Source organism: Chryseobacterium sp. S90, from assembly GCF_047444895.1.
Lineage (GTDB): Bacteria > Bacteroidota > Bacteroidia > Flavobacteriales > Weeksellaceae > Chryseobacterium.
Genome location: NZ_JBLGCX010000013.1, coordinates 1 through 97,770 on the forward strand (window position 1 = coordinate 1; position 97,770 = coordinate 97,770).

The 97,770-nt window shown below is 35.6% G+C and carries 90 protein-coding genes and 1 pseudogene; 44 read left to right on the forward strand and 47 right to left on the reverse strand.

Annotated elements, in window-relative coordinates:
* Window positions 1-699: pseudogene (locus ACLMCG_RS22475) on the forward strand (hypothetical protein); the annotation flags it as partial.
* A 9-nt stretch (window positions 700-708) separates the two neighbouring features.
* Here ACLMCG_RS22475 and ACLMCG_RS22480 read toward each other — a convergent pair.
* Both ACLMCG_RS22480 and ACLMCG_RS22485 read right to left on the reverse strand, forming a co-directional pair.
* Window positions 709-1,530: an anti-sigma factor domain-containing protein gene (locus tag ACLMCG_RS22480; RefSeq protein ID WP_413961360.1), complete on the reverse strand. Its 822-nt coding sequence runs from the start codon at window positions 1,528-1,530 to the stop codon at window positions 709-711.
* A gap of 6 nt (window positions 1,531-1,536) precedes the next feature.
* A complete protein-coding gene (locus ACLMCG_RS22485; protein ID WP_223600975.1) occupies window positions 1,537-2,106 on the reverse strand; it encodes an RNA polymerase sigma factor in 570 nt (189 codons plus the stop codon).
* Between the two features lie 377 nt (window positions 2,107-2,483).
* On the opposite strand from ACLMCG_RS22485, the gene ACLMCG_RS22490 reads away from it, so the two are divergent.
* The 3 genes from ACLMCG_RS22490 (at window position 2,484) to ACLMCG_RS22500 (ending at window position 4,681) form a co-directional block, all read left to right on the forward strand.
* Complete coding sequence (locus ACLMCG_RS22490; protein ID WP_142718148.1) at window positions 2,484-3,053, forward strand: fasciclin domain-containing protein; 570 nt, start codon at window positions 2,484-2,486, stop codon at window positions 3,051-3,053.
* A gap of 77 nt (window positions 3,054-3,130) precedes the next feature.
* Window positions 3,131-3,841: a ferritin-like domain-containing protein gene (locus ACLMCG_RS22495; protein ID WP_142718147.1), complete on the forward strand. Its 711-nt coding sequence runs from the start codon at window positions 3,131-3,133 to the stop codon at window positions 3,839-3,841.
* A 24-nt stretch (window positions 3,842-3,865) separates the two neighbouring features.
* A complete protein-coding gene (locus ACLMCG_RS22500; protein ID WP_223600974.1) occupies window positions 3,866-4,681 on the forward strand; it encodes a ferritin-like domain-containing protein in 816 nt (271 codons plus the stop codon).
* 503 nt (window positions 4,682-5,184) lie between these two features.
* On the opposite strand, the gene ACLMCG_RS22505 is transcribed toward ACLMCG_RS22500, so the two are convergent.
* The gene (locus ACLMCG_RS22505; RefSeq protein WP_413961361.1) at window positions 5,185-5,685 is read right to left on the reverse strand and encodes a TlpA family protein disulfide reductase; all 501 of its coding nucleotides are present in this window, start codon (window positions 5,683-5,685) and stop codon (window positions 5,185-5,187) included.
* A gap of 286 nt (window positions 5,686-5,971) precedes the next feature.
* Between ACLMCG_RS22505 and ACLMCG_RS22510 the strand changes: the two genes are divergently transcribed.
* Together ACLMCG_RS22510 and ACLMCG_RS22515 are read left to right on the forward strand one after the other, a co-directional pair.
* Window positions 5,972-7,495 (forward strand): catalase, encoded by a 1,524-nt coding sequence (locus tag ACLMCG_RS22510; RefSeq protein WP_413961362.1) that lies wholly within the window; start codon window positions 5,972-5,974, stop codon window positions 7,493-7,495.
* Between the two features lie 5 nt (window positions 7,496-7,500).
* On the forward strand, window positions 7,501-8,022 hold the full coding sequence (locus ACLMCG_RS22515; RefSeq protein ID WP_413961363.1) for an ankyrin repeat domain-containing protein: 522 nt from the start codon (window positions 7,501-7,503) through the stop codon (window positions 8,020-8,022).
* 102 nt (window positions 8,023-8,124) lie between these two features.
* Here ACLMCG_RS22515 and ACLMCG_RS22520 read toward each other — a convergent pair whose 3' ends face one another.
* Window positions 8,125-8,763, reverse strand: a complete 639-nt coding sequence (locus ACLMCG_RS22520; RefSeq protein WP_413961364.1) for a response regulator — start codon at window positions 8,761-8,763, stop codon at window positions 8,125-8,127.
* Window positions 8,756-11,707 carry a two-component regulator propeller domain-containing protein gene (locus ACLMCG_RS22525; RefSeq protein ID WP_413961365.1) on the reverse strand — a complete coding sequence of 984 codons (2,952 nt, stop codon included), beginning with the start codon at window positions 11,705-11,707 and terminating at the stop codon, window positions 8,756-8,758. Before ACLMCG_RS22525 ends, ACLMCG_RS22520 begins: the two co-directional genes overlap by 8 nt.
* Window positions 11,708-12,106: 399 nt before the next feature.
* On the opposite strand from ACLMCG_RS22525, the gene ACLMCG_RS22530 reads away from it, so the two are divergent.
* The 4 genes from ACLMCG_RS22530 (at window position 12,107) to ACLMCG_RS22545 (ending at window position 14,341) form a co-directional block, all read left to right on the forward strand.
* A complete protein-coding gene (locus tag ACLMCG_RS22530; protein WP_413961366.1) occupies window positions 12,107-12,994 on the forward strand; it encodes a hypothetical protein in 888 nt (295 codons plus the stop codon).
* A gap of 115 nt (window positions 12,995-13,109) precedes the next feature.
* The gene (locus ACLMCG_RS22535; protein WP_413961367.1) at window positions 13,110-13,580 is read left to right on the forward strand and encodes a hypothetical protein; all 471 of its coding nucleotides are present in this window, start codon (window positions 13,110-13,112) and stop codon (window positions 13,578-13,580) included.
* Between the two features lie 33 nt (window positions 13,581-13,613).
* A complete protein-coding gene (locus ACLMCG_RS22540) occupies window positions 13,614-14,033 on the forward strand; it encodes a transposase (protein WP_413961368.1) in 420 nt (139 codons plus the stop codon).
* Window positions 14,009-14,341, forward strand: coding sequence for a helix-turn-helix domain-containing protein (locus ACLMCG_RS22545; RefSeq protein WP_413961369.1), 333 nt, complete (start codon window positions 14,009-14,011; stop codon window positions 14,339-14,341). The genes ACLMCG_RS22540 and ACLMCG_RS22545 overlap by 25 nt, the downstream gene beginning before the upstream one ends.
* A gap of 429 nt (window positions 14,342-14,770) precedes the next feature.
* Here the strand turns inward: ACLMCG_RS22545 and ACLMCG_RS22550 are convergent, their stop codons facing one another.
* The 4 genes from ACLMCG_RS22550 to ACLMCG_RS22565 form a co-directional block, all read right to left on the reverse strand.
* A complete protein-coding gene (locus ACLMCG_RS22550; RefSeq protein ID WP_413961370.1) occupies window positions 14,771-15,229 on the reverse strand; it encodes an organic hydroperoxide resistance protein in 459 nt (152 codons plus the stop codon).
* Between the two features lie 45 nt (window positions 15,230-15,274).
* Window positions 15,275-16,573: an epoxide hydrolase family protein gene (locus tag ACLMCG_RS22555; protein ID WP_413961371.1), complete on the reverse strand. Its 1,299-nt coding sequence runs from the start codon at window positions 16,571-16,573 to the stop codon at window positions 15,275-15,277.
* 263 nt (window positions 16,574-16,836) lie between these two features.
* Window positions 16,837-17,643 (reverse strand): SDR family NAD(P)-dependent oxidoreductase, encoded by an 807-nt coding sequence (locus tag ACLMCG_RS22560; protein WP_413961372.1) that lies wholly within the window; start codon window positions 17,641-17,643, stop codon window positions 16,837-16,839.
* Between the two features lie 95 nt (window positions 17,644-17,738).
* The gene (locus ACLMCG_RS22565; RefSeq protein WP_413961373.1) at window positions 17,739-18,326 is read right to left on the reverse strand and encodes a TetR/AcrR family transcriptional regulator; all 588 of its coding nucleotides are present in this window, start codon (window positions 18,324-18,326) and stop codon (window positions 17,739-17,741) included.
* A gap of 312 nt (window positions 18,327-18,638) precedes the next feature.
* Between ACLMCG_RS22565 and ACLMCG_RS22570 the strand changes: the two genes are divergently transcribed.
* From ACLMCG_RS22570 to ACLMCG_RS22580, 3 genes are all read left to right on the forward strand, one after another.
* On the forward strand, window positions 18,639-19,514 hold the full coding sequence (locus ACLMCG_RS22570; protein WP_413961374.1) for an AraC family transcriptional regulator: 876 nt from the start codon (window positions 18,639-18,641) through the stop codon (window positions 19,512-19,514).
* Between the two features lie 66 nt (window positions 19,515-19,580).
* Complete coding sequence (locus tag ACLMCG_RS22575; RefSeq protein ID WP_413961375.1) at window positions 19,581-20,747, forward strand: iron-containing alcohol dehydrogenase; 1,167 nt, start codon at window positions 19,581-19,583, stop codon at window positions 20,745-20,747.
* A 192-nt stretch (window positions 20,748-20,939) separates the two neighbouring features.
* Complete coding sequence (locus tag ACLMCG_RS22580) at window positions 20,940-22,139, forward strand: alpha/beta hydrolase-fold protein (protein ID WP_413961376.1); 1,200 nt, start codon at window positions 20,940-20,942, stop codon at window positions 22,137-22,139.
* Between the two features lie 57 nt (window positions 22,140-22,196).
* On the opposite strand, the gene ACLMCG_RS22585 is transcribed toward ACLMCG_RS22580, so the two are convergent.
* Both ACLMCG_RS22585 and ACLMCG_RS22590 read right to left on the reverse strand, forming a co-directional pair.
* A complete protein-coding gene (locus ACLMCG_RS22585) occupies window positions 22,197-23,432 on the reverse strand; it encodes a PKD domain-containing protein (protein ID WP_413961377.1) in 1,236 nt (411 codons plus the stop codon).
* A gap of 234 nt (window positions 23,433-23,666) precedes the next feature.
* A complete protein-coding gene (locus ACLMCG_RS22590) occupies window positions 23,667-23,903 on the reverse strand; it encodes a hypothetical protein (protein ID WP_413961378.1) in 237 nt (78 codons plus the stop codon).
* Window positions 23,904-24,100: 197 nt separating this feature from the next.
* On the opposite strand from ACLMCG_RS22590, the gene ACLMCG_RS22595 reads away from it, so the two are divergent.
* The gene (locus ACLMCG_RS22595) at window positions 24,101-25,534 is read left to right on the forward strand and encodes a helix-turn-helix transcriptional regulator (RefSeq protein WP_413961379.1); all 1,434 of its coding nucleotides are present in this window, start codon (window positions 24,101-24,103) and stop codon (window positions 25,532-25,534) included.
* Window positions 25,535-25,621: 87 nt separating this feature from the next.
* Here the strand turns inward: ACLMCG_RS22595 and ACLMCG_RS22600 are convergent, their stop codons facing one another.
* Both ACLMCG_RS22600 and ACLMCG_RS22605 read right to left on the reverse strand, forming a co-directional pair.
* Window positions 25,622-26,059, reverse strand: a complete 438-nt coding sequence (locus ACLMCG_RS22600) for a hypothetical protein (protein WP_413961380.1) — start codon at window positions 26,057-26,059, stop codon at window positions 25,622-25,624.
* Window positions 26,060-26,109: 50 nt separating this feature from the next.
* Window positions 26,110-28,932 carry a T9SS type B sorting domain-containing protein gene (locus ACLMCG_RS22605; protein WP_413961381.1) on the reverse strand — a complete coding sequence of 941 codons (2,823 nt, stop codon included), beginning with the start codon at window positions 28,930-28,932 and terminating at the stop codon, window positions 26,110-26,112.
* Window positions 28,933-29,626: 694 nt separating this feature from the next.
* Between ACLMCG_RS22605 and ACLMCG_RS22610 the strand changes: the two genes are divergently transcribed.
* Window positions 29,627-30,382 carry a response regulator transcription factor gene (locus ACLMCG_RS22610; RefSeq protein ID WP_413961382.1) on the forward strand — a complete coding sequence of 252 codons (756 nt, stop codon included), beginning with the start codon at window positions 29,627-29,629 and terminating at the stop codon, window positions 30,380-30,382.
* Between the two features lie 168 nt (window positions 30,383-30,550).
* Here the strand turns inward: ACLMCG_RS22610 and ACLMCG_RS22615 are convergent, their stop codons facing one another.
* Window positions 30,551-30,910, reverse strand: a complete 360-nt coding sequence (locus tag ACLMCG_RS22615; protein WP_047377503.1) for a hypothetical protein — start codon at window positions 30,908-30,910, stop codon at window positions 30,551-30,553.
* Between the two features lie 251 nt (window positions 30,911-31,161).
* Here ACLMCG_RS22615 and gndA point away from each other — a divergent pair, with 251 nt between their 5' ends.
* From gndA to ACLMCG_RS22640, 5 genes are all read left to right on the forward strand, one after another.
* Entirely contained in the window at window positions 31,162-32,580 is a 1,419-nt protein-coding gene (gene gndA / locus ACLMCG_RS22620) for an NADP-dependent phosphogluconate dehydrogenase (RefSeq protein ID WP_413961383.1), read from the forward strand.
* A gap of 11 nt (window positions 32,581-32,591) precedes the next feature.
* On the forward strand, window positions 32,592-34,073 hold the full coding sequence (gene zwf / locus ACLMCG_RS22625) for a glucose-6-phosphate dehydrogenase (RefSeq protein ID WP_184554628.1): 1,482 nt from the start codon (window positions 32,592-32,594) through the stop codon (window positions 34,071-34,073).
* A 27-nt stretch (window positions 34,074-34,100) separates the two neighbouring features.
* Window positions 34,101-34,811 (forward strand): 6-phosphogluconolactonase, encoded by a 711-nt coding sequence (gene pgl / locus ACLMCG_RS22630; RefSeq protein ID WP_223600947.1) that lies wholly within the window; start codon window positions 34,101-34,103, stop codon window positions 34,809-34,811.
* A gap of 681 nt (window positions 34,812-35,492) precedes the next feature.
* Complete coding sequence (locus tag ACLMCG_RS22635) at window positions 35,493-36,131, forward strand: TetR/AcrR family transcriptional regulator (protein WP_413961384.1); 639 nt, start codon at window positions 35,493-35,495, stop codon at window positions 36,129-36,131.
* Window positions 36,132-36,621: 490 nt separating this feature from the next.
* A complete protein-coding gene (locus ACLMCG_RS22640; RefSeq protein WP_223600945.1) occupies window positions 36,622-37,260 on the forward strand; it encodes a TetR/AcrR family transcriptional regulator in 639 nt (212 codons plus the stop codon).
* A 64-nt stretch (window positions 37,261-37,324) separates the two neighbouring features.
* On the opposite strand, the gene ACLMCG_RS22645 is transcribed toward ACLMCG_RS22640, so the two are convergent.
* Genes ACLMCG_RS22645 through ACLMCG_RS22660 form a run of 4 tightly spaced genes read right to left on the reverse strand, consistent with a single transcriptional unit; the run spans window position 37,325 to window position 42,847 of the window.
* Window positions 37,325-38,854: a peroxidase, FMP-type gene (locus tag ACLMCG_RS22645; protein ID WP_223600944.1), complete on the reverse strand. Its 1,530-nt coding sequence runs from the start codon at window positions 38,852-38,854 to the stop codon at window positions 37,325-37,327.
* An 18-nt stretch (window positions 38,855-38,872) separates the two neighbouring features.
* Window positions 38,873-40,324 (reverse strand): ferritin-like domain-containing protein, encoded by a 1,452-nt coding sequence (locus ACLMCG_RS22650; protein ID WP_413961385.1) that lies wholly within the window; start codon window positions 40,322-40,324, stop codon window positions 38,873-38,875.
* 4 nt (window positions 40,325-40,328) lie between these two features.
* Entirely contained in the window at window positions 40,329-42,404 is a 2,076-nt protein-coding gene (locus ACLMCG_RS22655; RefSeq protein WP_413961386.1) for a GMC oxidoreductase, read from the reverse strand.
* On the reverse strand, window positions 42,401-42,847 hold the full coding sequence (locus ACLMCG_RS22660) for a hypothetical protein (RefSeq protein ID WP_413961387.1): 447 nt from the start codon (window positions 42,845-42,847) through the stop codon (window positions 42,401-42,403). The genes ACLMCG_RS22655 and ACLMCG_RS22660 overlap by 4 nt, the downstream gene beginning before the upstream one ends.
* Window positions 42,848-43,327: 480 nt before the next feature.
* On the opposite strand from ACLMCG_RS22660, the gene ACLMCG_RS22665 reads away from it, so the two are divergent.
* Together ACLMCG_RS22665 and ACLMCG_RS22670 are read left to right on the forward strand one after the other, a co-directional pair.
* On the forward strand, window positions 43,328-44,143 hold the full coding sequence (locus ACLMCG_RS22665; RefSeq protein WP_223600940.1) for a hypothetical protein: 816 nt from the start codon (window positions 43,328-43,330) through the stop codon (window positions 44,141-44,143).
* A gap of 210 nt (window positions 44,144-44,353) precedes the next feature.
* Window positions 44,354-45,673: a M20 metallopeptidase family protein gene (locus ACLMCG_RS22670; RefSeq protein ID WP_413961388.1), complete on the forward strand. Its 1,320-nt coding sequence runs from the start codon at window positions 44,354-44,356 to the stop codon at window positions 45,671-45,673.
* Here ACLMCG_RS22670 and ACLMCG_RS22675 read toward each other — a convergent pair.
* Together ACLMCG_RS22675 and ACLMCG_RS22680 are read right to left on the reverse strand one after the other, a co-directional pair.
* Window positions 45,670-46,086: a RidA family protein gene (locus ACLMCG_RS22675; RefSeq protein ID WP_413961389.1), complete on the reverse strand. Its 417-nt coding sequence runs from the start codon at window positions 46,084-46,086 to the stop codon at window positions 45,670-45,672. The two genes, ACLMCG_RS22670 and ACLMCG_RS22675, sit on opposite strands and share 4 nt — an antisense overlap.
* Before the next feature lie 156 nt (window positions 46,087-46,242).
* The gene (locus ACLMCG_RS22680; RefSeq protein WP_223600937.1) at window positions 46,243-46,845 is read right to left on the reverse strand and encodes an FMN-dependent NADH-azoreductase; all 603 of its coding nucleotides are present in this window, start codon (window positions 46,843-46,845) and stop codon (window positions 46,243-46,245) included.
* Window positions 46,846-46,961: 116 nt separating this feature from the next.
* Here ACLMCG_RS22680 and ACLMCG_RS22685 point away from each other — a divergent pair, with 116 nt between their 5' ends.
* Both ACLMCG_RS22685 and ACLMCG_RS22690 read left to right on the forward strand, forming a co-directional pair.
* Window positions 46,962-47,318, forward strand: coding sequence for a winged helix-turn-helix transcriptional regulator (locus tag ACLMCG_RS22685; RefSeq protein WP_223600936.1), 357 nt, complete (start codon window positions 46,962-46,964; stop codon window positions 47,316-47,318).
* Window positions 47,319-47,418: 100 nt separating this feature from the next.
* Window positions 47,419-48,015 (forward strand): Crp/Fnr family transcriptional regulator, encoded by a 597-nt coding sequence (locus tag ACLMCG_RS22690; protein WP_413961390.1) that lies wholly within the window; start codon window positions 47,419-47,421, stop codon window positions 48,013-48,015.
* 26 nt (window positions 48,016-48,041) lie between these two features.
* On the opposite strand, the gene ACLMCG_RS22695 is transcribed toward ACLMCG_RS22690, so the two are convergent.
* From ACLMCG_RS22695 to ACLMCG_RS22715, 5 genes are all read right to left on the reverse strand, one after another.
* Entirely contained in the window at window positions 48,042-48,884 is an 843-nt protein-coding gene (locus tag ACLMCG_RS22695) for a universal stress protein (RefSeq protein ID WP_413961391.1), read from the reverse strand.
* A 13-nt stretch (window positions 48,885-48,897) separates the two neighbouring features.
* Window positions 48,898-49,356: a MarR family winged helix-turn-helix transcriptional regulator gene (locus tag ACLMCG_RS22700; protein ID WP_413961392.1), complete on the reverse strand. Its 459-nt coding sequence runs from the start codon at window positions 49,354-49,356 to the stop codon at window positions 48,898-48,900.
* 145 nt (window positions 49,357-49,501) lie between these two features.
* Entirely contained in the window at window positions 49,502-50,707 is a 1,206-nt protein-coding gene (locus ACLMCG_RS22705) for an MFS transporter (protein WP_413961393.1), read from the reverse strand.
* A gap of 87 nt (window positions 50,708-50,794) precedes the next feature.
* Complete coding sequence (locus ACLMCG_RS22710; RefSeq protein WP_413961394.1) at window positions 50,795-51,709, reverse strand: helix-turn-helix domain-containing protein; 915 nt, start codon at window positions 51,707-51,709, stop codon at window positions 50,795-50,797.
* Window positions 51,710-51,845: 136 nt separating this feature from the next.
* Window positions 51,846-52,361: a hypothetical protein gene (locus tag ACLMCG_RS22715; protein ID WP_413961395.1), complete on the reverse strand. Its 516-nt coding sequence runs from the start codon at window positions 52,359-52,361 to the stop codon at window positions 51,846-51,848.
* Window positions 52,362-52,478: 117 nt separating this feature from the next.
* On the opposite strand from ACLMCG_RS22715, the gene ACLMCG_RS22720 reads away from it, so the two are divergent.
* Window positions 52,479-53,900: a PLP-dependent aminotransferase family protein gene (locus ACLMCG_RS22720; protein WP_413961396.1), complete on the forward strand. Its 1,422-nt coding sequence runs from the start codon at window positions 52,479-52,481 to the stop codon at window positions 53,898-53,900.
* Window positions 53,901-53,955: 55 nt separating this feature from the next.
* On the opposite strand, the gene ACLMCG_RS22725 is transcribed toward ACLMCG_RS22720, so the two are convergent.
* Window positions 53,956-55,440, reverse strand: a complete 1,485-nt coding sequence (locus ACLMCG_RS22725; RefSeq protein WP_413961397.1) for a M1 family aminopeptidase — start codon at window positions 55,438-55,440, stop codon at window positions 53,956-53,958.
* 439 nt (window positions 55,441-55,879) lie between these two features.
* Between ACLMCG_RS22725 and ACLMCG_RS22730 the strand changes: the two genes are divergently transcribed.
* Complete coding sequence (locus tag ACLMCG_RS22730; protein WP_047377485.1) at window positions 55,880-56,056, forward strand: histone H1; 177 nt, start codon at window positions 55,880-55,882, stop codon at window positions 56,054-56,056.
* A gap of 290 nt (window positions 56,057-56,346) precedes the next feature.
* Complete coding sequence (locus ACLMCG_RS22735) at window positions 56,347-57,918, forward strand: M28 family peptidase (RefSeq protein ID WP_413961398.1); 1,572 nt, start codon at window positions 56,347-56,349, stop codon at window positions 57,916-57,918.
* A 35-nt stretch (window positions 57,919-57,953) separates the two neighbouring features.
* On the opposite strand, the gene ACLMCG_RS22740 is transcribed toward ACLMCG_RS22735, so the two are convergent.
* Entirely contained in the window at window positions 57,954-58,550 is a 597-nt protein-coding gene (locus ACLMCG_RS22740) for an RDD family protein (RefSeq protein ID WP_413961399.1), read from the reverse strand.
* Window positions 58,551-58,677: 127 nt separating this feature from the next.
* Between ACLMCG_RS22740 and ACLMCG_RS22745 the strand changes: the two genes are divergently transcribed.
* Window positions 58,678-60,264: a right-handed parallel beta-helix repeat-containing protein gene (locus ACLMCG_RS22745; protein ID WP_413961400.1), complete on the forward strand. Its 1,587-nt coding sequence runs from the start codon at window positions 58,678-58,680 to the stop codon at window positions 60,262-60,264.
* 154 nt (window positions 60,265-60,418) lie between these two features.
* Here ACLMCG_RS22745 and ACLMCG_RS22750 read toward each other — a convergent pair whose 3' ends face one another.
* Together ACLMCG_RS22750 and ACLMCG_RS22755 are read right to left on the reverse strand one after the other, a co-directional pair.
* On the reverse strand, window positions 60,419-61,054 hold the full coding sequence (locus ACLMCG_RS22750) for an HAD family hydrolase (protein ID WP_413961401.1): 636 nt from the start codon (window positions 61,052-61,054) through the stop codon (window positions 60,419-60,421).
* Between the two features lie 33 nt (window positions 61,055-61,087).
* Window positions 61,088-63,211: a Tex family protein gene (locus ACLMCG_RS22755; protein ID WP_413961402.1), complete on the reverse strand. Its 2,124-nt coding sequence runs from the start codon at window positions 63,209-63,211 to the stop codon at window positions 61,088-61,090.
* A gap of 286 nt (window positions 63,212-63,497) precedes the next feature.
* On the opposite strand from ACLMCG_RS22755, the gene ACLMCG_RS22760 reads away from it, so the two are divergent.
* Entirely contained in the window at window positions 63,498-64,175 is a 678-nt protein-coding gene (locus ACLMCG_RS22760; protein ID WP_413961403.1) for a YceI family protein, read from the forward strand.
* Window positions 64,176-64,250: 75 nt separating this feature from the next.
* Here the strand turns inward: ACLMCG_RS22760 and ACLMCG_RS22765 are convergent, their stop codons facing one another.
* On the reverse strand, window positions 64,251-64,607 hold the full coding sequence (locus tag ACLMCG_RS22765; RefSeq protein ID WP_413961404.1) for a hypothetical protein: 357 nt from the start codon (window positions 64,605-64,607) through the stop codon (window positions 64,251-64,253).
* A 130-nt stretch (window positions 64,608-64,737) separates the two neighbouring features.
* Between ACLMCG_RS22765 and ACLMCG_RS22770 the strand changes: the two genes are divergently transcribed.
* The 5 genes from ACLMCG_RS22770 to ychF all read left to right on the forward strand — a co-directional run bounded on the left by ACLMCG_RS22770 (window position 64,738) and on the right by ychF (window position 70,905).
* Window positions 64,738-64,989 (forward strand): DUF1294 domain-containing protein, encoded by a 252-nt coding sequence (locus ACLMCG_RS22770; RefSeq protein WP_413961405.1) that lies wholly within the window; start codon window positions 64,738-64,740, stop codon window positions 64,987-64,989.
* A gap of 299 nt (window positions 64,990-65,288) precedes the next feature.
* Window positions 65,289-67,094 carry a translational GTPase TypA gene (gene typA, locus ACLMCG_RS22775; RefSeq protein ID WP_223600921.1) on the forward strand — a complete coding sequence of 602 codons (1,806 nt, stop codon included), beginning with the start codon at window positions 65,289-65,291 and terminating at the stop codon, window positions 67,092-67,094.
* Window positions 67,095-67,223: 129 nt separating this feature from the next.
* Window positions 67,224-68,840, forward strand: a complete 1,617-nt coding sequence (locus ACLMCG_RS22780) for a glycoside hydrolase family 10 protein (protein WP_413961406.1) — start codon at window positions 67,224-67,226, stop codon at window positions 68,838-68,840.
* 242 nt (window positions 68,841-69,082) lie between these two features.
* Complete coding sequence (locus ACLMCG_RS22785) at window positions 69,083-69,634, forward strand: ferritin (RefSeq protein ID WP_047421761.1); 552 nt, start codon at window positions 69,083-69,085, stop codon at window positions 69,632-69,634.
* 179 nt (window positions 69,635-69,813) lie between these two features.
* Window positions 69,814-70,905 (forward strand): redox-regulated ATPase YchF, encoded by a 1,092-nt coding sequence (ychF, locus tag ACLMCG_RS22790; RefSeq protein ID WP_142718102.1) that lies wholly within the window; start codon window positions 69,814-69,816, stop codon window positions 70,903-70,905.
* Between the two features lie 140 nt (window positions 70,906-71,045).
* Here the strand turns inward: ychF and ACLMCG_RS22795 are convergent, their stop codons facing one another.
* The 4 genes from ACLMCG_RS22795 to ACLMCG_RS22810 all read right to left on the reverse strand — a co-directional run bounded on the left by ACLMCG_RS22795 (window position 71,046) and on the right by ACLMCG_RS22810 (window position 71,989).
* The gene (locus ACLMCG_RS22795) at window positions 71,046-71,285 is read right to left on the reverse strand and encodes a hypothetical protein (RefSeq protein WP_413961407.1); all 240 of its coding nucleotides are present in this window, start codon (window positions 71,283-71,285) and stop codon (window positions 71,046-71,048) included.
* A gap of 85 nt (window positions 71,286-71,370) precedes the next feature.
* Complete coding sequence (locus ACLMCG_RS22800) at window positions 71,371-71,532, reverse strand: hypothetical protein (RefSeq protein ID WP_223600919.1); 162 nt, start codon at window positions 71,530-71,532, stop codon at window positions 71,371-71,373.
* 40 nt (window positions 71,533-71,572) lie between these two features.
* On the reverse strand, window positions 71,573-71,770 hold the full coding sequence (locus ACLMCG_RS22805) for a bacteriocin (RefSeq protein ID WP_223600918.1): 198 nt from the start codon (window positions 71,768-71,770) through the stop codon (window positions 71,573-71,575).
* A 27-nt stretch (window positions 71,771-71,797) separates the two neighbouring features.
* Window positions 71,798-71,989 (reverse strand): hypothetical protein, encoded by a 192-nt coding sequence (locus ACLMCG_RS22810; protein WP_142718100.1) that lies wholly within the window; start codon window positions 71,987-71,989, stop codon window positions 71,798-71,800.
* A gap of 204 nt (window positions 71,990-72,193) precedes the next feature.
* Here ACLMCG_RS22810 and ACLMCG_RS22815 point away from each other — a divergent pair, with 204 nt between their 5' ends.
* Entirely contained in the window at window positions 72,194-73,132 is a 939-nt protein-coding gene (locus ACLMCG_RS22815) for a helix-turn-helix domain-containing protein (protein ID WP_413961408.1), read from the forward strand.
* A gap of 89 nt (window positions 73,133-73,221) precedes the next feature.
* Window positions 73,222-73,986: an SDR family NAD(P)-dependent oxidoreductase gene (locus tag ACLMCG_RS22820; protein WP_413961409.1), complete on the forward strand. Its 765-nt coding sequence runs from the start codon at window positions 73,222-73,224 to the stop codon at window positions 73,984-73,986.
* A gap of 86 nt (window positions 73,987-74,072) precedes the next feature.
* On the opposite strand, the gene ACLMCG_RS22825 is transcribed toward ACLMCG_RS22820, so the two are convergent.
* Both ACLMCG_RS22825 and ACLMCG_RS22830 read right to left on the reverse strand, forming a co-directional pair.
* Window positions 74,073-74,249 (reverse strand): bacteriocin, encoded by a 177-nt coding sequence (locus tag ACLMCG_RS22825; protein ID WP_309433189.1) that lies wholly within the window; start codon window positions 74,247-74,249, stop codon window positions 74,073-74,075.
* Between the two features lie 307 nt (window positions 74,250-74,556).
* The gene (locus ACLMCG_RS22830; protein ID WP_413961410.1) at window positions 74,557-75,711 is read right to left on the reverse strand and encodes a methionine aminotransferase; all 1,155 of its coding nucleotides are present in this window, start codon (window positions 75,709-75,711) and stop codon (window positions 74,557-74,559) included.
* 228 nt (window positions 75,712-75,939) lie between these two features.
* Between ACLMCG_RS22830 and ACLMCG_RS22835 the strand changes: the two genes are divergently transcribed.
* Complete coding sequence (locus tag ACLMCG_RS22835) at window positions 75,940-76,476, forward strand: DUF2867 domain-containing protein (RefSeq protein WP_413961411.1); 537 nt, start codon at window positions 75,940-75,942, stop codon at window positions 76,474-76,476.
* 101 nt (window positions 76,477-76,577) lie between these two features.
* On the opposite strand, the gene ACLMCG_RS22840 is transcribed toward ACLMCG_RS22835, so the two are convergent.
* The 3 genes from ACLMCG_RS22840 to ACLMCG_RS22850 form a co-directional block, all read right to left on the reverse strand.
* Window positions 76,578-77,801 carry a T9SS type A sorting domain-containing protein gene (locus ACLMCG_RS22840; RefSeq protein ID WP_413961412.1) on the reverse strand — a complete coding sequence of 408 codons (1,224 nt, stop codon included), beginning with the start codon at window positions 77,799-77,801 and terminating at the stop codon, window positions 76,578-76,580.
* Window positions 77,802-78,008: 207 nt separating this feature from the next.
* Window positions 78,009-78,734, reverse strand: coding sequence for a LytR/AlgR family response regulator transcription factor (locus ACLMCG_RS22845; protein WP_413961413.1), 726 nt, complete (start codon window positions 78,732-78,734; stop codon window positions 78,009-78,011).
* The gene (locus ACLMCG_RS22850; protein ID WP_413961414.1) at window positions 78,703-81,561 is read right to left on the reverse strand and encodes a histidine kinase; all 2,859 of its coding nucleotides are present in this window, start codon (window positions 81,559-81,561) and stop codon (window positions 78,703-78,705) included. Before ACLMCG_RS22850 ends, ACLMCG_RS22845 begins: the two co-directional genes overlap by 32 nt.
* A gap of 220 nt (window positions 81,562-81,781) precedes the next feature.
* Here ACLMCG_RS22850 and ACLMCG_RS22855 point away from each other — a divergent pair, with 220 nt between their 5' ends.
* The 7 genes from ACLMCG_RS22855 to ACLMCG_RS22885 all read left to right on the forward strand — a co-directional run bounded on the left by ACLMCG_RS22855 (window position 81,782) and on the right by ACLMCG_RS22885 (window position 90,546).
* On the forward strand, window positions 81,782-83,668 hold the full coding sequence (locus tag ACLMCG_RS22855) for a DNA topoisomerase IV subunit B (RefSeq protein WP_223600909.1): 1,887 nt from the start codon (window positions 81,782-81,784) through the stop codon (window positions 83,666-83,668).
* 98 nt (window positions 83,669-83,766) lie between these two features.
* Window positions 83,767-84,276 (forward strand): hypothetical protein, encoded by a 510-nt coding sequence (locus ACLMCG_RS22860; RefSeq protein WP_223600908.1) that lies wholly within the window; start codon window positions 83,767-83,769, stop codon window positions 84,274-84,276.
* Window positions 84,251-86,836, forward strand: a complete 2,586-nt coding sequence (locus ACLMCG_RS22865; protein WP_413961415.1) for a DNA gyrase/topoisomerase IV subunit A — start codon at window positions 84,251-84,253, stop codon at window positions 86,834-86,836. Before ACLMCG_RS22860 ends, ACLMCG_RS22865 begins: the two co-directional genes overlap by 26 nt.
* Before the next feature lie 5 nt (window positions 86,837-86,841).
* The gene (locus tag ACLMCG_RS22870; protein ID WP_223600906.1) at window positions 86,842-87,495 is read left to right on the forward strand and encodes a rhomboid family intramembrane serine protease; all 654 of its coding nucleotides are present in this window, start codon (window positions 86,842-86,844) and stop codon (window positions 87,493-87,495) included.
* Window positions 87,496-87,526: 31 nt separating this feature from the next.
* Complete coding sequence (locus tag ACLMCG_RS22875) at window positions 87,527-88,615, forward strand: helix-turn-helix domain-containing protein (RefSeq protein ID WP_413961416.1); 1,089 nt, start codon at window positions 87,527-87,529, stop codon at window positions 88,613-88,615.
* Window positions 88,616-88,774: 159 nt separating this feature from the next.
* Window positions 88,775-89,560 carry an SDR family NAD(P)-dependent oxidoreductase gene (locus ACLMCG_RS22880; RefSeq protein WP_223600904.1) on the forward strand — a complete coding sequence of 262 codons (786 nt, stop codon included), beginning with the start codon at window positions 88,775-88,777 and terminating at the stop codon, window positions 89,558-89,560.
* Window positions 89,506-90,546, forward strand: coding sequence for an NAD-dependent epimerase/dehydratase family protein (locus ACLMCG_RS22885; protein ID WP_413961417.1), 1,041 nt, complete (start codon window positions 89,506-89,508; stop codon window positions 90,544-90,546). Before ACLMCG_RS22880 ends, ACLMCG_RS22885 begins: the two co-directional genes overlap by 55 nt.
* Window positions 90,547-90,563: 17 nt before the next feature.
* Here the strand turns inward: ACLMCG_RS22885 and ACLMCG_RS22890 are convergent, their stop codons facing one another.
* The 8 genes from ACLMCG_RS22890 to ACLMCG_RS22925 form a co-directional block, all read right to left on the reverse strand.
* Complete coding sequence (locus ACLMCG_RS22890; protein ID WP_413961418.1) at window positions 90,564-92,096, reverse strand: lectin-like domain-containing protein; 1,533 nt, start codon at window positions 92,094-92,096, stop codon at window positions 90,564-90,566.
* Window positions 92,097-92,102: 6 nt separating this feature from the next.
* Complete coding sequence (locus tag ACLMCG_RS22895; protein WP_223600901.1) at window positions 92,103-92,675, reverse strand: hypothetical protein; 573 nt, start codon at window positions 92,673-92,675, stop codon at window positions 92,103-92,105.
* Between the two features lie 544 nt (window positions 92,676-93,219).
* Window positions 93,220-93,579 carry a DUF4180 domain-containing protein gene (locus tag ACLMCG_RS22900; RefSeq protein ID WP_413961419.1) on the reverse strand — a complete coding sequence of 120 codons (360 nt, stop codon included), beginning with the start codon at window positions 93,577-93,579 and terminating at the stop codon, window positions 93,220-93,222.
* A 5-nt stretch (window positions 93,580-93,584) separates the two neighbouring features.
* On the reverse strand, window positions 93,585-94,607 hold the full coding sequence (locus ACLMCG_RS22905; protein WP_413961420.1) for a serine hydrolase domain-containing protein: 1,023 nt from the start codon (window positions 94,605-94,607) through the stop codon (window positions 93,585-93,587).
* Between the two features lie 27 nt (window positions 94,608-94,634).
* Entirely contained in the window at window positions 94,635-95,483 is an 849-nt protein-coding gene (prmC, locus tag ACLMCG_RS22910) for a peptide chain release factor N(5)-glutamine methyltransferase (RefSeq protein ID WP_413961421.1), read from the reverse strand.
* Window positions 95,484-96,242, reverse strand: coding sequence for a peroxide stress protein YaaA (gene yaaA / locus ACLMCG_RS22915; RefSeq protein ID WP_413961422.1), 759 nt, complete (start codon window positions 96,240-96,242; stop codon window positions 95,484-95,486). It abuts the gene before it with no gap.
* 4 nt (window positions 96,243-96,246) lie between these two features.
* Window positions 96,247-96,948, reverse strand: a complete 702-nt coding sequence (locus tag ACLMCG_RS22920; protein WP_413961423.1) for a lysostaphin resistance A-like protein — start codon at window positions 96,946-96,948, stop codon at window positions 96,247-96,249.
* Window positions 96,949-96,986: 38 nt separating this feature from the next.
* Window positions 96,987-97,598 (reverse strand): L-threonylcarbamoyladenylate synthase, encoded by a 612-nt coding sequence (locus tag ACLMCG_RS22925; RefSeq protein WP_223600895.1) that lies wholly within the window; start codon window positions 97,596-97,598, stop codon window positions 96,987-96,989.
* Between the last annotated feature and the right edge of the window lie 172 nt (window positions 97,599-97,770).

Genomic DNA, 97,770 nt, shown 5'->3' on the forward strand with positions numbered 1-97,770 from the left:
TTGCCTGAAGATGTTGCGTATGGTAATTCTGTGAACATTATTGCAGGAGGTTTATCAAGAAATAAAGAAGTGAACCCTTATGTAGGAATCTCTGCTTCTTATGGTACTTTTACAAAGTTGGGATACTTTACTGTAAAAGGGCAGTTTGGACGTTTTTTTAATGAAGACAACCAAAATCGCGAGTCTTTCCGCGTGGATGGAACATACTTTACGAATCTTATGGATTGGAAATTTGCCAAAGCAAGACATTTTTTTTCTCCGACGATAGCTTTAGGGAATCCACAGCATAACTATTCTTATAAAGACAGGATCAATCTTTCTTCCACAGATGAATTTCCAGTTTACAATTCAGATTATATCGGGACTAAAAAACTGGTTTTAAGGTATCAGTTTCAATTGTTTATTAATAAAACTTGGAAGAATTTCCACTTCAGTCCTTACTTAACCACTGCAGTGGGATGGCTGGGAATGCCTGATGATAAGCTATTGAAAACAAAAGCAAATACAAAAATTGGTATTGGGGTATTGATTAATAATCCGTACCTGGTTTTCAACAGAATCCAGATTTCTTTCATGTATTATCCACGGGTTCCGTTTGATAATAACTCCGTTTTTGATTTTAACAGCAATAGAAATAATCTGTTACCAATGAATAATTTTGCAACAGATGTTCCTCATTTTGTGAACTTTGGGAATTGATGAAGTATTTTAAATTTCACCCATCACAAACATATTCTCCATGGTAGGCACTTTACTTCCGCCTTCTTTTTCAAGGGTAATGGCAAAAGCCTGAGCATTGGATATATTGGCCAATGCAATTCTGCTGTCCTTATCTTCGGTGTACATTCCTGCACTTACAGGCTGCCCGTCTTCGATGGCCCAAAGCTGATATTGCATTCCTGCAGGAGCTTTAGGAAGTTTTTCTGCATTCAGATAGACTTCTTTTGTTTTCTTATCCCAGAACACCATTGCTTTGGAATCCGGATGTTTTTCAACTCCCTTCAGCATGACCATCTGCATATCAGGATTGGAGAACATATCAATCTTACGGTTCATTTTTTTCATTGCCTGATCCTGGGCTTGCTTTTCTGCAGCCAGTAAAGCGATTTCCTTTTTATTGGACGATTGGCTATTCATCCAGAATAAATTGCCCGCAACACTGATCAGGAATAATACCGAAGCCGCTATTGCATAGGTTTTCCATTGTGTATTTTCCTTAATAATTACTCTTTCTGTAGCTTCTCTGTGATCTTTTGTTTCATGAATATTAGTAGAAACAGACGGAATTACCTCTTCAACAGTCTGTTCCTGCTGAATTTTATTCCAGATCTTAGATTTCAAATCGCTTGGAGGTGTTACAGCCTGAGCGGTAGCAAGATGTTCCAAAGTCTTTTGCGCTTCTTCAAAAGCTGCTTTTACTTCAGCATTATTCTTCATCACACACTCCAAAATCCCCGCTTCCTCAGGAGAAGCATGGCCAAGAATATAAGATTCTATAATTCCGGATGATATGTATTCTTTTGTGTTCAATTTATTTTATTGATAATCTTTTAGCAAATCTCTTAATTTCATCAGTGCATTACGCATTTTCGTTTTCACGGTTCCCAGCGGTATCTTCAGCTTTTCGGAGATTTCATGCTGGGTATATCCCTGATAGTAAGCAAGATCAATGAGTTCCTGCTTGTCCGTTTCCAGCCCTTCAAGCACATTGGTAAATCCGATATAGTCGGATGAATTATTAACCGTTGAAAGTTCTGTAGTATTATATACGAAATCCGGAAGTGGTTGGTTTTTAAGCTCATTCTGGAATCCTTTGGATTTTAAATAATCAATAGCCGTATTCCTTGCAATATTGATGATCCAGGTGTAAAACCTCCCTTTGGAAGCGTCGTACTGATGGATAGAGTTCCATATTTTAACAAAAACATCCTGAATCACTTCTTCAGTGTATTCTTTAGACTGAACAATTCGGAGAATGATTCCGTACAGCGCACCGGAATAGTGGTCATACAGATAATGAAAACCGGTTTCGTTTTTTTCTTTTAATAAAACGATAAGTTCCTCTTCCGAATAGGTTGTTTTAATAGCTTTTATTTTTCTGTTCAAATGTAACAAAATAAAACATATAGTCAATAAAATACAATCTATCTTTTATTTCGTACATGATTTTTAAGAAATCACTAAAAAATATTCAATATGAAAGTCTTGTTTCAAGCGCTGTACTTGTCTTTAGTATTGCTTTGCTCACTCATTTCTAGAAAAGGAAAGAGCTGTTTTTTTAATTGAAAATTCTTATCGTCTGAAAATCTATAAGAAACCGATTTGAAATAAGTTTTATATGTTTAATTTATTCTGAATGAAAAATAATTAACTGTAAATCAGTTTGTTAAAAATAATTTCATTTTTTTTCAATCTAAAATAAAACCAGCCTCGTAAATGACATTAAACACACAATTATTTATAATTAATTAAAAAATAACGTAATGAACACACAATCGAAAATCACAGTTTTAGCAATGGTTGCTTTATCATTTGCTTTTAGCGGGAAGGTAACGGCACAAATGATGAAAGAAAAAACAGTAATGGTAGGAGGAGCTGCCATGTATCCATCCAAAAATATTATTGAAAACGCAGTCAACTCCAAAGATCACAAAACACTTGTTGCCGCAGTGAAAGCTGCCGGCCTGGTAGAAACATTACAGGGAGCAGGACCTTTTACTGTATTGGCACCCACAGATGCTGCCTTTGCAAAACTTCCGAAAGGAACAGTGGAAAATCTTGTAAAACCTGAAAACAAAGCTACGCTTACCAGCATTTTGACTTACCATGTTTTGCCGGGAAAATACAGTGCAAAAGAAATCTGGGCTGCTGTAAAAGCCGGTAACGGAAAAAGCATGATGAAAACGGTGCAGGGAGAAGACCTTACTTTCTGGACTAAAGGAAAAGACCTTTACATAAAAGATGCAAAAGGAAACAGTGCTAAAGTGACTATTGCAGACGTGAACCAGTCTAACGGGGTAATTCATGTAATAGATACGGTTTTAATGCCATAACAATTTATAAGATTTCAGACAGCATATTTCAGTATGCTGTTTTTCTTCTTTTATCCTAACACTAAAAAAATAATAGTATGAAAAAGACAATTCAGGTTTCTAATCAGGGTGCTACCCTTGATACCAGCAGAAGAAACTTTTTAAAATTAAGTGGAGTAGGATTAGCCATCGCAGGCCTTACTATAATTGGCTGTGATGACAATGATGATTTTCAGATCATGGAGGAATCCAAATATGATTTGGGAACAGGTGATGTAGGAGTATTAAATTACGCCTACGCACTCGAACAGCTGGAAGCAGATTTCTATACCAAAGTGGTAAACAATTTCTATACGGGAATTTCCAGTATTGAAAAACAGGTTTTTACAGACCTCTACCATCATGAAGTAATTCACAGGGATTTCTTTAAAGCAGCCATCAGTGGTGCTACAGACCATGTGCTTCCCAAACTGGAGTTTCAGTATCCGAATGTGAATTTTAATGACCGTAATTCAGTTTTAGCTACAGCAAAAGCACTGGAAGACACTGGTGTGGCAGCTTATAATGGAGCCGGAAAATATATTTCCAATCCTGCTTATCTGGTAATTGCCGGCAAAATAGTTTCGGTGGAAGCCAGACATGCTTCTGCCATCAGAAATCTGATCAATCCGGGATCTGCTGATTTTTCGGGAGATGATGTGATAGATGCCAACGGACTTGACCTTGCAAAAGAGCCTAAAGATATTGTAATGGCTGCCGGAGCTTTTATCAAAACACCTTTTACCTGGAAGGAAAGAGGCATTAATTAATCATTCACCTTTAAAAATTACATTATGAATATTCTTAGATTACTGGATAAGCTTTCTTATGATAAATTTTTCACAACGGAAGCATCAAGACTGGAAACCATCACGAATATGTCATTATTCGGGAAAAAGGCAGCTACTGCAGCTGTACCGCTTGGATTGGGAACTTTAATGGCTACTTCTGCCAAAGCGGAAACTACGAAAACGAATTTAACAGGCTATGCTTTAAAAAGTACCCTGACCGATGCCTTACAATTGGCATTGGTTCTGGAATATCTTGAAAATGAATATTACAGCATAGGACTATCCACACCAGGATTGATTCCCACCGGAGACAGAACTGTTTTTATGCAGATCTCAAAACATGAATCAGCACACGTCAGTTTTCTGAAAAGTACACTGACTTCTCTGGGAACAACACCTGGAAGTAAGCCAACCTTTGACTTTACAGCCAGTGGAAATTTTTCACCTTTTACAGATTATAGCCAGTTTCTTATTCTTGCCCAGGCTTTTGAAGATACGGGAGTAAGAGCTTATAAAGGGCAGGCGGGAAATGTAATGTCCAATAAAGTGGTGCTTCAGGCAGCATTACAGATTCACTCTGTTGAAGCCAGACATGCTTCACAGGTAAGAAGAATGAGAGCTAATAAAGGGTGGATTGAGCTTGCAGACGGAGGAAGTATGCCATCCGCAACCAATCCTGTGTATGCCGGAGAAGACAATGTAAACCAGGCAGGTTATAATACAGGAACTTTATTTGGAGCGGCAGCCGGTTCTGCGGCTTATGATGAAATATTAAGTGGCAGCGATGCACAAACTATTGCTTCCCTGTTCATAGTTTAGTTGTGATTTGGATGATGATAAAGTGGTGTCCATTTCCGGAATTTTCCGGAAATGGATTTTTTTATATTCTATCGAATTGAAAATAAGTGTTTTAATGTAAGAAATTGGTTTTCCTTAATAAGATCTTTGAAGTACTGATGGAACAAAGTTGGGCAGGTATTGGTTTAAATAAAAAATCCCCAGTAAGTCCTGGGGATAAAAACTAATAACCATGAAACTCAAATTAATGAGATAATCAAGCCGCAAATGTATTGAAAAAAGATTCAAAGTCCCATTATTTTGAATTATTTTTTTCTGTTTTTTTAAAAAAAATTATGAAAAGTCTCAATGTTTGCCGACCGGAAGCATCTCAAAAAAATAAGATATTTTTAATTGTAGATAAATCTTAAAAAAAGATAAGCTGTACGCCTATCTTATATAACCACTGTTTAACATCCGTAATCCTCAGGTTTCCAGCGGTGAGTTAATATGAAATGTTATATTTTTAGATTAAAGGATGAGTTTTATTGTAGTCTTTTCAGCTGAGTGGTAAACTCCGTGTAATCTATACTGCCTACATTTTTATCAATTACTTTTCCGTCTTTTATGATAAAAGTTAATGGGATGGCACTATATCCCAACAGGCCATTTCCACCTAAAAAGGTTTTGATGGCATCCATATATTCCATATTCTGAAGGGTAATATCATTTATTGTATTCTTAGCGAGAAAAGTTTTTAATTTTTCAGGGTCCTCATCAATAGATAAAAAAACAAACTTTATGTTTGGATTCTCTTTACTTATTTTTTTGAAAGTAGGAATTTCCTGGATACAGGGTTTACACCATGTGGCCCAAACATTTACCACAACGATTCCGCCTTTATTCAGATATTCTTTTTGGAAATGGCTGTCTTCAATCTTTCTGGAGAATTTTGTTTTAAGCTGATTGACTATAGGAGGATCAACAGTACTTATTTTGATGAATTTTAATCCCAGAAAAATAACTGTTGCCGGAATAATTATCATTAGTATTATTTTTTTTATCATTTGTTTTTTTTTGCAAAACTAGGTAATTCTTTACTCTGATAAATGATCTAAATTGTAGATATTAAACTACAGGAATAGCAAATTAAATTGTCACAGATCAGATTTGATTATCATTTTATAAGTCTTATTTTTTTTATAATAAAGTAGATTAAATCTATTGAATTTATTTAATTCGATAGATTTTGTAAATTTTTAGAATTGAATTTATTGAGAAGGATTCAGGACATCAACGGTCTATATTTGCCCCACAATAAATAAGAAAATTATGAAAAAAAATGTGCTTTTAGCCGGGATTCTTATCACGTCTACACTGTATTCTCAACAACTGACAACTAATACGGGAAGTCCTGTAGGGGATAACCAAAATTCTAAAACGGTAGGAAATAACGGACCGGTTTTACTGGAAGATATTCATTTAATTGAGAAATTGGCAGCTTTCGACAGAGAAAGAATTCCTGAAAGAGTAGTACATGCGAGAGGGGCCGGAGCCATTGGTGAATTTGTTGCAGATGCTGATTTTTCAGAGGTTACCATGGCTGATTTTTTATCAAAAGCAGGAAAGAAAACGCCCGTATTGGTAAGGTTTTCTACAGTGGTGCATCAGCAGGGATCTCCGGAAACTTTCAGAGATCCGAGAGGATTTGCGGTTAAATTTTATACTGATCAGGGAAATTATGATTTAGTGGGTAATAATCTACCAGTATTCTTCATCAGGGATGCCATGAAATTTCCTGATATGGTTCATGCTTTTAAACCCTCTCCGGTTACCAATAACGCTTCTGATAATAACAGAGTTTTTGATTTTATGGCTAATATTCCGGAAGCTACACACATGCTGACCTGGTTATTTTCAGATTACGGAATCCCTGCCAACTATAGGGAAATGCAGGGAAATGGAGTACATGCTTTCAAATGGGTCAATGCAAAAGGAGAAGTAACCTATGTGAAGTATAAATGGGTTCCTCAGCAAGGCGAAAAGAATCTTACCCAGGAAGAAGCCAATAAAATTCAATCTACACAGATAGAACATGCTACGAGAGATTTGTACAATGCTATTCAGAATAAAAACTTTCCGAAATGGGATTTGTACGTACAGATGCTGAAGAAAGAGGACTTTGAAAAGCTTGATTTCAATCCGGTAGATGTGACCAAAATTTGGCCGGAATCTATTGCAAAACCGGTAAAAGCAGGAACTATGACTCTTAATCAGAATCCGACGAACTATTTTCAGCAGGTAGAGCAGGCTGCTTTTTCTCCCGGAACTCTTGTGCCGGGAATTGAGCCGTCAGAAGATAAACTGCTACAGGGAAGACTGTTCTCTTATTTTGATACGCAGAGACACAGGATTGGAGGGAACTTCCAGCAATTGCCAGTTAATGCATCAAAGAATGAAGTGACAACATATAATCAAAACGGGTACATGTCTGTGAGACCTCAAAGTGGTGAAGTCAATTACCAGCCTTCTGCAGGTAAACCGGAAGTGACCGATAACAAAAAATTCAAATATTCTCAGACTGTTTTCCCTGCAGGTACATCATCTGTACAGGCGAAAATAGATAAGGAAAATAACTTTAAACAGGCCGGAGAACTATACAGGTCTTTCTCTAAAAAGGATCAGGATAACCTGATTAAAAACCTTGGAGATGCTTTGAACAGCGTTACCAATAAAAAAGTAGTGGCTAAAATGATCTCTTACTTTTATCAGGCAGATTCAGAATATGGAAAACGTTTGGCACAATATGTTAAAATGGACCGCCAGCAGCTGGAATCTTTATTATCTTCAAAATAAGAATAATGAAATATTTTATTTCCGCTTTCATTCTGTTTTTTACGATTGGCAGAATGAGCGCACAAGACATCTTTTCGTATGCAAAGACAGGTAATGCAGAAGCCTTGTCTCAATTTAAAAAAGATATTGATTCTAAAAACACAGAAGGCTATACTCCCTTAATTTTAGCTGTATATCATAATCATTACAAAACTGCCCAATGGCTGCTTGAAAACGGAGCTAAACCTGATCTGCAGGATCAAAGTGGTAATACAGCATTAATGGGTGCTGCTTTTAAAGGATACAAAGAAATGGTTTCATTACTCATTTCCTTTAAAGCGGATATAAATGCCAGAAATTACAATGATGCAACAGCCCTGATCTATGCCACAGTTTTTGGCAGAACAGAAATCCTGAAAGTACTCTTAGAAAAAGGGGCTGATAAGAATATAAAGGATAACAGAGGAAACACCGCTCTGCAGCATGCTCTGATGCAGAATAATGAAGAAGCTGTAAAATTGCTTCAAAGACAGTCAGTAATCAGATAATACAATTGATTTGCTGATTAAAAATAAAAATGCCTAATATCAATCTGATATTGGGCATTTTGTTTGGGTATTACATCTTAGTGTTTATTAAAATACGAGTGATTATTTGTATTTGTGTGCCTTATTTTTATCTCCTAACCGTACAAGATCTACTGTGTTTTTGATGTTCAGTTTTTTGTAGACCCTTGCTTTGTAGGTGCTTACTGTTGAAAGGTGCAGGTTCAGTTCATTCGAGATCTCAATATTACCGTATCCTTTTATTAATAAATCAAATATTTCCTTTTCTCTTTCGGATAAAGCTTCTATCGGGTTGACAGGAGTGTCTTTTTTAGCGGAAGAGACCAGCTTTTTAACAATATCCGGAGAATAATAAGTTCCTGTTTCAAAGATGCTTTCCACTGCTTCCAGGATATTGTTTTCATCACATAATTTATTAATGTATCCATCTGCCCCTTCAATGATATACTGTACTGCAATATCATTGTCATACACTGAAAATACAAGAATTTTAAGATCCGGCTGTATTTTTTTTACTTCACCAATCATGCTCAGATATTTACTCTCCGGCATATTGATATCCAGGATCAATAAGTCGAATTTCTCAATGAGTAACTGATCTGTCAAATCTGTATAAGATTCCGCGTAAGAAATCTTCACATCTTTGTAGTGGGATTCCAAAATAAGGGTGGTTCCCAATCTCACCACAAAATGATCATCCGCAATAATAATTTTTCTATCCATATTTTTGTTTTTTTATTTTAATTGATACTATTGTTCCATGTGGAGTATTGTTTTTAAAGTCTATTTTACCGTTGATCATCATGAGTAATTGAAGAATAAGATGCAGCCCCAGACTGTACTTTTGTAAAATGAGTTTTTCATTTTCAATATTATTCTGAAGCTTTTCATAATACTTCATCTGTTCCATACTCATTCCTTTTCCTGTATCTCTTACTTCCAGAAAAAAGATGCTGTCATCTTCAATGGTGGACAGTTCTATGGTTCCGTTTGTTGTGTTTTTTATCGCATTATCTATTAAATTATGAATAATTACCGCTACTACATTCTGATTGATCTGGGAGTAAGTAGGGTTTTTAACATGATTAATGATTTTCGTATTTTGTTCTCTGGCAGCTCCTTCAAAAAGAGTTTTTTTGGATTCAATAACTTCGTAAATATTATAAGTTTCCTTTTTTTCGGAAATGTTATAAATCTCGGCGTATTCTTTCAGGGTTTTTACAAAGTTGTAGAACTCTATAGAAGATTTATAAAAGCTTTCAAAATGCTTTTTTTGTATATAATGATCGTGCTCATCTGTTTCATACAATTTCTTTGCCGCAATAGACAGATATTTGATAGGAGTGATAATGTCATGGCTTATCGTCTCCAGTAATTTTTTCTGCTGAACACTTTCTTTTCGGAGCTGTTCCTTTGTATACTCCAGTTTTGAAACAGTTTTTAATAATTTCTGCGTTCTTATTTCAATGATTTTTTCCAGTTCTCTTTTTTTCAGTTCCTGTCTTCTTATCCGTAGCTTGACTAGCTTTAATAAGATGAGTGATACAATTAAAATGATGAAAAACTTAAAAAGTAATGTTTGATAGAACAGATATTTTACATCAATATTTAATGTTTTGTAAATGTATTTTCCTTTTGGAGAGGCTAATACTCTTACGATAAGCTGATATTTTCCGGGCTCCAGATTGGTGATGTAGTATTTCCCGTCGCTGTTTACTTTTTCCCATTTCTCATTTTTAGAACCTTTCAGTTTGGCTTCAATTACAAGGTTTACCCGGTTGGCATAATAAGGTACATCTACTAGGATTAAAGCTTTATAAAAATTGTTTTCCAGATTGATGGTATTCTCTTTTATACTGCTTTTCGAATCATAAAATACCACACGTTCTATAAAGAAATTCTTCGGATAATAACTTCTGATCTTGTTAGGATTAAAAAATACCAGTCCTTTTATAGAAGGCAGCACAAAGCTTCCATTTTGAAGCACTGCCGCACTTGGAGAACACCCTCCGTTGAACTCATTCGTATTGAATCCGTCTTCTTTACTGTACCTGTAATAATATACAGGAGATTTTTTATCTCTGGAATAGTTCAGAAGATTGTTTTTCAGCACCTGGAACAGTCCGTTGTTGGTGCTGATCCAGAAAAATCCTTTTTTATCTTCCAGAATCGTATGCGAAAATAAAAGGTAGCCGTCCTTGTCGTCAGGCATTCTGATTAATTCTTTGTTTTTGTAAAGGAAAAAACCGTTTCCCTGGGTCATAATCCAAAAGTTACCATCATGGGTTTTTACAATTTCCCTTACATTCAACGGTTTTGAAGATATTTTTTTAGGTGTAAAATAGGGTGCTTCTATGGAATATAAGGCATCTCTGGTCCCTATAAGCCATTTATTCCGACCATATTCCTGCACAGAGGTTACAATATTGAAGACGGAAAATTGCAAAAAAGACTTTTTGAAGCTGGCATCCTTATAAAAAACCAGTTGAGATCTTAGCGAAGGCTGATGAAATACTACCACATAATAATCTTTGATATTCCAAACGTAAGAAACTGTTTTCCCGAAATTCAGCTGTTCTTTTTTCGAATAATCGATGTCTCTGAGATAGCGCAGCAAAGACTGATCTTTTTGAACAATGATGTTTTTTTTGTTATCACACAATAAAAAATATCTGCTGGTGGTATTGAAATGATATTGTTTTAGCAATCCGTTTTCGTTATAAACGTCTCCTGATGAGGTGATTACTTTATCCTTTCCGAAAGGCAGCGGGGAATAAAAAATATTATCATGAGATCTGTCGGATTTGTTGACAACATGGAAGTTGTTGAATTTAATGACATTCAGACCGTCAGATAAGGTTCCCAGATAGAGCTTATTATTGCTCTCATCGTGGTAAATGGAAGATAAAGAGTTTTTATTCAGATCATAAGTTGCAATTTTTTTTACATTGATCTCATTGTGATCATACAGTACTTTATATAAAACGTGATTATGAATGATGAAGGACTGATTGTTGATCTGACTCCAGTATATTTTAGCATTCTTTTGAAAAAATACATCAGGGGCGTCCAGATAAGTTACTTTTCCGGAGAATATTTTAATGATCTTTTTTAACTTCCTGGAGGTGATAAAAATGTTTTGTCCAAAACAGAATGTATCCAGTATATAGTTCTGATGCAGTCCTTTGATGGGGGCTATGTTTTGGTGTTTATACTGAATAGTCCCATCGTTGGCAAGGTGATAGTAGTTGTTTTTGTCAAAATAAATAAAATATTTTAAATGTTCTACCTCTTCTGATAAACTGTTTTTAAAAAAAATGGAATGTGATCTGCTTTCACTCAATACTTTTCGGATGCAGCTGGTCTGTTTCTGTAAAACATTTACATTTCTTTTGGAGAGTAAAATGGTATTCTCATTGTATGCCGTTAAATTATAAATAGAGTCTTTTTCCGCATGTCCAAAAAAGATGGTGAACCTGTTATTTTTAAGATTAAGATGATTAAAGGTTACAAAATTATATCCGTCGTAACGCACAAGTCCGTTCTCTGTACTCAGCCAGATAAATCCATATTTGTCTTTGGTAATATCCTTCACACTATTCTGCGGAAGCCCGTTGTCTGTATCATACCATACAGAAGCTATCTCCTGACTATAACAGAGTTGCACACAGAATAATAGAAAAAATATATGGGTTTTGCAGGACATCATTATGGGTAGGAAATTATGTTTGTGTTTTTAATAGAAATAGTGAATTATTATTATAAAGTTATGAAAAATTAATGGCCAGCAAAAGTATACAATGTCATTTTTAAACTACACAGTATTAAATTTAAAATTACAATCATGGCTATCTATTTTTACAATAATTATTTTACCAGCCGTACAGGTTATCTGATCTTTGTCCCAACAATTTATTACCTGATTTAACAATGAATGTTAAATATGTTCCCACGTATTTTAAGTGAAATTTCAAGGTGGTTTATACAGGGGAGACTTAGATCTCCTCTGTTAAAATTCAGGTAGTCAATAAGCAAATGAATGTCAGAAAAAAATAAACCAAAGGTTATGAAAAATAGAAAAATTACATCCTTAGCAGTGGTAATGCTTGGACTATCCATTACCGTATCTGGACAAACCGGAAATGTAGGAATCAATACGACTTCTCCTACAAAAACATTAGATATCAATGGAGAATTACGTACCCGTACACTACCTATAATTCCCGGAGGAACTCCTGTGGTTGCTGATGCAAACGGAAATATTGGAATATTCAAGCCGGTAAATCCCAACGATTTTATTGTATATAATTTGGATAGTAATATCAGACAGAATGATTCCAGGAATGTAGCTTTGACTTCGATAAGAAATAATGCTCAAAACGGAGGTTCTCCTCAGATTGACGCCAGTAATTGCTGGGTAGTTCCCAATTCTACAATTGGGTTGAAATTTCCTGCAAGCTCTATACGAAGAGGTACTGTATCCTGGGGATTATGGTTTGAGATGAATTACGCTGATTTAGGTCCGTTTTCTCAAACTTCCATTGAAGGTGGAACAGGAAAGATTAAAGTTCCTGTATTGTTCAATAGTAGAGCATACGCAAGACTTTATAAAAAAACAGGACCTGGAGTTAACGATTGGACGGAACAAAATACCGTAACTGTGGTAATGCAGACATCGCAGATTTCACCGTATTTCTTTGACGCAGCAAATTTAGACAGCTCAGGTAATCCATATGCTACAGGAGGTGCTACCAATGCCAATTACAGATATTTTCTTTATGCCAATTACAGTGTAGGTGATGGAACAGGGATTAGTATTGATCCGGATTCTGAATACAAAGTAGAATTACTATACGGAATTGAAAACTTATCTTCCCGTGCTAACATTACCGATACTGCTTTTTTACAAAACTGGGGAGTACAGTCTACAGGATATAGTTTTTACAAGAATTAAATTTTTAATTACATTTTAGAATGAGCGGAGTAGCAATATTCCGCCATTTGAATTCAGATTACTTTTTATAGAAAACAATATATTAACATAGCAATCTTCACAATTTGAGAGTTCAATGAAAATAAACAATAAGAAAAAAGTAATGAATCATATGATTTTTTTGCTCGTGGTAATTGTATTGCTTTTTGGAACTATTATTACGCTTAGGTTCTTTGATTATCATTTACTTTCAATGTTGTTTGTTTTTATTACTCTCTTGGTATTGCTATATGGGAAATTAAAAAACAGATTTATATTCGAATATGAAAACTCGGGGGAAATCCTTTCCATAAAAAGTTATCAATGGCTTTCAAGATGTAAAAAACCTCGTTTTGAAATGCCGCACAGAAAAATCTTAAATATTGAAATCAAGGAAGGCATTTTAAAAAAATATCTGGTTATTCTGTTCTCAGGTTCTTCGGAAAAGGTTTTAAGAATGGACATTGATATTACCTTTTGCAATGAAAATCAGGTGAATTTACTTTTCAAAGATATTACGAAAAATATGACTATGAAAGATGATGAGCTTATTTCCGACAGGAGATAATGGTGTTTTGAACAGTAAATAAATTAATATAGGATGGAAAATTTAAAAGATATTCATATCGGAGATCTGCTGTATAAAAGAGTAAAAGAAAAAGAAGTAGAAATAAACAGAATCTGTAAATTTCTGCAGAAAACAGAAAAGGAAGTTACAGAAATGTATTCTCAGAAGTCTGTAGGTGCAGATATACTTTTAAAGTGGTGTAAACTGCTTGAATATGATTTTTTCCGGCTGTACTCTAATCATTTGATTTTATATGCTCCCGCTTCAAGCCCCAATAAAAAAGAGAAACAGTCCCAGCTGCCTCAATTCAGGAAAAATTTATATACCAAGGAGATTATAGATTTTATGCTGGAACTCCTGGAGAATAAGCAGATGACGACTTTAGAAATTATGACTCAATACAGAATTCCAAAATCAACGCTCAATAAATGGATAAGCAAATACAGATCATAAATATCGGACCCAATTATAAACAGATTTATCATGATTTTATAGAAGCAAAATGTCCTGATAAAAGAGAATTTGTCAAAGGGTTTTTATCTAAGGACACGCTGTCTGTATCCGATGTGTTGAAAATTAATAATATTATTTTTTTTGATGGATCATCCGAAAGCCAGAAATTTAAATCCTATGATAAACAGGCTATTTTCGAAATCCTCCACTATCAAAAAGCACACAGATTAAATAACACCCAATTGGCCAGTCATTTTAAGCTGAGCCGAAATACGGTGACTAAATGGAAACGTACATTTTTAATATAATTTAATATAAAGAGAAGAACACATTTTCCACTAAAGCAATGTTGTTTATAATTTTGTTTTTTTCTAAGTTTTAGAGTATATCTGACTGCAGGTATGCTCTTTTTTATGATAATATTGAGTCGTATTTTATTTACAATACCTGAGATTTCTTTTTACATAATATGCTTAGAATGTTTACAAGATCTGTTTTGTCTTTTTTCTTAATTATCAGACCTTTGGAGACACACTAAAGATTAAAATTAAATCCCTGATTGCATTTAATTATTATCGGTTCTAAAGACTAAGGATGAAATATCTAGAGAGATCATTTTCTTTCTAGGTATTTCATTTCTGTTTTAAATATTTTCTTTTTAATTAAAAATAAAAAACCTTCCTTACCAAAAAGCAAGGAAGATCTTCAATCAAAACGCTATAAGAACATTCTGATAACTACACTACAACATCTATCTTCACATTGATATTTCCACGGGTTGCTTTTGAATAAGGACATGTCGCATGTGCTGTTTCCACAACTTTTCTGGCTTCATCTACGGGGAGACCCGGTAAAATGATCTGTAAATGAGCCTGTAGGAAAAATCCGTCTTCATTGGTCGCCAGATCTATTGAGGCATTGACAGACAGGTCCGAAGGAAGCGTAATTCTCATTTTAACAGCACCCAGATGCATCGCTCCGATAAAACATGCCGACCATCCTGCTGCTAATAACTGTTCCGGATTCGTTCCGTTTCCTTTGGTACCGGGAGACGTCAACTCAATGTTCAGTTTTCCGTCACTGCTTTTAGCTTCTCCGTTACGTCCTCCGGTTACTACAACGTTACCGGAATACAACACTTTATTAATGTTTACTACTGTTGTATTTTCTACTTCCTGAATGGTATTTAATTCCATATTTTTATTATTTAGATTGAACAATATTGTTGATTTGATCTGTTATTAAAGTTTTTTTCTTAGATCTTTGAAAGCAGCTCTGAGTTCTTCCGTAAAGACCTGTGGCTGCTCCCAGGCTGCAAAATGTCCTCCTTTTGGCGCTTTATGATAATAATATAAGGTAGGGTAGGCACGTTTTGACCAGCTTTCCGGAGCCTGATAAATCTCGTGAGGAAATACAGAGATCGCTACAGGAACTTTAATATCTTTTGTTTTCTGTGCATCAGCGCTGAAGTTATTTTTATTGTTTTCCCAATAGAAACGCGAAGATGATGCTCCTGTGTTGGTAAGCCAGTAAAGTGTAATATCATCCAATATTGCATCACGGCCGATTACATTTTCAGGATGCAGGTCACTTTCACTCCATTCAGCAATCTTCTCGTAAAGGAATGCTGCTAATGCAGTTGGAGAATCGGAAAGTAAATATCCTGTCGTCTGTGGACGTGTTACCATCATTCCTCCATACGCTGCATTTCTTCCAAAGAAAGTACTCATCGCATTATATGCCTGTGTTTCTGGAGCGGAAAGTCCGGAAGGAGCAGGATCACCTGCATTGATGGGTTTTACAAGTTCAGCAGGAATAGTAGCCGGCATGGTAAGATGAATTCCCAAAAGGCCGGAAGGAGCTTGCTTTGCCAAGGCATCAGATATTACAGAACCATGGTCTCCACCTTCAGAAACATATTTTTTGTAACCAAGTCTTTTCATCAGTACGTCCCAGGCGCGGGCAACACGGTCCGGATTCCAGCCCAATTCAGTAGGGATTTCTGAAAAACCATACCCGGGAATCGCTGGAATAATCACATCAAAAGCATCACTTGCTTTTCCTCCATACTTTACAGGATCGGTCAGAGGATCTATGGCATCAATAAATTCTAAAGGAGAACCCGGCCAGCCATGAGTAAGGATCACGGGCATTGCATTAGACTCTTTTGAACGAACATGAATGAACTGAATATCAAGACCATCAATATTTGTTACAAATTGCGGAAGGGCATTCAATTTATTTTCCACTTTTCGCCAGTCATAACCATTCCCCCAATAGGTAATCAGTTCTTGTAACTGAGCGAGCTGAATTCCCTGAGAAGCATCTTTTACTGTCTCTTTATCAGGAAAACGCGTCTCTGAAATTCTTCTTTTGAGCTCATCCAGCTGAGATTGTGGAATATTGATGTGAAAAGGACGGATACTTGTGTCAGATTTTGACGAAGTCGTCTGGGGATTATTAGCTTGCGCTTTTAAAATTGAAGGAGTACTTAGAATAAAAGTTGCTGCTAACAGGATGGTTGAAATTGTTGTTTTCATTGCTTTATTGTTTTAATTTTTAAATCTGTTTTTCTTTTTGATGAGACAAAATTAGGTGCTGAAAAGCGGGTGGTAAACGGATAATATGTTCAAACAGCCATATTTTGCAGCGAAATAGACATTGCAGGAGGTGAACAGGAAAATGAGATATGGAACAGTAAATCTGAGTAAATTAACTGGGGTTTTCAATCCAAAAAAGGATAAAAAATAAGCTCCGTTCTTTTAAAGACGGAGCTTATTTTATGATAGTATTGTTGTGAAAATTATCCGTGAGCTTCTACGGATACCTCATTCCATTCTTCCCAGACTTTTAGTCGTTGTTCATAATTCTGTTTTACAAAAGGAAGAGCTACTTTTCCAAGTAATAAACGCAATGGAGGATTTTCAGTTTCCGCTAATTTGATAAGTGCCGGTGCTGTAGCTTCTACACTTCCGAAAGAGGTTTCAGCTTCAGAAAAAGCTTTTTTAAGACCATCATAAACAGGATTGCTTTGAGTATTAATTCCTGTATGCCAGATATTGGAAGCATAGCCATTAGGTTCTACCAAAGTAACATGAATTCCGAATTCTTTTACTTCCGTAGCTAACGTTTCACTTAACCCTTCTAATGCGAATTTAGAAGCATTGTATAGTCCCATCGTTGGTAAAGTGGCTAATCCCAGAATAGAAGAGACCTGAATAATATGACCATTTTTCTGATCTCTCATGATAGGAAGTACTGCCTGTGTCAGCCACAGAGTTCCAAAGAAATTCGTTTCAAATTGTGCTCTGGCTTCCTGCTCATTCGTTTCTTCAATAGCTCCCGTTAATGCATATCCTGCATTATTGATCAGGATATCAATGCTTCCAAAGTGCTGTTGTACTTTCTGAGCTACAGCCAAAGATTCTTCCCGCTTGTCTACATCTAAGGTTAAAGGCAATACAGAATCTCCATACTTATCTTTTAAATCATTAAGGGTTTCAACGTTTCTGGCTGTTGCTGCCACGTTATATCCTTTTGCTAAAAATGCTTCTGCCCATGCTTTTCCGAAACCTTTTGATGCTCCTGTAATTAAAACTGTTTTTAACATTGTTTTGTTTTTTAATTAATTGTTATGATTATACTTTTTATAAAGTTTTATATTAAATTTATATGACCGATCGGTCATGTTTTTGATAAAAAAAATTACACTCTGTTTTCCTCAATCATTTTTTTCAGGCTGTTTCCGATAACCTCCATTCTGTCATTGTTACCAGACATTCTCGACATTAAGTGACCTCCTTCAAGCATGGCAAAAAGAACGGTTGCAAAATCCGACGGGCTCCAGTCTGCTCTGAATTCTTTATTGGCAATTCCCTTCTCGATAATACCGGTAAGTAATTTCTGTCCCTGTTTAATCGCACGGTTTACCTTTTCTTTGACTATAGGATTGGTGTCATCAGCTTCCATTCCAAAATTTAATAGAGGACAGCCTCCAACAACCGGGGGATGATTGGGATCACTAAAAAAATCAATATAAGCTAATAATTGTTCTTCAGCAGTTTTATGGCCACTCAAAACTCTTTGAAGTCCGTCAGTTAATAGTTTCATATTATGTTCAACGGCAGCGCAGGCAAGAACGTCCTTATTTTCAAAATGAACATACATACTGCCTTTAGACAACTTGGTCGCTTCCATAATATCACTCATAGAAGTAGCTGCAATCCCTTTTGTATTAAAAATAGGTGCTGCTTTTTCTATAATGAACTGTCTGGTTTCTTCCCCTTTTGCCATGATGAGTTTAAATAATGATGCAAATATATGACCGATTGGTCATAAAAACAAAGTCTTTTTAACTTTTTTTTGCTGTCTGTTTTTAAAATACTGTAAGTCAGTGTTTTAATTTTTTTTTATAAACTCGCCAGCAAAATAAAATTTCACTTGAGAATATTAAATTGAGCCGGAATACGATTTCAAAATGGAAAAACTGTTTTTTGATGTAAGGTCTTATGATACTTCAAAAATTGTTGCACTCGTTATTTTATCATTGCTGATAATGGTTTATATCTTTTTTTTAATCATAAATTTGCCTTGGTAAAAGGAATTATGAAGAAACTGGAGATCAAAAAAAATATTCAGAAGCAGGAAGATAAAAATCTGTCTTTCCGGGTTTTTGATTTGAATAACGATCATTTGGATCACTATGCAAAACCCCATAAAAAGGATCACTTTTGCATTTTTATTGTAGAACAGGGAAAACTTCAGATTTATATTGAAGATAAGGTTCATTGGATAAAAGCAGGAAAAATCTCTGTGATATTTCCGGAGCAGGTACATTGTGTTGCGCAGTCAAGTGAAGATCTGATCGGGAAAATTATTCTGTTTGAGGAAATTCTGTTTTGTTCGGATATTCTGAAGAATGAGCTGAGTACTTATAATGTCAATCTTTCTACACAGCTCAACTGCACAATACTTTCCCGTGAGGATTTTGAACAAAGCATACACAACATTTCAATCATTCAAGAAATTTATGAACAGCCAACCCTTATAAAGAAAGAACAGGCAAGATTTTATATCAAAATTATTCTTCTTGGGCTTATTGAGTCCATTCACGGTTTACATCCTGTTTTACATGAAAAAACAACGGACCAGCCTGTCTATGTAAAGTTTAAAAAGCTGTTGAATGAGCATTACAAACAATACAGAACCGTTCAGTATTATGCAGAAGAATTGGCTATTACGACTAAAAAGTTAAACTCTATTACTAAAAAACATTGCGGAGAGACCGCCATTCAGGCAATACACAACCGCATTTTAACGGAAATTAAACGACAGCTGATGTTTTCCGATCTTTCCCATAAAGAAATTGCTTTCGATCTTGGTTTTAATTCTCCTTCTGCTCTTAATAAATTTGTAAAAGCAAAACTCAAAGAAACTCCCACCGAACTTCAGCAGGAATTGGCGCAAATGTATAACGCATAGTCCCGTTTGTATAACAGGGCTTGTGAGGGCTTGTCTAATTTTGTCTTATTAAAATCAGATAAGAAAATGAGCAAATTATTTATTGCAGGCGAAGTCTTCCATGGTGAGGGAAGTCTTGACGAATTAAAAAATATTCAGGGAAAAAAAGCCGTTATTGTAACAGGTGGAAGTTCCATGAGAAAAAGCGGAACTCTTGACAAAGCGGTAGCGTACCTTAATGAAGCAGGAATCGAAACACAGATTTTTGAAGGGGTAGAAGAAGATCCTTCATCAGCAACATGTCTGAAAGGTGCAGAGGTAATGAATACATTTCAACCTGACTGGATTATCGGTTTAGGAGGATGTTCAGCAATTGATGCTGCAAAAATCATGTGGGTATTTTACGAATATCCTGAAGTGGAATTTGATGCTTTGATTAAACCTTTCACAGTACCGGTTCTGAGAAATAAAGCTAAATTTATCGCTATTCCTTCTACAAGTGGAACTGGAACTGAAACTACTGGTCTTGCGGTAATTACCGATAGAGAAAAAGGAGTGAAATATCCTGTTGTTTCTTACGAATTGACACCGGATATCGCGATTATTGATGGAGAAATATGTGCTTCAATGCCAGCTCACGTGACGTCCAATACAGGACTTGATGCTTTAACACACTGTGTGGAAGCTTATGTCTCAAATATTGATAATAATATTGCTGATGCCTTGTCTAAAGGTGGTTTAGAGATTGTTTTTGATAATTTAAAAGAAGCAGTAGAAAATCCGGGGAATATCCAGGCTCGTCAGAATATGCATGATGCATCATTTATGGCTGGTTTAGCCTTCAACAATGCATGGCTGGGAATTGTACACTCTTTGTCTCATCAGGTAGGAGCCTTGTATGGAATTCCTCATGGAGCTTCAAACGCTATTTTTCTTCCGAATGTGATCCGTTACAATGCCCTGGCTACAGAACGCTATCCAGATCTGGCGAGAGTAATCGGAAAAGAAACTACTGAAGAACTGGCTCAGGCTATTGAAACATTACGTTCCGAAGTCAACAATCAGTCAGCGATCAAAGATTTCGGAATTTCAAGAGAAGATTGGGATAAAAACCTTGATTATATTGCAGCTAATGCTTTGGCAGATCCTTGCACAGGCTTCAACCCGAGAGTTCCTGTTTTGGAAGAACTGAAAGCTATATACAATGCTTGTTATGAAGGTGTTGTGTATGCAGAAGAAGTTGTTGCAGGATAGTCTTTATCATTCAATAATATTGTGATACCCTAGTGGTAGTAATGATATAGTAAAAAGAGAGCTCAATTTGAGTTCTCTTTTTATTTAATGTTAGAAAAAAATATCACTGCTTACTTGTAAGTAATTTGCCGTATATTAGTTTTATTATATTGTTAATCAATATGATATTGTAATTGAGTAAATCCAGGAACCATGAACTTGAAAGTGTTTATAATAAGTAGAGTTTTTCTTTTAACAATATGCGGTCTGATTCAGATTCAATTGTTAAGTGCACAGGAGAATCTTCCTGTAAGAACACAATTGAAAAAGATTATTCACTCTGAAATACTAGATGAAAACAGGACATTATGGATTAATCTTCCGTCTGATTATACTGAAAGTGATCGGATATATCCAGTGATTTATCTGTTGGATCCGGACCTGAATTTTGCTTACGTAAGCGAACTGGAAAAATTTCTTTCTGACCGTTACAGAATTCCTAAATCAATTGTGGTAGGAATTGTAAATACGGATCGGGTAAGAGATTTTACTCCTATACATTCAGTTACATTTCATGGCAAAGTCGACAATAGCCTGAGTACCACCGGAGGCGCAAAAAAATTTCTGAACTTTCTGAAAACGGAAGCTATTCCGTTTATAAAGAATAATTTTCGGGTTGCTCCCTATTATATTCTGGAAGGTCACTCACTGGGAGGTTTGTTTGCGCTTTACTGTAAAAAAGAAGACCCTGAACTTTTTCAGTCATATATCATTATCAGTCCTGCAATATACGATGGAAATTCAGAAATACTAAAACAGTTTCCTGATGCATTGAATAACAATAACAATAACAATAACAATAACAATAACAAGGTCAGCTATCTGCAGCTTTCTATAGGCGATGAGCCTGATGGGAGAGAACCTTTAAATACTTTGCATGAACAGCTTAAAAAATATGCGCCAAAGTCTTTAAAATGGGATTTTAAAACCTACATGAATGAAGATCATTTTTCAATTGGATACCAAAGTATGTATGACGGGCTTAGGTTTATCTATTCAAAATGGTTTATTAATCCAAGAGATTCCTCTGCAATACGATCATTTTCTGATATTAAAACACATTATGATTTTCTTTCCAGGGAATTTGGATATACTATTGTTCCTGATGAAGATTTTATCAATGATTCAGGATACCAAAGGTTAAATAATGGGGATTTTCAGCATGCAATAGAAATTTTCACAGAAAATGTGAAGGAAAATCCCAAGTCTGCTAATGCATATGATAGTTTAGGAGAAGCTTATATGAAAAGCGGTAACAATAGACTGGCTATTGAAAATTATGAAAAGTCAGTTCAGTTAAATCCACAAAACGATAATGCTGTGAAGATTTTGCAGGAATTGAAAAGGAAATAATCTTCCCTGACTTTGCATTAAAAAGCAGAAACTTTTGGTGTTTCTGCTCTTTTTTAGTTATTTAATGATAATCTTAATGCTTTCTTTCTGCTTATTTTCATAAAGAATACTGATTACGTAAGCTCCTTTACTATATGTTGAAAAATCTATTTTCATATCATGAACATGAAGGTTTTTCCAATCGGCAATTTTTCTTTGCGCCATATCATAAATAATAACGTCTTTCATTTTTTCTTTACTGCTGATACAACAAAAGTCTGTAACAGGATTGGGATAAAATGTAAGCTCGGGCTTTATGTTAGAATTCATCGTTCCGAGCGAAGCAATACTGATTATTTTCGTAAAGGTTTCTAAGCAGGAATTTTTATTGACAGTAAGGGTAACCGTATAATTTCCTGGAGAAGTATACTGATGAAAAGGATTCAGGGAAGAATCTGTAATGCCGTCTCCAAAATTCCATAATACTGAAGTCTGATTGGCAGAATGATTGGTGAAGTTTACCGTTGTTCCATTGATTACTGCTGTAAAATCTGCATGAAGATGGAATGCGTTGCTGTTCCATTGTGCAGAATTATTGAAAAAAACCTGATCCGCAATATGCTGAAAATTTTCGGCAGTGTTCTGTGGTAATCCGTTATAAAAAGTAGATGGAAAGACATGATCCTGGAAAATTGCTGAATATACAGAAGCTGCCACAAGATAACTTCCTTTCGGTCCCGGATGAATGTCATTGTATGATCCGTGAAGAGCAAGATCCTGAGTAGTATTGTAATAATTCCTTGCAGATTCACCGGCAGGAACCATTTCCACCTGCATTAGATTAGACATCTTAGTAATGGAATCCTTTATTTTTTGCTGAATAGTAAAATAGGTGTTGTATTCATTGGCAGAAGGGACGCCATAAGGAATTTCATAGAGAAATATTTTAGAACACGGACTGTATTTTCGGATAGAATCCCTGATCTTGCGGCCGCGTTCAGCGGTAATAGCCACAGGAAAGGAGTAACCTGGGGATTCAGCACTTCCGGGCTGCAGGATAACATATTTGTAATTTTTAGATCTTATTTTCTGATACAATGATGCATCATCAACGTGATTTACAAAACCGGTTCCTCCCGGAGTATGTGTTGTTATGGAAACATTTTTTCCTTTTGAAGCTGCTATATTTTTAAATATTTCAGGCATGTCATTAAAGTACGTGATACTGTTTCCTATAAACAGAACCTCATCGGATTGGGCGAATGATAACATTGAAAATCCAATACATATTAAAAAGAGTAGTTTTTTTATCATATATTATTTTTTTTGAAATGTAATTTAAAAAAAAGTACCTGCAGAAAACCACTTATCTTGCAGGTACACAATACAAACGATGATTAAAAATTTTTTTAAAAATATAGATGATATACATTTTATCTTTTTGAATAGTAATTCTTGTAAAAAAGTACCCGCAGACAATAATAATCTTCCGCAGGTACACGGTACACTAATTACAACTATTTCTTGATTAATTTTGTATTATCATCTTTATGGTAATGACATACATTCCTTTGATGAACGAAGTAACATTGATTCTCTCGCCGTCCAGTTTTCTCCCTGAACAAGTCTTCCGTCTGCACTGTAGATTTTGTAATCAGCTTTACCTTTCAGGTTTTTCACCTCTCTTCGGATTTCAGATACTTTCTGTGAAGCCGGTTCCCAATTTTGGGCATTGGAAAGACAGAAGCTTGATATCACAAATAATGATAATAGAGTTTTTCTCATTTTAAAAATTAGGCATTTAACAATGGATTTTAGAGAATAAATATAATATTCGGGTATTCAAAAGTAATTGCTAATTTTGTATTATAAGTGATGTTCTCTTGCTGTTTCGGTATATTATGTATGTGATACGTATGTATTTCGGCTGATGTGGCAATGATATAGTATTAATATTGTATTTTTATTTTGATCGTGTTATGATGAAAAAACTAACTGTTTTATTCTTTTTAATTTCTTCCTTTTTCTATTCACAACATACAGAAGAAGAATTGAAGAATGTACTGTTTGACATAGACTTCTCGACTGCCGGACCCAAAGAAATAGAAAAGATTGACAGCCTTATTAAGGTTTGCAAAAAAGACTCATACAATGATTGTGTCGCATTAGGGTATCTTAAGATTGCCAATATCTATGATAAAATGAATGATACAAAGAAGTCTTTTTATTATATCAATCAAGTAGAAAAAGAAAATCTCATCAATTCAGATACCGACTTTGAAGTCATCTTTTACCTTCATATGCAAAAATCTTTTCTATATCAGAAATTAGGCGAAAGGGTTGCTGCTTATAAGCAATTGGATGAAATCTATGATAAAGCAATGAAGACGGGCAATGCTTATTTCATTTATCTGATCAACAGGCAGTATGCCGATAAATATCGTGAGACCGATAAGGAACTCTCATTGAAGTATAGCAAAATTGCCTATACATTTTCAAAAATCTACAGAGAAAATAAAGGTAACCGCTACCGGATAGATAAAAACAGGTTATGTAACAGCTACAAGACCTCTGCATATCTGGGAGGAATATATACTTACCTTAATAAATTGGATTCTGCCAGGATCTATATTGAAGAAGCCATTCGGAATGAAAAAAAAGTAGATGATATTGGTTTGAAATATGTTACTTCTCTGTTTGCGGGGAGATATTTTAGAGAAGTTAAGAATGTTGAACAGGCCCAACACTATTTATGGATTTCCAAAAATATTGCGAAAAATTACTTTAAAAGTGAGAATTATCAAATTGCAGTAGGAGATGAGCTTAATGCTTTATATAAGAGTATTGGTCAAAAAGATAGTATTGGCTACTATTCTAACTGGCTGGTGGAAATAAAGGCCGTAAACCGGGAACAAAATCAAACGCTGAATGATAATGTAGACAAACAGAATGAACTAGAAAATACTAATATAAAGAACGAAACAAAAGGACTCTTTTTCATCTTATCCATAAGTATTGCGGCATGTATTCTCTTTATCTTGCTTTTTCTGTATTACTATAGAAAACATAAAAGTAAAAACCTGGACAAAATTGATGTGCCTCATCAGTTACCGGTACAGGAGAGTATTTTTAAGGAAGTGATACAGTTAGCCAAAGAAAACAATCCTGAGTTTATGACCCGTTTCCATGAATATTGTCCCCGTTTTTCTGATGAACTCCTTACTGTTTCAGATTTAAAAATAACAGAAATACGATTTTGCGCTTACTTATACCTGAATTTCTCTACAAAAGAAATCGCAGAATATACATTTACTTCAGTGAGGACCGTACAAACCAAAAAATATAATATCAGAAAAAAACTGAATATTCCTGGTGATACAGACATTTATGTCTGGTTTTCCAGATTGTTGAAATAAAGAATAACAGATATCAAAATAAAAGAGACTATTTCACTTAGGAAATAGCCTCTTGCTTTTAAATTAACACTCTGTCGATGCCAGTCATTAATTTTTTATGGTGGAAATATGGATGCACTTTTGTCCATTAAAATCTGCAAGTTCAATGTTGATGATCATTTCACTGTAGATCCGGGTAGTGGTGTCATTAAACTGATATCCTTCAATAAACACGGGGCTGCCCTTAGGAAGATTGCTCTGCTCATTAAGCATTTCCAATGATAAACTGTCAGGATAGCCTTCATTTTTTTTAAACTTGATCTCTATTAAGCCGTTGTCAGCAAGGTAATCGAATTTCTTTAAATGAGAAGGCAGGCTGGCCTTGGTTTTATAAACGTTTACTTTTTCAATACTGCTTTTGTAAAGATCAAACATGCTGGCAGTTCCGATGGCATCATTGTAAACCGCAAATTGAACATTGCTGTTTTTCTGGCCCCAAAGTAAGCCTGAAGTGATGATTAAGAATATATATAATAACTTTTTCATAATAAAAATAGAGGTTTAAATGTCCAATGATTTACTGTGCAAGGTTGGAACTAATTCCTGTTTTTTACTACAACCCATCCCGTGTATTTTATTGGAGTTTGTTTTGTATTATTCTCATTCCAGCCCATATCAAACCAGTAGGTTCCGGTAGGTACTTTTTTACCATCCGTGGCTCCGTCCCATTTAAATCCGTTTAATTTATTTCCTACATGAAGCTTACTTCCATATCTGTCATAGATGCTGAAGGTGAAATTATTTTTATTTGCCAAAGCAGAATAATCAAGGATGTCATTGATTCCGTCACCGTTAGGAGTGATAACATTGATCAGATTAGGAACCGTAATTTCTACCTGTAGAGGAACACATTTGTATGAATCCCTTACATAGAAAGTATGGCTTCCACGAGATATATTGGTAAATATATTCTCATCCTGCCAGTTGATATTGTCCATCGAATACTGATAAGGTGCTGTTCCTGCAATTACGTTTAAAGTAACCGTATTATTGTTAATAGTAATATCTGAAATAACAGGATTTTCAGAAGCGTATACTTTCACTGTTTGTCTGGTGGTGCATTCTCTGGTTTTCAGATCTACCCAATAAGTTCCAACCCCTGCATTCTTGATAGATTGTGTTGTTGCTCCCGTACTCCATTCATAAGATGTATAGCCTGGTCCTGCATCTAATGTTGTCGTATTTTCCATACAGATAATTTTATCCTTTAATACTTCTGAGTAGGTAGGAGGAATAACAGTAAGGGTTACTTCTGCAATTTTGTAACATCCGTCGGTATTGCTTACCTTGATGTAAACCACACCGTTAGGAGCAATGTAATTGGCTGGATTCAGAATTTCATTTGTCCCGTTATGCGCATCAGTAGGAGACGGATAATACTGCTTAATTGTTCCCGGTTGTACATTAACTCCTGCTGTTGTTAAATTAAATACTCCAAGCACCGGATTAGATGGTTGGAAGCATGACCTTAAAGCTGCATCTTTGACGATTGGGCTTTCAGAAACTGTTAATGTTACAGTTACCCGTTCACAATCTGTAAAATCCGGGTTATTTCCACAAAATTTATAAACAATAGTATCAGTACCCAGATAACCGAAGTTGGGAACATAATTAATCACTCCCGCTGCATCCACTGTAACTGTACCGTTTGCTGGAGGAGTAATGATAGTTAACGTACTCGGCACATAAGTTTGGGTAGAATTGGTAAATTCTGGTACGATTGCCTGATGTCCTTCACAAACAGTAATCGCTTTTGTAGATTCCGCAAGACATGTATATACTTTATAGACAGGGGTAGTTGCTGGAGGGCAAGTGCTTACTGAAATTTTCACGGTATAATTCCCTGAAGCCAATGGAGTATAAGTATTGGTATTGGCTCCAGCAATAGGATTTCCGTTCAGGAACCATTGGTAGGTGTCGTAGCTGTCATTTACTTCCAGTACAATACCCGGGATACAATCTCCTGTTTTTTTTGAAATCAGTGGGATAGAAGAGAAACCGGCAAAATAACCTCCGTATCCGGATGTACTGTAACCACCATTAATACCTGCTGTTACAGCTTTATCAGAAACCACGGTTACATTTCCAGTGATAGATGGGATGGCATATGTCACCCAGCTGCTATTCCCTGTCAATGGGAAAGGTCCTTGTGCAGCGGTGGGAGTAATTCCGTTTACCGTTACATTAGCTCCGGTTTCAGTCAAAATATTCAATTTGACAATAGTTCCCGTTGGAACAGTACTCGATGTTCCGGATCCCGTTGGCATTTCATTGATCTTCCCGATTTCTTCAATTTTTCGGGGCAGAAAGCAGTTTAATGGCGGGATATAGTTGAAGCCACAGGTTGCACTGCTGTTATTTACAGAAACCAACTGATATAAATAGACATTTTTTGAAGTAGTAATAAACATATTAAAGTGTCCGGAAGTTCCTTGCTGAACATAGTTACTTCCTGAAATTCTGTAAAATTCCCCACTATTGATGGTTGCAATAGGAGTGTTGGAACCATTGATAAATATTTGGGTGTTGTTTTCAGTTCCTACGATGATACCACCTTCAAGATCTGGATTGGTAGATCTTGTTCTTACCATGGCAAAGGTGTTTCCAAGTCTTTCCGTAGGTACCGATTGATCAAGAATCGCATCTGATCCCATACTGGTGTTACTTCCAAAATTTCCATTGATGTTTCCGTTGGTAAGGGTGATTGGTTTATCAGAAACAATTTTAGCTCCAATAAAAGCCGATATATTTTGACCTCCCACTCCAGGGCCTCCGGCAAAAATAAAAGATTGTCCTTTATTGAGAGTAATTGTTTGCGAATGAGTTGGCGGTGTTCCTCCAAAAAATGTTACATTTCCGTTCCATGTAGCGGTGACAACTGTATTATTCTCTGTTGCCAATATACCTGCTGTGAAGTTAAATATGTTAAGTGATGCAGTAGTAGGAGCTGCGGCTACAAAAAATTCTTTGCCGATCCCGGCTTTTCCTTTACTTGTTATAATTTCAGCGTGTACGGTGCCGCTTACCATTCTTAATGAACAGTAAAATGGCTTGCTTCCTTGTACATATAGACCTTTATTAATAGTAGTGAACGCATTTGAAGTAACATTAGCGGCTATAATTACAGCCGGTACCACAAAAATCTGAGGAGCCCCTTTGCTGATGGTTGCATTACCAATCGGGACGTTATTACTGTTAATTGTAACAACAAAAGGAGTTACAGAATCGGTAGAAAGATATAGTGCCTGTGTATAATTTACAGAGGCATAATAAGGTGCAAACCAATGATCTGTGTCTCTTTGAGCCAAAAGAGGTAAGCTCAATATCAGGAACAATAAACTAAATATAAAACTTTTCATGCATTGCTGAATTTTGAATCTAAAAATTACGAATTCTTTTTTAAAAAATGATTATGATTACTTTATTAATTTTTTGTGAATTATATGTTTCAATGTGTTATTTTCTATCAAAAAAGTAATCAATAGATTAACAGAAAAATAACAGTATATAAAATTGATGGAACGGCTTCAAAGATAAATTAGTGTTGGTTTGATATAAAACATCCGCTTATAAGCCCATTAGTTAAGTAGTTTTTAATAGGTCTAGATTTCTTCATTCTTATATATTTCTTAGATTAATCTCTATTTTATGTTTAGGGTAAAAATAATTTAATTAAAATATAAAATGGCTATACTTTTGTATAGTTTTTAAATCAAAGTTTAATGAATTAATTTAAAATAAACTTTTGTTGAAGTGCTTTAGTAAAGAGAATATTCAATTTTTATTTTAATAATAAAATGTTTTTTTTGTTTTTTTAAACTTAATCCTGTTTCTTTACATGCATAATACATAAAAGTTTCTTTTTAAATATTAAATATTTATTAAAATTAGTTAATTTTATGTGTTTTTTGTTGTTAAAATAAATGTTTTGCAAACTTACATTTAATTATAATTAATTTTTGATGTTTTTTTTTATTTAAATTAATTATGAATATGTTTGCAAAAGTAATCAATAGAAAAATAGTTTTTCACCCTTATTATTATGTCAAGAATATGAGTGATAAAATAAATTTATTGTATCCCGGGAACACGTCTGGTGCAACAATTTTTGAAAAAGAGAGTACAAACGAATATTTTAATGTGCTCAAAGCAGTATTGGGAACCAGTATGGGTTCTGTTTATATTGAAGATCTTAATACCAGAAAACTACAGTTTATTTCAGGGAATCCACTTCTTTTCTCAGGCTTTCGGGCTGCTGAGGTTGAAAAAATGGGTTATAATTTTTTTCGGAAATATGCCAAGAAAGAAGATCTTGAAATACTACGAAGAGTGAGAACTACTGGCCTTAAATTCTTTGAATGTCTTTCACCTGAAGAGAAAAAGGTACACACCATTACTTATGATTTCCATCTTAAAAATGAAAATAGTATAGATGTGCTTGTCAATCAAAGAATTACGCCTATAGAACTTAATAATGATGGCGAAATTTCTAAAATAGCCTGTGTAGTATCCTATTCCCTTAATCGGACTGCAGGAAATATCCGGATCATATCCAATATCTCAGAAACGTATTGGAAATATAATCTCTTTACAGGAAAATGGACGGAAGAATGTAAAATCACCTTAAAAACAAGGGAAATTGAAATTATAAGACTTTATCTTCAAGGATTAAAAATAGAAGAAATTGCAGAACAATTGTTTGTATCACCCAGCACCATAAAATTTCACAGAAGTAAATTATTCGAAAGAATTGGCGTGAAAAATATTATCGAAGCAATCTCCTACGTAATTACGAATAATTTGATTTAAACCTTAATTTTCCTAAATGTATTTCAGGTCAAAAGTGCTGAAAAACAAATAATCTTTTTCCGGGTAGTTTTACAGTTTTAGGAATAATAAATCTCTCTGCTTCTTATGCAGTATATTTTTTTGAAAATTGTCTCTCCACAAACACAGAGAGACAATCCTCAGAACAGCTTAATTAAGCTGGTAATTTGTGATCACTAAACTCAGGATGAAATGAACATAATTTTCTTCTACCTCTTTTCTGTTGATCAATTTGTTTTTGTACTCATAAGAATTCAGGTCTCTGGATAATTTCTGATACGTTTCAAAATCATCACCTTTAATCTTTACTCTTATATTACCATCTCTTCTGTTGATAATTACATCATCCAAAGTTCTTACTTTAAATAAAACTTCACATAATGTAGGACGAGCCTTCATTGACCCGATATATCTTTCAACTATATTAATCTTGAACGAATCAAATTTGATGGTATTAAAAACGATTTTAGAATTAGGCTCCTGAGTGTTGAGTTCAAGTTTATAGTTCATTACTTTATAAATTTTGGCAAATATAAGTTTAATTATACCAAAAAACAGACTGTTTTAATAGATCATTACCATAATAATGATTGAATTTTATTCTATAAAAAGAAAACCATGTGAAAATGTGAATATTAGTAGCTTATAAATGAGGGGAAAACAGAAGTCTTATGAATTTTTTTCTTCCTTTATTTTTTTCCTTATAAGCATTTACGTAATTTTATTCTCTGTAATTAAAAATTCATATTAATACCAATATAATGGAAAGATATAGTTATGGAATAGTTGGCCTTGGAGTAATGGGACGGAATCTTCTTTACAATATTGCTGACAACGGATTTTCAATCGCAGGATTTGACCTTGATCAGGAGAAAGTAAAAGAATTAGAGAAGGGTGCCACTTCAGAAATGAATGTAAAAGGTACAGGCTCTTTAGAAGATTTTGTATCAGCATTAGAAATTCCAAGAAAAATTATTCTTATGGTTCCTGCAGGAAAACCTGTAGATGCAGTGCTGGAAAACATTACCCCGCTTTTGAATGAAGGTGATATCGTAATAGATGCAGGGAACTCTTATTTTGAAGATACCAACCGACGTGTTGCTGATCTGGCATCAAAAAAACTGCACTTTATGGGAATGGGAGTTTCAGGAGGAGAAAAAGGAGCCAGAAGAGGTCCTAGTATAATGCCTGGAGGTGACCTGGAAGCTTTCAAACTTCTTAAGCCAATGCTTGAAGCTATTGCTGCAAAAGTAGATAACGAAGCGTGTACAGCATATATGGGGAAAGGATCTGCCGGGAACTACGTGAAAATGGTACACAACGGTATTGAATATGCCATTATGCAGCTCATCAGTGAAGCTTATGATCTGCTTAAAAGAGGTGCCGGACTGAATAATGAACAGTTGTACGAGGTTTTCAGAGACTGGAATAATGGAGAAATGAATTCATTCCTTATTGAAATTACCAGAGATATTTTTACTCAGAAAGATTCATTCACAGAAAATTATCTTGTTGATCAGATTTTAGATAAAGCTGGCGCAAAAGGAACCGGAAAATGGACTTCTGAGCAAGCCATGGAAATTGGTGTTTCTATTCCTACCATTGATATTGCGGTAACTTCAAGAATTTTATCTGCTTATAAAGAGGAGAGAGTTCAGGCTTCTAAAATATATACTGAAAAAGAAATCATAAAGCCTGAAAATACAGAATTGTTTATCAGGGAAGTGGGTGATGCTCTTTTTCTTTCAACATTAATCAGCTATGCACAAGGTTTGTCTTTACTGGTAAAGGCATCCGCGGAATACGGTTTTGAAATTCCATTGAAAGATGTTGTGAAAATCTGGAGAGGAGGATGTATCATTCGCTCTGTATTGCTGGAAAAATTCTATTCTGCCTATACTCAAAACCCTGATCTTTCTAATATTCTGCTTGATCACGACATTTCTGAATTGGTAAAATCGAAAATCAAAGCCCTGAGAAAAACAGCCGGATATGCTGCTGCAAACGGTATTTCAAGTTTGGGAATCCAGACAGCTTTGGGATATTTTGATGCCTACACAACAGAATCTCTTCCTGTGAATCTGATCCAGGCTCAACGTGATTATTTCGGAGCTCATACTTATCAGCGTACCGACAGAGAAGGAGTATTTCATACTTCTTGGCAAACTGCAAACAACTAAAACTCGGAAAAATGAATCAAAATAGAATCTTGCAGCCAACAACAATCGTTATTTTTGGTGCTACAGGAGATCTGGCAAAAAGAAAACTTTTTCCGGCATTTTATAACTTATACATCGACGGCAGAATGCCCAAAGGCTTCAATATTGTGGCATTGGGAAGAGCCGAAAATACCGATGAACTTTTTAGAAATTATATCAAAGAAAATCTGGAAAGTTTTTCCAGAAAAAAAGTGACTTCCGAAGACTGGGCAGGTTTTCAGGCTCATATTACTTACTTCCAGCATCAATTGGATGAAGAAAGTTCTTATCAGAATCTGCAGCAGAAATTGCAGGATTTTGATGCTGTTTACGGAATGAGAGCCAACAGGTTATTTTATCTTTCAATAGGACCTAATTTCATTTCTACCATTTCCAATCATATCAAAACGACAGCTTTAGCTTCCGATCCGAAAAAAGACCGTATTATTATTGAAAAGCCTTTTGGCCACAATAAACAGTCGGCGATTGAACTGAATAGTCTTCTGGCAAAAACATTTGAAGAAGAACAGATCTATCGTATTGATCATTATCTGGGCAAGGAAACGGTACAGAATATATTGGCATTCAGATTCGGAAATTCGATTTTTGAACCTTTATGGGATCATAAATATATAGAATCAGTACAGATTACCGTAGCGGAAGAAGTAGGAGTAGAAACAAGAGGTGCTTTTTATGAGCAGACAGGAGCTTTGAGGGATATGATTCAGAACCACCTGCTGCAGATTCTGTGTATGGTGGCTATGGAACCGCCGGCTTCTTTGAAATCAGGTGAAATAAGAGACCGCAAAGTTGACGTTCTGAAATCAATTCGCAGAATTTCTCCAGATCAGGTTGATCATTATGCGGTAAGAGGGCAATACGGAAAAAGCACAATAAACGGGGTAGATGTGAAAGGCTATCGTCAGGAGAACGGTATTGCTGGAGATTCCAATACGGAAACTTTTGCAGCGATAAAGTTTTATCTGGACAACGAAAGATGGCAGGATGTTCCTTTCTACGTTCGTACAGGAAAGAAAATGAAAGAAAAGCATTCTTATATTACCATTCAATTTAAGCCGCTTCCTCATTCCACATTCTCAGACAGTCCGCATCTTTTATCAGCTAACAGGTTGATTATTAATATTCAGCCGATGATGGATATCAGATTACAGTTTATGACGAAAAAACCGGGACTGACCTTGGATTTGAAGCCTGCAGAAATGATTTTTGATAATTTTGCCTGTCAGGATGATACTCCGGAAGCTTATGAAACCTTACTGCAGGATGCTCTTTTAGGAGACCTTACTTTATTTATGCGTTCCGATCAGGTGGAAGAAGCCTGGGATGTGGTTACAACAATACAGGAAGCCTGGGAGAATAATAAAGATTTATCATTCCCGAATTATAAAGCAGGAAGCTGGGGACCCGAAGATGTTAATGCTTTGGTGGAAAGACAAGGACACAGCTGGGTATAAACAATATAAAATTTAAACAGACAAAAAATGAATATTACAGTATTCGACGATCTGGAAAAACTGTACAAAGAGGCAGCAGATGCATTTGTTGACCTTTCAAAAAAATCTATTCAGAAAAATGACCGTTTTGTAGTTGCATTGAGTGGAGGATCTTCTCCCAAAGCTATTTTTAAACTATTGGCGACTCAGAAATATGCAGAGCAGATTGAATGGAATAAAGTTTACTTTTTCTGGGTAGATGAAAGATGGGTGCCTTTACATGATGATAAAAGCAACTTCAGAATGACGGATGAAGCTCTTCTCAGCCAGGTTCCTGTTGATAAAAACCATATTTTCCCTATGTATGCTGAAGGGAAAACTCCTGAGGATTATGCAAAGACTTACGAAGAGCAGATCAGAAGTGTTCTTGGCAATGAAGGGGTTTTTGACTTTATCCTTTTAGGAATGGGAGACGATGGTCATACCGCTTCTTTATTTCCTGGTGAAGAGGTTTTAAATGAAAAAGAAAAATGGGTTTCTGCCTATTATCTGAAACCTCAGGAAATGTTCAGGATTACTTTGACTGCACCTGTAATCAATAACGCTGAAAATATTCTGGTAATAGCGTTTGGCGAATCCAAAAAACATGCATTGAATGAAGTGCTGAACGGTGAGTATAATCCATCATTATATCCATTACAACTTATTGAGAAAAAGGATGGGTATCATTTTTTTACTGACGAAAAAGCAAAAGGATAACAAACTTTTCTGACCTTTAAAAATAAGAGACTGTCCTAGGGCAGTCTCTCTCTTCAAATCAACTATTCTATACCGAAACCGGTATATGCAATTTTCTGTACTTCAAAATCAAAATCTGACTTTTAAATTTAAAAACAGCATCATTAAAGAGCTAATGATACTGTTGCATTTAGTGTTTTTACCTTAGTTGCTTGTTTTCGAAACTTTTTAATTTTTCTCAACTCAATAGTGCTTCTATGTAAAATGGTTATTAGTTTGAAGCAAATATACAAAATAAGACACTTGAAAGTGTCTAAAATGAAAAAAAATTAAATTATTTTTTTTCAATGTTTAATTGAATTGAGAAAAACCAGTGATAGAAGGTATTTCAAGCCAGAAATAAAATCAAAAAAATTAAAAGGAATGGGTATTTATACCTGAAAAATGTAAGAACTCGTTTCTGTTAAATAAAAACAGCACCATAAAAATGATGCTGTGAGTAATGTTTTACCTCAGTCATGGAATGTTTATACATTTAAACTGAGGGAACTAACGGTACAATCTGATCTCACTCAATCTCACAACTTTGATCGTTCGTTTATATAAAATGGTTATTAGTTGATGCAAATATACATATTTAGACACTAAAAAGTGTCTAAAATGAAAAAAAATTCATAAACTTGTAGGATTGAAAAGTTTACCATGGAAAGAAAGTCAGCAGCGGGAAGTATCCGGAACAAGGAACGCAGTAAAAAAAAATTTTTGGAAGCAGTAGGAAAAATACTGAGAACAAAAGGACATACTGCTTTGAAAGTGACTGACATTGCTGCTACAGCCGGGGTAGATAAAAAGATGATCTATAATTATTTTGGAGGGATAGACGGGCTTATAGATGAATATATCCGGTCTCAGGACTACTGGAGTAAAGTAACTATTGATGAAGTAGACAAGATAAAACCCAAACTGGATGACGGCGGACAGTCTTTCATGGAAAAAATGCTTCTGTCGCAATTTGACTATGTCTACAAAAGCAAAGAAGCGCAAAAATTACTTCTATGGCGCATCTCAGAATCCAGAAAGTCACTAAGAAAACTTACCGATACTCAGGAAGAAAACGGAGAATATATTTTTAAACTCCTGATGGATTCTCATTTCAAAGAACATGCTGAAGATGTACGTGCGATAATGGCTATCCTGGTTTCCGGACTTTATTATCTGAATATGTATGCTGCTATGAATGGCAGTATTTTCTGTGGAATAGATGTAGACACCTCTAAAGGACGGGATAAAATTAAAAGTGCAGTTTCTTTTTTATTGAACCAAACCTATGAGAATCTGTAATATTTAGTTTGTCATATTATTATGGAAAAAAACAAAACCATTAGAAATCTCTAATGGTCAATTGTGTTGTTGTGTTTCTACCTTAGTTGTTTCGTGTTCGAAATTGTCTTAAAGTAAGGGAACCTAAATAAAACAGTCTGAATTGTCTTATTTTTCAACCTAAAAGTGTTTTAAGATATGTAGATGGTTTTAGTTTGTACAAATATATAAAATAAGACACTACGAAGTGTGTAAAATAATAAAAATTTTATGAATTTTATTTAATGCTTTGATTTTCAGGTTATTAATTTTATTATATAAGAAATTACTATCTGAATGATGCTGATACGCTGTTACAATCTGAATAGTTTTTAATTTTCAATCCCGATAGGGTTTTATATATTAGATGGTTTTAGTTTGTACAAATATATATAAATAGTTGAAATTAGACACCTGTAGGTGTCTAAAATGATAAAAAATTTTCTTAAACTTGTATATTGAATGTTTAGTCATGGAAAGAAAGTCAGCATCAGGGAGTATTAGAAACAAGGAACGCAGTAAGAAAAAATTTTTAGATGCAGTTGGGAAAATTCTGAAAACGAAAGGGTATGCAGGATTGAAGATCAATGATATCGCTGCAACCGCCGGAGTAGATAAGAAAATGATCTACACCTATTTTGGCGGTATGGATGGTCTGATGGACGAATATGTCCGTACACAGGATTTTTGGGTGAAGGTAACCAGTGAAGAAGTAGAAAAGATGAAACCGAATCTGGAAGATGGAGGAAGAGAATTTATCGAGCATATGCTGCTTTCACAATTTGATCACGTATATACCAACAAAGAGGCTCAAAAACTATTGTTATGGACCATTTCTGAACCCAGAAAATCCTTGAAAAAACTGATTGATACCCAGGAAGAAAATGGAGAATATATCTTCAAATTACTGATGGAATCTCATTTCAAAGATAAAATGGATACCTATCGCTCTATCATGGCGATTATGGTTTCAGGGCTTTATTACCTGAATATGTTCTCTTCTCTGAATGGCAGTATTTTCTGCGGCATAGATACCAATACCCCTGAAGGACGTGAAAAAATCAAAAAAGCAATATCTTTTATGGTGGATCAGACCTACGATAATCTTTAATATACTTAGAAAACATAAAAAGAGGCAATAATCTGCCTCTTTTTTGTACTATTGGTGAATAATTCTATCCTTTATGGTAAGGACAGCCTGAAGCTGCACCGGAATTTTCACCAGTATTAAAGAACTGATCTTCGATCACTTTTTTCTGATCATCAGGAATATCTGCTAACTTACGAAGGGTATTGACCTGGATGTGAGGCCAGCTTGTAGTACCTCCATCATTCCCGAAATCAAATTCAAAGAATACAATTTGCTCGTATTGCAGCTGAAGAATTTCTTTTCCGTCTTCAATAATTGTTTCAATCCACATATCCATATCCACTTCAACTGTTGGAACAAAACGGTTCACAAAAGGAACATTTAAAACTCCTCCCTGTGCTCCGGTTTTCATTTTGGAAGACATTCTCACATGTACATAATTGCTGACCTTCTGACCTCTTAATGTATCCCTAAGTCTGAGATCGGGTCGTACAGAATAAGGGTATAAATCGTCTGCGAGTATTCTTTGAGTATAAATCTTGTTTGAACCAGGATCATTTTTGTCGTCTAGTGTTTGATGAACCCAATCCGGTGCAGGCTTATCAAGGTCAATGATTTCTTCTGGCGTTACCCCGGCATTCCCCATTGTACGTGAAATGGAAAGATGATTAGTATCCCATGCCTCTTTACCATAAGGGAATTGAGGCGAGCCATCAATTAAATAAAAGGTTTCATCAGCTTTATTTTGAGGAATAATATCGCCAAGTAAAGTAATGGTACTTCCGTGAGGAATAACGCCGCTTCGGGAAATAGAGTAGTCCGGAATAAAATAAGGACCGTCAACTCCTGCTCCCGGTTTTATTTCCTGTGCCGGAATAATTTCATAATAAGGCTGTCCCGGCTCTAGCTGACTTAAAAGAATATATTTAGGATTCGCCACTCCATCTGGTGTTATTCTTACTAAAGGCTCATCTCTGTATTCACCCGTATAGCCATACTTTTTAGCATCTTCTGTTGAAACGGCATGAATACCACGGTCTCTTTCAATAGACTCCTTGGTTGCTGCATGATTGTAGACATCACTCAGCCAAAGATACATACCGTTTTCTTCATGAATAGGGGTGTATTTCAAAGCATCTTGTCCCTGTATGGCATTAACGCTCTTAATACTTTGCTCATATTTTACAGCTCCACAGAAGAGTTCACTGGCACCTCCGCGGTTACGAACTCCACCCGGGACAATTGAAAATGTTAACTTCTCAATATATTCTTCACTGTCAAAAGCGAATTTTCCAGGTATCGTTCCTGAATTGGTGCCGGGAGAAGGCATAATTGTAGTATGTACTCCACTTGCTAATGACGGTTTAGCAATATCTTTATTGTAATTCACATTATAGCTTACCCATGTACCTGCCAAAGCTTTAAGTATTCCATAATCTACACTATTTTCGATGGCCTGAAGATTGTCTTCTCTGAATGGCCTTACCGGATCATCAATCAATAGTTTTGAATATCCATCCATTAGCTCAGCCAGATTAACTTCATTTTGGCCTGGCATTTTACGGAACAACTGTTCGCCTCCCGATTCGGGACTCTCTTTTTTTCTTTTAAGCATGATATATCGTTTTTATGGTTATAATTCAGTGTATTCGAAAGTGGGGCCTGCATTAGTTTGAGCATCCAGCGGCTGTTTCATGAGGTTAACAGCCTGTTCTTTCAAGGCATACATGTACATGATGGATTTTTCCAGTTCTCTCTGGTTTCCCTCCACAGCGCTTTGTATAGCATCTAATAAACGTCTGTAGGTCTTATTAAACTCAATTCCCTGTGCATGTAATTCTTTGTTTTTGATATAATCTTCTACTTTTGGATTAGGCTTCATAGGATAAGCTTCATCCCATTCTACGGGTAAATCTTTTCCTGTAGGTGGGGTAGTGACAGGCATCATACCGTTTTCATCTGTAAAAGGTTCATAGTTTCCACCGAGATAAAAATGCTCATGGAAAACTTCTTTAAATCTGAAATAATGAGCCAACTCTACACCTTCTTCAAATTGGGATGGGTCAACATCGAAAATTGAATCGTCAGTCCCTTCACCTTGTCCTTTGATCTCCTGAAAAACAGCAATTACTCCTTCTAAAGCTTCCACAAAATGTAGTTTTCCGCCACTTCCGTAATATTGCTCAGGACGAATTTGTTTGGCAGGATTTCCTGTGAAAATTCCTCCGGTATTTAATTCTTCGAAATTCTTAGGAAGAGTTCCATGTTCTTTGTAATAGGCAATAATCTGGAAAATAACAATGTAGAAGAATAAGACATCATAATATTCACCAATGGTATGTACATTTTCCATGATGAAACCTTTCATATTTTCAAGGGTCCAGAAGTTATTATCCTGTACAGCCGTTCTTTGGGAATATAATGCTGAAGAATCTGTTTCGTGGTCATATTTCGGCGCTTTTACCAATGGTTTGCTCGGGCTTTCAATGGCAATAAAAGTTGCGATACTATTACTTGAGAAAGTTTCCAGACCTACATAGAAATCAACATTCATTGGTAATTTCATCGGATAGGTAGGGTAGTTCTCCTGTTTGTTAACAGAGGGTTGAATATCAATTGCATTCAATACATTACAAACCATGATCAGGTGAAGCATTTCTTCCACAGCAACACTTCTGATAATTTGGGAAGCCAGAGCATTGGTTCCGTCTTTAATCGAATATAAAGCCGTAAGATAAGGTGGAATGGTAGAATGTTCAATGAGAATAGCCGTTTGCAAAAGATTCTGTAAAACGGGTTTATAATCAATTTCAGTCAATCCTTTTTTTAATTCAGAAACATCTGAGCCAAATTGGGATTCTAAATAGACATTAAAATCATCAATCTGATCGTTCAGTAAAAGATTCGTCAATGTTTTGCTGTGATGTTTTAATCCTTCAATCCAGTCTTCTTTACTCAATGTTGAATCAAATAATAAAGAAGGTAATGAAACGGCTTCAGTAACGACTGCGCTTCTTGCTGCCATTCTTCCTGCAGTTAATATTTCCTGTGGCTGTGCTGTTTTATTGATAAGTCTTTGTCTCATGTTGTTATTTTTTAAGTTGAGTTTCAAGATCTGCAAGGATAGATTCTACCGAACGGATAGTGAATGCTGATAATGTTAAAGTAGGGTTTGATGTTCCCAAAGTGGTCATGTTTCCTGCTCCTACAACGTATAAATTCGGGTGATCCCAGGCTTTACAATAGCTGTTGGTAACAGAATCTTCTGCTGTAGAACCCATTCTGTGCGTTCCCACAATATGACCGGCCCCGTTGTAAGAATATCTTGTTCCATTGTAGATCACAGAATTCTTGTCTTCCGCAGTATATTTTGTGAAATCATCAATATTTAATCTTTTGAACATCTGGTCCGAAGCATTTTTTGCCTGTTCCATTGCCTTCATTTCATATTCTGTTAGTTCATAATGGATAACAGGACGCGGAATTCCGAGAACATCCAGATACTGATCATTAATAGTTACTCTGTTATTTGGATTAGGCAGCTGCTCAATCTCGAAGTGGAATAAAACCTGTTTTGAAAGCCTGTTCGTAAGTGCTTCTCTTAATTCTGCCCCGAAAAGCTTCTGGCTGATAAAATATCCTACATCAGATCCCGGAGAAAATGCCGGCCAGCCCCAGCCCCAATTGTCAAGCGGAGAGATCCACGCAGAAAATTCACCTCTGAAGTTTCCGTCACGGAAAGACGAAATATTAGTGGTAGAACCGGGACCTCTGTAAGGATATACCGGTTCAGGGAAAAGTCCCCAGGTAAGCATTACCATATGATCCATCAGGTTTCTTCCTACCTGATCACTGCTGTTGGCAACGGTTTTTACAACGTCCTGAACGGTGTATTTTGAGTTTAATAAAATCTTTGGATTTTCAAAAGCATTGGCCGCCAGAATTACGATGGCGTCTGAAGTATCAATTGATTCTTCAACAAAATCGGTTTTCTCCTTTGAAGTATACCTTCTCAGATGAACTTTGGAAATCTTATCTTTATCATTCTGGTCAACACTTAATCTGTATACCACACTCTGAGCCTGAATCTGCATGTATGGATTACGCTTAAGATTTTCATTATCGTTAACTTTATACAGTGCCTTTTTTAAAGTTTTTAAAGCATTATATTTAGCCTGAACCGGACAGATCGGAACGCAGGATGCATTTCCCTCACAGCGCTCTCCCATATAAGGGTTCCACACAGAACCGAGAGCCTTGTGTTCTTCTTTTTCAGAACTGTCTAAAACCAGTTTGTATCCTGATTCTTTGGATTCAGCCTTGATAATCTTTGTTTTTCCGTATTTTGGATTCGGGATAGAATTTCTTCCCTGAGGAGAAGGTACCATCATTAGAGGAATTTCCCCTGAGCTTAGCTTTACACTTGTCCCTTTAAGTCCATCAATGATTTTATGATCCATATAACTCTGAGGAATCTCTTCCATCGGAAATACATAATTTCCATAATATTCCTCCATATTCTCAGAAATAGGATATTCCTGCCTTGAAACATCTCCGGAAACTCCGATTTCAAATTCTGCCATTTCATAATACGGCCTTAATTCTTCATAATCTATCGGCCAGTTGACCGGACTTGGCTTATCAGTATTAGGCTGAGGAATAGTAATTCCATATTTTTCTGTAAGTTTAAAATCATTCGGAAGCATTCTTGGAGTAGTTCCCAGCCAGTGAAGAGTTGTTCCTCCTCCCACTCTGATGGCATCACTTGCGAAAGGCATCGGCCCAAACTGAACCAGATATCCCTTTTTATCAGGAAATGGCTGGACAATATGCTCCATATCCAGGACATTTGGAGAAGGGGCCTGCTTCAAATTCGGATAAGGAGAGTTGGGGACTTTGGCTTCCTCTCTGTAAAAAGTACGGATATACTCATTGTAAGTGGTCATTGAGGATACGGAATCCAGTTCAATACCGGCTTCCAATCCTGCTTCATACATTAAGATTGATATTTCCTTGATATTATCAGATTTTCCTGCATCTGCACGATGGATCATTTTGCCTTTTGTCACGTCAAATACATGATCAGACAACAGTTTTGCGATCAATGATCCTGCGATCCCCGTTCCTACGATGATCACATCTTTTTTATTATTGGTCTGGCTCATGAGTTGGTGTTTACAGGTTTAATGTTCCACGATTTATAGCCCGGTTGTTTTGCTCCTGGCGGATGAGAATGCATCAGGTTCCAGACAAGACCTTCTTTGTAAGAAAGGTCATTGATATACGCTCCTTCCCAGGTTCCCAAATACCACATGGTGATCACTTTTCCGGCGATATCATTCATTCCAGGATTGGCGATAATTTCAGACTGAATGGCTTTTTTCAACTGATCTTCATCGGAAGAATTTTCAAGAATATTTTTAGAAACTGTAAGGAATTCTACGAAAGTAGCCGCTTCTAAGCTTTTCATAACGTAGGTGTAATAGGCCTCTGCCAGACCTGTGGATTGTAATTCGTTTACAGTAAACCCGGCAAGCGCTTGCGAGATAGACATAAACACGTCGAAATAATAATCGTCGACGTTGAGGATTTTGTTAATAATATTCATTTCGTTAAAAATTTGGGTTAGATATCTTCAACTCCTTTTAACAGGAAGTTATCATGCCGATTGATCTATAGCTGCCGGATTTTCAGATACCACTTCTTTTTCAGAAATGAATGCATGCTTTTCAAGCTATCCATAGTTGTCAGTTTTTGTTTATTCGAAATTAAACAGATCCTCTCAGATAAGATTCAGTATTTCTACGTAATTTAGAATGGTGTAATTTTAATTTTTTGTAACAAATCCTTTGTAATAAGTGGTTTCGAGAGGTATTGTTTTCACATAGTTTAGAATTATTTTAAATAATGTTCAGCTTAAAATAGATTTATTTAAGACAGAGTAAACTTTTGAAATGGTTTAGTTTATCACTTTTTGTTTGATTCTATTGCTTTTATATTGAATTTTTCAGCAATATTTATTTGGACTTTTCACCAATAATCTGAGTTTTGTAATTACTGAATTTTGCATTACTATTAAGAAACACAGATGAGAAAAGTATTATTTTTATTAACAAGTTTAATTACATCTGCCCTGTTTGGGCAAGTAGGTATAGGTACTTCTAATCCTAATCCATCAGCTATATTGGATCTGACATCTTCCAACAGAGGTTTCCTGCCTCCGAGGGTCAATCTTAATTCTGCTACAGATATTGTAACGATTCCCAATCCGGCGACAGGGCTTTTTGTTTTTAACACTGGTGCGGGAAGCTTAACAACTAAAGGATATTATTACTGGGATGGCACTAAATGGACAAGATTAAGCATTGCTGATGGCGGTGGAAATTTCCAAGTGGGAGAAGAAAGAGGTTATAGGTTTGTAATTCCAGGAACATTTCAAAATTCTGCAGGAAATACCAATAAAAATCAAATGACTGGAAGAGCTGCTTCCCAAACAGGAACAATTCAGAGAAAAGCTCTGTCTGAATTTGTGAATATTTCTGAGCTTCCATTTTTTGAGGGAATCAGGATTGATGTTTTAGCCGGTGAGGATACTATTTTAAGGCCCAGATTTTTTAACACAACGAATTCTAATATTACTGTATCCTATGCAACATTGTCTACCAGCAATCCATTGCAGAATTCTCCCAACATGACGATTCTTCCTAATTATTACAGTACGAAAATAGATGGTGATGATTGGCTTTACACAAGCAATGAAAATATGGAACAAGATCTTGTAGAAATACTTTTTCCTGATGGAAAATACTACAGGATGTCTATTGTAGCTTATTCTACAAATGCAGCTTTTAACACGGCTACATCCAATACTATTATCGGAATTTCTTTGAAAAGAATTATTTAGTAATACAACGTATTGAAAGTGAAATAATTTTAATATAATCATGTTTGTAAACAAATGCTTGCCATTGGTAAGCATTTGTTGTTTTTATAAACTGTAAATTCTTTGAAATAATCAGCCAGGATGTAACGAAAGTAAAGCTTTTATTGTCTAATTGATATAAATAAACTTTCGGCTTTATAATCACCAAAGATAAAACCAATACCCCTGACCATGAAACGATTAACCTTAACTTTATTGTGCTTTGTTTCTTCTCTTTTGTCTGCACAGGGATTGAACAGTAAAAAAGAATTAATTGTTTATTCCTCAACAAGTATAAACAAAAAGTCTGTACATCAATCTGTTCAACAGGAAACAGACCGGATATTTGATAAATTGGTTAAAATCAGAAGAGAGTTTCATGAAAATCCGGAATTGGCAGGTCATGAAAAGCAAACTCAGGAAAAAATTAAGCAATATCTGCTCGATCTCGGACTGGAAGTTAAGACAGATATATATGGTTACAGTGTGGTAGGGATTCTGAAAGGAGATCAAAAGGGAAAAAAAATAGCCTGGAGGTCAGATATGGATGCATTACCCAATGATTATCCTGATCCTGAAACTTTCAAATCGAAAATAAAAGGCATTCAGCATGGCTGTGGTCATGATATCCATATGGCGGTTGGATTGGGAATAGCCGAAGTTCTTTCAAAAAATAAAAAATCTTTAAAAGGAACAGTCTATTTCATATTTCAACCTGAAGAAGAAACCTTCAAAGGGGCAAAAGAAATGCTGGATAAAGGCTTACTTTCTATAATAAATCCTGACGAAATATATGGATTGCATGTGACGGCAATACCGGTAGGGCAAATCATGGTGAAACCTAATGAAATGTTTGCCTATCAGAAGAGAATAAGAGTTCAGTTAAAAAATGGATTATCTGAAGAAGAAACAAAAGGGCTAACGAAAAAGATCAGTGATTTTCTGTCCCGTATTCAGCCCGGAACAAAGCCATGGGAATTACAATCTATTGTTGATCCTAAAATCGGATTGACAAATCCTGATACTATTTTTAAAGATTACCTGTTCACGGATGGAAAATTTACGACTTATTCTAAAAATAATGAGTCTTTTCTTGAAACCTATCTGTATGAAACAAATTCTTCTAATTTAGATAAAATAATTCCGGGAGTTCAGAAAATTATAGAAGACAGCGGGTATAAAGACAAACTTCTTTCCGTTTCATTTATACAGGGAAATCCAACGGTTATCAATGAAGAAAAGCTGACAACATCAGCCAAGAAAATCCTTCAGAATCTTTATGGAAAAAATACGGTTGCTGCAGATTATGGACAGGTTCCGTTTTTCAATGATGATTTCTCTTATTTTCAACAGAAAATACCAGGTGTTTACTTTTTCCTGGGAGGTTCCAATTTCAAAAAAGGAGTGATTGCCATGAATCATTCCCTTGATTTTCAAGTGGATGAAGAGAGCATCAGAACGGGTGTGAAAAACTTTTCATCATTACTTATTGAACGTCTTAACAGGAACTAACTTTTCACCGCAATTGCGTCTATCTCGAACAACATTCCAGGTAAAGCGAGCTGGCTCACAGGAATAAGCGTGCTTGTTGGTAGAAATGTCGGGTTCCATACTGTTTTAGCTTCTTCTGCCCAAATTTCAAGCTTCTCGGGATTATGATCAACGATAAGAAGCGTGATTTTGACAACATTATCAAACGTCATAGAATGATTCTGTAGAACGATTTTTAAGTTTTTTAAAGCATTCTGGACCTGCGTTTTAAAATCATCAGCTAATATGTGATTTTCTCCTACACCGCCGCTTTGTCCGGATATAAAACACATCTGGAAAGGAGATTGCACAGAAATGCTGTGTGAAAAACCATAAGGACTAGGATTGAATAATGCAGTAGGATTGATCAGCTGAGGTTGTTTATTATTTTCCATAATTTTCTTTTTAATGATGTAAAAATGAGAGATAAAAACAAGAAAAGCTTTTACATATGTTGAGGGAATTGTTGTTTTTATGATGTAAACATTTCTTTACCTATTTGAAAGCCGATATAAAAAATGCTGCTCCATAAGAACAGCATTTTTTAATTTTTACTCAACAACTATACTCTCAATTCCTTTTTGCAGAGCTGTTTCCTGAATCACCGGGACAGAAAGACCTTCAGCACGGACCACAGAAATATCCGTCATTCCCATAAATCCAAGAGTTTGTTTTAGGTAAGGAACTACAAAATCATACGCCTGCCTTTCCCCTTCAGAATATACACCGCCACTTGAAAAAGCAAGGTATACTTTCTTATTTTTTACCAGACCTTCAGGACCGTTTTCGCTATAGCTGAACGTTTTTCCCGCTCTCGCAATATGATCAAGCCATGATTTAAGGGTAGAGGTGATACTGAAATTATACAATGGAGCTTCAATAATGATAATATCAGCTTCATGCAGTTCAGCAATTACCGTATCTGAAAGTTTTACAGTTTCCAACTGTTCTGGCGTGCGGTTTTCCTCCGGAGTAAAAAAGGCATTGATATGGGCTTCCTCTAAATGAGGAAAAAGCGGGTTGGCCAGATCACGTTTTTTAAAAACACTTTCAGGATATTTTGCCGTGATTTTTTCTACAACAGCATTTCCCAGTTTTTTACTGATTGATGATTCGCTTCTTGGGCTGGAGATAATATGAAGTACTCGTTTCATTTTTTATTTTTTTAAAATTGATGTTTCAAAATTATCTATATTTACTAATAAAAATATAGTAGTTACCAAAAGGTTAGTAATAACATTTAGGTTAGTAACCAGATAAAACAAAGACAATGGAAGAAGAAAAAATAGTGTATTCAAGGCCTCAATGCAGTACGCATCTGTCTGCTACTGAGGATGCTTTGTACGTTTTGGGAGGCAGGTGGACCATCCGGGTAATGATCGCTATTTTGGGCGGACATACACGGTTCAACGAGTTACAGCGAACGATTAATGGCATTTCAGCAAGAGTCCTTTCCAGCGAATTGAAAAAACTGGAGGTCAACCATTTAGTGGAAAGAACCGTTCTTACCGATCAGAAACCGGTCTTGGTAGAGTATGTTCATACAGAATACAGTGAATCACTAAAAGACGTTATTGCAGCGCTTGCTGACTGGGGAACAAAACATAAAAAGAAAATTACAGCTTAATAAACGAATGTTGATGTCAGTAAATACAGTGTTTTGTGGTATTTGATAAGTTGCAAGATAGCTTACACTTTAAGTATTTTTACTCAAAAATAATGGCAAGATGATCATATGTGAAGACTTATTATTTTCCCGGGGAGCCATTCTGGAAAAATATGATGTGGCAGATTCTATTTTTAAAGAAGGAACTGCAGCTAAATATTATTTCCAGATCAGGCATGGTACTGTGAAACTGAATACTTTTTTAGAAGACGGAAAAGAATTTGTTCACGGACTCCCTTTTGATGGTCACTGCATTGGTGAAAGCTATTTATTTACCAGCCATCATTATGCCATTAATGCTATTGCTGTAACCAGCTGCGAGATTATTAAGATTTCTAAGACTAATTTTCTGGAAATGCTTTTGGAAAAACCTGAATTAATGCTCGAGATTAACAGATATACAGCTGACAGACTGCATTTCAGGTATATGATTTCCAGTTTCCTGGCGATTTCGGATCCTATAGTCAAGCTTATGAAGCTTTTTGATCATCTTAAAAAGTATTTTGGATTTGAGGAAGCCTATTCATTTCTCATTCCCTATACCAGACAGCAGATAGCCACTCTTACCGGGCTTAGGGTAGAGACTGTGATCAGATATGTTAAAAAAATGCAGGAACTGAAACTTGTCAAGATTGAAAGCACCAAAATTTACTATTAGCTTTCAATCATTCACTCTATAATTTATTATTTTAAAATCAATACGGGCTGCTGGGTGTTCTGATAAATTCCTTCAGAAATACTTCTGCTTGCCAGATAATACAGGAAGCTGTGCTGGCCTGGCAAAGCAATAATAAGGTCCGCTTCATTAGAGGCTGCAAAAGTGAGTATTCCTTTAATGACATTTTCATCATGAGAATAATGAATACTGCTCGGAATCTCCGTCAAACGTTCACGAATATACTCTTCCAGTTCTCTTTTTTTATCCTCATCTTCTTTCTCACGGGTATTGATATTCAAAAACATCAGACGCACATCCTGTTTATGGATAACAGATTTGTGATGAAACAATCTTTCCAGTCTTTTGATTCCCTTTATATCACAAGGAATAAATATATTTTTGATAGGAGTATAGTGATAGCTGTTAGGAACAATTAAGGTTTTCACAGGACTCGTTCTTGCAATGCTAATGATATTGTCGGAAACAAAGCTCTCAGTGGTGGAGGTATGGTCATCACTTCCCAAAATAATCAACTCTACAGAAGGCTGATTTTTTAAAAGCTCATTGATGCTTCTGGTAAGAGCCCAGTCACTTAATATCCTGGAAACTTTTATTTCAGGTGATTTTTCTGTTATGATTTCTGTTAACTGATCGAATAATAATTCCGTTCTCTGCAACAGATTGTTGACACTTTCTTCGTTGACAAATGAATGTCCTTCTGCAATATGCAGATAATCAAATTCGGATTCTCCTGCTGTTTTTAGTAAGATAATATTTTGATATTCGTAGGTTTTTGCCCAGTCTGCGGCTACTCTTACTGCATTTTCCGTAGTTGATGTAAAATCAATGGGTACAAGGATTGTTTTCATATTGTATTATGTTTTAGTCCTGATTCTCCAGGTTTGCTGTCATTTTTTTTACTAAAAGCAGTGCTTTGCTGATCTCCTCTTCATCAATATTGCCAACCGCCTTTTTGTAAAGGTCTAATGCCCATGGATAAACTGTTTCAACGATTTTCTCACCCTTTGGAGTCAAAAAGATCTGTTTGTTTCTCCGGTCGTTTTTATCAGCGATCCGCTCAACAAGATCCCGTTTTACGAGATTGTTGATGAGGTAAGTAATGCTTGATTTGTCTTTACTTACTTTATTTCCTATTTCCTGCTGGTTAATACCATTATTGCGTGAAAGCAGTCCGAGAATCTCAATCAGTTCAAAAGAAAGATCAGGATCATACTCATTAATCTTGGTCTGAATCTTTTGTCGAAGCCTGCTTTTCATTTCACTCATCGCCAGGCCAAGCTCCAGTGCTAATTCTGATATATTGTTCTGTTTTTCAGGCATATTGTATAATAATGATATTACAAAGCAAGAGATGATTTGAAAGAAATTCAGTACTGCTTACCTTAACAAATATACGAAAAATTAGTTTTAATTAAAACTAATTAAGTGAAGGATTACTATATGAGAGCTATAAAAAAAGCAGAGACTAGTTCTCTGCTTTTTCTTTTTTTACGGCCTGATGCATAATAAGGATAATCCCTAAAAGCAAACATGCAATGATCAGGTAACGCCAGGAAAGATCTTTTTGCTCACTTACATTTCCGCTTACTGAAATGATAAAGCTTGTCACAGAAGTGATTACATAGACCAGTCCACCCATCAGTCCGCCGGCAGTTCCCGCATTTTTAGGAAAGTAAAGCATACTTGTCGTAAAGAACGAGGTAAATAAAATTCCGGAACAGATATGAATGAAAAAGGCAAAAGGAATCATAATAAAAAGACTTTCTGCGAAATAGCTGGTGATAATCAATCCCGCAATCAGAATAAGCTGTAAAAGGATAGGCTGCAGAATTCTTGGCTTGAAATCAAGAGTCAGCCTGCGTTTCCCGATGAAACCACCGATCATCCAAGAGAAACCAAGGATCAATGTACAATATCCAATAACAACCGGAGTAAAATGAAAAGTGTTTTCAATAATAAATGGTCCGGTAATATTAAATAACATAACGATAGAGTAACTCAGCCCTAATATGAAAATTCCCAGCATGAAAATCCTGTTCTTAAGCATCATTTTGTAAAGGCTGATATTCTCTGACAGGTCCAGTTTCTTTTTCTGAGGAAGACTCTCTCCACTGAAGAACCATTCAAACAGGAAAAGAACCCCGGCGTATATCGCTAAGAAATAAAAATTAGCATGCCAGTTAAAGATTTTCTCAAGATAACCACCCAGAAAAGGTGCCAGAATAGGCCCGCACGACCATACAATTGTGAAGTAACTCAAATAGTGCTTCACTTTCTCAGAATCATAAATATCCACAAAAATAGCCCGTGTAGCCACCACAAGTACTGAAACAGCAGCTCCCTGAAGAATACGAAGCAGGCAGATTAATAAAATGCTGTTGGTCATTGTAATTAAAATACTGGTCAGGATCAAAAGAAACAATGCGATCAGTTTAGGGCGGTAGCGGCCGATACTGTCCAGAATTCCTCCCACAAATAACTGGGAAATTCCGTAGCTAAGAAGATACGAGGTCAGAGTGATCTGGATATCTTTTTCTGAAACCATCATTTCTTTAGCCATAGAAGGGAACGATGGTAAATATATATCCGTGACAAACCCGGAAAGCGGGATAGACACGAAAGCCATAATGGTAATTAATCTGATTCTTTTTTCGGATGCTTCTCTCAACATATTCATTCATTTTTACAATGCAAAAATAAGTCAAGAAATAAGAAAGTGAATTTTAAAAGACAAAGTAAAAATTACAAAAATCAAATATTAAGCTAAATTCTTGAATTTTAATGGTGAAGTCCGGGCATGTTTTTTAAAAAAGTTATTAAAATGTGCAGGCTGATCAAAACCTAAGGTATAACCGATCTGAGCAATGTCCCAGTTGGTATACTTCAGCAGATTTTTAGACTCTTCAAACATCTTTTCTTTAATGATTTGCGTTGTAGTGAGATGGGTTACAGATTTTACCGAGGAATTCAAATGATTCACATGTACATTAAGGTGATCGGCAAAGTCCGAAGGAGTTTTTAAAGCAAGCGGATAAGCAGGAGAGTCCAGGGGAAACTGTTTGTTAAGCAGTTCATCAAATAATCTGTATAAACGCACATTTGCAGGAAGTTCATTAGGATTGATGTCTTCCACACGGTTTTCCATTGCCAGATGCATAACGGATGCCAGATTGCTTTTGATACTGCTGCAACGGAAGGGATAAGCAGAATTATTCATTCTGTAAATCTGATCAAAATAAAGAGTAGCCAGATGAGTTTGTTCCTCTGTCAGGAAAACGACAGGCTTGCTCCATTCTTTGAACATTGAAGTCTTTTTAAACAGATTAAATTCTGAATTTCCGTTAAAAAATTCCTGGTTGAACAGACAGAAATATCCTTCCTGCAAATCACTTTCGCACTCCCAGGAGTAGGGGATGCTTGGAGAAGGAAAGAATAATGCAGGACGGTCAATATACAGCTGATGTGTGCCATAATGAATGGTCCCTTTTCCAATGATAAAACTGATTTTATAATAATCACGGCGGTTGTAAGGACTCTTAAAACTGCAGTATTTCCGCATTGAAATGTTGAAATGAGATTTACCCATTTCAAAATCCTCAGAATCAAACATTTTGATCTGGTTCTTACGGATGCGTTTGTAATAATCTTCTATAGTTTCCAGCTGATCGCTCATAAGTAAAAATTATAAAAATCAAAGATAATAAAACGATTGCTCACTCAAAATAATTTTAAGTGAAATAAAAAAATAGGAATGATAGCTCCTCTCAATAATATGAGTGCAAAATTATAGAAAGGAGATCTGTGGTCACCTAACTTTTATTAATTTCCAATTCTAAAATATGGGATGGAAGCAGGAATGGGTCAGCTTTTGAACTGACACAAGGTACAAAACCAGACTCTTTTAAAAACTCCGAAAGCGGATCATGATCCAGCATATTGGTCCATACGATATCCGTAAAACTCACTGCTGATCTGCATTTTTTCCAAAGCGACTGCCTGGTTTCAGGAAGATCAAACTCTGAAAGAATCACAAAACTGATTTCTGTTGCTCTTTTTCCTTCCGGTATGCCAGGGTGCAGAGAACCACTTTTAATAATACTGTATCCGACAGGTTTCTGATCTGCATACGTCATGATCAGCTGGTTGGAGAGATCATTCAGGTCATTGATCATTTTTCTCGGATCTATTTCATTGTGAATGTATTTTTTAATCTCCTCTTCCGTAATAAAATCTTTGTGTAAAGCATAAACAGAAGAATCAATAATGGCTATAAGATCAGAAATTCCCTCTTCAGAACCTACTGTAAATTTTGAAATGATATCCATGGGATTTTTTTTATTCAAAATTATAAGATTAATCAATTTAAAAGGGATACAGTTTGCTAAAATATAATCGGTACAGAAAGATAATTTTATAAATTTGTTCAGTACAGTTGATGTGTTATGATAAAATCTTATAAGTACGAAATTTTTACAGCAGTAATAGAGAAACAGATTCGCAGTGGGATTTTGCAGGAAAATGACAGACTTCCGTCCGTTCGGGAAATTAAAGAAAAATACAAGCTCAGTACAAGTTCTGTACAAAGCGGGTTTGAATATCTTCTGATTAAAGGATTAATCAAGAGTCATCCGAGGTCAGGATATTTTGTTGCCGAAATTCAGGAAGAGCATATTCCGGAAGTCAGAACAAAGCTGCCTGTGGTCGTAAGAGATGCCGAATTTATGAAAAATATGATGCTGACTTCCAAAAGAACATCAGAATCCAGTTCTTTTAACACAGCTGTACCCGGAGATTTGCTGATTCCGCAGAAACTCATCCTCAGAACGATGCAGGAAGTAATTCGTGAGAAAGGGGCAGCACTGCTCAGATATTACCCTTCAAATGGCCTGGAAACATTAAGGAAACAGATTGCAAAACAGATGGGAACTTATGGCTGTATTTTAAATCCTGATGAAATAATTATTACCGATGGTGCACTACAAGCACTCACGATCGCTTTGAAATCGGTTACCAAACCTGGAGATGTGGTTGCTGTTGACAGCCCTTGTGTGTTCTCTATATTGGAAGTTATTGCTAATCTCGATCTTAAAGTGATCGAAATTCCTGTTCATTACAGAAGTGGTTTTGATACGGAATATTTCAGAACAGTTTGCGCTGAAAACGATATTCGTGCCTTGGTTGTAACTCCGAATTTTCACAATCCTACAGGCGTATTAATGAGTGATGAGGTTAAAGCCGAATTGTTGAGTATTGCAGAACAACATCGTTTGTGTATTATTGAAAATGACATGTATTCCGATCTTTATTTCGGTGAACAAAGACCCCGATGTATTAAAAGTTTTGATACCAAAGGATTGGTCATGACCTATTCATCATTTTCAAAAACATTGGCGCCGGGAATTCGTTTAGGTTGGCTCTATGCAGGTGATTTTTACGCAAAATCTGAAAGAGCGAGGTTTTCTTTGGGACGATCGGTTTCTCCTGTTTATCAGGAATTGGTCTTGAAACTGTTACAGGGAAGCAGTTATGAAAGACATTTGCGTTCGTTCCGAAAAAAGCTCAATCAGCAGGCTATTCAGATATTGGACACTTTAAAAAGTTCCTTTCCCGAAGGTTCTTATTTTCACAGGCCTCAGGGTGGATACAGCATTTGGGGAAGGCTTCCGGAGAATATGGATATGGAAAGATTTTACGAGTATTGTGAAAAGCACCAGATTTTATTTACTCCCGGGGACACCTTTTCTTTTACGGATAAATATCAATTTCATTTCCGGATTGTTTTTGCAGAAAGAATTACTCCCGAAAGCCTAATCTTATTGGGAAATGCAGGTGAAAAGGCTAAGAAGTTGTTACTTGGAACATAAAGACTTTATGTGATGTTACATATAGCGAATTGACCATATCCTTTATGGATAAAGTTTAATTGAGACCATATTTTAGATTCTTGCTTTTGTCAATTTCCAATTGGGGGATATTGTCAATCATTTTAAAATCAAAACCGTCAATCCATTTTTCTTTGGTAAGGTTAATATCTTCCCCTGAAATGATGTGTTTCTGAAAGAAATAAGTAATATCTTCATCCAAGTAGTGATGAGCTATATCGAGAAAAAGTTCATCTGTAAACTTGAGCTTCTTTTCCGTACAGACCTTCAATAATTCACGCATCAAAACATCCAGAGATTTTTTGTAGCGGGTTTTTAATAAAATCTGATTATCCAGCCAGAAAGCAAAAATTGCTCCTCGTCTATAGGGTATCTTTTCTATATCACGGCTTTTCCAGAAATCATCTTTTATTTTATAATTCGGAATATTTCGCTGTGGATTCTTCCAATGATTTTGAATGACTTCAGTATTGAATAATGTGAGCCATTCATCTATAGAAATATCTTTGATCCGAAGTCTGTTTTTATAAGTATAATAATCGGTGAAGCCTTCGCTAAACCAATAATTAAGCTCTTCGTTTTTATTTTGGATTTTATTTCCAATCCATTCGTGCATCAACTCATGATGAAGAAGATAAAGGTAGGCACTTTTGTTGTTAAAAGGATTATTGGTTCCCTGAATCATAAATGCATTTTTGATAGCGGATCCTGTTGAGCTGTATCCTTTGAAAAGACTGTCCTTTTGTGAAACGGTAGAGGTTAAGGTAACTGTATAATAATCTTGATCATAATCTTTCCAGAAATCTCTTTGTGACTGTATCGCTTTTTTGAGGTTTGAAAATAGAAACTCATCCGTAAATCCGTTTTGCCATTGATCTCTTAATGCAAGATAAACAGGTTTGTTTTGTATTTTAAAAGAATAAAATCTGTAGTCACCTCCTATAAACAGTGAGTTGTAAAATCCTTCCCAAAGTGTTGTTTTGATGTTCTGGGCCCGAGCCTGTGTAGCAAAATTATTGTGTAGTCTGAATTTCATAGGGAAATTTATCCATTCAATGGAAAATTCAAATTCTCTGTCTTCCGGAATCTTTGTAAACGATATGGGTACAATGAATAAGTTTTTACCCAAAACGTGGAAGAATGTATTGTTAATTCTGGGACGGTTGAATATTTTATAATCAGGATCTTTAAAATCCTGTTTTATATGATAAATAAAAGAAACTTTATCTCCTGTTTTCATCCTGACCTTTATTTGACTCTTTTCCGGGAGGGTCTCAAAAGTTATATCCGGATTTTCGTCTTTTGATATTGTAAGATTGTTGAAGAGATTATTTTCACCCCAGTTTTCATTGGCAAAATAAAAGGAGATGGTATCTGATGGTTTTTTAAGGATGTAATCAACCTGAACTTTTAGCCCGTTTTGCTCAAGATCTGTATCATAATAGATTTTATAATTTATTTTGTTCTGAGAATAGGTGAGTAGAGGTAATAATAAAGCCAGGATGAATAATTTTTTTACCATGGATAAGTAGTTTTTTCAAATTTATAATAAAATTCAAGAACTTCTGTGTTGCTGGCATTTTTATACGATGAACAAACTTAAAAATGATAAAAATACAGAGCGTAATTATTCTTTATGAACTTTATAATTTCCTGTCTCCGTTTTCCAGCATCAATTTCTTTCTAAAAACCAGAAATTATGATATCATTTTTTTGATACATTATTTAAAGATTTATAAGCCAAAATAATGAAACCCAGCCAAAAGAAAAACTTCTTTCAGAAGACCTCAGATAAGGATTGGAACCGTGTTTTATGATTGTTTTCAGGGACTAAATCACTCCAAAATATATTTTTATGGAGGTGGAAGTGAATATTTTAGCCATTTATCTTAAACTTTTTTCGCTCCAGCTAGGCTGGAATCACCATAAAACCTATATTTGCAGCCTAAATTTTTAAATAAATGAAAGAACTAATTGAAAAAATCAACGCAGAATTTGAAGCGTTCACAACTGAGGCAAACCAACAAGCAGAAAAAGGAAACAAGGCAGCTGGTACAAGAGCTCGTAAAGCAGCTCTTGAACTAAGCAAATTGTTCAAAGACTTCAGAAAAGTTTCTGTAGAAGAAGCTAAAAAATAATTTACTTTTAGCCGGCTTTTGAAGCCGGCTTTTTTTTGCGGTAATTCAATATCGTAAAGTGTATTTAAACTGCTATTTTCTTTACGCTTCTGAATTTATATCTACACAATTATTAATGCTAATCTAAACTGTCATATTGATAGTTTTTTTATGAATTATAGTTATTAGCGGATTTTTGTTATTGTTTTCATGTGAAAATATTGATAATGTCACTGGAAAACCTCTTTTTTAGGCTCAATCTTTCACCATCTCCTCAATTTCCTTTATCTTTAAACCAATCAATATATATTATGAGGATAAATAGATTTTTTGCAGTGCCTGCAGTAGTGCTGGCTGCTCAGTTTTCCTGGGCTCAGGTAAAGGTTGACCCAAAAGAAAGGCTAAACCCTATCGTAAAAAGTTTTGTAGATGAAGTAAATAATAATTCCCAGCTGGAAAACCTGGCATATGAGCTGTTGGACGGTATCGGGCCGCGTCTTGTAGGAACTCCCGAAATGCTTGCCGCTAATGAATGGAGCGCAGGTAAACTTCGCTCATGGGGAGTAGATGCCAATCTTCAGCAGTTTGGAACATGGAAAGGATGGCAGAGAGGAACTACTCATGTGGATATGACGTTTCCGCGTGTAAAATCTTTGGCTGCCACACAGCTTGCATGGAGTCCGGCTACTAAAAAAGCAATTGAGGCAGAAGTAGTAATTCTTCCAAAGGTATCATCCAAAGCAGAGTTTGATCAATGGCTTCCTTCCGCAAAAGGGAAAATAGTGCTGATGGCACAGTACCAGAAAATCGGACGTTCTGATGAGCAAATCAAAGAATTTGCCACTCCTGAACTGTATGAAAAGCTTAAAGCAGAAAAAGAACAGGCAGCTAAAGATTTCACTGCCTATGTGAAGAATATCGGATATGACAATAACAGTCTTCCAGAAGCCTTGGAAAAAGCAGGAGCAGCAGGAATTGCTATTTCCAATTGGACCGGAATTATGGGGGCTAACAGAATATTCGGAGCAAAAACAACCAAAATTCCCATGATTGATATTGATGTGGAAGATTATGGAATGCTCTACAGAATGGCAGAAAAAGGTACGCTTCCTAAAATAAAAATTGATGCCCAGTCTAAAATACTTCCTGAAGCCAAAAGTTTCAATACTGTTGGGATGATTAAAGGAAAGGAAAAACCGGATGAATATGTAATTCTTTCGGCTCACCTTGATTCATGGGACGGAGCTCAGGGCGCTACGGATAACGGAACGGGAACGATTACAATGCTGGAAACCATGCGAATTCTTAAAAAATATTATCCTAATAACAAAAGAACTATCGTTATAGGACTTTGGGGAAGTGAAGAGCAGGGATTAAACGGTTCCAGAGGTTTTGTGGTGGATAATCCTGACATTATAAAAGGAGTGCAGGCTGCTTTTAATCAGGATAACGGAACAGGACGTGTTGTGAATATCAGTGGTCAGGGATTTGTAAAAGCTTATGATTATATAGGAAAATGGCTTGATGGAGTTCCAAAGGCTGTAAAAAGCCACATTAAAACTGATTTCCCTGGAATGCCAGGCGGTGGTGGTTCTGATCATGCTTCATTTGTGGCTGCCGGAGTACCAGGTTTTTCTTTAGGTTCTCTGAACTGGGGATATTTTGGATATACATGGCATACAACAAAAGATACCTATGATAAAATTGTTTTTGATGAGGTGAAAAACAATGTGATCTTAACGGCAGCATTAGCTTATATGGCTTCTGAAGACCCGGAATTCACCAACAGAGAGAAGAGAGCAATGCCTCAGGATGACAAAGGAGAAACGGTAAAATGGCCGGAAGTAAAAGAGCCTAGAAGAAGTTCTAAGGATTATAAGTAAAAGTTTTTTATTATATAAAGAGTAAAGAGGCTGTCTCAATGGACAGCCTTTTTATTTTCCTGTGCTAATAGTTCTTTGATTTCTATTAATTTACTTTCTTTCACGATATAAGTTTTGCAGATCTTATTATTTAGATGCATACTGAAATTCATCTTTGTACCAGTTTGTGTTCCCATTGCAACTGTTTTTGAGGTATACTCTGTAAAAATTGGACAGAAGTTAGTCAGAACTAAAATATTTCTTTGCAATGATTTGATAAAACCCGGTTGATTTCCATTGTCGTCAAGAATCTTAAGCTTAAAAATTTTCTTACCTAAGGTGGTTCCGAAATACCATTCACAAAAGGTTCCGGAAATAATCACACAGGGAATAGAAAATATAATACCAAGAATAGCAGGTAAATGGAATATAAAGACGAATAGTATGAAAAATGGAATCATATCAATCACCTTGGCAAAAAGACGTTCTGTTTCATTTCCTTTATGAGCAGGATTATAAGGGAGCTCATATTCAAATTCTTTATAGATTCTGTTTCCCCATTCATCAAAGGATCGGGTAGGTCTGTGAATTATCTTCTTTATTTTAAGTGTTGATATTTTCAATTGTGTTCTTGTAGTTTTAGTTTTTTCCATCATTCAAAAATAAAATAGAAGCTTGATAAAACACGTCAAGTTCTGTCGCAGTGGTCGGTTATATTTGTACAGTAAAGTTAATGAAAGAATATTTTACTATTTAATTTAAACCAAAAAACAAAAAAATATGATTTACGCAAATACTTTTTTCACATCCGGTAATAGCTATCCTAACGAAGATGTTGTGCAGTTGATAGACAATTATACTCACGAGGCTGTTGTTTATAAAAAAATTGGTGCTGCTGTTGAAGATGGGGTTATTTACAGAAAAAAGGATAATGATTTTTATGAAAGACAATGGTTAGGATATATCAATGTATTGTGGTGGAATATTAAAGAAGCAGGCATCACAGCATCAATGGTTACGGAACGTATTAACAAAGCTCTTGCTTTGGGATATAATACTTTTTTTGATGAAGTGTCAATTGAAATTAATGGAACGCTTTACCTTCAGAATAATCAAAAAGTTCTGTCCAATAAATGTACTATAAAACAAAATGCAGCCAAAGCAGAAATTTTTAACTGTGAACAAAAGGAAAATATTTCTATTACAGGATTTACTTTTGAGGGAGAAGGGATTGATTATGTTGTGAATGCCAGTTCCAGAAATGTAGGAATTCTTTGTTATGGTGCAAAAAATCTTATTATTGAGAAAAATGTATTTAAAAATTTCACTTACTCCCCAGTTTCAGGATTAGGTGAAATGGAACGCCTGATTTTTAGATTCAATAAGGTTAAAAATTCATTTGACTACAGTTGGGCAACGCAGGAATCCGGTTATAGAAAGGATAATATGGGTATTGTTGTAGGGGGTAAAAATATTACCATTTTTAAAAATTATTTTGAAAATTCATCACAGGGAATTTATATCACTGAAAATTCTAATTTCATCAGTATTTCAGATAATGATATTGCAAATACTATTCTGGAGCATGGAATGTATCTTGATTCAGGGATTTCAAATCTTACAGTAATCGGAAACAGAGTACGGAATACCCTTAAAATAGGTATTAAGCTTCAAAACAGTGATCATGCAAACTATGTAAGCAATAATGTTGTGATCTCTAATAATATTGTTGAAAATACAGGCGCAGGCGGAGATGGCATTTTGATCAATAATACAAGCCCGGGGATTCCTTTGCTTTATGCAAAAAATGTAGTTGTTTCTGGAAATGTGGTCAGAAATGCAGGTCAGCACGGAATTAATATAAGATTTGTAGACCTGGGTGTTATTTCCAATAATGTGGTGAATGACATAGCCTTTGCCGGAATCTATATATCGCATACGAAAGGAGTGGAAGTATGTCATAATAACATTAAGACAACACAGGAAAACGGAATCATAATTGAAGCGCATAATTATCTGTTGTCTGCCAACTTTAATACTGTTGAAAATCCAGGAATGAGAAATTCTGGTTTGGAGGATTTATTAACGGGTATTACTCTACGTGGGACAAAAAACAAAGAGATCTCGTTAAGAAACAATAAGTTGATAGGAAACGTAATCGATATGAAATATGGTATTTTTGTAGAATTCATAGGTGTTTCAGAAAAAAATCCTGAACAGCAGACTTTTCAGGAAACATATGAAATTGTAGGGAATACAGTATTAAAGGCTGTTACTCCATACAGATTTTTAAATACTACTGTAAAATTGAGACTTCTTAATAATAATTACAAAAATTTATTGACAGCTCCTGTACAGGAATCATAAATTTAAAATCTAATTATTTTAGACGAAAAAGAATTCGTCTCACAAAATGTATTGTGAGACGGATTTCTATTTTTAGTCAAATATTATTATTATTTTTCCAGCGTCTAACTTTCACGTTACTAAAAAACATTATCAATGATAATTATCTTTTAATCTAAATAAACTTCTTAAGTTCATGAAATTTTGAAACCGAAGGTTTATGTTCTGCATTATTCAATTTTCCAAATCCGTATTTACAGAAAATAAACGGCAATCCGTTAGTGTCTGCTGAATTATAGTCAGTTTGAGTGTCACCAATGTATACAGAGTCTTCGATTGTTAAATCATTTCTTTCCATAAGGAGCTGTATATTTTCAGATTTTGGTTTTTGAGTTCGTCCATGAGATTCAAAATCAACAAACAGATCATTGAACTGATAATAGTCTAAAAATGATTCAATATAACCGTCCTGGCAATTGCTTACAATGAAAAGAGAGTGGGTGTCGGCAAGACTCTTTAAAGTTTCTTCTACACCCTCATATAAAATCCCACCCTGTATGTGCAGTATTTTATTTTCTTCGGCTACAATTTCAGAAAGAAGTTCCTGAGCCTGCAGGTCTGAAATACCCGGAATAATATCTTTTATAATATCATGAGCCAATAATCCCATATATTGATTCATATCTTCAGGCTTAAGTTCTCTTTGGATTAACTGATGTCTACCCAGTACTTCATTCCATATTTTAATGATGGTCGCTCTGGAATCCCATAATGTTCCGTCAAGATCGAAAATTAAATTCTTTGTGTTCAAAATAAATATTTTATGTTAATCTGCGGTTAAAAATTACAAAATCATACTCAGCTGCACTCTTTTTCTTGCTTCATCTACTTCGGTTACCTTTACACGAACATGCTGGTGGAGTTTTACCACTTCATTGACATCTGATACAAAACCGTCTTTCAACTGGGAAATATGAACCAGTCCGCTTTCTTTGATTCCAAGATCTACAAAACATCCGAACGCTGTAATATTGTTGACAATTCCAGGAAGAATCATGCCTGCTTTCAAATCTTTAATGCTTTTAACAGTAGGATCAAATTCAAATACTTTGGCGGCCTTTCTTGGGTCCAATCCTGGTTTTTCAAGTTCTTTTAAAATATCTTTGATTCCTATAATCCCGATTTCACCCGTGATATAACTTTCCGGTTTTACAAGAGCTATTTTTTCCTTATTGGCGATCAATTCATGGGTTTTAATTCCTAAATCTTTGGCTATTTTTTCTACAATTCCATAAGCTTCCGGATGTACAGCGGAATTATCCAGTGGGTTTTTAGCATTCGCAATTCTTACAAACGCGGCTGCCTGCTGAAAAGCTTTTTCTCCAAGTCTCGGAACTTTTTTAAGCTGTTTTCTATCTTCAAATGCTCCGTTTTCAGCGCGGTAATTGACAATGTTTTCCGCCATTTTCTCGCCAATTCCGGAAACATAGCTTAAAAGCGATTTACTGGCTGTATTTAAATTAATTCCTACAGAATTTACACATTTCATCACTGTAGAATCCAATTCATTTTTCAGTTGGGTTTGATCTACATCGTGTTGGTATTGACCAACTCCAATAGATTTGGCATCAATCTTTACCAATTCTGCTAATGGATCAGAAAGTCTTCTTCCGATAGAAACTGCTCCACGCACCGTTACATCATATGTTGGAAACTCTTCTCTCGCAATTTTACTGGCAGAATACACTGAAGCTCCGGCTTCCGAAACTACAAAAACCTGCAGCGGTTTATCGAAAGCAATCTTTTTGATAAAAAATTCTGTCTCACGACTTGCTGTTCCGTTACCGATAGAGATTGCTTCAATATTATAAGCATTCACCATAGAACGTATCTTTTTCATAGCCATCCCGCTTTCATTCTGCGGAGCATGAGGATAAAGAGTTTCATTGTGCAGTAAATCTCCTTTTTCATCCAGACACACCACTTTGCATCCGCTTTTGTATCCCGGGTCTATTGCCAGGATTCTTTTCTCTCCTAAAGGAGGAGCAAGCAAAAGCTGACTTAAATTTTCAGAGAATATTTCAATTGCTTTTTTATCTGCTTTTTCTTTGGCTTCCTGTAATGCTTCATTGGAGATAGCGGGTTCCAGAAGTCTTTTATAACTGTCTTTTATGGCCAATGCAATTTGGTCTGAACTTTCATTGTTAGATTTTATAATCGCTTTTTCAATAAAGTCAATGGCTTCTTCCTTATCTACTCCTACGTTTGTTTTTACAAAGCCCTCCGCTTCCGCTCGTAACATGGCCAGAAGTCTGTGAGAAGGCGTTCTGCTAAGGCTTTCTTCCCATTCAAAATATTGGGAGAATTTTTGAGCATCTTCCTCATCTTTTTTAGCTTTTACAACTTTGGAAGTAACAACTGCCTTCCGCTGAAAGAGTCTGCGGAGATTCTTACGGACATACATATTTTCGTTAATCCATTCTGCCATGATGTCTCTTGCTCCCTGAAGCGCTTCTTCTTCGGAGGTAACATCATTATTCAGATATTTTGAAGCCAGAAACTGGATGTCATTATTTTTTTGACTCATAATGATCCTTGCTAAAGGTTCCAATCCTTTTTCCTTAGCGGTATCAGCTTTTGTTTTTTTGCGTTTTTTGAACGGAAGATATAGATCTTCCAGCTCCTGAATATCAAAGCTGTCTTCAATTCTCTGTTGAAGCTCAGGACTTAGTGCATTCTGTTCTTCTATAGATTTTAAGATAGATTCTTTTCTCTTGATAATGTCTTCAAACTGTTTGCTGATCTTTGATATTTGTTCGATCTGTATTTCATCAAGATTCCCGGTTTTATCTTTTCGGTAACGTGAAATAAATGGGATGGTGCAGTCTTCTGCTAATAATTGTAAAGTATTGTTGATGCTCTTTTCAGAAATGTTGAGCTGCTTCTGTATAAATTCTACGGTCGTCATTGTTCTGTTTTCGGATAGCTAAAATAGGGTTTTGGGATGAAAAAATAGAAATACAACTATAAAAAAGCCTGATTACTACAAAATGTAATGAAACAATAAAGAATCAGAATTACCCAATCAGTTATGATTCACAATATAGAACAGAGGTGTCCCGTAAGTGGATTTATGAATGCAAATAATATAAATATTGTATTTCTTGATGTATGATAAGGTACCTCCGAATTGGTTTTTCTATTTTTGTACCCGAAAACAACAAAATTTCAACAAACTTTTTAAACAGTTCAATATGAAAAAAATTAGCGTAATTGCATTAGTAGGAGTAGGATTGCTTTTAGCATCATGTGATAAAGGAAAAACGGCAGATGCTGCTGCTACAGCTCAGGAGCAAACAGTAGCAGAGAGCAAAGGTGAAGTACTTGCAATAGATACAGTAGGTTCAGTAGTAAACTGGAAGGCTACCCACAAAGGAGGAATGGCTCCACGTTGGGGAACACTTACTGTAAAATCTGGAGATCTTAGTGTTGATGGAGGGCAGGTTTCTGCAGGAAATTTCGTAATCGATATGAACTCTATCAAAGTAGATCCGGCTTCAGTAACAGAAAAAGATAAAAAACCAGCAGATCTTGAAGCTCACCTGAAAAATCCTGATTTCTTTGATGTAGCGAAAAACCCTACTTCAGATTTCAAAATTACAAGTGTTACAGATTTGAAAGAAGCACCAAAAGATGCTGTAGCAGGAGCTAATAAAACAGTAAGCGGAAACCTTACGTTATCAGGAAAAACAATGAATGTTACTTTCCCTGCTAAAGTAGATGTAGCAGAAAATTCAGCTGCTATTCAGGCTAAATTTACAGTAAACAGAGCAGACTGGGGACTTAAATTCGGGACTTCAGAAGCAGATCCGGCAGAATGGATGATCAGCAAAGATATCGAGATTGCTATCGATGTAAAGGCTAAAAAATAAGTTATTGAAATTGTAATAACTAACGGGCTGTCTTGATAAAGGCAGCCCGTTTTGTTGTTTATATTCGTTGTAAAATCAATTCAAAATCCTTGAATTCTGAATTCTCACACAATATTCGCTCCCTAAATACAAAGGATTACCATGTTTTTCAGACCAGAAACCATCTAATATATCTTTACTTAAATAACGGTATACAGCAACTCCTTTATAGATTTTGTGATCTTCTCCTTCGTAGTTGAAATTGATGACTAAAATATGATCTTTATAGAATCCTGTACCATTTTGCAGATGATCACCAATTACCCATTGGGCAATAATACGGTTGTTTTCATCAATAGCTAAGGTGAGTATGCCGTGATAAGACGGCTGGTCAGATTCTTCCTGATTACTTCCTTCAATAGCATAGCTTCCTGCCAGATCGTGTACTGTCATTGATTTGTTATTTTAACGGAGGGCAAATTTATAAAATCTTATCTGATGATAATATAAATGCTTTGGTTTAGGATTATGAATTTTCTTATATATAAATTAAACTTTATTTTTGTTTTAAATTAATTTTAAAATGATTCCTTTTCTATTGATAGCTAATCTGATGACATTTGGTATCTTTGGTTTTGATAAATGGCAAGCCAAAAAACAGAAATGGAGAATTTCAGAAAATACGCTTTTAGGAATTTCTCTTATAGGTGTTGTAGGAGCAGCCTCCGGAATGATGATCTTCAATCATAAAGTTTCCAAAAAATCATTTCTTGTGAAATTTTTTATTGTGGTATTAATTGATCTGGTAATTTTTTACCGACTGATAAGACATTGATATAAAGAAACCCATGTTGTTTTTTTTAATGTTAAATATTTTAAAATAATATTATTTTATTATGCTAATAACAAATAAACAAACAATATCAGGAATCTGGATATGATATTATATGTGGAGAACTGCCTGTAATAGATTCATGGTAGAAATGACATGCACATAGATAATTTAAACAGTGTTTTTTAACACTCTTTTTTTATTGTCTTGTAAATAAGTATTTTAAACATAATATTAAATATTTACATAAGTAAATATTTTTTCATTAAAAATCACTACTTTTGCACCCGTAAAAATCTTTTATGCAAAACATTAGAAATATTGCGATTATCGCACACGTTGACCACGGAAAGACGACTTTGGTTGACAAGATCATTCACGCTACCAACATTTTCAGAGAAAATCAGGAGAGTGGGGAGTTAATTATGGATAACAACGATCTTGAAAGAGAAAGAGGGATCACTATCTTATCCAAGAATATTTCTGTTACTTATAAAGACACAAAAATTAACGTAATTGATACTCCTGGTCACGCCGATTTTGGTGGAGAAGTAGAAAGAGTATTGAAAATGGCTGATGGGGTTATTTTGTTGGTAGATGCGTTCGAAGGACCAATGCCACAAACAAGATTCGTACTACAGAAAGCATTGGAATTAGGATTGAGACCATTAGTGGTTATCAATAAAGTAGATAAGCCAAACTGCCGCCCTGACGAAGTTCACGATAAGGTATTTGATTTATTCTTCAACCTTGAGGCTACAGAAGAGCAATTGGATTTCCCTACATTCTACGGATCTTCAAAACAAGGTTGGTTCAACACGTCATTAGAGCAGACTGAAGACATTTTACCACTATTAGATGGTATTTTACAATATGTTCCTGAACCGAAAGTAACAGAAGGAAATCTTCAGATGCAGATTACTTCTCTTGATTTCTCTTCTTTCTTAGGAAGAATTGCAATCGGGAAAGTGACAAGAGGTGAGATCAAAGAATCTCAGTGGATTGGTCTTGCTCAGGCTGAAGGTAAAATTGTAAAAGGAAAAGTAAAAGAACTTTACGTTTTCGAAGGATTAGGAAAGAAAAAAGTAACTGAAGTAAAAGCAGGAGATATCTGTGCTGTAGTAGGTTTTGATGCTTTCCAGATTGGTGATTCATTCGTTGATCTTGAAAATCCTGAACCATTGGAAAGAACTGCCATTGACGAGCCTACGTTGAACATGACGTTCTCTATCAACAACTCACCTTTCTTCGGTAAAGATGGTAAATATGTTACTTCTAACCACCTGAAAGAAAGATTAACAAAAGAATTAGAGAAGAACTTGGCATTAAGAGTTCAGCAGACAGACGATGCGAACACATTCCTTGTTTTCGGTAGAGGTATTCTTCACTTATCAGTTTTGATCGAAACAATGAGAAGAGAAGGTTATGAAATGACTATTGGTCAGCCACAGGTAATCTTCAAAGAAATTGATGGTGAAAAATGTGAGCCTTATGAATCTTTAGTTGTTGACGTTCCTGAAGAATTTGCTTCAAGAGTAATCGACTTGGCAACTCAGAGAAAAGGTGACCTTCACATCATGGAAACTAAAGGTGAAATGCAGCACATGGAGTTTGAAATTCCTTCAAGAGGTTTGATCGGACTACGTTCTCAGATGTTGACAGCTACTGCAGGGGAAGCTATTATGGCACACCGTTTCACAGAATACAAGCCTTTCAAAGGAACTATTCCTGGAAGAAACAATGGTGTTTTGATCAGCAAAACTACAGGTCCTGCTACAGAATATTCTATCGCTAAATTACAGGATAGAGGTAAGTTCTTCGTTGATCCGGGTGAGGAAATCTACACAGGAATGATCATCGGTGAGCAAAACAAGCCGGGAGATTTGGTAGTAAACATCGTAGAAGCAAAACAGTTGAACAACATGAGAGCTTCTGGAAAAGATAAAGATACTGGTGTTGCTCCGAAAATCTTATTCTCTCTTGAAGAATGTATGGAATATATCCAAGGGGATGAAGCTATTGAGGTAACTCCAAACTTCATCAGAATGAGAAAGAAAATCCTTTCAGAAGAAGAAAGAAAAAGAGTAGAAAGAGGAGCGAAAGCATAATCCGAAATTCTTAAAATATAATAAAGCCTCGATTTTCGGGGCTTTTTTTCTGTGTCAACCCATTAAAATGCTTATTTTGGCATAATAATCTCTGAAAATAAAAATAAATTTTAAAGTAGTTTTGTGACTATGAGAATGAATAAATTAAAACTTATCGTTTTATTGGGCGTTTTTGCATCTTACACTACCTCTTGTTCCGTTCAGAACAATGTTGTAAAAACACCTTCAACGAAGAATCCTACAAAACCCACCAATAATACAACCCCGCCAAAAGTACCTGTTGTAACAACAAAACCGTCTACAGGAACTACAGCCTCAACTGAAGAAAATTTCAGAACCAATCTTCCGGAAATCAAAAGAGAATTTCGTGGAGCATGGATCGCTAGTGTAGCCAATATCAACTGGCCTTCAAGAAATGATCTTACGGTAGAACAGCAGAAAGCAGAAGCAATCAGTATGCTTGATATGTTGAGAGATAACAATTTCAATGCTGCTATTTTTCAGATCAGACCTTCAGCGGATGCCCTCTATACAAGTAATATTGAACCTTGGTCTTACTTTCTGACCGGCGAAACAGGAAAAGCGCCATTTCCGAACTATGATCCACTTCAGTTCTGGATAGAAGAAGCTCACAAAAGAGGTTTGGAACTGCATGTCTGGTTAAACCCTTACCGCGCACACCATACCAACGGTGGTGCCGTGAATAATCTGTCAATGGCCAATAAACTGTCCGATATTGTTTTAAGATTAAAAAACGGAATGTACTGGTTTGATCCCGCCAATCTAAAAACACAAGGCCATGTATCCAATGTAGTAAGAGACATTGTGAAAAGATATGACATTGATGCCGTACACTTTGATGATTACTTCTATCCTTACGCAACCTATAACAGAGGAGCCGATTTTCCTGATAATGCAACATGGAATGCTTATGTAAACAGTGGCGGTACATTATCTAGAGCAGACTGGAGAAGAGATAACGTTAACAAATTTGTAGAACGTATCTATAAAGAAATCCATGCTGAAAAAAATAATGTACGATTCGGAATCAGCCCGTTCGGAATCTGGAAACCCGGATACCCTGCAGGAGTAGTAGGATCTTCACAATTTGACGAGCTATATGCAGATGCTAAATTATGGTTAAATAAAGGCTGGGTAGATTACTTTTCACCACAGCTTTACTGGCCAATTGATTCCAAAGGACAAAGTTTTGAAGCCCTGTTAAGCTGGTGGCAGTCTGAAAATACGATGAATCGCCATTTATGGCCAGGCTTGAACACCGTTGAGGTTAAAGTATCAGACCGTCCAACCGAAATTAAAAACCAGATTGCAATCTCAAGAAATATCCTGAAAAATGATGCCGGAGAAATTCACTGGAGTATTGCAGGACTTACTAAAAATCCGAATATGCTGCCTGCTCTGAAAAACGGGCCGTACAGTGAAAAAGCATTAGTACCGAAATCTCCATGGATAAAGACCGTTCCACTGCAGACTCCTACATTGTTTATTGCAGACAACGGAAGCTTTGCACAGACAAGCTGGAGTACAAAAAATGCTGCTGATGTTTTCCAGTGGGTTCTTTTTACTCAATACAGTGGAGTATGGCAAACCGAAATTTTGACGCTGGATACCCTTTCAAAAGACATTCCTAAATTTAAAGACGGTAAAAAGCTGAGTGCAGTTGCTATAAAAGCTATCGACAGATTAGGAAATGAAAGTGACTATACAGCAAGAAGAATTAAATAGTTGGGATAAAACTCACTCTAAATATGTCATTGCGAACCTTTAGGTGAAGTAATCTCAATGATAAATAAAAACCCAGTTCTCCAATAGAACTGGGTTTTATTTTAGAATAACTATAAACTATCAGTTTAAAATAATGATTTTCAATTAAATAAAAAACGCAAATAAATAATTATGTTTAAAACATAAATTGCATCGGAATCATTTTTGCATGATTCATCCCATAATCACCAAAATATAACATTATGAATACTAACAGACTTTCCACCAACATGGAAAAAGCACTTAGTGACCAGATGAATAAAGAGATTCATGCATCACACGTTTTTTTATCTTATGGGATTTGGGCCGATGATAAAGGCTATCAGGGAATTGCTAACTTTCTTTACCGCCATGCTCAGGAAGAGCGAAATCATTCAATCAAATTCATGGAATACATTTTAAACAGAGGCGGAAAACCAAAAGTAGATGCTATTCCAGCTCCTCCAGCAGATCCGGACAGCCTTACAGCCTGTTTTGATGGCGTTTTTAAACATGAAGTTGACAATACAACCGCTATTTACAGAATCGTAGATCTTTCGATGGAAGAAAAAGACTGGGCAACGTGGAATTTTATGCAGTGGTTTGTACAGGAACAGATTGAAGAAGAAACATTAGCTCAAAACTTAATTGATAAATTAAAAATCGCTGGTGGTGACAGAGCTACCGATGAGTCTTTATTTACTTTAGATAAAACTTTACAGGAAGCACCGAATGATGTTCCGCTGGCCCAGAATGCTACGGGAGATAATCCATAAAACAGCCGGTGAATCCGAACCTTTAGAAAATCTGTCAGAATATTGGCAGATTTTTTTATTATGAAACTCTCTCAAAAATCACTATCTTTGCACACTCGTAATTCAAGGTTCAGAGTTCAATGTTTAAAGTTGGAGAAACCTTGGGTTACCCCTAAACCTTAAACTTTGAATTTTACAATATGAAATGTGGAATCGTAGGCCTGCCGAATGTAGGTAAATCAACTCTTTTTAACTGTTTGAGTAATGCAAAAGCTCAATCAGCAAACTATCCTTTCTGTACTATTGAACCGAACCTTGGAACGGTTTCTGTACCGGATCAGAGACTGTTTGAACTGGAGAAAATCGTAAAACCTGAGAGAGTTTTACCAGCTGTAGTTGAGATTGTTGATATTGCAGGTCTTGTAAAAGGAGCCAGCAAAGGAGAAGGATTGGGGAACCAGTTCTTGGCTAATATCCGTGAGTGTGAAGCAATTATTCACGTTTTAAGATGCTTTGATAACGGAAATATCATCCACGTTGAAGGTTCTGTAGATCCTTTAAGAGATAAAGAAATTATTGATATAGAGCTTCAGCTGAAGGACCTTGAAACAGTAGGGAAAGCAGTTGAAAAAGCTAAGAAATTCATCAAGTCAGGGAAGAAAGAAGATATCCTTACTTACGAAACACTTCAGAATTTACAGAAATTCCTTGAAGATGGTAAAAACGCAAGAGAATTTGCTACCGATGATTTCACGAAAGCAATTATCGGAGAAGTTCAGTTGTTAACCAACAAACCTGTACTTTACGTTTGTAATGTAGATGAAAATTCTATCAAAAACGGAAATGACTGGATCGGTAAGATTGAAGAAATGGCTAAGAATGAAGGGGCGGAAGTAGTTGTATTAGCTGCACAGATAGAAGCTGATATCAATGAGCTTGAAACTTTTGAAGAAAGAGAAATTTTCCTTGAAGAATTAGGTCTTACTGAGCCGGGAGTTAACCGTTTGATCAGAAAAGCTTACGATCTTTTGAAACTTCAGACTTATTTTACTGCTGGAGTGAAAGAAGTAAGAGCATGGACTATTGGACAGGGATGGACAGCTCCACAGGCTGCAGGAGTAATCCACACAGACTTTGAGAAAGGATTTATCCGTGCAGAAGTAATCAAGTACAACGATTATATCACTTACGGTTCTGAAGTAAAAATCAAAGAAGCCGGAAAACTTTCTGTAGAAGGTAAAGAATATGTAGTACAGGATGGAGACATCATGCACTTCAGATTCAATGTATAAGAAAATATTAAAGTTCGTTTATAATAAAAAACGCTTCCATGTATTTGGGAGCGTTTTTTGCATTTATGTGCAGTTCAAAACAGATGCTACTGCTTAAAAAATGCTCTCTGACTCCAGGGAGCAGTTCTGTTATTTTATCTTTACAGCGGAATACCTATTTCAAACCGGCATTTTGGCTCTATACAATCTAAAGAGATACTAATACAGTTGCCAACAATATCTGTACATTTTAGCTCTGCAGTCTGACACTGAAGCTCCATGCATGTAAGACCCACTTGAGTACATACGCCATTGTACATGCATATTTTTTTTCCTCCAGCTACTGTTTTCAGTTCTTTCTTGCTTAGTTTTTTTCCGTTCTCTAACATTTGTTTTTTCATGGTAATAATTTAAATGAATCAGGTATTAGTTTTTTTGAAGTTTAAAAAAGCCCTTCTTCATATGAAGAAGGGCAATGTATTGATATTATTCAATCTCAATGATTGGCTGGCATTGTAATTCTGCACAGGCAAGTGAATACTTCTTACAAGTAAGGTCTGGTAGAAGACACATTTCTTTTCCTCCGGTAATTACTCTTAATTGTTTTTTGTTCAATTTTTTTCCGTTAGTTAAGTTTTGATTTTTCATAATGCTTAATTTGGGTTTAGTGAAGTATTTTAAAAAAATCTTAAGGTTGTGGTCGGCAGATTTTTTGTGCACAACCTACAGAAATGGTAGTACAGTTTCTGATATCTCCGGGTGGATAGGTTTCACAAGGAAATTCAGTACATAGAATAGGTTCCATACAGTCTAGCATTCCCCCTTGAATAGACTTTAGTTCTTTTTTGTTAAGCCTTTTACCTTTGTTTAGATCCAGTTTTTTCATAGTATTTTGTTTATGGAATAATTGATATTATAACTGTGGTCTGCACTCTTTTTGTGCACACTTTATAGAGATAATAGTACATCCATTTGGATCAGAAGAAGGCTCACAAGGAGGGTTAGGACATAGAACAGCTTCCATACAGTTGATAAGACCTCCTTTGATTGTAATTAATTCTTTTCTGTTTAACTTTTTTCCGGTTTGATTGATTTGATTTTTCATTGATTTGATTTTTAATGGGTTAGTTTTGACGAATGTAAGAAAAATAAATGAAGTATGTCACTATGTTTAGAAAAAAAAGAAAAATTAGTTGAATAACGTATATTGACCATTAGATTTTCTGAAATCTACGTACATTAATGTTGTATTTGATTGACCCTCCAATATTCATAACTTCGTATATTTGAATTTTACAAATCATCTGTCATGGAAAAAGTAGCACATACCTCACTGGAAGATTTTTACAGAGAGATGGCCGCTAAATTAGGCAAAGATCTCGAAAGTATTTTTCCAAAAGGACTTCATAAAGATATCGGACACTTTAATGTTTTCGATATCGCCCAAACGCTCGAAAGGGCAAAGGCTACTTCCGAAATGCCTTATAACAGAAGGAAATACTATAAGATAAGTTTTATAAGAGGAAAAAACAGGGCAGAATACGCTGACAAAGTAATATCGATAAAACAGAACGCCTTATTATTTGCTACTCCAAAAGTTCCCTATCATTGGGTGCCTGAAGATCCTGACCAGTCAGGGAGTTTCTGTGTATTTACAGAAGACTTTTTCATTAAAGATAAATCCTATTATAACCTTGAAGATCTTCCTATTTTTCAGCCTGGAGGAGTACCTGTATTTGAAATTGACAATGAACTTGCAGAAGAGATAGAAAGCCTTTTTAAAAAGATAAAAAAAGAAATAGATTCGGATTATGTTTTTAAATATGATCTGATTAGAAACTATGTTCTTGAACTCATTCATTATGGGCAGAAATTACAGCCGGCTACCAAAATATCGGCTTCAAATGATGCTTCTATGAGAGTAGTTTCTCTGTTTATAGAGCTGTTGGAGAGACAATTCCCTATTGAATCCTGGGATCAGAGACTGCAGCTGAAGACTGCGAAAGATTATGCCGACAGATTGGCGGTTCATGTTAATTATTTAAACAAAAGATTAAAAGAAAGTACCGGAAAAACGACTACGGAACTTATTTCTGACCGAATCACCCAGGAAGCAAAAATACTCTTAAAGCAGACCAAATGGAATGTTTCAGAAATATCCTATACCTTGGGTTTCGAAGAAATTGCCCATTTTTCTAATTTCTTTAAAAGGAAAACTTCCTTTACCCCATTAGAATTTCGTTCCTGATTTGAATTTTGCAAATTTCAGATTGATTCAAGCAAATACTTCAGCCGGGAAATGTCTCAACTTTGTACCATCAAAATAATCAAAATAAAATGAACACAAAAACAAATATCGCACTGGTGACCGGAGGAAGCCGTGGATTGGGAAAGAACTCAGCATTAAAGATTGCTCAAAAAGGATTAGACGTTATTATTACTTACAGAAGCAATAAGGAAGAAGCCGAAGCTGTTGTAAATGAAATAAAAGCAATGGGGCAGAATGCAGCTGCTTTTCAACTGGATACAAAAGACATTAAAAGTTTTGATGCCTTTGTAAAAGAAGTTACAGATCATTTGCAGGAAAATACAGGAAGCACTCATATTGATTACCTGATCAATAATGCAGGAACAGCTTTATATTCACCCATTACGGAAGTTACAGAAGAACAGTTGGATGATGTTGTAGACATTCATTTCAAAGGAGTGTTTTTTCTGACTCAAAAATTTTTGCCATTCATGAATGATGGGGGAGGAATTATCAATATATCTTCAGGATTAGCAAGATTTGCAACACCGGGATCTTCTGTTTACGGTTCCATAAAAGCGGGAGTAGAAATGCTCACAAAATATATGGCCAAAGAATTAGGATCAAGAAAGATCAAAGCCAATGTTGTGGCTCCGGGAGCTATTGAAACAGACTTTGGGGGAGGAAGAGTAAGAGATAATGAAGAGATCAATGCTGCAGTAGCGGGTGCTACAGCCTTAGGAAGAGTAGGACTTCCCGATGATATCGGTGGCGTGGTGGCATTCCTGTGTACAGAAGATGCAGGATGGATCAATGGACAAAGAATTGAAGTTTCAGGAGGAATGTTTTTATAATATTTGATGGATCATCACTATAATACCTCGGGCGGCTCAAAAATGAGCCGCCCGAGGTATTATTTTATCATTTCTTTGAAGCTGTATTACTCAACAGCTTCAAGAGGTTCCGGCAGCTGGCATTTAAGCTCACTGCATCCGGGCCCGATGTATACGCAATACCCTGAAGAATTGGTACATCTTACGTTGCCCAAACCACCATTGATTGTACTTAAATCTTTTTTGTTTAATTTTTTTCCTTGTGAGATGATTCCTTTTTTCATGATTTTTATATTTAATAGATTAGTTATTTCATAAATATATGAAAATCAATGATAGTAAGTCACTTATTAAAGAAAAATATAAACTCGTCGTCCGAAATGACCGTTGAATTATCTATATCATTTTTAGAGCAGTACAATTTTATCGGGGATAAAATCATTGCGCCTTAAAACGCTTATTTATAAAGTTCCTTTGCGTCTTAGCGTTTTCCAATACAAAATTCATTAATTTTAATGAGATTGCTTCGCTTTGCTCCAATGACAGTTGGAATAAAGGCTTTATCTCTAAACTCCCACAAAAGCGCAATAATTATGATGATACTCTTGATAAATTCTCAATAGCCCTCTCCAATGTTTCATGTTTTTTAGCAAAACATAACCTGATTACATTCTCATTCAGTTTATTTTTATAAAATGAAGAAAAAGGAACACTTGCTACCTTATGATTGATTGTAAGCTCAGATGCAAAATCGAAATCGTTTTTATCCGAAATCTTATCATACTTTACTGCCTGAAAATAAGTTCCCTCACAATCAAGCAGCTCAAAAGATGTTCCTTCAATACCTTTTCTAAGAAAATCTCTTTTTTCCTGAAAAAACTGATTCAGTTGGGTATAATGTTCATCATTTTTCATATACTCTGCCAGCGCAAGCTGAATAGGAGTGTTCACACAGAAAACATTGAATTGATGTACTTTTCTGAATTCATCCGTTAAGATTTTAGGGGCTGCACAATATCCTACTTTCCAGCCGGTAACGTGAAAGAGTTTCCCAAAAGAAGCAACAAGAAGACTCCTTTCTTTCAATTCCGGATATTTACAGATGCTTAAATGCTGCTTTCCGTCAAAAACAATATTTTCATACACTTCATCACTTAAAATAAGAATGGAAGTTCCTTTTACCAGCTGACTAAGCTCTTGTATATCATTTTCTGTCAGTATTTTTCCGGATGGGTTGTTGGGGTTATTCAGGATAATCATTCTGGTTTTGTCACTGACAAGATTTTTTACAGCAGTCCAGTCGATATTATAATCAGGAGCTTTCATTTCAAAACGTTTTACAATACCTCCGAAAAGTTCTACGGTAGGTTCATAACAATCATAGGCCGGTTCAAAAATAATTACTTCATCCTCTTTTTTGATAAAAGAAGCAATGGCGGTGAAAATAGCCTGAGTTCCACCTGCTGTAATTGTTATTTCCGAGTCAGGGTGATAGGTTGCCTGATGGCTGTTCTCGATTTTTCTGGCAATTTCTTCCTTCAGACCAATCATTCCACCTAGTGGGGCATATTGGTTAAAGCCTTTTTTAATAAAATGATCTACCTGATTCAATAACTCCAGATCAGGCATAAAATCCGGAAATCCCTGAGAAAGATTGATCGCTTCATTTTCGTTGGCAAGCTGAGTCATCTGACTGAAAATAGTAGTTCCTACATTGGAAAGTTTTGATAAAGGAAGTTGTATCATAAAAACAGTTTTGTTACTCGAATTTAATGAAATATTTAAAACAGACTCTACTTATAAAAATAAAAATTAAATAGAGGTAGGTTGAAGGTTGATGTTGAGGAGGTTAATGGTTTGAATGATAAATTTAATGATGAAATATGATTTTAAACATATGTTTGATTTTTTTCTTTTAAATCTATAGAAAGATACCTACATTTGTTAGACACACAACTATTAAAAACAATGACAATGAAGATTAAGAAGACGGAGTTTCCCGAAAAATCAGTTTTATATCAAGGGAAAAAAAAATTTGATTATATTGATAGTTTTGAAGGGGAATTGATATATAACAGTCAGAATATTGATATTTCAGAAATTGGAAAAGCTTTCTTTACAAGTGGACCGAAATGGGGAAAGAAAATGTTTGCGTTCAGAAATAAAGTAGTAAGGTTATTGGGACTTAAAACTGGATCTGAAACAGAAAAGCAGCAGATGGAAAAGAATTTTAAATGTGAAGTGGGAGAGCACATGGGTATTTTTAGGGTGTTTGATAAAACGGATCATGAAATTATTATTGGGGAAGATGATAAACATCTGGATTTCAGAGTTTCCCTTTTATTGGATGAAAATAAAGAGCATTTTGACGAAAAATCTCTTACCATATCCACTACGGTAAAGTTTCATAATTGGCTGGGGATATTATATTTTCTTCCTGTTCGTCCTTTTCATAAATTGATTGTACCCGCTATGTTGAGAAATATGATTGTACAATTAGAGAAAAGATAATACATGCCTTTTACCAATGGCTAGAATATGAAAAACGCAGTCTCAAAAGTTAAATTGTTCGACTTTTGAAACTGCGTTTTGGTTATTGTCATCTTGACTATTTATTTAGAGATTATTAGTTTTTGTGAACCGGTTTTTCCTTCTGATGTGAGTTCCACAATATAAATTCCCTGGATCAGCTTCTCAATATTCAATCTGATGCTTTGGCGTCCGCTATTGAGATTTTCAGACTTTTCTAATACTGTTTTTCCTGAACCATCAATAATTTTTACAGCAACTTTGTCCTTCTTTGAAAGGGATGTTTGTACATCCACATAGTTTTTGGCAGGATTCGGAACTAAAAAGATATCTCTTTTTCTGTTCGCCTGAAGCTCTTCTTTTGAAATGGCTTCCAGGTCAGGCCCTTCACTGCGGAGACCTGTATTGTCAGTTTCTTTTAAAATGACTTTTTTTGAATAGCAAAATGTAATGCAGGTGCTGCATTTTTTTAAACCTTTGCTGTCAGATTGAGTTACGCATACCGTATATGAACCGGGAGTATTGTAAGTATGCGGAGTCATGTGGTCAGTAATCGGAGTGCCGTCTCCCCAGTTTACAGAGTAGTTATTTGGAGGATTATAGCTGTCTAATGATACTTTGGCTGTTGCGGTATTGCTTGTAGAGCTGAATGAGGTGTCAAGTTTGAAATTCGGGTCGCAGTCAGCACATGGTTTTACGCAAATATTGTCATACCATACTATTTCTGATGGGTTGGCTGTATAATCAGGAGTAATCATTACAGCAGTTGAATTATTGATGATGTTGTTGAAATCTGTACAGGTTGTGCCGCTGCTGGGATCCATCGTCCAGGTTCCTTCAGAATTGGAGGGAAGAACAGAACCGCTGCAGTTGGCAATAGGAGCGCGCACCCGTACCCATCCGCTTCCTTCAGTAACAGTGATATTGGCAACAAACGTGATTATTTTGTTGCCAGACATGATGTGAATGGCTGGATGTATAGGCGGAGATCCGTTGAATGTTCCGTCATTTTCAAGATAGAAATCAAAAAATAAACATTTTCCAGGAAACTGTTGTCCCAGATTTTTAAAATCTATGGTGTTGACAAGTCGTGAGCCTCCTGAATCATCAATTAGTTTTAAAAACTGAGAACCGTCCAGAGTATTGGGAGTGCCGCTTGAAATGGTAACATTGCCATTAGGATAAGGAGCATGAACCCAGTTTCCGGCCGGAAGGGTAGGTGAATCAAAATCTGAGCAAGGTGCCTGTGCTTTGAAAAGCAGACCACCCAAGAAAATACAGATGGTAAAAATGTATGCTTTTATCATAATACAGTATTGATTTTATAGATCAAAAATCAACAAAAAACTTTAGTATTAAATTTGTGTATTGACTTCTGGTAAAGGTATTATGATATTAAAACGATTGGTTATACCGGTTGATAAGTGTGTGCGTTATCTTAATAAGTGTAAGTAAGTTGCTTTTAATTGTATAGTTGAATGATGATATTAATTTTTTGATTAGGTAAGAGTTTTTTAATCCAGATATCCTATGCGGTGAAGGAAATCATTTTTTTTGCGGACAGAAACATCCAGTACAGAATGGTCTGCCATCACTACCTGGCCGCCTTTTCCTTTGATGTATTCTTTAAGATGAGACAGGTTGATCAGGTGTTTATGATGGATTCTGAAAAAACTATATTTTGAAAGCTGTTCTTCAAATTCGTGGAGTGTTTTGGAGACAATAATCTTGGTCTTATCCGTGAAATAAAATGTGGTATAGCTGGAATCTGCCTCACAGCGAATAATGTCACTGATATCTGTGAGTTTAAAACCCTGTAGTGTTGGAAGGTTGATCTTATTATTTTGAAGACTTACCGTATTTTTACCTTTTCTGATGTTCTCCAGAACTTTATTCACAGCAATAATAAACTCCATTTTTTTTATAGGCTTCAAAAGGTAATCGGCTGCTCCGTTTTTAATGGCCTGAATCGCATAATTCTCAAAAGCTGTAATGAAAATAATTTTTGAGTCAACTTCTCTGAACTTTGAAAGAAGATCAAATGCGGTTCCATCTTTCAGCTGAACATCAAGAAAAAGAATATCAGGTGAGTTTTTGGAAAGATAAATATAGGCATCCTCTACACTGGCTGCCTGGTGGATGTTCTCAATTTCCGGAAATTCATTCTCCAGCAGCAGGGAAATATAATCTCTTCCGTCCTGCTCGTCATCAATGATGCATGCCTGTATTTTGGTTTTCATAAGGTGTGATATAAAGTGTGATTTGTGTTCCCGGTCTCTTTTCTTTCTCCTGAAGATCGGTTATTTCCAATATGATATTAGTAGCAAAAAGTTGTCTGAATGTTTCAATTCTCTTTTCAGATAATTTTACTCCAAAAGAATCCGCTTTGGAATGGTTGTTCTTTCCAATGCCTGTACCGTTGTCTTCAATAATCACACAGAGCGATGTTCCTGTATGTTGAAACAGCACTTCAATGTTTCCTTTTCTGCCCTGAAGATTCGCTACACCGTGTTTTATAGCATTCTCTACAAAAGGCTGAATGAGGAGTGAAGGAACGGTCCAGCTTTCATTTACATTTTCAGAAACGGAAATTTTATAATCAAAAAGATCTTTCAGACGCAGTTTTTCCATATTCAGGTATAAGGATAAGTATTCTGCTTCTTCTTTTATGGGCATAAAGGTTTTTTCGGAATAATGAAGTGTTTTCCGGATCATTACAGAAAAGGTATTAAGATAGTTCTCCGCTTCACTATAATCTTTTTTATACAGTAAAAAATGAATGGAATTGAGACAATTGTAAATAAAATGAGGGTTGATCTGTGCTTTAATAGCCTGAAGCTCCAGTTCTGCAATTTTCTTTTCATAATATAAAGTCTCCAGTTTTTTATTTCTTTTTTTCTGAAAGTAAAATGCGATCAGCATAGATAATGCGGTAGCTCCAATGAGGACAAGAAGCAGTTTAAACCACCACGTTTGCCAGAAGGCAGGCTTAATCTCAAAATGCAAATCAGTAGAAGCATAAGACTTTCTCCCATTGTAACCCAATCCGAAAATTTTAAAAGTATAATCTCCGGGAGGAATAGAGTTGAAAGTAATATTCGGGGAACTGCCGGATTGCCAGTCTTCACTTAGCCCTTCAATTTTGTATCGGTAACTGATTTTCCCCTGTGAAGCAAAATCCGGGAAACTTACATTAAAGGTCAGGTTGTTATCCGGAGTTTTGCCCGCTAGCGGTTTGTCAAGATCAAAAAAATAATTATTCCCGATCTTTACGGAATTAATGATTACTTTTTTACGGACAGATTCCTGCTGGCTCAACAGATTTTTAATGGAAAGAATGCCCAGACCTTTTGAGGTACCTGCATAAACGGTATCTCCGGAAATTACACATCCTGATACAACATTTGAAGGAAGCCCATCTATATGGGTGAAGTTGTTGATTTTTAATTTTTTATCTTTAAACTCAATTCTGCTAAGACTATAATTGGTACTCACCCAAAAAACTTTTTCATTCTCTATTTCTATTCTTTTGATCTGTCTTGTCGGAAGACCATCACTTTCCGTAATTTTTTTAATTATTCTGGAATTATTAAACAAAATGATTCCGTTAAGATTGGTAGCACCTGCATAAAGATTCTGACTAAGTTTCTTAATATCTGTAAAATAATATCCTTCCAGAAACAGCTTTTTCTTTTGTGTAGCAGCATTCAGTTTATAGAGGTCTTTAAATGTTCCGGCAAAGATGCTGTCTTTGTTATAAGGTAGCGCTGTATAAATTCGGTCACCCATCATCAGCTTTTTATAGGATTTTGTATGATAATTATAGGCAATAAGACCTTCTAAAGTACAGAAAAGCACAGATCCTGAGGTATAAGGTACCATATTTTTAATAACCTTTCCTTGTAGAACACGTTTTTCTCCCGTTTTAGTATTATACAGAAGAGGATTTCTGGTAAGCCCGAAAATAATAGTATTTCCATCAGAAAAAATGGCTTTGTTTTCCATTTGTGAATTTCCTCCCAAATGAATATCAGTGATGACTCCATTATGATAAATGCCGCCTTTGCCTTCATTATAGCCGAGATAGATTCGGTTTCCGTTTTTAGTAATAGCCTTAATATGGGATGAGTTGTTCTTAACAGGAAAATGAATGTAATTTCTGAAAAACAGGTCCGAAATAAAAAAAAGACCGTTGTTTCTGGTAGAAAACCAAAGATTGTTATCCTTATCGGCGAAGACATCATTGATAATGTAACCATCCATCAATCTGACAGGATCTGATAAACCTTTTTCTTCGGTGAAAGAATTCTTGAAATACAGAACGCCCCCATTTTCAAGACAGGCCCAGATCCGGGAGTTTTTATCAAAGGCCAGACGATGTATGTTTTCGGAAGCTGTATAGGATGCAATTTTTTTAAAACGGGACTCATGGTAGACTTTATATACATCAATCGTTCTTCCGTTTTTTACAATAAAAAAATCACCCTTCCTTGTTACCATTGCATTTTTTTCGATCGAAATATTGCAGATTGTTTTTTTTCGGGTGAAAATATTGTAGACTTCTATATTCTTCTTTTTATCTTTATTTGAAATATAAAGAAGTCCGTTTGCCATATTCAAGTCGAAAGCAAAATAAGAATCCGACGTACCCTGATTAAGAAAAAGAGGTATTGTTGTGATTTTTTCGTTTTTGTAAACCAATATATTTTTGGGATTATCACCCTCATACAGATAGAGTGTGTTTCCGTTGATGTGACTGAGAGTAGTATAATTAAATTTTATTTTTTTCAACTCCGGATTGCGGTCTGAATTGATGATTTTACCTTTCTTCAGATAAGCGAAATCATTAAGGAAAGAAATAATAAACATTCCGTTGCCGGGAATTGAGAAGCTATTCAGAATCTCAATGTTCTTTAATCCGTTTTTACTTCCGAACTGCTTGAACTCTGTTCCGTCAAACCTGAAAAAACCATTGTCACTTCCCACATAAATGAACCCGTCTTCATCCTGACTAAGTCCGTAAGTATAAGAGCTGTTGAGCCCGTCTCCTTCATGATAATGTACCATGCCCGGAATTTGAGCATTACAAAATGAAACAGCGAGTATGATGAAAGAAAATAAACAGTAGATTGTTGTTTTTTTCACATTCAGTAGAATAATCATGTAAATTATGTAATTTGGTTGATAATACTGCAATATTTCAGGAAAAATCTTAAAAAAAAACAAACTTAAAAATTCGGATAATTTTATACAATTTCGTATTTTTGTATGTTTGCTGAAATCATATATGTCACAAGAAATAAATCCAACCTATTCAGAAGATAATATCAGAACCCTCGATTGGCAGGAACACATCCGTCTGCGCCCCGGCATGTACATCGGGAAGCTTGGTGACGGGTCTTCCGCTGATGACGGTATTTATATTCTGCTTAAAGAAATCCTGGATAACTCTATTGATGAGTTCAGGATGAAATCAGGAAAAAGAATCGAAATAAAAGTGGATGACGGTAAAGTTACAATTCGTGACTTTGGACGTGGAATCCCATTGGGAAAAGTAGTAGATGCTGTTTCCAAAATGAATACCGGAGGTAAGTACGACAGTAAAGCGTTTAAAAAATCTGTAGGGTTGAATGGAGTAGGTACCAAAGCGGTAAATGCACTCTCTGAGTATTTCAGAGTACGTTCTTTCCGCGACGGGAAAATGAAAGCTGCAGAATTCTCTCAGGGACTTATCAAAGAAAACTTTGAAGAAAAAGAGACCTCAGACAGAAACGGTACTGAAATTTCTTTTATTCCGGATGGTGATATATTCCTGCATTTCAAATACAGAAAAGAGTATATCGAAAGAATGCTCCGGAATTATGCATACCTGAATCCGGGATTAAAAATCCTTTTCAACGGAGAAACCTATTTTTCTGAAAATGGTCTTAAAGATCTCCTTGAAGAAGAACTGGAAAGTGAGACACTTTATCCTATCGTTCATTTGAAAGATGATGATATTGAAGTGGCAATCACCCATACGGACAAATCTCAGATGGAAACCTATTTCTCATTCGTAAACGGACAGAATACCACGCAGGGTGGAACTCACCTTAATGCATTCCGTGAAGCTTATGTGAAGACGATCCGTGAGTTTTTTAATAAAAGTTTTGAAGCTTCCGATATCAGAAAATCTATCATTGCCGCTATTTCCATCAATGTAGAAGAACCGGTTTTTGAATCGCAGACCAAAACAAAATTAGGATCTAATGATATGGGACCAAACGGACCTACCGTAAGAACATTCATCATTGATTTCTTAAAAAGCAAACTGGATAACTTCTTACACAAAAACCCGGAAATTGCGGAAGCGATCCAAAGGAAAATATTGATTTCCGAGAGAGAAAGAAAAGAACTTTCCGGAATTCAGAAACTGGCTAGAGAAAGAGCTAAAAAAGTCTCTCTTCACAATAAAAAACTTCGTGACTGCAGACAACATTATAATGATCAGAAAGCCGAAAGAAAAGGAGATACTCAGATCTTCATTACCGAGGGAGATTCTGCATCAGGATCTATCACAAAGTCCAGAGATGTGGAAACTCAAGCTGTATTCTCACTGAAAGGGAAACCATTGAACTGCTATGGTCTTACCAAGAAGGTGGTGTACGAAAATGAAGAATTTAACCTTCTTCAGGCTGCTTTAAATATTGAAGAAAGTCTGGAAGACCTGAGGTATAATCAGGTGATTATTGCGACCGATGCCGATGTGGATGGGATGCACATCCGTTTGCTGATGATTACTTTCTTCCTGCAGTTCTTCCCTGATCTGATTAAAAACGGACACCTTTATATTCTTCAGACCCCTTTATTCAGGGTAAGAAATAAGAAAGAAACACGATACTGTTATTCAGAAGCCGAAAGAGTAAAAGCATTAAATGATCTGGGAAAAAATCCTGAAATCACACGATTTAAAGGATTGGGAGAAATTTCTCCGGATGAATTCAAGCACTTTATAGGTCAGGATATTAGATTGGAACCTGTGGTGTTAGGAAAAGATCAGACCATTGAACAGCTTCTGGAGTTTTATATGGGAAAAAATACTCCGGACAGACAGACTTTTATTCTGGAAAACCTGGTTGTAGAAGATGATACTGATATTGCTAAAAAAGAAATTCTGGATGAAGTAGAAAACTAAAAATTATATATTAAACTATCCTTGAGAACGATGCAGAGGTTTTAAAAAAAACACATTTTGAAGTAAGAGATTAGGAAACTTACAACAAAAAAAATCAAATGAGACTAAGTAACCGTAATAAAGCATCAGTTTATAACTTTTTGAGCACCCTTCTTCTTATGATATTGGTACTTGGAGTAATTGCATTTATCGCTAATAAATATAGATTTAATGCACTGGATGATGAAAGTTATTTGCTGATTATTGTTCCTATTGTATTGCTGATTATCTTTTATATTTGCGGACGGCAGATTTTTGAATATGACAGCGATGGAGAAGCTCTGAACTTTAAAAACAGGAATATTATTCCTTTTTTAGAGAAGCCTCTTCACGATGAATTTCCAAAATATAAGCTGATAAAATATGATGTAGTCAGTATTTTATTTATCAAAAGACTATACGTCACCGTTTCAAGTAAGAATAATGGATCTACTACACTGAAGTATCAGATCTCTTATTTGAACAGAAAAGAAGTAAACGATTTAAAACTCTCTCTGAACAAAGTAGTAAAAGCTAATAAAGAGAAAAAAGACAGAAAAACAGATGACGACAGAAGAATATTCGCATGAGGGTGAAAGTTTAAAGAAGGTTTCCGGTCTGTACAAAGACTGGTTTCTGGATTATGCTTCCTATGTAATTTTGGACAGAGCAATCCCTTCGGTGTATGACGGTTTAAAACCCGTTCAGCGAAGAATTATGCACTCTATGCGGGAACTGGAAGACGGCCGTTACAATAAAGTAGCGAACATCGTGGGAAATACCATGAAATACCATCCACACGGAGACGCTTCCATTACAGATGCTATGGTACAGGTAGGGCAGAAAGAACTACTGATAGATACTCAGGGAAACTGGGGAAATATTTATACAGGAGACTCTGCCGCAGCTGCAAGGTATATTGAAGCAAGACTGACTCCTTTTGCATTGGAGGTAGTCTTTAATCCTAAAACTACAGAATGGACCAAATCTTACGACGGGAGAAATAATGAGCCTATCGACCTGCCGGTAAAATTTCCTTTGCTTCTTGCACAGGGAGTAGAAGGTATTGGGGTAGGACTTTCCACAAAAATACTTCCGCATAACTTCAATGAGCTTATCAACGCGTCGGTAGCTTATCTTAAAGGAAAGAGATTTGAACTGTATCCTGACTTTTTAACAGCCGGTTATCTGGATGTTTCAGAATATAATGACGGCCACAGAGGAGGGAAAGTGAGAGCCAGAGCCAAAATCACGCAAACTGATAAGCATACATTGGTGATCTCCGAGCTTCCTTACTCGAAAACGACAACTGATCTTATTGATTCTATCTTAAAAGCCAATGAGAAAGGGAAGATCAAAATTAAAAAGATTGAGGATAATACTTCAGATAAAGTAGAAATCCTGATCCATATTCATAATGATGTTTCTCCGGATAAGACAATTGACGCTCTGTATGCATTCACAGACTGCCAGGTGACAATTTCTCCGAATGCCTGTGTGATTGTAGGTGACAAACCTATGTTCATGAATGTTTCCGATATTCTGAAAATGAATACAGATCATACGGTGTCATTATTGAAGAAAGAACTTGAAATTGAGCTTCACGAACTTCAGGAAAGCTGGCATTTCTCTTCACTGGAAAGAATTTTTATTGAAAATAGAATCTACCACGATATCGAAGAGGTGAAAACCTGGGAAGATGTGCTAAAGACCATTGATGCAGGATTAAAACCACATACCAAACATCTTTTAAGAGCTGTTACAGAAGAAGATATTTTAAAACTGACCGAAATCCGGATCAAGAGAATTTCAAGATTCGATTTAGATAAATTTAAAGAAAATATAGCATCACTGGAAGGCAAAATAGAACAGGTGAAATACCACCTGGCCAACCTGATTGCGTATGCCATTGATTATTATTTAAATATTCAGAAAAAGTACGGTAAAGACAAGCAGAGAAAGACAGAGCTTAGAATTTTTGATACCATTGATGCTACAAAAGTAGCGGTAGCTAATGAAAAATTCTATGCCAATTTTGAAGAAGGCTTTATCGGAACATCCCTGAAGAAAGACAAGTATCTGTTCGACTGTTCTGACATTGATGATATCATCATTTTCAGAAAAGACGGAAGCATGAAAGTGGTAAAAGTAGAGGCAAAAACATTTGTTGGAAAAGATATTTTACACGTTGCCATATGGAAGAAAAACGATAAAAGAACTGTGTATAATATGATCTACCGCGAGGGAAGAGAAGGACCATATTATATGAAACGTTTCTCTGTAACCGGAGTGACAAGAAATACAGATTATCCGTTAGCTTCAGATAAAAAAGGTTCCGAAACACTGTATTTTTCGGCAAATCCTAATGGAGAAGCAGAAACCGTAACAGTACTTTTAAAACCAAATCCTAGAATCAGGAAAAACAAAATGGAAATTAATTTTTCCGAACTTGCCATCAAAGGGCGTGATTCCAAAGGAAATCTGGTAACAAAATATGCGGTAAAGAAAGTTGATATGAAGGAAGAAGGAGTTTCTACCCTTGCACCTAGAAAGATCTGGTTTGACGATACCGTAAGAAGACTGAATGCCGATGTAAGAGGAACATTACTGGGAAGTTTCAAAGGAGATGACAAGATTTTGACCATCAACACAAACGGAGAAGTAAAACTGGTGTCTTTTGATCTTGGTAACCGTTTCGATGATGAATATCTGGTATTGGAAAAATGGAGACCGGCACAGCCTATTACCTGTATTTATTATGATGGAGAAAAAGATATTTACTTCATCAAGAGATTTTTACTGGAAAATACAGTAAATGTACAGACTTTTATGCCGTCTGAACACCCGAAATCATTCATTGAAAATGTAATTGTTGCCAATGATGTGACTGCAGAAATTATTTTTGCGAAAGATAAAGGGAAAGAGCGTGAAGCTGAAACGATAAATATTGATGAATTTATTGCTGTAAAAGGAATAAAAGCAATCGGGAATCAGTTTACAAAGTTTAAAGTAAAAGCAATCAATATTACCATTCCTGAACCTGTAGAAGAAGAACCTGAAGTGTATGAAGAACCTGAATCAACAGGAGATACAGACGAAGACGGAGGAGTTATTGGTGATCTGTTTCAAGGTGACGAACCTGAAAATTAAAAAAAATGAATATTTTAATATTATTTATTGCCATTACGGCTATTATAAGTTTTATAGCTTTTAATAATCCTGCCATTACTGAAAAATATAAATTTAGTGTTGGTGCTATTCTTCATAAAAAAGAATATATTCGTTTGCTTTCATCAGGATTTTTACATGCTGATATCATGCATCTGGTATTCAATATGCTGACATTATATTTCTTTGCGCCTATTGTTATTCAGGGCTTTGGGAATATTGGATTTATCATTGTATATCTGGGAGCAATATTGCTGGGCAACTTCTTATCATTATACATATATCAAAAGCAACCCTGGTATTCTGCCGTTGGAGCGAGTGGTGGTGTTTCAGGAATTCTTTTTGCTTCCATAGCACTGATTCCTGATCTCAAAATCTATCTTTTCTTTATTCCGATCGGTATTCCCGGATACATTTTCGGGCTGATCTATTTTGGTTATTCTGTCTATATGATGCTGAATCCGAGAGCACATGATAATATCGGACATGCTGCTCATTTGGGAGGAGCTTTTCTGGGATTAATATATGCTGTGATAAATGCACCGGAACATGCCATGCAAAACGGAATTTATATAGGAATCATGTCGCTTCCGTTAATTTATTTAGGATATGAAATTTTTGTAAGGAAACGAATAGGATAAAAGACTATTTTTAATTAAAATATCAAAACCAATGAACACATCAGAGTTAAACAGTTTCATCGTGATACTTATCTATGGTTCATTGGTTTTGCTTTCTCTGCTGAAGCTGGCCAATCCTTTGAAAGTAAACCGTAAAGCCAATTTCTGGTTTGGGATATTTCTGTTTCTGTGGTCTACCTTCTGGTTGGATGAGGTTTTGTTTCTCATCACAGGTGAGACGGTGGAGTTTCACTCTCTGTTTTTTGTCAGATGTATTCAGTTTTTTACCCCTATTGTTTTTTACTTTAGTGTGCTGTTCTTTACCAATCCTTCTTTTACCTTCAAAATCAGGGATTTTAGATTCCTGTTGCTTCCCGCAGCTTTTCTGCTGTGCCTTATTTTAGTAAAGCTCGGGTATGAAGAACCGTTTGAATATCTAAGTGTTATTTTGATCCTGATCCAGGCACTGTTCTACACCGGACTTTCTTACGTTACCATCAGAAAACACCAGCGGAGGATCCAGCAGTTTTCTTCCAATACGGAAGGAATCAATCTGAATTGGCTTGAATATATCATTCTGGTACTTCTTATTGTGAATATCATCTATGTGATATATAATCTTTTCTATGATCCCAAATCACTGAATTTCTTTATTAATACGGTCTTTTTACTTGTCATCTACTGGGTGGGTTATTATTCCATGAAACAGAGAGAAATCTATCCCTTAGAAGAGAAACAGAGAGAAGAACTGATCTCTATCCATGAAGATTCTGATTCGGAAGAAATAAAGAGAAAGCTAATCTCTGATGATGAATTAATAAAGATTAAAACCTCACTTGAAAGGCTGATGGAAATACAGAAACCTTATCTTGACAGTGAACTCAACCTGATCAGGCTGGCCGAAATGCTTTCTGTTTCTACCCATCATCTGTCGTATGTTATCAATACAGGTTTTGGAAAGAATTTTTTCCAATATGTGAACGAATTCAGAGTAGAGTATGCCCAAAAACTTCTGAAGGAGTCAAATAGTAAATTATCAATTCTCGGGATTGCTTACGAATCAGGATTCAATTCCAAAACATCTTTTAATACAACCTTTAAAAAAGTGACTGGACAAACCCCTTCCGAATTCAAAAAATAAGTTCAGGTTTATAAAGTTTTACTTTTTTATTGATTTAAAGTGTTGATTTTTAGTTTTTTAAATGAATTGTCTTTATTGTTTCAAAATCAGTTCGTTCAGATAATCCGGAACATTCAAACCCTCTTTTCACGATAGCTTTGTACCATAAAATTTAAACGTATGGATACCAAAGAGTCATATGCTGTCGTCACAGGAGCAAGCCAGGGACTTGGCAAATCATTCGCTGAACATCTGGCAAAGAAAAAGATCAATGTCATTCTGGTCAGTCTTCCGGATCAGAACCTTCAAGAATTTTCTCAGGAACTGAACGAGCTGTATGATGTAAAAGTTCATTATTATGAAACAGATCTCTCTGTTAATGACAATGTCATGAAGCTTACAGAATGGCTTAATCGTTCTTTTAATATTCATATCCTGATCAACAATGCAGGACTTGGAGGTACTAAAAAATTCACAGAAGCCTCTCCGGATTATATCAATACTATTCTACAGGTCAATGTAACGGCAACTTCATTGATCACCCATCAGCTACTTCCTAATCTTTTAAAACAGCCAAAAGCCTATATTTTGAATGTTTCCAGCATGGCTGCCTTTTCTCCCATTGGTTTTAAAACCGTATATCCAGCTTCCAAAAGCTTTATCCATTCATTTTCAAGAGGACTGCATGAAGAACTGAAAGATACCAATGTCTTTGTAAGCGTGGTGAATCCAGGTGCTATGAAAACCAATACGGATGTCTGTAAAAGGATAGAAAAACAAGGTTTCATAGGAAAACTGACCCTTTTAAATCCTGATAAAGTGGCATCATACTGCATTCGTCAACTATTTAAAAAAGATTCCGTAATTATGGTAAACCCAATCAGCTGGCTGATGATGAAAATTTTACCCATATGGATCAAACTTCCGTTGATGACTCAGGCTATAAAAAGAGAGATCGAAGCATGAAAAAAGTGTGTGTAACCGGAGCGACAGGGCTTCTGGGAGCTAATGTTATCATTAAATTATTACAAAATGATTATTCTGTTATTGCTCTGGTGCGCAAGAAAAGCGGCTGGCTGGGCGAAGAGAACGAAAATCTGAAGCTGGTGGAAGTAGACCTTTCCTCCGTTCTTTTATTATTGCTCAAAGAAATTGACTTTGTCATTCATATTGCTGCGGAAACACGTCAGAATCTCATCAACTATGATGAATATAGAAAAGTGAATTATGAGGCAACCGTCAATCTGTTTACCCATGCAGAATTAATGAATGTAAAAAAGTTTTTGTTTGTAAGCACAGCAAACACTTTGGGATATGGAACTACAGCATTCCGGGGAAATGAACAAGCACCGCAGCTTTATCCTTTTACCCATTCAATGTATGCTCAAAGTAAGCTGGAAGCTGAAGATTACCTTTTAAAGAACCGTAAAAATACAGAAGTAATTATCGTAAATCCCACTTTTATGATCGGAGCCTATGACAGCAAACCGAGTTCCGGGAAAATTATCTTCTGGGCCTGGAAAAAGAAACTTGTTTTCTACCCTAAAGGAGGGAAAAACTTTGTACACGCAGAAGATGCAGCCTACGGAGTCTTACATGCAATTAAAAAGGGAAGGAATGGTGAAAGATACCTTTTAGCCAACGAAAACTTAAGCTATAAAGAATTTTTTAATAAAATAAATAAAATTACCCATCAAAATCCAGCCATGATAGCCATTCCAAATGGGTTGCTGAATTTCCTGGGATTGATAGGAGAGGGATTAAGAAAATTAAAAATAAAAACAAACCTCAGTACTGCCAATATGAAAGCACTGCAGATTTGTAATTATTATTCTAATCAGAAATCAGTAGAAGAGTTGGATATTCAATATCAATCTGTAGATAAAGCAATCAGTGATGCCGTTCAGCATTTTATTGAAAATCCTATTCAAAATAAAAAAACCAGCTCCTAAAAAGCTGGTTTTTCAAATTATCTTGTTATTTTCTGAGTGACATTTTTATTAGAAATCACACAGGCTTTGCTGCAGTTGTTTGAACTTGAAACATTCACTTGGATCAACGCCGGCATTGATCTGTATTCTTCAAGATTGTAAGGAGCTTCAGTACCATTGCTTCCTCCGCCTTTGATATCATATTTTATTTGTGCAGTTCCGGTAAATCCGGCTGCAGGCATGAAAGAAAGCCTTCCTGTGGAATAAGAATATACCCATGTACCCTCATTGCTTGTATAGGTGCCGTTTACAATATTCGGGATTACACTGCCATTAATGTCCAAAAAACGGAATGAATTAAAATCCAGATTATCATAAGAAAGCGTTCGTGGATTCTGACCGCTATAAGCCGCATCATTAAGTAAAGGAGAATATGTTGATTTTATGCCTGGACATCCTGCAAACAGATCATCCGTTACCTCCGCAGCATAAGGTCTGGTTACTCCTAAATTTTTCAATAAATGTATATTTTTAGCAGCTCCGGTAGATGCCGCAAAACCAATTCTGAAAGTAGCTGGAGGAGAAGTGTCCAGATTTCTTACCGTACTGTTAGATATTGTAGTCTCTGTGTACTTTAAGGATGTTGGATAGTAATAATTATCAATCACTGTTTCTTTCACATTTCCGTGTTGTATTTCCAATGTTATATTGTACCCTCCGGCAGGATTTGGAATCAATGTAACATAGGCTTTACGGAATCTGATGTCATTTTCATTCTGAGGAATAGTGGTTCCACCGCTTTCAATACTGAACTGTTGAAGATTCGTATTTTTTATGCCAATAAATTTTCCTGTCTGGGTGTCCAGATAAGCAGATCGGTTGCTGCTGGAAGGGGATGCGTTGGTTGCTGTACTGTAAAGTAACGGGTAGCCATTGTATCCCGCAGGCTCAGATGAAGACAGGTACTGATTTCCACGTTTACCTCTTAAAGAAACATTGCTTCGTCCATCAGCTAAGGTTACGCCAAAAATTCCGTTTCTGACTCTTTCACCTTGGTTAAAGCTTGTTTTAAAATTTCCGAATTCATCCAGTCCTATTCCCAGATAGGCACCTCTCAGTCCTTCTGTTGACTCACCTCCACGTACAAAGCTATATCCCAATCCTCCACCAAAATATCCAAGATTAAGTTGACTTTTAGGAATAGATCCATCGACCAGGAATATGGAAATTCCATCTCCTCCGTTAGTATTTCCTCCATAAATGGCAAATTCAAATTCAAACTTAATTCCCTGGTCACTATTGAATATTTTATCAGCGAGTATAATACCTCCGGAAATATTATTCACACTTCGGGTAAGCCGCAATCCGTCTGTGGTAAAGGTGGCATCATTCTGGACCCCGCTGGTCACTACTTTATAAGCTTCCTGAGGCTGTAACCCCTGTGTGAAGTTGACAAAATACGGATATCCGGTTCCCTGCTGATTCTGTGCCTGAATACCTTGGGAGAAAATAAACGATGAGAAAATAAACAAAAGTCTTTTGTGTCTGCTAATTAGAGTATTTTTTATCATAACTCATTATTTAACAACAAAAACAATATTAATAAAAGAACAGTCTGTTGCAGCTGCTTTTACGTCATAGGTCATTACCCCGTCATCAGAAATAGAAATATTACTGAATACATTAGGATCAGCATCTGTTACATAATAGTAAAGATCTTTGCTTGACGGGAAAAAAGGAATAGATGCAGGAGCACTGGTACTCTTCGCCTTTGGAGATCCGAACTGAGTTTTATACAAAGTATATAAATCTTTAGTTCTGCCGGTTGCAGTAGTAGAAGTATCAAAAGAAACACTAGGCATGTAAAACATTTTTACAGCATTATTACTGATACATAACCAATCTGGTTTGGTAGGCGTTCCAATATTCTGGCTTAAACATTTTTTATCCGTGTCATAAATAAGAAGTGAGTTGGCCGGATTAGCAATGGCATCTCTTTTTGCAGTAGTAAGTCTTGGAATAAGCATCCCTTTATTTTGGCTATACACATCCAGAATTGCACTTTCATCAGGTGTGGGTGTGTTAATCCCTATCTGGGCATAAGAAAAAGAACTTACTAAAACGATTGGTAGAAATAATTTTTTAATCATGATGTCTTTAATAATTTTTTATCTGTGTATTATATGTTTTTTGTGTTGTTTTTTTATGAAAAATACTTTCCTTTCAGCTTAATTTATACTGGAAATCAATCGTCTTCAATTCATTCAAATCAATGAATCATACCAATATAATAGTATGAGGAGACCTTAGTTTCCAAAGTAACAGATATAACAAATTGGGTCATAGAAACATCTATGTCTATCTGTAAGAGTCAAAAAAAGAGAATTGAGTTTTAAGTAGCCCTATTATACAATATAAGCCTTTAGAATAGTAAAATTCATAATCCTTGTGTTTTTGCAAATATACGAATAAACTACTTAATATTTGGGTTTCAGACGATTAAATTTAATTTAACTTTATTTGTTAGTTAAATTATTGATTGTTGATTTAAATTTTTAATAATATATCAAAACAAGTAGTTTATTTTTAACATTCAAATCATTGTGTTTTTTTGAAATATGCAGTTTATCAAAAACACTGATACTTAAAAACATGGTAAGTTATATGTTTTGAGCTAATTGTCTGAAGAAGCATTTATTTTGATAAATTATCCAACGCATCTTCCAGTGATCCAAGAAAATTTACGTGTTTTGTTTTGTTACTTTCAAAAATAAAGTCTCTCAGGCTCTTACTCTCATATTTGTCGAAATTACCTACAATAGCCAATCCGATACGATAGTTTGAGAATTTTTGAAGAATTTCACCTGCAATTTTTGTTTTTAAATCGAAGAATTCAGGAGTGATGTTTTTTTCATAAAGAATGACTTTGTCAAAACCCTGATAATAGATATTTCCCATGAGATCCAACCCGTCCTGTGCAGATTGGATGATTATGTTATCAGAAATAACTTCTGCAATTTTTATCGTATTAATTTCGTGAGATTGAATAATCATTTTCTTTATTGAATTGTTTTTTTGATATCATTTAAAAAGTTACCCAAAGGGAATGCATCTCCCTGATTGGTAAGTGCTATAATACAGCTGTTATGCTCCAGGTCTCTCCAGAATAAAGCTTTGAAACCACTCAAACCACCTGTATGCATTGCGGTTTTTCCACCCTTTTCTTTTTCTATAAACCAGGCAAACCCGTAGTTTGAAATCTGGCCGCCGGATAGTTTTGCAGGAGTATACATAAGTGCTGTATTTTCTTTATTGATCAAAGTATAGTTTCGTAAAGCCTGATCAAATTTATACAGATCTTCAGGAGTAGAATAAATTCCGCCGTCACCAGTTGTTAAGATGGAATAATCATCAGGTTTCTTCTGTTGATTATATCCCAATGCTTTATTTTGAATAATCGTAGAAGACTCATACACATAGGTATTATTCATCTTCAAGGGCGTAATAATCTGCTCATGAATCATGGTGCGATAAGACTTTCCAGAAACCTTTTCGATAATCTGAGAAAGAATAATATATCCGCTGTTGCTGTATTTAAACTTGCTGTCAGGAATGAAATCAAGATTTTTAAGGCTAAGCAGCCAGTCAATCACTTCTTGATTGGTCAATCCTTTTTTCGAAAACAAACTCTCATAGTCACTGATTCCCGATGTATGGTGCAAAAGCTGCCTGATCGTGATATTGTTAGCATATTCAGGAAGTTCAATGAACTGAGATGCCTTGTCATCCAGCTTCAATAAACCTTTTTGCTGTAGAATCATAATAGCTGCAGCAGTAAAAGGTTTGCTGAGAGAGGCAATATAAAAAGAGGTGTTTTTATCTGATCGGAGCCCTTTTTCAATATTTTTGAACCCTAAAGCAGTATCACATACAACCCGGCCGTTTTTCACGATCAGAACAGACCCGTTGAATTCTCCTTTCTTATAATACTCATTCACAACATCCTGAGGATGCTGTTTGCAGGAGGTGGGCTGCAGAATCAGAAAAATACCAATGAAGGCATTCCATAGTAAAGTTTTCATAGGTTAAGTGTCTGGAAGTAAAATTACTTATTTCCTTCCATAAATAAACCTGTCATTTTCAGATAAATCCTTCAATAATTGAGCGTTAGAAAAATACTGATACAGTTCCAGGGTTTCAGGACCTAATTTCTGATTGATTTCTAAGAATAAAAGTCCGTTTTCATTCAGACACTTTTTAGCATCTTCCGCTATCTTTTTATAGAAAATCAAAGCATCGGAAGTAGGGGAAAAAAGGGCCATTTTAGGCTCGAATTCTTTCACAGAATCTGCAATTTCAATCTCTTCCTCAATGCCTATATACGGAGGATTGGAAATAATGATATCAAAGTTTTCACCCAGCTCAAAATTCAGATAATCAGCATGGATAAATTGTATTTCCAGTTGATGATAATCTGCATTTCTTTGGGCTGTCTTTAATGCTTTTTCAGAAAAATCTATTGATGAAACTATAGCTTCAGGAAAATGTTTCTTTAAAACCAAAGGGATCACTCCACTTCCGGTTCCAATGTCCAAAATCTTTAGCCCTTTAACGTTAAACTTCAAGTGTTGAATCTCCCTGATAGCAATCTCCAGCAGTTCTTCCGTTTCAGGACGGGGAATCAGTACATTTTCATCTACAAAAAACTTCATTCCATAAAACTCAGTTTCTCCCAGAATCTGCTGATAGGGTCGTCCTGTTTTAAGTTCTGAAACTAAATGAGAAAGCTTTTCTTCATCATCTAACAGAAGTTCCTGCTCAGAAAATCTTCTTTGCTGAAAATGATCAAAACCTACGATCTGGTGAATAAACAGGGAGGATAAAAAAGCACTTTCCGATTCAGTATAAAGACCGGAAAGTTCTGTTTTGAAATATTTTTTAAATGCTGAAATTGTCATTTATCTTGTAAAAACCAGTTTAGTATCCGTAGACTTCTCTTCATCAATTCTGTAACCCTCATAGTTGAAAGCTTTTACATCTTCCAGAGTTTTGGCATTCGTTTCAGCACAAAATCTTACCACAAGACCTCTTGCGTGCTTGGTGTATACAACGATGGTTTTCAGTTTTCCCTCTTTTAATTCATAAAAATCAAAATCGATTACTTTATGGTTCAGCTTTTTTCTGTCAATTACTTTTCCATATTCATTGCTGGCAAGGTGAAGAAGTATTTCTCCTTTTTTCATTTCAGAGTTCAATTGCTCTGTAATCTTTTCTCTCCAGAATCCATATAGATTTTTGTATTGTTCAAACTCAAAAGGACGTCCCATTTCCAGTCTGTAAAGCATTACTTTATCAGAAGGTTTCAACAGACCATAAAGCCCGGAAAGCATTCTGTAGTTTTTCTGCAGATAGTCTACTGCATTTTTATCCAGAGTCTTGGCATCCAGCCCTCTGTAAACTTCCCCTGTAAAAGCAAACATCGCCGGAGCAGATTCTTTTGCAGTAGGTTTGGATTTCCATTTTTGATTTCTTTCCCAGTTTTCATCAGCCAGTTTGGGTGATATTTCCATCAGTTCGGAAAGATATTTTGGAGATTTTTCTTTTAAATAAGACTGTATAAATGCTGCTTCTTCAATGAATCTTGGGGTAGAAGATTTCAACAGATCTGTTGAGTTTTCTACGTTCATTAATTTTGCAGGAGATGTTATAATTTTCATAATGTTAAAATGCAGATAAATGTTTAATATTAATAAAATTCAGAGTCATCAGAGAGATAAAATCAATCATAAAATGACAGATGATCAGAATTTTAATATTTGAATAGCGTTTATAAAACAGGGCAAAAACAATTCCAATAAAGAAAGGTCCGAGAACCTGACCTAAGGTGCCATATGTGCTGTGCAGAATTCCAAATAAAATGGATGAAATAATTACTCCGGCATTCGGATTATTATAGATTTTTTCAATCCTTGGCTGTATATAACCCCGCATCAGGAATTCTTCTACAATAGCAGCGGTAAGGCACATGAAAATGATTAAGAAATAATTGTTCTTAAAAACGGGGACAAGGTTAATAAGCTTATCACTTATTTTTTCAGGAATAAAAAACTGGATTATTGCATTCAGAGCTGCTCCGCCAATAATGCAGATCAAGTACAGGCTCAGAACTGCTTTAATATAAAATAAGATAGAATAGGAAGATTCTTTTTTTAATAAGAATGAATCTTTTTCAATGACCACATTGTACAGAAATACAATGATCAAAACGATCCAGATCACAATCCTGCTAAGAAAAAAGCTGTCTGCAGTAATTCCTCTTATTCCTGTAATCATAGTAATAACCGGGAAAGAATAAAGCATTGCCGCAACCAAAAGCACAAAAGTGAGTAAAATTCCTATAGAATATTTCCCATTAAACCCCATAATCCAATAACCCTAAACCTTGAACCTTACATTTTGAATTAAATAATTCCTTTTCCCTGACGGATAATCTCCGGTTCTCCGGAAGTAAGGTCTACAATAGTGGAAGCCACATTGTCTCCATATCCTGAATCAATAACGATATCTACCAAATGATCATATTTCTCGGCAATAAGTTCAGGATCGGTAGAATATTCAAGGATTTCATCATCATCTTTAATGGAGGTGGAAGCAATAGGGTGTCCTAGTTTTTCAACGATCAGCTGTGGGATCGGGTGATCCGGAACACGGATACCAATTGTTTTATGGCCTTTATATGCCAAGGGTAAACTTTTGTTCGCTTCAAGGATAAAAGTGAACGGTCCGGGAAGATGACTTTTCAGAAATCTGAAAACCGAGGTGTCAATAGGTCTTGTAAAATCAGAAAGATGGCTGAGATCATTACAAATAATAGAGAATTTCGACTTCTCAAGCTTCATTTTTTTGAGCTGAGCCAGTTTTTCCATGGCTTTTATATCAAAAATATTACAGCCTAAAGCATATATCGTATCAGAAGGATAGATAATCAGCCCGCCATTATTTAAAGTTTTAATAACCTCATTCACAAGATTTTCCTGTGGGTTGTCTGGGTAAATTTTTAATATTTTTGCCATAAAACAAAGATACAAATAATAAAATAGTTTTCATAAAAGTCCTTTATTTAAAAGAAAAATTAGGATTTGTAAAAAATATTCGTACCTTTGCAATCCAATATCGCGGGATGGAGCAGTAGGTAGCTCGTCGGGCTCATAACCCGAAGGTCATCGGTTCGAGTCCGGTTCCCGC

Bases quoted from the DNA above. Each gene is read 5' to 3' on its own strand.
- ACLMCG_RS22595 (WP_413961379.1), top strand. From the start codon at position 24,101: ATGAAAAAACTAACTGTTTTATTCTTTTTAATTTCTTCCTTTTTCTAT.
- ACLMCG_RS22660 (WP_413961387.1), bottom strand. From the start codon at position 42,847: ATGAATATTATTAACAAAATCCTCAACGTCGACGATTATTATTTCGAC.
- ACLMCG_RS22715 (WP_413961395.1), bottom strand. From the start codon at position 52,361: ATGGATATCATTTCAAAATTTACAGTAGGTTCTGAAGAGGGAATTTCT.
- ACLMCG_RS22795 (WP_413961407.1), bottom strand. From the start codon at position 71,285: ATGAAAAAACAAATGTTAGAGAACGGAAAAAAACTAAGCAAGAAAGAA.
- ACLMCG_RS22720 (WP_413961396.1), top strand. From the start codon at position 52,479: ATGATAAAATCTTATAAGTACGAAATTTTTACAGCAGTAATAGAGAAA.
- ACLMCG_RS22610 (WP_413961382.1), top strand. From the start codon at position 29,627: ATGAGTGATAAAATAAATTTATTGTATCCCGGGAACACGTCTGGTGCA.
- ACLMCG_RS22810 (WP_142718100.1), bottom strand. From the start codon at position 71,989: ATGAAAAATCAAATCAATCAAACCGGAAAAAAGTTAAACAGAAAAGAA.
- ACLMCG_RS22560 (WP_413961372.1), bottom strand. From the start codon at position 17,643: ATGTTAAAAACAGTTTTAATTACAGGAGCATCAAAAGGTTTCGGAAAA.
- ACLMCG_RS22885 (WP_413961417.1), top strand. From the start codon at position 89,506: ATGGATCAAACTTCCGTTGATGACTCAGGCTATAAAAAGAGAGATCGA.
- ACLMCG_RS22675 (WP_413961389.1), bottom strand. From the start codon at position 46,086: ATGGAAAATAATAAACAACCTCAGCTGATCAATCCTACTGCATTATTC.
- ACLMCG_RS22500 (WP_223600974.1), top strand. From the start codon at position 3,866: ATGAATATTCTTAGATTACTGGATAAGCTTTCTTATGATAAATTTTTC.
- ACLMCG_RS22535 (WP_413961367.1), top strand. From the start codon at position 13,110: ATGAAAATAAACAATAAGAAAAAAGTAATGAATCATATGATTTTTTTG.
- ACLMCG_RS22530 (WP_413961366.1), top strand. From the start codon at position 12,107: ATGAAAAATAGAAAAATTACATCCTTAGCAGTGGTAATGCTTGGACTA.
- ACLMCG_RS22760 (WP_413961403.1), top strand. From the start codon at position 63,498: ATGAAAAAAATTAGCGTAATTGCATTAGTAGGAGTAGGATTGCTTTTA.
- ACLMCG_RS22550 (WP_413961370.1), bottom strand. From the start codon at position 15,229: ATGGAATTAAATACCATTCAGGAAGTAGAAAATACAACAGTAGTAAAC.
- ACLMCG_RS22740 (WP_413961399.1), bottom strand. From the start codon at position 58,550: ATGGAAAAAACTAAAACTACAAGAACACAATTGAAAATATCAACACTT.
- ACLMCG_RS22590 (WP_413961378.1), bottom strand. From the start codon at position 23,903: ATGAGAAAAACTCTATTATCATTATTTGTGATATCAAGCTTCTGTCTT.
- ACLMCG_RS22665 (WP_223600940.1), top strand. From the start codon at position 43,328: ATGAGAAAAGTATTATTTTTATTAACAAGTTTAATTACATCTGCCCTG.
- ACLMCG_RS22840 (WP_413961412.1), bottom strand. From the start codon at position 77,801: ATGATAAAAGCATACATTTTTACCATCTGTATTTTCTTGGGTGGTCTG.
- ACLMCG_RS22605 (WP_413961381.1), bottom strand. From the start codon at position 28,932: ATGAAAAGTTTTATATTTAGTTTATTGTTCCTGATATTGAGCTTACCT.
- yaaA (WP_413961422.1), bottom strand. From the start codon at position 96,242: ATGAAAATTATAACATCTCCTGCAAAATTAATGAACGTAGAAAACTCA.
- ACLMCG_RS22490 (WP_142718148.1), top strand. From the start codon at position 2,484: ATGAACACACAATCGAAAATCACAGTTTTAGCAATGGTTGCTTTATCA.
- ACLMCG_RS22900 (WP_413961419.1), bottom strand. From the start codon at position 93,579: ATGATTATTCAATCTCACGAAATTAATACGATAAAAATTGCAGAAGTT.
- ACLMCG_RS22855 (WP_223600909.1), top strand. From the start codon at position 81,782: ATGTCACAAGAAATAAATCCAACCTATTCAGAAGATAATATCAGAACC.
- ACLMCG_RS22520 (WP_413961364.1), bottom strand. From the start codon at position 8,763: ATGGATAGAAAAATTATTATTGCGGATGATCATTTTGTGGTGAGATTG.
- ACLMCG_RS22580 (WP_413961376.1), top strand. From the start codon at position 20,940: ATGAACTTGAAAGTGTTTATAATAAGTAGAGTTTTTCTTTTAACAATA.
- pgl (WP_223600947.1), top strand. From the start codon at position 34,101: ATGAATATTACAGTATTCGACGATCTGGAAAAACTGTACAAAGAGGCA.
- ACLMCG_RS22685 (WP_223600936.1), top strand. From the start codon at position 46,962: ATGGAAGAAGAAAAAATAGTGTATTCAAGGCCTCAATGCAGTACGCAT.
- ACLMCG_RS22925 (WP_223600895.1), bottom strand. From the start codon at position 97,598: ATGGCAAAAATATTAAAAATTTACCCAGACAACCCACAGGAAAATCTT.
- ACLMCG_RS22845 (WP_413961413.1), bottom strand. From the start codon at position 78,734: ATGAAAACCAAAATACAGGCATGCATCATTGATGACGAGCAGGACGGA.
- ACLMCG_RS22505 (WP_413961361.1), bottom strand. From the start codon at position 5,685: ATGATAATTATTCCGGCAACAGTTATTTTTCTGGGATTAAAATTCATC.
- ACLMCG_RS22755 (WP_413961402.1), bottom strand. From the start codon at position 63,211: ATGACGACCGTAGAATTTATACAGAAGCAGCTCAACATTTCTGAAAAG.
- ACLMCG_RS22565 (WP_413961373.1), bottom strand. From the start codon at position 18,326: ATGGCAAAAGGGGAAGAAACCAGACAGTTCATTATAGAAAAAGCAGCA.
- prmC (WP_413961421.1), bottom strand. From the start codon at position 95,483: ATGACAATTTCAGCATTTAAAAAATATTTCAAAACAGAACTTTCCGGT.
- ACLMCG_RS22880 (WP_223600904.1), top strand. From the start codon at position 88,775: ATGGATACCAAAGAGTCATATGCTGTCGTCACAGGAGCAAGCCAGGGA.
- ACLMCG_RS22875 (WP_413961416.1), top strand. From the start codon at position 87,527: ATGAACACATCAGAGTTAAACAGTTTCATCGTGATACTTATCTATGGT.
- ACLMCG_RS22615 (WP_047377503.1), bottom strand. From the start codon at position 30,910: ATGAACTATAAACTTGAACTCAACACTCAGGAGCCTAATTCTAAAATC.
- ACLMCG_RS22815 (WP_413961408.1), top strand. From the start codon at position 72,194: ATGGAAAAAGTAGCACATACCTCACTGGAAGATTTTTACAGAGAGATG.
- ACLMCG_RS22690 (WP_413961390.1), top strand. From the start codon at position 47,419: ATGATCATATGTGAAGACTTATTATTTTCCCGGGGAGCCATTCTGGAA.
- ACLMCG_RS22865 (WP_413961415.1), top strand. From the start codon at position 84,251: ATGACGACAGAAGAATATTCGCATGAGGGTGAAAGTTTAAAGAAGGTT.
- ACLMCG_RS22695 (WP_413961391.1), bottom strand. From the start codon at position 48,884: ATGAAAACAATCCTTGTACCCATTGATTTTACATCAACTACGGAAAAT.
- ACLMCG_RS22860 (WP_223600908.1), top strand. From the start codon at position 83,767: ATGAGACTAAGTAACCGTAATAAAGCATCAGTTTATAACTTTTTGAGC.
- ACLMCG_RS22870 (WP_223600906.1), top strand. From the start codon at position 86,842: ATGAATATTTTAATATTATTTATTGCCATTACGGCTATTATAAGTTTT.
- ACLMCG_RS22765 (WP_413961404.1), bottom strand. From the start codon at position 64,607: ATGACAGTACACGATCTGGCAGGAAGCTATGCTATTGAAGGAAGTAAT.
- ACLMCG_RS22555 (WP_413961371.1), bottom strand. From the start codon at position 16,573: ATGAAAACAACAATTTCAACCATCCTGTTAGCAGCAACTTTTATTCTA.
- ACLMCG_RS22820 (WP_413961409.1), top strand. From the start codon at position 73,222: ATGAACACAAAAACAAATATCGCACTGGTGACCGGAGGAAGCCGTGGA.
- ACLMCG_RS22680 (WP_223600937.1), bottom strand. From the start codon at position 46,845: ATGAAACGAGTACTTCATATTATCTCCAGCCCAAGAAGCGAATCATCA.
- ACLMCG_RS22570 (WP_413961374.1), top strand. From the start codon at position 18,639: ATGAAGAAACTGGAGATCAAAAAAAATATTCAGAAGCAGGAAGATAAA.
- ACLMCG_RS22635 (WP_413961384.1), top strand. From the start codon at position 35,493: ATGGAAAGAAAGTCAGCAGCGGGAAGTATCCGGAACAAGGAACGCAGT.
- ACLMCG_RS22835 (WP_413961411.1), top strand. From the start codon at position 75,940: ATGAAGATTAAGAAGACGGAGTTTCCCGAAAAATCAGTTTTATATCAA.
- typA (WP_223600921.1), top strand. From the start codon at position 65,289: ATGCAAAACATTAGAAATATTGCGATTATCGCACACGTTGACCACGGA.
- ACLMCG_RS22805 (WP_223600918.1), bottom strand. From the start codon at position 71,770: ATGAAAAAACTGGATCTAAACAAAGGTAAAAGGCTTAACAAAAAAGAA.
- ACLMCG_RS22640 (WP_223600945.1), top strand. From the start codon at position 36,622: ATGGAAAGAAAGTCAGCATCAGGGAGTATTAGAAACAAGGAACGCAGT.
- zwf (WP_184554628.1), top strand. From the start codon at position 32,592: ATGAATCAAAATAGAATCTTGCAGCCAACAACAATCGTTATTTTTGGT.
- ACLMCG_RS22895 (WP_223600901.1), bottom strand. From the start codon at position 92,675: ATGATTAAAAAATTATTTCTACCAATCGTTTTAGTAAGTTCTTTTTCT.
- ACLMCG_RS22785 (WP_047421761.1), top strand. From the start codon at position 69,083: ATGAATACTAACAGACTTTCCACCAACATGGAAAAAGCACTTAGTGAC.
- ACLMCG_RS22800 (WP_223600919.1), bottom strand. From the start codon at position 71,532: ATGAAAAATCAAAACTTAACTAACGGAAAAAAATTGAACAAAAAACAA.
- ACLMCG_RS22585 (WP_413961377.1), bottom strand. From the start codon at position 23,432: ATGATAAAAAAACTACTCTTTTTAATATGTATTGGATTTTCAATGTTA.
- ACLMCG_RS22905 (WP_413961420.1), bottom strand. From the start codon at position 94,607: ATGAAAACTTTACTATGGAATGCCTTCATTGGTATTTTTCTGATTCTG.
- ACLMCG_RS22850 (WP_413961414.1), bottom strand. From the start codon at position 81,561: ATGGTACATTATCATGAAGGAGACGGGCTCAACAGCTCTTATACTTAC.
- ACLMCG_RS22510 (WP_413961362.1), top strand. From the start codon at position 5,972: ATGAAAAAAAATGTGCTTTTAGCCGGGATTCTTATCACGTCTACACTG.
- ychF (WP_142718102.1), top strand. From the start codon at position 69,814: ATGAAATGTGGAATCGTAGGCCTGCCGAATGTAGGTAAATCAACTCTT.
- ACLMCG_RS22655 (WP_413961386.1), bottom strand. From the start codon at position 42,404: ATGAGCCAGACCAATAATAAAAAAGATGTGATCATCGTAGGAACGGGG.
- ACLMCG_RS22745 (WP_413961400.1), top strand. From the start codon at position 58,678: ATGATTTACGCAAATACTTTTTTCACATCCGGTAATAGCTATCCTAAC.
- ACLMCG_RS22575 (WP_413961375.1), top strand. From the start codon at position 19,581: ATGAGCAAATTATTTATTGCAGGCGAAGTCTTCCATGGTGAGGGAAGT.
- ACLMCG_RS22735 (WP_413961398.1), top strand. From the start codon at position 56,347: ATGAGGATAAATAGATTTTTTGCAGTGCCTGCAGTAGTGCTGGCTGCT.
- ACLMCG_RS22545 (WP_413961369.1), top strand. From the start codon at position 14,009: ATGGATAAGCAAATACAGATCATAAATATCGGACCCAATTATAAACAG.
- ACLMCG_RS22890 (WP_413961418.1), bottom strand. From the start codon at position 92,096: ATGATAAAAAATACTCTAATTAGCAGACACAAAAGACTTTTGTTTATT.
- ACLMCG_RS22540 (WP_413961368.1), top strand. From the start codon at position 13,614: ATGGAAAATTTAAAAGATATTCATATCGGAGATCTGCTGTATAAAAGA.
- ACLMCG_RS22650 (WP_413961385.1), bottom strand. From the start codon at position 40,324: ATGAGACAAAGACTTATCAATAAAACAGCACAGCCACAGGAAATATTA.
- ACLMCG_RS22700 (WP_413961392.1), bottom strand. From the start codon at position 49,356: ATGCCTGAAAAACAGAACAATATATCAGAATTAGCACTGGAGCTTGGC.
- ACLMCG_RS22710 (WP_413961394.1), bottom strand. From the start codon at position 51,709: ATGAGCGATCAGCTGGAAACTATAGAAGATTATTACAAACGCATCCGT.
- ACLMCG_RS22645 (WP_223600944.1), bottom strand. From the start codon at position 38,854: ATGCTTAAAAGAAAAAAAGAGAGTCCCGAATCGGGAGGCGAACAGTTG.
- ACLMCG_RS22725 (WP_413961397.1), bottom strand. From the start codon at position 55,440: ATGGTAAAAAAATTATTCATCCTGGCTTTATTATTACCTCTACTCACC.
- ACLMCG_RS22770 (WP_413961405.1), top strand. From the start codon at position 64,738: ATGATTCCTTTTCTATTGATAGCTAATCTGATGACATTTGGTATCTTT.
- ACLMCG_RS22670 (WP_413961388.1), top strand. From the start codon at position 44,354: ATGAAACGATTAACCTTAACTTTATTGTGCTTTGTTTCTTCTCTTTTG.
- ACLMCG_RS22515 (WP_413961363.1), top strand. From the start codon at position 7,501: ATGAAATATTTTATTTCCGCTTTCATTCTGTTTTTTACGATTGGCAGA.
- ACLMCG_RS22730 (WP_047377485.1), top strand. From the start codon at position 55,880: ATGAAAGAACTAATTGAAAAAATCAACGCAGAATTTGAAGCGTTCACA.
- ACLMCG_RS22920 (WP_413961423.1), bottom strand. From the start codon at position 96,948: ATGGGGTTTAATGGGAAATATTCTATAGGAATTTTACTCACTTTTGTG.
- ACLMCG_RS22495 (WP_142718147.1), top strand. From the start codon at position 3,131: ATGAAAAAGACAATTCAGGTTTCTAATCAGGGTGCTACCCTTGATACC.
- ACLMCG_RS22780 (WP_413961406.1), top strand. From the start codon at position 67,224: ATGAGAATGAATAAATTAAAACTTATCGTTTTATTGGGCGTTTTTGCA.
- ACLMCG_RS22705 (WP_413961393.1), bottom strand. From the start codon at position 50,707: ATGTTGAGAGAAGCATCCGAAAAAAGAATCAGATTAATTACCATTATG.
- ACLMCG_RS22830 (WP_413961410.1), bottom strand. From the start codon at position 75,711: ATGATACAACTTCCTTTATCAAAACTTTCCAATGTAGGAACTACTATT.
- ACLMCG_RS22600 (WP_413961380.1), bottom strand. From the start codon at position 26,059: ATGAAAAAGTTATTATATATATTCTTAATCATCACTTCAGGCTTACTT.
- gndA (WP_413961383.1), top strand. From the start codon at position 31,162: ATGGAAAGATATAGTTATGGAATAGTTGGCCTTGGAGTAATGGGACGG.
- ACLMCG_RS22825 (WP_309433189.1), bottom strand. From the start codon at position 74,249: ATGAAAAAAGGAATCATCTCACAAGGAAAAAAATTAAACAAAAAAGAT.